At 57.8% G+C, this 115,343-nt stretch carries 96 protein-coding genes, 1 tRNA gene and 1 pseudogene (1 of these 98 running past the window's edge); 31 read left to right on the top strand and 67 right to left on the bottom strand.

Annotation, left to right across the window (positions count from 1 at the left end; all coding sequences use genetic code 11):
• Positions 1-124: 124 nt before the first annotated feature.
• Entirely contained in the window at positions 125-298 is a 174-nt protein-coding gene (locus RBB49_RS12410) for a hypothetical protein (RefSeq protein ID WP_306143122.1), read from the bottom strand.
• A 335-nt stretch (positions 299-633) separates the two neighbouring features.
• Here RBB49_RS12410 and RBB49_RS12415 point away from each other — a divergent pair, with 335 nt between their 5' ends.
• Positions 634-1,557, top strand: a complete 924-nt coding sequence (locus RBB49_RS12415) for a hypothetical protein (RefSeq protein ID WP_306143123.1) — start codon at positions 634-636, stop codon at positions 1,555-1,557.
• A gap of 250 nt (positions 1,558-1,807) precedes the next feature.
• A complete protein-coding gene (locus tag RBB49_RS12420; RefSeq protein ID WP_306143124.1) occupies positions 1,808-2,746 on the top strand; it encodes a hypothetical protein in 939 nt (312 codons plus the stop codon).
• Positions 2,747-3,550: 804 nt separating this feature from the next.
• Here the strand turns inward: RBB49_RS12420 and RBB49_RS12425 are convergent.
• The 4 genes from RBB49_RS12425 to RBB49_RS12440 all read right to left on the bottom strand — a co-directional run bounded on the left by RBB49_RS12425 (position 3,551) and on the right by RBB49_RS12440 (position 12,796).
• Positions 3,551-3,973: a hypothetical protein gene (locus RBB49_RS12425; RefSeq protein ID WP_306143125.1), complete on the bottom strand. Its 423-nt coding sequence runs from the start codon at positions 3,971-3,973 to the stop codon at positions 3,551-3,553.
• An 852-nt stretch (positions 3,974-4,825) separates the two neighbouring features.
• Positions 4,826-9,325, bottom strand: coding sequence for an RHS repeat-associated core domain-containing protein (locus RBB49_RS12430; RefSeq protein WP_306143126.1), 4,500 nt, complete (start codon positions 9,323-9,325; stop codon positions 4,826-4,828).
• A 385-nt stretch (positions 9,326-9,710) separates the two neighbouring features.
• Positions 9,711-11,873, bottom strand: coding sequence for a type II secretion system secretin GspD (gene gspD, locus RBB49_RS12435; RefSeq protein ID WP_306143127.1), 2,163 nt, complete (start codon positions 11,871-11,873; stop codon positions 9,711-9,713).
• Positions 11,874-12,031: 158 nt separating this feature from the next.
• Entirely contained in the window at positions 12,032-12,796 is a 765-nt protein-coding gene (locus RBB49_RS12440) for a hypothetical protein (RefSeq protein ID WP_306143128.1), read from the bottom strand.
• Positions 12,797-12,865: 69 nt separating this feature from the next.
• On the opposite strand from RBB49_RS12440, the gene RBB49_RS12445 reads away from it, so the two are divergent.
• Both RBB49_RS12445 and gspG read left to right on the top strand, forming a co-directional pair.
• On the top strand, positions 12,866-13,426 hold the full coding sequence (locus RBB49_RS12445) for an A24 family peptidase (protein WP_306143129.1): 561 nt from the start codon (positions 12,866-12,868) through the stop codon (positions 13,424-13,426).
• On the top strand, positions 13,426-13,872 hold the full coding sequence (gene gspG / locus RBB49_RS12450) for a type II secretion system major pseudopilin GspG (protein ID WP_306143130.1): 447 nt from the start codon (positions 13,426-13,428) through the stop codon (positions 13,870-13,872). Before RBB49_RS12445 ends, gspG begins: the two co-directional genes overlap by 1 nt.
• A 364-nt stretch (positions 13,873-14,236) precedes the next feature.
• Here the strand turns inward: gspG and RBB49_RS12455 are convergent, their stop codons facing one another.
• From RBB49_RS12455 to RBB49_RS12475, 5 genes are read right to left on the bottom strand one after another with little or no spacing between them, the layout of a single operon-like run.
• The gene (locus tag RBB49_RS12455) at positions 14,237-14,461 is read right to left on the bottom strand and encodes a hypothetical protein (protein WP_306143131.1); all 225 of its coding nucleotides are present in this window, start codon (positions 14,459-14,461) and stop codon (positions 14,237-14,239) included.
• A gap of 15 nt (positions 14,462-14,476) precedes the next feature.
• Positions 14,477-15,025 (bottom strand): type II secretion system protein J, encoded by a 549-nt coding sequence (locus tag RBB49_RS12460; protein WP_306143132.1) that lies wholly within the window; start codon positions 15,023-15,025, stop codon positions 14,477-14,479.
• A complete protein-coding gene (locus tag RBB49_RS12465; protein WP_306143133.1) occupies positions 15,025-15,414 on the bottom strand; it encodes a type II secretion system protein J in 390 nt (129 codons plus the stop codon). The genes RBB49_RS12460 and RBB49_RS12465 overlap by 1 nt, the downstream gene beginning before the upstream one ends.
• A complete protein-coding gene (locus RBB49_RS12470; protein WP_306143134.1) occupies positions 15,401-16,621 on the bottom strand; it encodes a type II secretion system F family protein in 1,221 nt (406 codons plus the stop codon). Before RBB49_RS12470 ends, RBB49_RS12465 begins: the two co-directional genes overlap by 14 nt.
• A gap of 15 nt (positions 16,622-16,636) precedes the next feature.
• Positions 16,637-18,292 (bottom strand): GspE/PulE family protein, encoded by a 1,656-nt coding sequence (locus RBB49_RS12475; protein ID WP_306143135.1) that lies wholly within the window; start codon positions 18,290-18,292, stop codon positions 16,637-16,639.
• Between the two features lie 253 nt (positions 18,293-18,545).
• Here RBB49_RS12475 and RBB49_RS12480 point away from each other — a divergent pair, with 253 nt between their 5' ends.
• Genes RBB49_RS12480 through RBB49_RS12490 form a run of 3 tightly spaced genes read left to right on the top strand, consistent with a single transcriptional unit; the run spans position 18,546 to position 20,694 of the window.
• Complete coding sequence (locus RBB49_RS12480; protein ID WP_306143136.1) at positions 18,546-19,493, top strand: PilN domain-containing protein; 948 nt, start codon at positions 18,546-18,548, stop codon at positions 19,491-19,493.
• Positions 19,490-20,062 carry a type II secretion system protein GspM gene (gspM, locus tag RBB49_RS12485; protein ID WP_306143137.1) on the top strand — a complete coding sequence of 191 codons (573 nt, stop codon included), beginning with the start codon at positions 19,490-19,492 and terminating at the stop codon, positions 20,060-20,062. The genes RBB49_RS12480 and gspM overlap by 4 nt, the downstream gene beginning before the upstream one ends.
• Positions 20,059-20,694 carry a hypothetical protein gene (locus tag RBB49_RS12490; RefSeq protein WP_306143139.1) on the top strand — a complete coding sequence of 212 codons (636 nt, stop codon included), beginning with the start codon at positions 20,059-20,061 and terminating at the stop codon, positions 20,692-20,694. Before gspM ends, RBB49_RS12490 begins: the two co-directional genes overlap by 4 nt.
• Before the next feature lie 505 nt (positions 20,695-21,199).
• Here RBB49_RS12490 and RBB49_RS12495 read toward each other — a convergent pair.
• The 12 genes and pseudogenes from RBB49_RS12495 to RBB49_RS12540 form a co-directional block, all read right to left on the bottom strand.
• The gene (locus RBB49_RS12495) at positions 21,200-22,141 is read right to left on the bottom strand and encodes a hypothetical protein (protein WP_306143140.1); all 942 of its coding nucleotides are present in this window, start codon (positions 22,139-22,141) and stop codon (positions 21,200-21,202) included.
• A 139-nt stretch (positions 22,142-22,280) separates the two neighbouring features.
• Positions 22,281-22,883, bottom strand: coding sequence for a DUF1629 domain-containing protein (locus RBB49_RS12500; RefSeq protein ID WP_306143141.1), 603 nt, complete (start codon positions 22,881-22,883; stop codon positions 22,281-22,283).
• A 15-nt stretch (positions 22,884-22,898) separates the two neighbouring features.
• Positions 22,899-24,947 (bottom strand): RHS repeat-associated core domain-containing protein, encoded by a 2,049-nt coding sequence (locus tag RBB49_RS12505; RefSeq protein ID WP_306143142.1) that lies wholly within the window; start codon positions 24,945-24,947, stop codon positions 22,899-22,901.
• Positions 24,948-25,032: 85 nt separating this feature from the next.
• Positions 25,033-26,796 (bottom strand): Ig-like domain-containing protein, encoded by a 1,764-nt coding sequence (locus tag RBB49_RS12510; protein WP_306143143.1) that lies wholly within the window; start codon positions 26,794-26,796, stop codon positions 25,033-25,035.
• A 221-nt stretch (positions 26,797-27,017) separates the two neighbouring features.
• The gene (locus tag RBB49_RS12515) at positions 27,018-30,587 is read right to left on the bottom strand and encodes a putative Ig domain-containing protein (RefSeq protein ID WP_306143144.1); all 3,570 of its coding nucleotides are present in this window, start codon (positions 30,585-30,587) and stop codon (positions 27,018-27,020) included.
• Between the two features lie 396 nt (positions 30,588-30,983).
• Positions 30,984-31,385 (bottom strand): annotated as a pseudogene (locus RBB49_RS28405) (SpvB/TcaC N-terminal domain-containing protein); the annotation flags it as partial.
• A 581-nt stretch (positions 31,386-31,966) separates the two neighbouring features.
• On the bottom strand, positions 31,967-32,380 hold the full coding sequence (locus tag RBB49_RS28410; protein ID WP_369293625.1) for a hypothetical protein: 414 nt from the start codon (positions 32,378-32,380) through the stop codon (positions 31,967-31,969).
• A 167-nt stretch (positions 32,381-32,547) separates the two neighbouring features.
• Positions 32,548-32,898, bottom strand: a complete 351-nt coding sequence (locus tag RBB49_RS12520) for a ribonuclease E inhibitor RraB (RefSeq protein WP_306143145.1) — start codon at positions 32,896-32,898, stop codon at positions 32,548-32,550.
• On the bottom strand, positions 32,892-34,898 hold the full coding sequence (locus RBB49_RS12525; protein ID WP_306143146.1) for an RHS repeat domain-containing protein: 2,007 nt from the start codon (positions 34,896-34,898) through the stop codon (positions 32,892-32,894). The genes RBB49_RS12520 and RBB49_RS12525 overlap by 7 nt, the downstream gene beginning before the upstream one ends.
• 771 nt (positions 34,899-35,669) lie before the next feature.
• Positions 35,670-35,759 (bottom strand) — tRNA-Ser (locus RBB49_RS12530).
• A 546-nt stretch (positions 35,760-36,305) separates the two neighbouring features.
• On the bottom strand, positions 36,306-37,217 hold the full coding sequence (locus RBB49_RS12535) for an ATP-grasp fold amidoligase family protein (RefSeq protein ID WP_306143147.1): 912 nt from the start codon (positions 37,215-37,217) through the stop codon (positions 36,306-36,308).
• A 382-nt stretch (positions 37,218-37,599) separates the two neighbouring features.
• Positions 37,600-39,243: a sulfatase-like hydrolase/transferase gene (locus RBB49_RS12540; RefSeq protein WP_306143148.1), complete on the bottom strand. Its 1,644-nt coding sequence runs from the start codon at positions 39,241-39,243 to the stop codon at positions 37,600-37,602.
• Between the two features lie 275 nt (positions 39,244-39,518).
• Here RBB49_RS12540 and RBB49_RS12545 point away from each other — a divergent pair, with 275 nt between their 5' ends.
• Positions 39,519-40,211, top strand: coding sequence for a DUF930 domain-containing protein (locus tag RBB49_RS12545; RefSeq protein WP_306143149.1), 693 nt, complete (start codon positions 39,519-39,521; stop codon positions 40,209-40,211).
• A gap of 113 nt (positions 40,212-40,324) precedes the next feature.
• Here the strand turns inward: RBB49_RS12545 and RBB49_RS12550 are convergent, their stop codons facing one another.
• Positions 40,325-40,594: a hypothetical protein gene (locus RBB49_RS12550; RefSeq protein ID WP_306143150.1), complete on the bottom strand. Its 270-nt coding sequence runs from the start codon at positions 40,592-40,594 to the stop codon at positions 40,325-40,327.
• A gap of 323 nt (positions 40,595-40,917) precedes the next feature.
• Here RBB49_RS12550 and RBB49_RS12555 point away from each other — a divergent pair, with 323 nt between their 5' ends.
• Together RBB49_RS12555 and RBB49_RS12560 are read left to right on the top strand one after the other, a co-directional pair.
• Complete coding sequence (locus tag RBB49_RS12555; RefSeq protein WP_306143151.1) at positions 40,918-41,685, top strand: carboxylesterase; 768 nt, start codon at positions 40,918-40,920, stop codon at positions 41,683-41,685.
• Between the two features lie 149 nt (positions 41,686-41,834).
• Positions 41,835-42,257, top strand: coding sequence for a DUF2147 domain-containing protein (locus RBB49_RS12560; protein ID WP_306143152.1), 423 nt, complete (start codon positions 41,835-41,837; stop codon positions 42,255-42,257).
• 151 nt (positions 42,258-42,408) lie between these two features.
• On the opposite strand, the gene RBB49_RS12565 is transcribed toward RBB49_RS12560, so the two are convergent.
• A complete protein-coding gene (locus RBB49_RS12565; protein ID WP_306143153.1) occupies positions 42,409-42,873 on the bottom strand; it encodes a GNAT family N-acetyltransferase in 465 nt (154 codons plus the stop codon).
• Positions 42,874-43,084: 211 nt separating this feature from the next.
• Between RBB49_RS12565 and RBB49_RS12570 the strand changes: the two genes are divergently transcribed.
• The gene (locus RBB49_RS12570; protein ID WP_306143154.1) at positions 43,085-43,606 is read left to right on the top strand and encodes a hypothetical protein; all 522 of its coding nucleotides are present in this window, start codon (positions 43,085-43,087) and stop codon (positions 43,604-43,606) included.
• A gap of 9 nt (positions 43,607-43,615) precedes the next feature.
• On the opposite strand, the gene RBB49_RS12575 is transcribed toward RBB49_RS12570, so the two are convergent.
• The 8 genes from RBB49_RS12575 to RBB49_RS12610 all read right to left on the bottom strand — a co-directional run bounded on the left by RBB49_RS12575 (position 43,616) and on the right by RBB49_RS12610 (position 52,628).
• A complete protein-coding gene (locus tag RBB49_RS12575; protein ID WP_306143155.1) occupies positions 43,616-45,160 on the bottom strand; it encodes a glycosyltransferase family 39 protein in 1,545 nt (514 codons plus the stop codon).
• A 103-nt stretch (positions 45,161-45,263) separates the two neighbouring features.
• Positions 45,264-46,052 carry a transporter substrate-binding domain-containing protein gene (locus RBB49_RS12580; protein WP_306143156.1) on the bottom strand — a complete coding sequence of 263 codons (789 nt, stop codon included), beginning with the start codon at positions 46,050-46,052 and terminating at the stop codon, positions 45,264-45,266.
• Positions 46,053-46,089: 37 nt separating this feature from the next.
• Positions 46,090-46,800: an amino acid ABC transporter permease gene (locus RBB49_RS12585; protein WP_306143157.1), complete on the bottom strand. Its 711-nt coding sequence runs from the start codon at positions 46,798-46,800 to the stop codon at positions 46,090-46,092.
• Positions 46,797-47,477 carry an amino acid ABC transporter permease gene (locus RBB49_RS12590; RefSeq protein ID WP_306143158.1) on the bottom strand — a complete coding sequence of 227 codons (681 nt, stop codon included), beginning with the start codon at positions 47,475-47,477 and terminating at the stop codon, positions 46,797-46,799. Before RBB49_RS12590 ends, RBB49_RS12585 begins: the two co-directional genes overlap by 4 nt.
• 232 nt (positions 47,478-47,709) lie before the next feature.
• Positions 47,710-48,027, bottom strand: coding sequence for a GFA family protein (locus RBB49_RS12595; protein WP_306143159.1), 318 nt, complete (start codon positions 48,025-48,027; stop codon positions 47,710-47,712).
• Positions 48,028-48,108: 81 nt separating this feature from the next.
• The gene (gatB, locus tag RBB49_RS12600; RefSeq protein ID WP_306143160.1) at positions 48,109-49,590 is read right to left on the bottom strand and encodes an Asp-tRNA(Asn)/Glu-tRNA(Gln) amidotransferase subunit GatB; all 1,482 of its coding nucleotides are present in this window, start codon (positions 49,588-49,590) and stop codon (positions 48,109-48,111) included.
• Between the two features lie 250 nt (positions 49,591-49,840).
• Entirely contained in the window at positions 49,841-50,125 is a 285-nt protein-coding gene (locus tag RBB49_RS12605; RefSeq protein WP_306143161.1) for an EscU/YscU/HrcU family type III secretion system export apparatus switch protein, read from the bottom strand.
• 10 nt (positions 50,126-50,135) lie between these two features.
• Complete coding sequence (locus tag RBB49_RS12610; protein ID WP_306143162.1) at positions 50,136-52,628, bottom strand: flagellar hook-length control protein FliK; 2,493 nt, start codon at positions 52,626-52,628, stop codon at positions 50,136-50,138.
• 225 nt (positions 52,629-52,853) lie between these two features.
• On the opposite strand from RBB49_RS12610, the gene RBB49_RS12615 reads away from it, so the two are divergent.
• Positions 52,854-53,096, top strand: a complete 243-nt coding sequence (locus RBB49_RS12615) for a DUF6455 family protein (protein WP_306143413.1) — start codon at positions 52,854-52,856, stop codon at positions 53,094-53,096.
• 7 nt (positions 53,097-53,103) lie between these two features.
• Here RBB49_RS12615 and RBB49_RS12620 read toward each other — a convergent pair whose 3' ends face one another.
• Entirely contained in the window at positions 53,104-53,406 is a 303-nt protein-coding gene (locus tag RBB49_RS12620) for a phosphatidylglycerophosphatase (RefSeq protein ID WP_306143163.1), read from the bottom strand.
• A gap of 781 nt (positions 53,407-54,187) precedes the next feature.
• On the opposite strand from RBB49_RS12620, the gene RBB49_RS12625 reads away from it, so the two are divergent.
• Complete coding sequence (locus tag RBB49_RS12625; RefSeq protein ID WP_306143164.1) at positions 54,188-54,445, top strand: YjhX family toxin; 258 nt, start codon at positions 54,188-54,190, stop codon at positions 54,443-54,445.
• Between the two features lie 88 nt (positions 54,446-54,533).
• Here the strand turns inward: RBB49_RS12625 and soxR are convergent, their stop codons facing one another.
• Complete coding sequence (gene soxR / locus RBB49_RS12630; RefSeq protein WP_306143414.1) at positions 54,534-55,010, bottom strand: redox-sensitive transcriptional activator SoxR; 477 nt, start codon at positions 55,008-55,010, stop codon at positions 54,534-54,536.
• A gap of 100 nt (positions 55,011-55,110) precedes the next feature.
• Between soxR and RBB49_RS12635 the strand changes: the two genes are divergently transcribed.
• Both RBB49_RS12635 and RBB49_RS12640 read left to right on the top strand, forming a co-directional pair.
• The gene (locus tag RBB49_RS12635; protein ID WP_306143165.1) at positions 55,111-55,497 is read left to right on the top strand and encodes a VOC family protein; all 387 of its coding nucleotides are present in this window, start codon (positions 55,111-55,113) and stop codon (positions 55,495-55,497) included.
• A gap of 199 nt (positions 55,498-55,696) precedes the next feature.
• The gene (locus RBB49_RS12640; RefSeq protein WP_306143166.1) at positions 55,697-56,065 is read left to right on the top strand and encodes a cupin domain-containing protein; all 369 of its coding nucleotides are present in this window, start codon (positions 55,697-55,699) and stop codon (positions 56,063-56,065) included.
• Between the two features lie 101 nt (positions 56,066-56,166).
• On the opposite strand, the gene RBB49_RS12645 is transcribed toward RBB49_RS12640, so the two are convergent.
• The 8 genes from RBB49_RS12645 to RBB49_RS12680 form a co-directional block, all read right to left on the bottom strand.
• Positions 56,167-57,411 carry an HlyD family secretion protein gene (locus RBB49_RS12645; RefSeq protein ID WP_306143167.1) on the bottom strand — a complete coding sequence of 415 codons (1,245 nt, stop codon included), beginning with the start codon at positions 57,409-57,411 and terminating at the stop codon, positions 56,167-56,169.
• A 14-nt stretch (positions 57,412-57,425) separates the two neighbouring features.
• On the bottom strand, positions 57,426-57,935 hold the full coding sequence (locus RBB49_RS12650) for a hypothetical protein (RefSeq protein ID WP_306143168.1): 510 nt from the start codon (positions 57,933-57,935) through the stop codon (positions 57,426-57,428).
• A 180-nt stretch (positions 57,936-58,115) separates the two neighbouring features.
• Positions 58,116-58,883: an SDR family NAD(P)-dependent oxidoreductase gene (locus RBB49_RS12655; RefSeq protein ID WP_306143169.1), complete on the bottom strand. Its 768-nt coding sequence runs from the start codon at positions 58,881-58,883 to the stop codon at positions 58,116-58,118.
• A gap of 173 nt (positions 58,884-59,056) precedes the next feature.
• The gene (locus tag RBB49_RS12660) at positions 59,057-60,355 is read right to left on the bottom strand and encodes an adenylate/guanylate cyclase domain-containing protein (protein WP_306143170.1); all 1,299 of its coding nucleotides are present in this window, start codon (positions 60,353-60,355) and stop codon (positions 59,057-59,059) included.
• Positions 60,356-60,520: 165 nt separating this feature from the next.
• Positions 60,521-61,618, bottom strand: a complete 1,098-nt coding sequence (locus tag RBB49_RS12665) for a helix-turn-helix transcriptional regulator (protein ID WP_306143171.1) — start codon at positions 61,616-61,618, stop codon at positions 60,521-60,523.
• Positions 61,619-62,049: 431 nt separating this feature from the next.
• A complete protein-coding gene (locus RBB49_RS12670) occupies positions 62,050-62,874 on the bottom strand; it encodes an MBL fold metallo-hydrolase (RefSeq protein ID WP_306143172.1) in 825 nt (274 codons plus the stop codon).
• 10 nt (positions 62,875-62,884) lie between these two features.
• On the bottom strand, positions 62,885-63,343 hold the full coding sequence (locus RBB49_RS12675) for a cyclic nucleotide-binding domain-containing protein (RefSeq protein WP_306143173.1): 459 nt from the start codon (positions 63,341-63,343) through the stop codon (positions 62,885-62,887).
• Between the two features lie 99 nt (positions 63,344-63,442).
• Positions 63,443-65,962 carry an ABC transporter transmembrane domain-containing protein gene (locus tag RBB49_RS12680; protein ID WP_336623421.1) on the bottom strand — a complete coding sequence of 840 codons (2,520 nt, stop codon included), beginning with the start codon at positions 65,960-65,962 and terminating at the stop codon, positions 63,443-63,445.
• 281 nt (positions 65,963-66,243) lie between these two features.
• On the opposite strand from RBB49_RS12680, the gene RBB49_RS12685 reads away from it, so the two are divergent.
• The 5 genes from RBB49_RS12685 (at position 66,244) to RBB49_RS12705 (ending at position 72,001) form a co-directional block, all read left to right on the top strand.
• The gene (locus tag RBB49_RS12685) at positions 66,244-67,461 is read left to right on the top strand and encodes a glycosyltransferase family protein (protein ID WP_306143175.1); all 1,218 of its coding nucleotides are present in this window, start codon (positions 66,244-66,246) and stop codon (positions 67,459-67,461) included.
• A 39-nt stretch (positions 67,462-67,500) separates the two neighbouring features.
• Entirely contained in the window at positions 67,501-68,721 is a 1,221-nt protein-coding gene (locus tag RBB49_RS12690; protein WP_306143176.1) for a glycosyltransferase family 4 protein, read from the top strand.
• A 23-nt stretch (positions 68,722-68,744) separates the two neighbouring features.
• Positions 68,745-69,866, top strand: coding sequence for a glycosyltransferase family 4 protein (locus RBB49_RS12695; protein WP_306143177.1), 1,122 nt, complete (start codon positions 68,745-68,747; stop codon positions 69,864-69,866).
• Positions 69,863-71,038 carry a glycosyltransferase family protein gene (locus RBB49_RS12700; RefSeq protein WP_306143178.1) on the top strand — a complete coding sequence of 392 codons (1,176 nt, stop codon included), beginning with the start codon at positions 69,863-69,865 and terminating at the stop codon, positions 71,036-71,038. Before RBB49_RS12695 ends, RBB49_RS12700 begins: the two co-directional genes overlap by 4 nt.
• A 192-nt stretch (positions 71,039-71,230) precedes the next feature.
• Entirely contained in the window at positions 71,231-72,001 is a 771-nt protein-coding gene (locus tag RBB49_RS12705) for a polysaccharide deacetylase family protein (protein WP_306143179.1), read from the top strand.
• Positions 72,002-72,371: 370 nt separating this feature from the next.
• Here the strand turns inward: RBB49_RS12705 and RBB49_RS12710 are convergent, their stop codons facing one another.
• Positions 72,372-72,884, bottom strand: coding sequence for a peptide-methionine (S)-S-oxide reductase (locus tag RBB49_RS12710; protein WP_306143180.1), 513 nt, complete (start codon positions 72,882-72,884; stop codon positions 72,372-72,374).
• Between the two features lie 157 nt (positions 72,885-73,041).
• Here RBB49_RS12710 and nthA point away from each other — a divergent pair, with 157 nt between their 5' ends.
• Genes nthA through RBB49_RS12730 form a run of 4 tightly spaced genes read left to right on the top strand, consistent with a single transcriptional unit; the run spans position 73,042 to position 75,127 of the window.
• Positions 73,042-73,668 (top strand): nitrile hydratase subunit alpha, encoded by a 627-nt coding sequence (nthA, locus tag RBB49_RS12715; RefSeq protein ID WP_306143181.1) that lies wholly within the window; start codon positions 73,042-73,044, stop codon positions 73,666-73,668.
• On the top strand, positions 73,665-74,324 hold the full coding sequence (gene nthB / locus RBB49_RS12720; protein ID WP_306143182.1) for a nitrile hydratase subunit beta: 660 nt from the start codon (positions 73,665-73,667) through the stop codon (positions 74,322-74,324). The genes nthA and nthB overlap by 4 nt, the downstream gene beginning before the upstream one ends.
• Positions 74,311-74,664 (top strand): nitrile hydratase accessory protein, encoded by a 354-nt coding sequence (locus RBB49_RS12725; protein WP_306143183.1) that lies wholly within the window; start codon positions 74,311-74,313, stop codon positions 74,662-74,664. The genes nthB and RBB49_RS12725 overlap by 14 nt, the downstream gene beginning before the upstream one ends.
• A 10-nt stretch (positions 74,665-74,674) precedes the next feature.
• Positions 74,675-75,127 (top strand): isoprenylcysteine carboxylmethyltransferase family protein, encoded by a 453-nt coding sequence (locus RBB49_RS12730; protein ID WP_306143184.1) that lies wholly within the window; start codon positions 74,675-74,677, stop codon positions 75,125-75,127.
• Positions 75,128-75,136: 9 nt separating this feature from the next.
• Here RBB49_RS12730 and RBB49_RS12735 read toward each other — a convergent pair whose 3' ends face one another.
• The gene (locus RBB49_RS12735; protein ID WP_306143185.1) at positions 75,137-76,027 is read right to left on the bottom strand and encodes a LysR family transcriptional regulator; all 891 of its coding nucleotides are present in this window, start codon (positions 76,025-76,027) and stop codon (positions 75,137-75,139) included.
• A gap of 145 nt (positions 76,028-76,172) precedes the next feature.
• Between RBB49_RS12735 and RBB49_RS12740 the strand changes: the two genes are divergently transcribed.
• Entirely contained in the window at positions 76,173-76,460 is a 288-nt protein-coding gene (locus RBB49_RS12740) for a DUF1330 domain-containing protein (protein WP_306143186.1), read from the top strand.
• Between the two features lie 446 nt (positions 76,461-76,906).
• Here RBB49_RS12740 and RBB49_RS12745 read toward each other — a convergent pair whose 3' ends face one another.
• From RBB49_RS12745 to RBB49_RS12785, 9 genes are all read right to left on the bottom strand, one after another.
• Positions 76,907-77,500, bottom strand: a complete 594-nt coding sequence (locus RBB49_RS12745) for a trans-aconitate 2-methyltransferase (RefSeq protein ID WP_306143187.1) — start codon at positions 77,498-77,500, stop codon at positions 76,907-76,909.
• Between the two features lie 64 nt (positions 77,501-77,564).
• Positions 77,565-78,740, bottom strand: coding sequence for an ABC transporter permease (locus tag RBB49_RS12750; protein ID WP_306143416.1), 1,176 nt, complete (start codon positions 78,738-78,740; stop codon positions 77,565-77,567).
• A gap of 2 nt (positions 78,741-78,742) precedes the next feature.
• Positions 78,743-79,768: an ABC transporter permease gene (locus RBB49_RS12755; RefSeq protein ID WP_306143188.1), complete on the bottom strand. Its 1,026-nt coding sequence runs from the start codon at positions 79,766-79,768 to the stop codon at positions 78,743-78,745.
• A gap of 321 nt (positions 79,769-80,089) precedes the next feature.
• Positions 80,090-81,976, bottom strand: coding sequence for an ABC transporter substrate-binding protein (locus RBB49_RS12760; RefSeq protein WP_306143189.1), 1,887 nt, complete (start codon positions 81,974-81,976; stop codon positions 80,090-80,092).
• Positions 81,973-83,859 carry an ABC transporter ATP-binding protein gene (locus RBB49_RS12765; protein WP_306143190.1) on the bottom strand — a complete coding sequence of 629 codons (1,887 nt, stop codon included), beginning with the start codon at positions 83,857-83,859 and terminating at the stop codon, positions 81,973-81,975. The genes RBB49_RS12760 and RBB49_RS12765 overlap by 4 nt, the downstream gene beginning before the upstream one ends.
• Before the next feature lie 202 nt (positions 83,860-84,061).
• Complete coding sequence (locus tag RBB49_RS12770; RefSeq protein ID WP_306143191.1) at positions 84,062-85,912, bottom strand: adenylate/guanylate cyclase domain-containing protein; 1,851 nt, start codon at positions 85,910-85,912, stop codon at positions 84,062-84,064.
• Positions 85,913-86,045: 133 nt separating this feature from the next.
• A complete protein-coding gene (locus RBB49_RS12775) occupies positions 86,046-86,642 on the bottom strand; it encodes an NUDIX domain-containing protein (protein WP_306143192.1) in 597 nt (198 codons plus the stop codon).
• Positions 86,643-86,666: 24 nt separating this feature from the next.
• Positions 86,667-87,857 (bottom strand): CaiB/BaiF CoA-transferase family protein, encoded by a 1,191-nt coding sequence (locus RBB49_RS12780; RefSeq protein ID WP_306143193.1) that lies wholly within the window; start codon positions 87,855-87,857, stop codon positions 86,667-86,669.
• A gap of 31 nt (positions 87,858-87,888) precedes the next feature.
• On the bottom strand, positions 87,889-88,386 hold the full coding sequence (locus RBB49_RS12785) for a class I SAM-dependent methyltransferase (RefSeq protein ID WP_306143194.1): 498 nt from the start codon (positions 88,384-88,386) through the stop codon (positions 87,889-87,891).
• A gap of 205 nt (positions 88,387-88,591) precedes the next feature.
• On the opposite strand from RBB49_RS12785, the gene RBB49_RS12790 reads away from it, so the two are divergent.
• The 3 genes from RBB49_RS12790 to RBB49_RS12800 all read left to right on the top strand — a co-directional run bounded on the left by RBB49_RS12790 (position 88,592) and on the right by RBB49_RS12800 (position 94,028).
• Positions 88,592-88,867, top strand: coding sequence for a hypothetical protein (locus RBB49_RS12790; RefSeq protein WP_306143195.1), 276 nt, complete (start codon positions 88,592-88,594; stop codon positions 88,865-88,867).
• Positions 88,868-91,513, top strand: coding sequence for an aminopeptidase N (pepN, locus tag RBB49_RS12795; protein ID WP_306143196.1), 2,646 nt, complete (start codon positions 88,868-88,870; stop codon positions 91,511-91,513).
• A gap of 157 nt (positions 91,514-91,670) precedes the next feature.
• On the top strand, positions 91,671-94,028 hold the full coding sequence (locus tag RBB49_RS12800; protein WP_306143197.1) for a PAS domain-containing sensor histidine kinase: 2,358 nt from the start codon (positions 91,671-91,673) through the stop codon (positions 94,026-94,028).
• A 78-nt stretch (positions 94,029-94,106) separates the two neighbouring features.
• Here RBB49_RS12800 and RBB49_RS12805 read toward each other — a convergent pair whose 3' ends face one another.
• From RBB49_RS12805 to RBB49_RS12835, 7 genes are all read right to left on the bottom strand, one after another.
• On the bottom strand, positions 94,107-94,760 hold the full coding sequence (locus RBB49_RS12805; RefSeq protein ID WP_306143198.1) for a hypothetical protein: 654 nt from the start codon (positions 94,758-94,760) through the stop codon (positions 94,107-94,109).
• A 467-nt stretch (positions 94,761-95,227) separates the two neighbouring features.
• Entirely contained in the window at positions 95,228-96,250 is a 1,023-nt protein-coding gene (locus RBB49_RS12810; protein ID WP_306143199.1) for a T3SS effector HopA1 family protein, read from the bottom strand.
• A 519-nt stretch (positions 96,251-96,769) separates the two neighbouring features.
• A complete protein-coding gene (locus tag RBB49_RS12815) occupies positions 96,770-99,763 on the bottom strand; it encodes a bifunctional [glutamine synthetase] adenylyltransferase/[glutamine synthetase]-adenylyl-L-tyrosine phosphorylase (protein WP_306143200.1) in 2,994 nt (997 codons plus the stop codon).
• A complete protein-coding gene (locus tag RBB49_RS12820; RefSeq protein ID WP_306143201.1) occupies positions 99,717-101,174 on the bottom strand; it encodes a HAMP domain-containing sensor histidine kinase in 1,458 nt (485 codons plus the stop codon). Before RBB49_RS12820 ends, RBB49_RS12815 begins: the two co-directional genes overlap by 47 nt.
• The gene (locus RBB49_RS12825; RefSeq protein ID WP_306143202.1) at positions 101,158-101,844 is read right to left on the bottom strand and encodes a response regulator transcription factor; all 687 of its coding nucleotides are present in this window, start codon (positions 101,842-101,844) and stop codon (positions 101,158-101,160) included. The genes RBB49_RS12820 and RBB49_RS12825 overlap by 17 nt, the downstream gene beginning before the upstream one ends.
• A gap of 189 nt (positions 101,845-102,033) precedes the next feature.
• On the bottom strand, positions 102,034-103,548 hold the full coding sequence (locus tag RBB49_RS12830) for a Do family serine endopeptidase (protein ID WP_306143203.1): 1,515 nt from the start codon (positions 103,546-103,548) through the stop codon (positions 102,034-102,036).
• A gap of 264 nt (positions 103,549-103,812) precedes the next feature.
• Complete coding sequence (locus tag RBB49_RS12835) at positions 103,813-104,484, bottom strand: glutathione S-transferase (protein WP_306143204.1); 672 nt, start codon at positions 104,482-104,484, stop codon at positions 103,813-103,815.
• A 129-nt stretch (positions 104,485-104,613) separates the two neighbouring features.
• Between RBB49_RS12835 and RBB49_RS12840 the strand changes: the two genes are divergently transcribed.
• Both RBB49_RS12840 and RBB49_RS12845 read left to right on the top strand, forming a co-directional pair.
• Complete coding sequence (locus RBB49_RS12840) at positions 104,614-105,612, top strand: DUF2336 domain-containing protein (RefSeq protein WP_306143205.1); 999 nt, start codon at positions 104,614-104,616, stop codon at positions 105,610-105,612.
• 255 nt (positions 105,613-105,867) lie between these two features.
• The gene (locus tag RBB49_RS12845) at positions 105,868-106,947 is read left to right on the top strand and encodes a DUF2336 domain-containing protein (protein ID WP_306143206.1); all 1,080 of its coding nucleotides are present in this window, start codon (positions 105,868-105,870) and stop codon (positions 106,945-106,947) included.
• 30 nt (positions 106,948-106,977) lie between these two features.
• On the opposite strand, the gene RBB49_RS12850 is transcribed toward RBB49_RS12845, so the two are convergent.
• The 6 genes from RBB49_RS12850 to RBB49_RS12875 all read right to left on the bottom strand — a co-directional run bounded on the left by RBB49_RS12850 (position 106,978) and on the right by RBB49_RS12875 (position 113,759).
• Positions 106,978-108,219 (bottom strand): bifunctional alpha/beta hydrolase/OsmC family protein, encoded by a 1,242-nt coding sequence (locus RBB49_RS12850; protein ID WP_306143207.1) that lies wholly within the window; start codon positions 108,217-108,219, stop codon positions 106,978-106,980.
• 123 nt (positions 108,220-108,342) lie between these two features.
• Positions 108,343-109,119, bottom strand: coding sequence for an ABC transporter ATP-binding protein (locus RBB49_RS12855; protein ID WP_306143209.1), 777 nt, complete (start codon positions 109,117-109,119; stop codon positions 108,343-108,345).
• Positions 109,116-110,021 carry an ABC transporter ATP-binding protein gene (locus RBB49_RS12860; protein WP_306143418.1) on the bottom strand — a complete coding sequence of 302 codons (906 nt, stop codon included), beginning with the start codon at positions 110,019-110,021 and terminating at the stop codon, positions 109,116-109,118. Before RBB49_RS12860 ends, RBB49_RS12855 begins: the two co-directional genes overlap by 4 nt.
• Positions 110,022-110,032: 11 nt before the next feature.
• A complete protein-coding gene (locus RBB49_RS12865; RefSeq protein WP_306143419.1) occupies positions 110,033-110,962 on the bottom strand; it encodes an ABC transporter permease in 930 nt (309 codons plus the stop codon).
• Positions 110,962-111,936, bottom strand: a complete 975-nt coding sequence (locus RBB49_RS12870) for an ABC transporter permease (protein WP_306143420.1) — start codon at positions 111,934-111,936, stop codon at positions 110,962-110,964. Before RBB49_RS12870 ends, RBB49_RS12865 begins: the two co-directional genes overlap by 1 nt.
• A gap of 224 nt (positions 111,937-112,160) precedes the next feature.
• On the bottom strand, positions 112,161-113,759 hold the full coding sequence (locus tag RBB49_RS12875) for an ABC transporter substrate-binding protein (protein ID WP_306143210.1): 1,599 nt from the start codon (positions 113,757-113,759) through the stop codon (positions 112,161-112,163).
• 173 nt (positions 113,760-113,932) lie between these two features.
• Between RBB49_RS12875 and RBB49_RS12880 the strand changes: the two genes are divergently transcribed.
• Positions 113,933-114,919 (top strand): LysR family transcriptional regulator, encoded by a 987-nt coding sequence (locus RBB49_RS12880; protein ID WP_306143211.1) that lies wholly within the window; start codon positions 113,933-113,935, stop codon positions 114,917-114,919.
• Positions 114,920-114,966: 47 nt separating this feature from the next.
• Here RBB49_RS12880 and RBB49_RS12885 read toward each other — a convergent pair whose 3' ends face one another.
• Positions 114,967-115,343, bottom strand: the 3' portion of a protein-coding gene (locus RBB49_RS12885) for a cytochrome c-type biogenesis protein (protein ID WP_306143212.1). The gene runs 121 nt beyond the window's last position; the window shows 377 of its 498 coding nt (coding positions 122-498); its start codon lies beyond the right edge, outside the window; the stop codon is at positions 114,967-114,969.

Raw genomic sequence — 115,343 nt, forward strand, 5'->3', positions numbered from 1 at the left:
GCAAAATGGCCTCACCTCGCAGCGTCACCGCGCTTGACCGGGCATAAAGCCCGCTCTGCACACGCTTCCTCGCGAGATCTTGCCAATTCTGCCGCCAAATCGGCTTCATTTATGCATCCGTACCCTAGTCATCGCCTGCCGTCCCTCTCCTGCCGAGACGACCGCAGAGCGCTGCCGATAGCGCGCGGTCATCGGCACGGGGCATGCAAGGTTCCGGGCCGCGATCTGCGGTCTCGATCCGGGCACAGGCGTTTGCCTGGAACACGCCGGTTGCCGACGCCGAGGCGGCGACCGGCATCAGAGAACGCTCCACCAACCGTGTAATGTTGTCCCCGTCGGCCTTGATGGACTCCCCCCCGTGGAGTTCTCAAGCACCTTGCCGGGCATGAAAACGGACGCGGGCCCTTCAGGCGGGACAGCCGACCGGGAGGCGGACGGGATGGTCGTCTCTTTCCAATGCAAAACGGCAAAGAAAGAAGTTTCATACCCAGGCTTGGCGGAAAACGAGGGCAATTTGTCTGTTTTGTCGACGAATGCACCTGTTAGTCTGTCAGCATTGCATTTTACGCCTTACGGCGGACCTGGATTGGCCGGACATAGCCTCGCGACAATTGCATTGAGGAGGTTGCTCAATTGGACAGTACCATTTTCATGGTTCTTATCGATGGAACCGGTCCTTACGATGATCAACAATACGCTCGCGATTTCGAGAACTCGTTCTTGCATCAGATCCACAAGAAGCTGGGCAATTCCAAGTCGGTTTACTTTGAAGGTCCCGGCACGCTCGGCATTACGACACGATCCCGCGCAAACAAAGGCTACGATTCGCTGGTCGCCCGGCGTTCGCAAAATCGCAAGTGCAGGCTCTTTATCGCTGGGTACAGCCGTGGCGGGGCTGCGGCGATGGAACTGGCAAAGATCTGCGCCTATGGGAAAATGGACGAAGATGGACAACAGAGTGTCCACGAAGTCATTCCAATTGAAGCCCTTTTCCTTCTCGATCCGGTTTCGAAAGACGTCTTTTGCCTCGGAGGCGGAGTGCCGAACAACGTTCGGACGAGCTACGTGATGTACCGGGACAAAACAATCTGGGAATACAGCCCTGTGCTGAAAACCGAAGACTTTGCATCTTGGGTCGACAAGACCCTGGCCGTCGGTTTCAACAGCACTGGTCAAAACGATCCGGATAGGTATGCGCGAAAGTTCATGAAGAACGCATCCTATACGCTCGCTGACTCGAACGGGCGCACCGACATGCGCAAGGGCGTAACCATCAGGGGGGCTTCGCACGGCGCGATAGGCGGATTGCCCTGGGTCGAACGCAGGGAAGACGAAGCTGCTGTCAATGCAGCTGGCGGGCTGCTGAACGGCTGGCTAAGTGAGCAGCGAATTGGCATCACGGTGAAGGACAACTCCTACACAGAAGCAAACAAACGCAAGTATCCAGAAGTAACGCCAGAGCTTCTCGAAGCCGATAAGCAAAGACGCCAATCAGAAGTCAATAGCATCAAGAACGACCCGCGGTATCGCGCGACCCAGGTGCGACGCCCTTATTAGTATTCGGCCCCATGAAACGGGTGTGCAAATCAGTTGAAGTCCGAATTCAAGCTCATGAATAGGCGTTCGATGAATTCAGATGAGTATTTACGGCTCGTCGATGAGCATTTGCGACGTTGCGGCCCCTTCTGAACAAAGGCGGGTTGTACTTGCTTAAGGCAGGCCAAAACCAGTTGCTTGTTCGTCGATTGGGCGCTTGCTTGAATAGAAACACACGATTTTTCATTTCAGAATTTCGAAAGGGGCTTCGATGGGGGAGCATTCGCGCAGACCGATGATGAAGGCGGGGCCAAATCGGACCGCCCAAAACAAAGTGTCGACCTACATGAACAATGCGCGGGTGGCGCGTGACCGGCTCAAAAACATGAATGCGGAGATCAACAAGGCTCAAATTGCTCAGGAAGTCGCGATCCAGGCGATTGTGTCAGCTGCGACAATGGGGGTCGCCAACACGGTAATGAGCACTGCGACACTTACCGAGTCCTGGCTGTTGAGGTCACTTTACACGGAAGCTGGCGGAGAAGCTGCCAGGCATTTCGCTGGCTTTGTCGTGCGGGCCTGTTCGGGCATCGCGTTCGGACTGACGAAGGCGATGATTGCCGACGCCCAGGCCGGTCACAAGACGACGGTTGGCGAAGTCGCCTTTCGTGTCTTCGTGATTGCCGGTTTCGCTTTTGTAGGCCGTCCCGGAGATAAAGTGAAAACCACTGTTGCTCGGCTAGCGGGGAAAAATTGGGAACTGCCCAAGGTCGGTTTGAACTTTCAGACCGGCGTTCAGACCTATGGTTTAACTTCAGCAGGCCTTAAGCAAATTCTCAAAGAGCCTGATATGAAGTTTTTATTGGATGCCATCAAAGCAAACAAACTGGCCTACGAGAAAAAAGTTCATATTGTTTGTGATCAAGAGGCGGACAAGTTCATAGACGCCGTGTTGGAGCAAGAGAACGCATTTTATGATGCCGTTCTGAAAGAAGCTTCAAAATACGACGGATACCAAGACTTGCCGTGGCTGGTCCGGCACACGCCGCGAGCAGGTCAAATGGAGGCGGCAGTTCTGGAAAAAACCCATGCCACGATTGACTTGGTCGTCAATGAAGCGATGGCGGAATACTGGCGGAGAGCAAGGGTTAGTCTGAACATACTTGAAGTCAGTGAGGCTGAAGCACTCGACTTGGCGAAGGGGGTTTGATTGCCCGGAGGCCGGGCTGGGCTTCAGATCCGTAAAACGGGTATGCAGTCTGTTCCAAGCTCTCGATCAGGAGTTTGACGATCTCAGGTTGGTTTTCTGGTTCGGCGTTGGGTGGTTATCAAAGTTGCACCCCGGTTGTCGACAGCATACGAGCATAGACGGGCTCAAAGCCCATGAAAATGCAATTGACACCAACGAAGACCGCACCGCGAATGGAGCTAACTTGTGAAGGAGGTCAATTTGGGGAGCAAGTCATGCACTGCACACGAAAATGAGAACTCTCGAATTTGTAAACAACAATACCAGACCCATAATCTGCTCTCATTATTTTAGGTTTTACTCCATACGCATTTTTCTACTTACGCCTGTGAACTAACTGACAAACGAGAAGGTAAAGATTCCATAACGCAACCAAACCACCAACAACCAATACCAATCCACTTATAGGAGACTTTAATTCTCCCGGCATATATTCGAGAGTAGCGAATCCTAATACTATAGAAACAAATGCAGAAAGAAAAGCATTAAACAAATAATACATAGCTACTGTCCAGTTTATTTACTTTTTCATATATTTTTTACTTACTATAAAATACAGAAAAATTCTCCATTGCTTTTGCTTGATACAACAGAACGCCGTGGAAGGCGCAAGTCAGTCAAATCCGAAGGACATGAAAAGGCTTCACCCCGTGGCGTCAGCGTGCTTGACGGGGCACGGAGTCCGCTTCGCACACGCATTCTGACGGGTTTCCCCGTTTCGCATGTCATTTGAGCCTCATTATGGGGCATCACCTGTTTAAAACATCAGGTTTGCTGCTTTTCTTCCCACAAGTTTGAGGTATCCATTCTTCCAATTTGATTGACGATGTCGGAGACCGACAAAACCAACTCGAACCCGGAGCCAAATTCAAACCTAACTCCAACACGATCAATTTCTTGAAAATCTATGTTTGTAAAATATTGGTTCAAATCGTTGAAAAGGCAATCGAACCTCTTCCCGTGCCGATAGGCGCTGAGGCCCGCATCTGAATAAAAAACAGCGCTGTCACCAACGACTTTGAATGCCTCATCTTCGCAATCATGCAAAAAAATCGCGCCATCATCAAAAACCACAAATGCGACGCCCCTTTCGAGTTGGTGGACAACCCAACCCGAAGGAAGTTTTTGTGTCTTGGCATTTTCTGTCAGGCCGCCAAACAAAAATTCGCGCTCATTCAGTTTCAACAAGATGTGAGGCTCCTGGTTTCGGAAGCAATCAGGAACGCGAGTTATTGTTGACCGAGCCTTTGGGGTCATGGGTCCAGACTTTTCAACATCAGAAGTCATCTTACGTAACTATCCCAAGGGGACAAAAGTGGACCTAGCAGTTGCCGCGCGGCACACCCACTACAATCATTCCTATCATTGAAGAACCTATGTGTGACTGTTGCCTGGCCTGTCCAAGGACTCTGAGCTATGCCAACTTCATAGGCTCCCTTCCTATTTGTACCGGGTCTGGTAGTGCTTGCTCGTGTGCCCGCGAGGCAAAACATCTGATCGATCCCATACCGACGGTCCCATCCCGTTCCACAAGGAACGCCCATTGTACATATTTCCAGCTCATACTCCCTAGGAACCGAGTGAGGCGGATCCTGCCATTCATTGCTGACATCATGATCAGCACCAGGGTATGGACCAAGTCCTTCGAACGGCATGTCAGGCCCGTAAGTTTGCTCACCTCTCGGGTCGTAACGGCGGTGCCAGTTGTCGTGAAGACCGCTTTCAAGCTGGTACCGCTGCCCCGGACAGCGGCTGTCCGTATCGGGCCCGCCCATGGTCTGTTGCAGCGTGCCAAAGGCTAAGGTTTTGATCCGCCTAGGTACCCCTGCTTAGTCTATCAAAGCGATAACAAACCTTTTTCCGTTTCTTTCTTCAATGGAGACCTTCTCTCCAGGCCTAAACTCCCAACTTTCACCGTTCGAAGCGCAAAAGTACTTATCGGATAGAACGAGCGCTGTACCGTTGTGCAAAAGTTGAACACAACAAGGTCGCCACACATCGATGCCTTCGTCCAGTAGTCTCATGTATGCCTGCACTTTTTTAGTCATAAAGGTATCCTGTACCGCCGACATGAAAGATTTCACCCGTGGCATTGTCCTTAATCACTGAATTGCCTGTGGTGGGGTGCACATATCTCGTAGCCGGACCGTTTTTGCCAGTCGCTGGTATGCCTTCCGTAATCAGCGCTTCCCTTACCATTTTCTCAGTCCAGCCGCGCTTCTTCATCTGTGTTGCGACTTTCGAAGAGTATGATAGGTCACCGCTATACTGCGGTAGATTGCTATCAGTGTCGTTGCCACCCATATTATCGCTTGGCAACACCGGAGGCCCAGGAGGAGTAGGTGGCTTGCCATCGCCATCATTTTCGTTTCCGTCATTTTTGTTTAAGGGTGGTCCACCGTTGTGGCCGATGCCTGGTTTGTTATCGTTGGTATTGGGCAAACCTGGCGGGATCAAACAGAGATCGGGGTTCCGATCCAACCAATGTTTGTAGATGAGGAGGCCGGCAATAATGGCGCCGCCATAAGCCAGGGCACTTCCGACGCCCTGCGCGAACTCTCCCTTCGGATCGAGCAACTGCGTCGGATTGTTCCGTGCATAGGCGTACCGGCTGGGGCCGTCGATGAGGCCGAGGGGGTCGGGCTGGGTGTAGCGGCCCAGCGTCGGGTCGTAGTGGCGGTGCCAGTTGTAGTGAAGACCGCTTTCAAGCTGATACCACTGGCCGGGGAAGCGATTGTCCGTATCGATCACCCCCATGGTCTGCTGCAGCGTGCCGAACGGCGTATAGGCGGCGAACCAGTGTATGTAAGCATGAGAGACCGGAGGGCGGATCGCCGCCGTCATCATCACCGGCCGTTCCAGGTGATCCCCGTGGACCAGATAGGCTGCCGGCGACGCCGTATCGACGCCGGCAACCACGGCCAGCGGCGTTGCGGCACCAGTTGCCTGCGGTGCGCTCTTCGTGCCCCGGTGCTCGATCCAGACATATTCGCGCACCGTGTTGCCGTTTCCGTCGGTCTCGGCAATCAGATTGCCATTCAGATCATGAATGTAGTGCGCCGTGCCCGAAGGCGTGATGTTCTGTTTCGTCCGGCTGACCAGTTGGCCAAGGGCGTTGTAGGTGTAGGTGCCCGTCGTAACCCCACCGAGCGTCACGCTTTGCAGCCGGCCCGCGTGGTTGTAGCTGTAGCCGGTGGTGCCCGCGCTGCCGGCATCCGTCAGCATGTTGCCGGCCCCGTCATAGGTGAAGGAGCGCGCTGTCATGCCGTTGACATTGACCGTCTGCAGCCGGTTGGAGTTCAGCTCCCGGAACAGCTCCTCGGTGGTGGTGCTGCCATCGCTGACAAGAGTGCGCGACGTCCGGTTGCCCACGCCGTCGTACCCGTATTGGCGGCTGCCATGGACCCCGTCCGCGCTTTGCAGCCGATTGAGGGCGTCGTAGGTGTAGGTTTCGCTGTACCGGTTGCTCAGGTTGTCATCGATCCGGGTGAGGTTCAGCGTGTCTTCGTAGGAATAGACGCGATCGAACAGGTTGTAGCCGTCGATCGGCTCCAACAGTTCCATGGCGCTGAGATCGTAGTTGGTGGTGAAGGACTTGTTGAGCGTCAGGCCGTTGCCGTAGACAATGCGGCTGATCTCACCAAAGGGGTTCCAGGCAACAGATGCGGCAAGCACCAGTTCCTCGCTCGTTGTCGAGGCCCGGGTTGCAACAGCCGAGACAAGACCTTCCATTTCCCGTTCATACGCGACGACACGGCCCGAAGGATAAGTGAGCGTGAGAATGTTGCCGTGTGTGTCATACGTATAGGCGACCGTGTGGCTATGGCCGGCGATGGTGCGGGTTTCAGAGATGACACGGCCGAGCAGATCGTACACATAACCGGTCGCACCGCCCTCGTCCGTCCACCCGGTCAGACGGCCGACGCCTTTGTTGTCAAACGCCGTGCTGTCATAAGTCAGCGTGACGTTCTCGTCCGGCGAGCCGGGATAGGAGACGGCCGTCAGACGGCCTGCGACATCATAGGAATAGGTTTTGACGACACCGCGGCCATCTGTCCTTCGGGTGATGAGGCCACGATTGTCCCGGTGATAGACGACGGCACCGGCGTCCGGGCTGTTTTCCTCGATGACTTCACCAAAACCGTTGTGCAGGAAGGTGGTCACGACACCGTTCTGGTCATCATAGAGTGCGAGATTGTCGTCTCCGTCGTAGGCCCTTTGGATGCCACCGTTATCGGGATCGGTTTCCGCAATCAGCCGTCCGAGCGAGTCGTAGGCATATCTCCAGGACCTGTCACGCGGATCGGTGATCGACGTGGTTTCACCGAGCCTGTTGTAGGCGTGGCGCCAGATGCGCGGACCCGCGCCGACCGATGTCAGCAAACGGCCGAGTTCGTCGTAGGTCCGGTTCTCGGCAAATACAATCCGGCTGTCAGCCGCCTTGATCGTGCGGCCGGTGATGTTGCCCATCAGGTCGTGAGCGAACTCGATCCGCTCACCCAGACCATTTTCAACCGATGTCAAGCGCCTGGCCTCATCGTAGGTGTATCTGAGGAGACTGCCGTCGAAGCGCGTGATCTGCGTTACCTGTCCGATCGCGTCGTAGGCGATCTCTGTCCGGGCCGCGAGACCGAACGGGTCCAGCGTGACGTCCGAAAGACGCCCGAGCCGGTCATAGGCCAGATCGGTCCTGAGGCCGTTTGCATCCTCGATCGAGGTCGGTTGGCCGCGCCCGTTGACAGAGAGAACCTTGGTCTGGTGCCCCAGCTCGTCTGTGACAGAACTCAAGTCGAAGTTGCCGTCATAGGCGAAAGTCACCGTATCGCTCGTGCCGTCCAGCGGACCGTCAACGGAGGCCAGCCGTCCTTCAGGTGTATAGCTGTAGCTCCAGCTGCGGCTCTCCCCACTGGTCGCATAAGGTTGCGTGTGACTGGTGGTGTCCGTCCGCGTGGTCTCCGTCAGAAGACCGTAGGCATCGTAGGTGTAGTCCGTCTGCAGGTTGGGTGTCCTGATCTGCAGGGCACCGTTGTGGCCGGCCGCCCAGGCGATTTCAGTGACATGTTCATCCGCCGTGCCGAAAGCGCGGGTGATTTTCGTCGGGCGGCCCCGGTCATCGCGCTCATACTTCGTGATGCGCCCCTCTTCATCCGTCGTCTCGACAAATGTACTCGGCGCTGCGGCATCGTAACCAAAAAGGCGTTCGGACGCGGCACAGTTTGCGCTGGCTTCCCCCTCGATCTCCTCGATCCTGAAGATGCCGACGTCCCTGAAGTTGTAAGAGGCTGTCTTGCCAAGCGCATTGGTGACGGTGGTTCTGTAGAGATCATTGCCCGTCTCGGCATAGGAAAAGGTTGTGCGCTCAGCGCTGCCAGCGTGCTCGGAAACCGTCACGCGCCCGTTTTCATCATACGTGAAGGTTGCGTAGCGGACACTGTCATGACCGGTAATGCCGGTGAGAGCGTGCCGCAGGCGCGTGTCTTCGTAGTGATAGGTCGTGCTGTCGAGCACCATGTCGTCAGCCGCCTTGCGTTCCACTTTCAGCAGCTTGTCGGCGACATCCCGGTAGGGGTCATCGGGATTGAACTGACCGTAACTGTAGTGCAGCGATGTTCCGTCGGGCAGGTCGATGCGTTCAATCGCCTTTGGCGTTGAATAGCTCTGGCCGGGTACTGTGACCTCTTTCCAGGTAAAGCGGAGTTCCCTGCCAAAGGAATCGGTAACCGAACTCAGGATGCGCGCACTTTCGGTCTGATAGGAAAAAGTCTGCGTATATCCGCTCGGCTTGCGGATCTGGGTGACACGCCCTTCGGTGTAGGTGGAAGAACCGCTCAGTTTGAAAAGTTCGAATGTGACCCGGGTGTTGTCAGGCATGGTCAGATGAAAGGTGCCTCCGTCGAACCTGACCGGGTGATTCACCGGTTCGTCAAGTTCGACCGTATAGAGTTCCGAATGCGTGCCGCGCGATGTCACGGTGCCGATGCTTGAATTCAGCTGATAGAAATAGGTCGAACCGTTCGGGTCCGTGATCTGAAACCACGGGAAAAACCTGAAACCCTGGCGCAGCTGAAGCTGCCAGCCGAAGCTGGACCGCCAGCCGATGCCAAGTGTCTCATAAACAATTGAAACACCTGTCCGGTCCAGACCGTAGTCGCTACGGTAATGACGTCCGACCTGAAGCAGACCGTCCGCAGTGGAAAAATCCGTGGCCGTTTCAACCTTCGTTCCGGTCGAAACGAGTACGGGATTGGCTTCCTGAAGCACCGGTTTATCCGGCGTGCAGGTCCGCGGCTCCTCGGCATATTCCATGCACACGCCAGGCTCAACGATCGTGTAGCCGGTGGCGTAGTCATTTTCTTCCGTATCATAGCAGCGCGGCAGGATGGTCGTTGGAATGATCGTGCCCGCTCCCGGACAGCCTTCCTGCGCCGTGCACCAATCGCATTGCCAGTATTCACCTACACGGAAGACGATGACCTCCCCCGCACCCGGTGCGAAGCTTTGTTTCTGGAGCTCGCAAGTCGCCTGAGGCGAAAACGCCAAGCCAGGGTCTCCCGGAAAAGTGCCCGTTATGTAGGCTATGGTAACTTCCGCAATTGCCGATGACGGCATGTGCAAAACAACCAGGATTGATAACGCCCGAACCAGTCCCAGAAAAAAACGCATCCCCTGCCCCTATTTCGCAAGGGACCAGCCCCGCGCATGACGCGACTGATCCCAATAGATCCCCGTTCGCGCACTTCCCCAAAAAGGCGCGTTTGCCTGCGAAACCAGTCGCAGGCATGTCTCAGCGTTGGAATGGAAACCCCCTCTGATACACCTAAAGGTGCATTACAGGATTTCAGCAACCCATGCAGGATAATTGCTAAAAATTACGAGTGATATGCAAATTGCGCAACTTATAGGATGTACGCCGAGAAACTCAGCTTCACCTCAAAACCCGGAACAACTGGTGACGCAGACCACGCTCGGGCGTGTCGCCCAGGACGCTTAGGCCACCGAGTTGCTCCCGGAATTCCTGCGTGACATCGTTCGCCTCCCTGAAATCACGGACGACATGCGGTGTGATCAGGATCAGGAGTTCCGTTCGCTGTTCCGTGTCTTGCTTGTTCTTGAACAAATTGCCGACAATCGGGACATCGCCGAGGACGGGCACGTGAGATCTGACCAGTTCATCCTTCTTCTGTATCAGCCCGCCAAGCGCCAGACTGTCGCCGTCGTTTACGACAACCGTTGTCGTCACCTTGCGCTGCCGGATCGTGGGGGAATCGATGCCGGAGGTCGTTGTTGCGACCACGTCGCTGACCTCCTGGGTGATATCGAGGATCACACGGCCGCTGTCGTTGACACGCGGCGTCACGGTCAGAATGATCCCTGTGTCCTTGAGTTCGATAGAATTGACCACCGTTCCGGTGGCGGTGGTGTCAACCGCGGATTCCGTTGCGATCGGAACCTGATCGCCGATCTGCAAGACGGCCTGGCGATTGTCGAGAACCATGAGATTCGGAGACGAGATAATGTTGACATCCGTAATGCTCGACAGTGCGTTCAACGCAATCTGAGTCTCGCCGGCGGAAAACAGGAGCGAGAAACCCGGGTTGGTCGCCCCGACCGCTCCGGTCGCCACGTCGGACAGTTTGAAGGAGAAGTTGCCGGATTCGAAGAACCAGCGAAGTCCGAACTTCAACTCGTCCGTCAAAGTGACCTCGGCGATCGTGGCTTCCAGCAGGACCTGGTTCGGAAGAGAATCCAGCTGCCGGATCATCGGCAGAATGGTTTCGTATTCCGCCTGGGTCGCATAAAGCAGGACCGCGTTGTTCGAGGTATCGGCAATCACGCGTATTCCGTCCGTGCTGAAAGCAGTCTGGGAGCCGGATACGGCCGGTTGGCTGCGCGCCCGTTCGGTAGAAGCGGCTTCGAAACTGGATTCAAACCTGTTCGTTGCCGTCGCCGGCGAGGTTACGGTTGCAGTTGTCGGGGTGGCGCTGCCGTCTCCGTCCTCTTCCTCTTCGCCGCCGGTTAGAACCGCCTGGAGAATCTCCGCAAGATCCTCAGCTTCCCGGTTCTGCACGGAATAGACAAACAGCCTCGGGCTAGCGCCGGCGGCTGCCCTGTCAAAGCGCTCAACCCAAAGCCTTGCATCCTCAAGGTAGTGGGGCCGGGTCGAAATCACCAGGATCGATGCCAGCCGGTTGTTGGGAACGAACTTGACAACGCCCGCAAGCGCGCCGCCTTCCTGCGTTGAAAAGACGGCCTGCAGTTCTTTTGCGATGGTTTCGGCGTCCGCATTCTTGACTGGGATCAGTGCAAATGACTGCCCTCTCATGACATCGACATCGAACAGGTTGATTGCGTCCAGTGCCGCGCCAATCTCGCGCGGATTGCCTGTAATGAAAATGAGATTCTGCCTTTTGTTGACGTGAAGAATTTTGTCCTCGCCAACAAGTGGCTTGAGCAATTCGGCGATCTCCGCCGCCGCGACGAAATCCAATGGCACGATTTTGATGGAACGACCGATTTCAGAACCGCGCGCACCCCATCTTGTCTGCAATTTCGGGGAAACGCCCTCCAGCTTTCCAAGCGGTTCGATATAGACCACCTCGCCGCGCTCAACCAGGCCAGCATCATTGAAAGCCAGGATGGTGTTGAAAGCTTCCAGGAGCGCGCCCACAGCGATTGAATTTGTCGTCTGAAGCGTAACGGTGCCTGACACATCCGGCGAGATGACAAAAGTCCGCCCGAGAATCTCGCCAATGATCGCCTGCGACGCCGCCTCGACGGACGCATCCCTGAGATTGAGGTCAACCCGATCATCCGTAGCGTATCTGTAGGACTTTCCCGAGCCTTGCGAAAGCCGTTGCCCCTGTACCAGCGTTTCCGTTTGTGTCCGGGCAGATCCCGCATCAGGTACGGTGCCATTGACGAGGAAGGATTTGTTGAAACCGCTTGGAGACCCCGCACCGAACCGGTCATTGGATCCCAGATCGTATTCGCCAGCCTGATGGGAGTTCGCGCAAGCTGCGATGAAGAGACATGCAAGTGAGGCTTTGAGGAAACCGGATGTACGCGCTGATGCCAAAAGATTTGGCACCAGGAAACTCAATTCCTGGAGCAATAAAACACCAAACCGCTCGTCATCACATCCTGCATAGTGCTTTAATGAATATTGCCGGAAATATCAATGCTTGCCCGTCTGTTCGCTTCCGCCAATCAATGACTTAGCTTTTGCGCGACCGATGGGAAAGCCCGTCAACGCGTGCACCAGGTTTCCGGCAGGTCTTCTGTCGCGATGGTCTCGGCCGCCGGAAGGAACGTTGACCTTTGCCGATAGGTTCTGATCTCGTACACTTTCGTGAATTCGCCCGCACCCGTAGTCTCCAAGATGAGCAATGCTTCGCTCAGAACCTGCGTGCGGTCCCGAAGGTCGGTTACAACGCTGATCCTGAAAGTCCGGTTTGATGGACTTGCGCCGAAATAAGAAACGCTGCCGATACCGTTACCGTCCAAGACCGATATCAGAAAAGGCGGCGTCACATCTCGCGCAAGCCTGAAGCTGCTGCCATGAACCGTGCTGTAAGAGGCCGCATTCCCGGCGTCCTCTTCGCCAAAGCCGGATGCAAGGAACACATCCCGAGCGGTCAGAAACGCACCCGAACCTGCATTTTGGCGAATGTCAGCAAGCCTTGAGTTCGAAACACTTGCCTTCGTTGCCCCGCGAACAAGCGTGGAAAGCAATTGGTCCGACGCAAAGCGAAGATCTACGAGGCCGGCAACGTCCGTGATGCTCAATACGCTCACAAAGTCCCGGGACAGGCCGCATGTCATGGGCGTCCCATCGAACCTGATCCTGGTTTCGTCCAGCATCGACAACGTTATGTTGCCGAGGATAACCGCCTTGCCAAGCTCCATCGCGGACGCGGCCGCAAAATCCGCCTGGGCATTACCCCTATTGGCACTCGCCCGCTTGATTTTACCAGAGACCAGGGCATTCATACCAACTATGAGTGAAGACAAAAATAAAATTATTCCCAAAGTTGCTATTAATGTATATCCTGATCTTTGCATCTATCTTACCAAATCTGCATGTCAAATTATACTTATTTCATTCTCGCGATCTCTGTAATACAGTTTTTATATACGCTCTCTTTTTTCGATTTAGATTTTTCCGCATTTTCAATTCTCCTTTTTATTTCTCTTTCTTATGCGTCCTACTATGATCTTGAGCACTTGGAGATACCCGATCTCGTCAGCATCGGCCTCTTCCCGGTCGGTGCATTCTGGGTACTGAGTGTTTCGCCCGAAATCCTCGTTCACAGGCTCATGGAGGGGATAGCTGCACTCCTTTTCTTCTTTATTTTCTCTAGAATTTTTCGTGGTTTATGGAAGAAGGAAGGGCTCGGATTTGGCGACATAAAGCTGATTGCATCCGCAACCGTCTGGATCGGCCTCGCCCATGTTCCCGTAATGATTTTCGTCGCCTCGTGCTCCGCACTCATTGCAAATTTTTACAATCCTGCTAGAAAAGGTGCAAAAAATCCAGACACACGCATACCTTTTGCTCCTCATCTGTCTGCGGCGATCTGGTTTGTCTGGTTCCTGGCAGCTCTGAATGTGCATGGCCTGGAAGTCGAGAGGTTTTGGTGATGGCGCAAAAAACTGTTTTCACTCGCACTTCTGCGCCTGGGCCCAGGTCCGGGTACAGCCTCATAGAAATGCTCGTTGCACTGGCGATCCTGGCTCTGATCGCCGGCATAGCAGGACCAAAAGCCATCTCGTTTCTGAGCCGTTCGAAAATGAAAACCGCAGAACTCCAGATCCAGGAACTCGGAACAGCGCTTGAACTTTACTATCTCGATATCGGCAGATATCCCTCAGAGGTGGATGGTCTCAAGGCGCTTGTGTCCGCTCCTTCTTCCGAAAACCTCTGGAACGGTCCCTACCTTGAAAACACGTCGTCGCTTATCGACCCGTGGGACCGGCCCTATCTGTACCGCTCCCCCGGACTGGAGAGTGAATTTGACATTTATTCGCTTGGCCGCGACGGCGCTAAAGGCGGCTCTGGCGAAGATAGGGATGTTGAAAGGCTTTAGTTCATCCTCGCGCAACCGGGAGCAAGATGCCCTGCGTTCTGCCAAGTTCACACACCCGATCTGCCAGGATCGGCCTATGTCATACCCTCATAAATCAGGCCGCAAGGTAGGGAAGAATTTGTTCGCAGACGCGGCGCGAAGCTGCAGGAAATCGGCCGGTTTTCAATGCTTCGCAACTAAGTATCCGGGCAAATTCACCCTATCCTGAAGGGACGCAGAAAAGGCTCCGATCTGCTGTGTCAAAACGCTCAGCCAGGCAGGAAGCCCGCTTCTCGCGCTTTTCCTGGCATCTCATCGCCGTTAGCTGCGCCATTGCGCGCCAGTTTATGAGGGTGTGACCTAGGGTACGGACCCATAAATGAAGTCAATTTGGTTTGGATTTTTTGACCAACTGCGAGAAGCGAAAGCGCAGGAATTGTGGTTCATTTTCAAGCCTTTCGCGACGAGGCAGATGGTCAAGAAATCCAAATCCAGAGGACGGCAAAATGGCCTCACCTCGCAGCGTCACCGCGCTTGACCGGGCATAAAGCCCGCTCTGCACACGCTTCCTCCCGAGATTTTGCCATTTCTGCCGCCAAATCGGCTTCATTTATGGGTCTGTACCCTAGGGCAGAAAGACGACAAGCTCATCAGGCCCGAGCTTACCCGTATCTGGAAACGTGAACTTGACCAGTCTCGGTACCGGATCGCTTGCGTCCCACGTTTCGAACCAGCTGCCTGCCGTGTCTGTCTGCTTGCGTCCGAAATAGGACAGGACTGCGCCGTCGAGATGCCTCAGGTGAACTGTGTGCCCTTCCCCGTTTCTTGTCGACTGAACCGTTATCCCGTCGGCAGTGAGCTGGACCACGACCGGGCCCGATGTGTTAATTCCCGAGCCCGTTGGCAGCAGTCCGCTGAAGGTCAATTGGGCGCGTGTTCCTGAAACCCCGCCACCGGCAGCGCCGGCCAGCGAAATCCGGCGCATGATGGTCCGGCGGAGACTGGTCCTTTCAGCGTCGGAAAGCGTTGTTTCCGGAACACTCGAAGCCACGCCCCAGATTTGTTTTCCAGCTGAAAGCGCTGAAACGGCTGCCATTGATATCATCGACATGATCAGGAGCGAGACCAGCAATTCCGCCAGGCTGAAGCCGGATCGCGCGCTGAGTGCCGCCATCACGCGCCATCTCCGGAGATGATCTTGCGGAATGTGAGGGAGGAACCGGTGTCAGGTTCAAGAACATTTATTGACGCCAGGTACAGCCTCGTAGCTTCGATCGGCACGGCGCCCGCCCTGACCGGAAGTTTTGCAAGTTGCACTTCGAGCAGATATCTGCCCTTCAGATTCTTCCGGTAGTCCCGTGCGTCGATCTCCCCTGCTTCAATCAGAGCGAACTCGGAACGAATGACCTGCACCACCGCATTGGACCAGCTGGATGCATCCTGCCCCTTGACGCCCGTCAGAAAAGACTTGTGAACCACGATAATGAACAGGCTGAACACCGTGAACGCGACCAGTGTTTCCACCAGTGTGAAACCGGCCCTGCTCTGACTAGTAAATCGCATCGTTCAAACTCATGATCGTGTCGACAATGACGAGAACAAACGTGCCGACGAATCCGCCCACCAGCAGCGTCAGCACCGGGGGCAGGAGCTTTACGGCGGTTTCGACCTGCTTTTCCAGGATGGCTCGCTGTACATCTGCAATCTGGCCAAGCGCTGCCGGCAAGGCCCTGGTTTCGCCACCTGCCCTTGCAAGCGCATTGAATGTCTTTGGAAACCGGTCATAGCCCGCGAACGCCTGGTCCAGCGATTGACCTTCCTTCAAGGCCGGTGCGGCCGACCGGATCGCGTTGGAGAAATAGACTGTCCTGGCAACCTTTTCAGCGATTGTCAGTGCTCTGACCAGATCCACATGGTTGGCAAGCATCAGACCGAGACTGGAGCTGAAGCGGACAGTCTCCGAGCCGGCAAGCATTTTTCCTATGAAAGGAAGCCGAAACCAGAGTCCTTCCAGAAATCCGCGCGTGGCGTCATTTCGAAGAATCAACGCCAGAAGCGCCGCGACCGTTCCGAGTGAAGCCAGAACCCACAAAGCATTGTTGCCCAGATAAGTCGCTGTGCCGTTCATGAACGCAATAACTCCGGGGACCCCGCCATCGCTCTGCTCCAGCAGGGGCATGAGCGCCGGGACCATGTAAAGTGCGATGAAGGCGAGCATGCCGAGACTGGCTGCAATCAGCACCAGCGGGTAGGCAAGTGCACCCTTTATCTTGCGTTTCAGTTCCTCGTCCCTCTCGAGCTGGTCGGCAACACGCTCCAGAACCGTGCCAAGTGTTGCCGTGGTTTCTCCCGCCGAAATCATGCTGATGATGTAAGGCGAAGCGAAGCCGTCCGCCTCGGCCATCGCGGCCGAAATGCTGCGCCCTTCGGCCACCTTTCGACTCATTGCATGCAGAAGTTTCCGGCCGCTTCTGGAAGGTTCGGCGTCCGCCGTCAGTTCCAGCGCATCCGGCACCGGCACCTTTCGCGAGACCAGAATCGCAAGCATCCGCATCGTGCGGACAATCAGCATCGGGTCGTGGAAAAACGGTTTCCTGCCCGACGCGGATGTTTCTGCCGAAGAGGATTTGGCCTGCTTCTCCTGAAGATCAATCGGAGTCAGTCCCATGCCCTGCAGTGCCGAGAAAGCGGTCTCCCTTGAAAGCGCTTCCACTTCACCTGATCGGCGCTTGCCATCGTTGCTGTATGCTGCATACCTGTAATGCTTCACGCCAGCCCCTTGGTGTTAAGACGGTTCCACATTGCCAAGAATCTCTTCAACGGACGTGATCCCGTCCGCAATCAGCTGCAATCCATGCTCGAACTGGGTTTGAAACCCTTCCGCACGCGTTGCTTCACGAATTTCATGCCAGCTCTTGCCGTCGGAAATCTGCTGCCGGATGTCCCGCGAGAGCACCAGCAGCTCACTCACCAGCGTGCGCCCCTTGTAGCCGGTTCCGTTGCACTCCCGGCATCCCGCTGCAAGCTTGTGCGGGATCGCCCCCCAGTGCGCCAACTCGCCGTCACGGCCATGAGGAACAAAGGGCGCATCACTGTCTCTGCAGCATACCGGGCAGAGCCTTCGAACCAACCGCTGAGACATGATCGCGTTGATGTGTGCGCCGAGCAGGTATCTCGGCACCCCCATATCCGCCAGACGGTTGACCGAGGAAATGGCCCCGTCCGTGTGAAGGGTTGAAAACACCTGGTGGCCGGTCATGGATGCGCGCAGCGCCATCTGCGCCGTTTCCGTGTCACGGATCTCACCGATCATGATGGTGTTCGGGTTGTGGCGCATTGTCGTGCGCAGAACGTTTGCGAAGTCGAGTCCCAGTTCCTGATGCACCTGCACCTGCATGACACCGCTCAGGCGGTATTCGACCGGGTCCTCCACCGAAATGATCTTCTTTTCCTTCCGGTCCAGCTTGCCGAGCGCCGTGTACAATGTCGTGGTCTTGCCGCTGCCCGTCGGTCCGGTCACCAGGAACAGGCCGACCGGACGCCGGATGATTTCGTCCAGCGTCGCCTGCGTTTCGTGATCGAATCCGAGCGCATCCCATGTCAGCGTGGCCGCGTCCTGCACCAGCAGGCGAATGACCACGCTCTCGCCGTCCACCGTCGGCAGCGTTGAAAGACGCAGGTCAATCTTCTGTCCACCGGTTACAACGGAAGACCGGCCATCCTGCGGCAGGCGGTGTTCCGTGATGTCCATGCCACCGATGATCTTGAGGCGCGAGATCACGGCAGTGCGCATCGAGGGATCGAAGAAACGCGCGTCGACCAGCAGTCCGTCGATACGAAAGCGTGCGGACAACCCCTCGCCGCGCGGTTCGAGGTGGATGTCCGATACGCGCCGCTCAAAAGCTTCCGTGAACATCGCGTTCACCTGCTGAACCACAGGTCCCTCGTTGGCAAGCGCCGTCAGTTGAGCGGCATCGGAGGAAAAAAAGGCGCTGGCATCTGCCCGGGCACCTGCAGCCTCTCCTTGAGCGCCGCTTTCAAGGATGGCAGCCAGCAGGCCATCAATCTGCCTCGGCGCGGCACAGACCGGCACAATTTCGGCATTCAACAGATACCGGATGGTCCGGAATGTTCCGTTGTCCAGCGGATTGGCGGTCGCAACCCTGAGCCCGTGCTCTCCCTGGCCGAGCGGCACAGCCCCGGCATTTTTCAGAAATTGCGGGGTCAGGAGATCGACCAGGTCCGCATCTGCGCCCTCATCGCTGTCGAGAATGTCGATGTCGAGCCAAGCCGACCAGAAGTCGAGCAGCTTTTCCTGTGAAAGCAATCCGAGTTCGGTCAGCGCGACGTGAAACGGCGTACCCGTGCGCTCATGCGCGGACCAAGCCCGCTCCAGCGAGTGATCGTCCAGAAGCTCCCGTTCCCGCAATGCGTCATGCATGGAACGGCTGTCCTTCGTGGCGAATAAGGTGCCAGAAACCAAAACCAACTCTCGCGTGCGTTTTTTGATTTTGCTATTGTTAATTCATACAAGTCTGATTGCAATGGGATATGTCGAATTGCTGGACCGTTTGCGATACGCCCCGATCACTCAGGACCTCCTGCCCATCGGCTCCTGGTGGCTGGGTGAGCTGCGGCAACTTTGGAGGGATATCTGCTCCCGGTTTCCGCAAAAATCGAGGAACGATCTCCGTGTGACTTACGTTTCCGGCAGCGAGGGGCAACAGTCGGAAACCATCGACCCAGGCGTTGTCAGCGACAATGCCGCGAGTTGGTCGGCGCTGAAGGTTAGCGCAAAGGACGACAGTCGCCGCACCGATGAAGTCATTGTCTGTTTTCCCGACGATCTGTGCCTTGTCCGAACCGGGATCTATCCTGACGTGGCACCGGCAGAACTCGACAACATCATCAGCCTGGAGATCGGCACGACCACACCCTTCTCTGCGACCAATGCCGCCTGGACCTGGCGGCGGCGAGATGACGGCAAGACGGATGTCGTGATCGTCAAACGTGAAACCCTCGACCTTGTGCGATCGCATGCTGAGGCTGCCGGTCTTGTCTTGAAAGAATTCCGACCGGAAGCAGACGGCCAGGCAGCGCCCCCCTTTGAAGTCTACGAAACGCCGACGACCAGGCGCGAACGGTTTTGGCAAAAGATCAACACCGTGCTGGTGCTGGCCCTCACGACTTTGATCATAACGTTCTATGGCGTCAGCTATGTCCAAAAATCGCAAGTGCTTGCCGAACTGAAAGCCTCGATTGCCGAGAAGACGAATGAAGCCCGCACACTGCGCGCGGCACTGAATGCCAAGCAGAAGGAGGCGGACGCTGCGCGCGCGCTGAACGCGCTCAAGAATGACCGGGCGTCCGTTGTGGAAAGCTGGGCGCGGATTACCCGGCTGCTTCCATCCAATGCCTGGGCATCCGAACTGACGTTGGACAAAAGTGGGGGAACGATCGTTGGTTTTACCGGCAATGCCGCGTCCCTTATCGAACTCCTTGAAAGAGACCAGGCGCTCAGGAACGTAACCTTCAAGACAGCGGTTCGCATAGACCCGCACAGCAAGGCGGAACGCTTCGACATCCGCTTTGCCCATGAATATCCGGCGCAGTTTCCGGCCCCCGGAAAGACAAAACCATGAACTTTCTTTCCTCCCTCTCCCGGCGCGATGCCCGGCTTCTGGCAATCGCCTTCCTGCTGCTCCTGATCTGGGTCTTCCATGCTCTGATCGCTGCCCCCCTGCTGGCCGCTCACGCCACACTCAGTTCCGAGATAGACTCGTCTCGTAGACAACTCGGCCGGCTGGACGCCGTGATTGGCCGCGTCCATCAAGGGCAATCCGCCGGACAAGGTGATCAGTTGCAAAGCACGTGGCAGGGCACCAGTCCGCAAGTGATCGCGGCCAATGCGCAGAAGAAGGTGCAAAGCCTCGCACAATCGGCCGGAATCACCCTCGTCAGCATTTCCCAGACCCGGTCAAGTTATGACCAGACGTTTCGGACTGCGGGGCTTGCGATCGAAGGTCACGGAGAAATCGCGGCGTTCGTGGATCTGTTCACGGCGCTGGAACGCAACCGCCCTCTGCTCTTTGTCGACAAGCTGATCCTGCGCCGCTTCCTCCCGCCGGGCAACACGCAGAAAGGCAGCAGACTGCCACTCTCGGCAAGGTTCGAGATTCACGCTCCGCACCAGATAGAGCCTGCGCAATGACCAGGCTGCCTCCCTTGTCGACACTGTTCCTGACCGGCACGCTTGGCCTCGCGGCTATCGCGGCGGCCTTCCACCTGACATCCCTGGACACCGGCGGCATTCAAGCCACGACATCGCAGGCATCTGCTGCTGCAACACCACCTTCAGCCCCAACGGTCTGGCCGGGGCCACGCCCGGAAACCAGGCGCGATATTCTGATCGCGCCGCTTTTTGCTCAGGACCGCAAATTGCCCCAACCGTTCAGCCCAGGGGTGTCACCGGAGATTGCCGGTCCGGCGCCACTGAAAAAATCCAGGCCCAACGCCGTATCAGCGGCACCGGCACCCACTGCTTCCGCGCCCGTTTCTCCCGCGCCGGAACCGGCAAGAACGCCTGTGAGGCCGCAAAAGCCGCCCCCCGTCCCACCAAACCTGCCTGACTTAAGGCTTGTCGGGACTTTCGTTGCCAATGATCAGGGCATAGCGCGCGCACTGCTCATCGATCTGAGCGGCGGTCCGGATGAAGTCTGGGTGGATGAAGGGGAAAAACTGGCGGACTGGGTGCTGACCATCGTCAGCCCGCATGCGGTTCGGCTGGAAGCAGGTGAAGAAAGCCTGACACTTGAGATATGGGAGGAAGAGGCCGGACAATAGTTTGGCGATATTACAAACGAAGCACGTCCGGATGTGTCTTCTGCCTACAAGCGCGGAAAACAAATACCATGTCGCTCCAACATTCCCATGTTTGGGACAACGTGTTCCTGATCCTAGTCTCGTCTGCTCACGTTTTCTGTTATGTTTTCAATCGTTGGCAGATCTCGTCCGTCAAAAATTGACGAACTGATAAGTGCTTTTGCCTCGATAAGGGAATCTGCAGTTACCCCGCATCCATAGCTGATGCCCATCGGATAGGGGCAGCCTTCGTCAGTGAACTCGAACCAATAGGCTTTCATTTGACTTAAATCCCTGGAAACACCTCAATGCCGACATTCACACGTAGTGCTGCACAGCGCTCCATGTCGCGCCACGAAAGCGTGTTTCCGACCGCCAGTGATCTTCTTCAGGCGCTTGCCGTCCGGGCTGTTCTTTCCCACATCGAACGTAAAGAACTAACAAAAGAGAACACGAGAAACCTCATGACAAAGGGGCAAACGCTTGTTCAGCTTCCGGCGTTCGGAAAGAGGTCCTTGTAGTCGATGAAAAAACGGTAGAGCGTTAAGTTGGCGTTTGAGATACGTTCGAACGCCATGGCTCTTTGATCGCGGTCCGGGACGTGCCAAAGCGCCGCATGAGAACCAAGGTCCAATATCTCCCCAGGCAGTTCCGGTTTCTGATCCGGGTCAAAGTACCGGGACCGTTTGCTTAGCTTGTTTTCATTGTCCCTGCTGAGTTGTGGAAAGTCAGCTGAGTTGAACAGAAGCTTTAACGTGAACAACTGTTCTTCACACACGAAGTTGTAAGGATAGACGTTCCGGAAAAGGCCGTATTTGCACATAAGCTCGGTGGGACGCGCCAGCCTGCTGTACCAGAAGAGCTCTCTTTCATATCTGTCATAATCGGCTTGAGGAATGTCGGGAAATCCATCCTTTGAATACATGGCATTCCCGGAATAGGAGGCCAAAAAGCGCCATGCGATGTTCAAAACGGTAAACCCGGATGTACTGGGAGACGCCTTGTAGATCAGACGTCCCAAACGCTGGAATTGCAGCAACGCAACGTTAGAGTTTGAATCAAAAAGATGGGATCGAAGTCTTATTATGAGATGTTGGTCGGAAAGATGTTCTTTTTCTTTCCATTCAAATGACAGCGACAGTTCACTGTCCGCGCCCTTCTTGCGCTCCAGGCCCTCAACAGGTTTGCTGTCAAATGAATAGCACTCAGCATTTTTGATCTCAGTCTCATCGGTCGCTTTTTCGCCGACAAACTTCTTGATCGCCTCACCGCCAGAAATCTCACGCGTATCGAAAATGCCGATCATCAGTGTCGAGATTTCACGATCCATTTCCGCGAAGACGGCTTCTGTCAACGTAAGCATGACTTCCGGGACAATCGGATTGGAGGTCACAAAATGAAGCAGGACCGGTTCGTTTTTCAGCCACATGGGAATGCCTTTGAATCACATGCGATGCATGAAATTGCTGTGCGCACAGCGGCATTCGGCCTCAAGATGCGAGCCACTTGCTCCACCGGCAGCAGAAAATGAAGATCAATGGCATCTGGAAAACGCGGTGCCATTCAGATCAGACGTCCTCCTTCAATTCATAGTCTCTCAGAAAACAGAAATTCGGGGTTTGATACTTTTCAAAGACTTTCTTTACTCTTTCTGAGACGATTACTTGCGAGAGCGGATTGGCGTTCCGAACGAGCTGGTGCCCTTCTAGACAATCTGGACGAAACGCAAGACTATCAAAAAACAAAATCAATTTGTGTGGAACAATCCACTTCCTCACCTCAGATTTTTCGAGATTAACACAGGGGATTACATTTATTGGATGTAGAGCCCACCGCTCTATTGAATTCTCCTTGTTGAGACGGATTTCCACGGGGGCGAATTCGATGTCGTCTTCAGCTACAGAAAGCAAGTCATCGCGCAATTCCTTACTGACTATCGGAACATCTACGCTGTCTGGCAATAGGTGAAAATCTTTTATTTTGTTTTTGTTCCGGCCTCTAACACTGAATTCTAACTTACCAACAGATTTAGTGAACTTTCCATTCCGTCTAAACTTTAAGATATTTTCACTGCTGGTTTCGTTCGCCCTTTCCAACCAAACACCAAGGTCTTCTAGAGCGAAGGGTGGCATAGACAAAACCCAGGCTTTCGGTGATTGTTCGGTTCCCATTTTTTCCTCGTATGTTCAGTCAAATTCACCCGGCTGGATCGGTTCACGCCCATCCCCTGAATTGTCTTTTCCACCGCCCTGCTCCGGTTGTGCTTTGGGCGTTTGCGCCGGTCTTTCTATGCCGTTTTTCCTGTCTATTTCTTCGGCGCGGTTAAGTGATTTAGTACTCTTGCGGAGTTTTTGGCGGGACTCCGAAACGAGTTCCCGGACAGCTGCTCGAGCTTCATGCTTATTTATTTGCCCAGCGTCATAGAGTGCCTTTATATCTTCTATTTTGGCTCGAATTTCCTTAGTATAATCTGCGTGCCGCCCACGATGAACGGCCCTTCTGGGATGGCCAGAAGCATGTTTTGGCAGCGCTATTGCGTTACCAGCCCCTTCAATATCAAAGCCTATATCCTTGAAGAATTGTCTATGTCCAACACTCCTCGGAATCACATGATGAACCTGAAATCCGGTGCCGCGGAATTTCATTCTCATCTTCTGGATACCAGTAAGGCTTTTGGAGGCCACGTCCACGCCTGCACGGCTCAATCCGATGGCACCCGGTACCAAGGGTGTCGCCGCTAAAAACAGGTCCCCGACAACTCCCGCTGCATCGACGGTGGCTGTCCCATAGTTTCCTGCCAGAAAGTTGTTGACCGCGCTTGCAGCCCCTAACCCAATAGAAACAATTTCGATTCCGATTTCGACGTAATTGCCGCTGGGGTCTTTCAGGACGATCGGATTGTTCAAGCCGTAGGCGTAGCGGTTGGTGCCGACCAAAGCCATGTCCGCCGGGAACCAGTCCGGCGATATGAACCTTGCCAGAACCGGATCGTAATACCGTGCGTTGAGGTAGGTGAGACCCGTCTCCGGGTCGTCGCGTTCGCCGATCCAGCCCTTGCTTTCGCGCGGGGTGCCGAGCGGCGGGATCTGGACGTCCGAGCGCTCGCCATAGGGGCGGAAAAAATTCTCCGAGATGACCGCGCCCGTGGCATCCGACATCAGCTTGACGGAGCTGAGGTGATCCCGGTGCATCCAGTTGATCTCAGTGCCCGCCTTGCGCACATCGGCATGAGGGTGCTTGATATGCGTGCCCGCCGGGGTGATCTCCTCGTCAGCACCGAGATAAAGCGTCGTCTGGCCGCCGGTAGTCTTCTTCAGGCGCTTACCGTCCGGCGCGTAAACAAAGCTGGTCGTCTGGCCGTTAAAGGTGACGGAGACCGGACGATCCTCACCGTCATAGGTGATCGTGCGGCCACCGCCGGAAACAAGGTTGCCCTTGACGTCGTAGCTGTAAGAAAAGCTTCCCGCCGCGGTGACGGCATGGGGCTGCGGATTGCTCGGGTCCGGATAGGTGTATGCCCCAACCGAGGAATTGAACGTGATGTTGTCCGCCGCATCATACGCAAAGCTTTGCGACAGGAGACCGTCATCAAGGTTGGTGGCCGAGACCAGCCGGTCCACCGTGTCGTAGCCATACTGCCAGTTGCCGTTGGTCCGGTTGGAGACAACCTCGGTGATCAGGCCCTTGTCACTCCGGGTGTAGCTCTCCTCAAAGAGGCCCGTCTGCCCGCCAGAGGCGCTGATCGACATCAGCCACCGCCGGTTCGGATCGTAGGTCCTCGCTTCGACAATGCCGTTGCCGTAGGTGGTGACGACCGGATCGGAGCCGGCATTATAGGAGATATGCGTGATCAGGCCCGGAATGCTCTGCAGGCGACCTGCCCCGTCATACTGGTACGTGCCAGTGGCGGAGGGGACTGCATCAGTGTCGGCGAAGCTGCGGCGCAGAAGCTGGCCATTCGGTGCATGGGTAAAGGTGTGGGCGTAGGTCTGGCCGTCGACCTCCCACCGCTGTGAGACGACATTGCCGCTTTCATCATGGTCGTAGCGGATTGTCGCCGAAGCATTGCTGAGCGAGGTGAGCCGGCCGACATTGAACGCCCCTGCCCTGTCTTCGTCATAGGTATAGCTGGTGACATCGGCAGCAGCTGCCGCCACGGGTTGCAGCAACAGCACCACGTACATGAAGGCGAGACACTTACGGAGAAAACCGGTGGCACAAAACGGACCGTTCATAATCAGCTCGCTTGTTCAGAAAAAAGGAAGGGGAAGCAACCCGGCGCACGCTGCGCGCGCGCCTTGGCCATGTGGGAAGACGGCGTCAGTACCGCTCGTTCCCTCTCCATAAATCGTATGCTCGTTCAATGATCAGGACAGTGCCTGTTTGCCCGTCAGAAGTCTCGTAGATGAGCGGGATCGTAATTCCGCCGGTGCTATAGAACGTGGGCCAGCGATATTCGCTCGAATAGGCGGGGCTGGTCAGCAAACGCCCGGTTTCAAATAGTGAGACATCTGCTGATGGCGCATTTATCCAGATGACGCCGTCGGAGATTCGCAGATAGATTTCAAGATCAGGGTTTGCGCTTTGCACGGAGACAATGGAGAGGTTTTCCCATGTGTCCGGAAAGTGCATCTGGAGCAAGTCATCGATCGTGATGGAGTACAGCGATTTGCCCGGCGAGTAATAGTAAGAGACGCTTTCTATGAAGTCGCGACGGTATCCCAGCCACTGAGCCGGGTCCGCCTGTACTTCGAATTCGACGGTCGCGGTGGTCTCCGTCACGCCATCCGTAATCGTGTAGGTAAAAGAGGCGAGCCAACTGACATAGTCCTGACCTTCCGGCCGGGAGCGCTCTTCAAGGGGCGCCAGCACTGGAATGAACACGATATTGCCCGTATCTGCGGAAACGGACACGGTGCCGTTAACGGCCTCCTGAATAGATACCAAGGTGTTGCTTCCGTTGGCATCGATGTCGTTGGCCATCAGTTCTGCTTGCGTGAACTCTATGTTGTCTGCGGCCGCACGCATGAGTCCCAAATCCGGGATCGCAAGGCTGGTCAGGTTTACATAGTCCCAGCGCACCTCGACCGCGACCGAGGCCGTTGTCACAAACTCTCCATCCGTGATCGTGTAGGTGAACGACGCTGGCCAGTACTTGTAACTCTGGTCAGCCGACAGCTGGTTGTCTGGGGAAAAATAGGGAGTGAAGGCAATGGTGGTCCCATCTTCGGAGAGCCGCGCATGGCCGTTCACCCCTCCCTGGACAGAGTGAATTGAAATTGCGTCGCCGTTCGGATCACCGTCATTCGCCAGGAGGTCGGCCACGGGAACGATCCCGGGCGTGCCGATGTAAAACACGTAGCCTCCATCGTCCACCACCGACGGACGCTGCGGGACGGATGCACATGTGGCGAACTGCAAGGCGCCCTTGTCGACCGTTTTGCTGACGATGCGGTCCAGTTCGTCGTAGGTATAGGTGATCTGCGCCCCGTCATCGGCGATCTGCACGGTCAGCCTGTTGCCCGCGTCATAGGCCATTTGCCGGCAACCGAGACCCGGATCAATCAGCGCCACCTTGTTTCCATGGCCATCAAATTCATACGCCCAATGGGCATCAAGAGGATCGAAAATGCGCTCAAGACGGTTCAGCACATCGTACTGGAAAGTGGTTCGGATCCTCGTGCCGTCATCGAAGCGGTCGCGGTGAATTTCGTTGCCGAACTCGTCAAAATGGGTGAGGAAAATGTTGCCGGTTTCGTCTGTGACTTCAACAGCGGAAAAGACATCACCGGGAAGATAACGCGTTGTGACAGTCTTCCCGTCCGGATGTGTCACCTGAGTCTGGCGGTCCATGCTGTCATGGCGATACTCGGTGAAACGAGCACTCTCACCATCAAAATAGGGCTGGCTCCGGCGGAGTACCTGACCGCGGGCATCAAACTCAGTCTCAACCCGCACTGTTTCCGCGTTGCCCGTGAGGACTGAAGATGTCAGCTGCGCAAATGCGCAGAGTGCCAGAAAAACTGCTGACGTTACCAGACGGAGCGAAAAGAAACCTGAACTGTGGCTATTGTTGAAAGACATGTGCAAGACATCCCTGACTAAGACGAGAAGATAGAGACTGATGAGCAAGAGCCCGCAGATGCGGTAAAGAGCGGACGGCAACCAACAGGTGCGAAGTGTGTTGCGGGAAGCAGATGCCCTGGTAAGCGCGGCCAAGGTCATCACCAAGGTTCACAGGCACCGCGTCTAAACCGCTCACCATAGGGCAACACAAGATCCCATCGGCGACTTGTGTTCTTGCGCTACGCACGATCGGGTGGTCTCCCGCCGCTGGGTGGATCTGTAATGATGATCATCGAATCCGCGCCTGGGCAGATTTGTTCAGCGTGTTCCTGTTCGGAAAGATCCGACCAGTCTTCGTAGTCCACGGATCCGTTCGGCCGGGTGATCACCATCCGGCTCTGATCGATATCTACGTATTTGAACTTGCAGACCTTTCCCCCATTGTCCTCAAGGCTCACAATCGTTGCGTTTCCGCCCAGTATCGTAACCCATACGGGAGTTTGACTGCTGTCGCGACTTTCCGTAATGGGACCCGTGGTGTCGGACTGCAGAGTCAGAATGCCGAGAGACAAATACGCCTTGATCCCTCCCTGGAGCTGTGTACGAAACTCCTCATCCCCAATCGAAAGATCGAACGTATCTGATGCGGTTGATACGCCATCTGAGGCCGATACCTTGAGGGCAACTGGCTGGTTTTGCGAGGTGCTGGTAAAGGTGCGCGTCGCCGGATTGAAGGTCAGCCACGACGGCAACGCGGCTCCGCTCGCAAGGCTGGCAGTGTAGGTCAGCGTGTCCTGATTGGGATCCACGAACGTGTCTTCGGGTACGCTGAAGCTCCAGATCACGTCAGCGGCAACTGTCTGATCGGAGAGCATGTTGGCGACTGTCGGCGCATTCGGCGACACGACCGAAATCTTGAACACATCTTCAGCCACGCCAGTGCCGTCCGACGCCAAGACGCTGATCGAAAGAGTGCCGGTCATGTCTGCAGGCGGTGTTCCGGCAAACGTCTGGCTGTTTCCATCAAATGACAGCCACGCCGGTAACGCAGTCCCACTCGTTTGATGTGCCGAATAGGACAAAGCATCGAAATTACCGTCCATGAAAGTGGAGCCGGGGACTGTGAATTGCCAAAAAACACCCTGCACAAGCTCGTGGTCGGCGATCGGGTTAACAACCACTGGCGAGTTCCTTGCCGTTGTGTCGCGCCCATCGTTGCCGACGCCTGCAAACTGCCGCGCCGTCGAGCTTTCTTCCAGATAGGTCCGGCCGAACCCGTCGAAATAGGCGTCCGTGGTTATGTCCTCGAACCCGTTCGGATGAAGCGTGCTGGTCCGATTGTGGCTGGCTGACGGATCGCCCCAGTTGTTGTATTCAAAGGTGATGCGGCCACCGAGAGGAAGATCCGTCTGAACCTTCCGGCAGAGAGGGTCATAGCTATGCGACGTGACCGAGCCGTTTTCGTCCGTCTCGCTTAAGACAACGCTGCAGACCTTGTCCCAGGTCAGCGTTTTCTTCTGGCGGCTGTCGAACGCGTAGCGCGGATTGCGGACTTCCTCGGGGAACAGAGCGTAGGACGTGTCGTAGACATAGGTGCTGGTGTTGCCGAGCGCATCAGTCTCGCTCGACAGGTTGCCATAGGCATCATAAACAGCAACACTCTGAGCAACCTTGTCATCGGCCGCGCCCCCGGTCCACTCGGACGTTTGCGTCCGGTAACCTTCGACAGGAGGCTGCGTGGCAACTGTGTTGGCACCGTCGTAGTAATGCCAGCGTTTCCAGGCCTGGCTTTCAACAGTCCCATCACCTGAGAGAGCGTTAACGGTCTCGCTTGCCCATCGATCGACAATGTATTTGTCCGTGTTGGGATAAGACTGGCGGACAAGATCCCGTTCGCCACCGACAGCCGCGGTGTCCCCATATGATACGGTGCGGGTAACGAGGCCAAAATCATCAAATTCCCGAACCTCGCGTTTTTCACGTGCCGTTCCTTCAAAAAAATCTGTTAAGCGCGTTTCCGTATTCAGGGACCAATACGGAAGCTCGTCCATGTGCACATCGTGGGTTTCGACACGCTTGTGCAATTCGTTTCCCGAGCCGTCCTTTCGCAGAACCTGGCTGACCTTGCCGATGGACGCGAAGTCCTGCAGGTAGGTGGTCTCAACAACTGGGCGTCCGGTCTCGCCTTCATTCAGCGGTAGGGTTGCGGTAATCTTCTCGAACCCTAGGAAAAGCCACTCCTCCCAATCCCATTTTGCGCCTTCATAGGCGTAGTCCGTTACCGCTCGAACAGACCGGCCATCAAAGGTCTCGATTGACGACACGACAAACAGCTTCAGCGGCATGTCGATCTGATCGACCGGCTTGTGATATGCGTAGGTTACCGCCATCTCGGCACCAAATGGCGTTTTCACGAAATCGAGGAGATCGGGCTTTTCCGCGACCACCCTCCAGCGCTGGGGCCCGGTGCCATCAATTTCATCATTTGTGTCCAGTGCGATTTCGAGCAGGCCGTCCCAGTCTGCGTCCTGAACACCGCCGGCCGCGCCGTTGAATGTATAGGAACTGCCTGCACTTCGCTCGACCAGCGTAAATCCAGATGCAGAATTTAGGAAAACCTTGCCGTCGCGTTGACCGTCGGTATCCGGCGCGTAATTGTTTCTGTTTCCGTAATACCCCGACACAATAATGTCCGCACGGCCATCGCTGTTGACATCCAAGGGGTTTGGCTTGCTGCAGCTGTCACCGTTTACGCAGCTTCCAGGCAATTTGAAATCTGGGCCGTCAACCACGGTTTTTCCAACCACATATGAAATTCTGTAGGTGCCGCTGTTGTCGATCGCCCGCAATATGTCTTTCGTGCCGTCTCCGTTGAAATCACCCAGGGCCGTGAAGGTGTGGTACATATTCGGCAAGGCCACGCTGAACGCAGCACTTTCAAAACCTGTGGAACCGTTGGAATACCGGACCTGAAATGTGGTCTGATCCGTGTGAAAGTGATCATCGAGACCATCGCCGTTGACGTCAGCGGCCTTGAAGCCGAGCGACCTTATATTTCCCCAGCTTCTGCCCCCGTTTGACAGCACCACCTTGCTGCCGATGTCGATCGTGTCGTCCAGACCATCGCCATTGAAGTCACCAACGACATCCGGTTCGCCGCGGTTGGCGTTCGTTGTCCTTGACCAGGTACAGCTTACATAATCTCCCCCCACCTCTCGGCAGGATCTTTTGTCATAATTGTAAAAATAGGATCGAGCCAGGCTATGAGATGTCTTTAAGAAGTAAAAGTTGACGTTTTTTATTGGGCATGAATAGTGGTGAGCGTTTCCTGAATGATAGTCCGATTCCCAACTATTTACCGTTTCCCCCAATGCTTTGACTTTGCAGTAGTAGGTGGATACGTATCCATCTTGAGAACTCACATATCTTCTGGATTCATAAGCTTCAATTGTAATTGGATACAGGCTGTGATCGTCTTTGATGCTCCCGTAAGCTTTCGCCCGCAGATTGGAGCTGCAACTTCCAATGCAACCCGATCCAGAATCGAATTCATGTGACTGCCCATCCGCGACGCGGTTGGGTGCCGGAGCCGCGCCGGTATAGTGGAATGTGTGGGACGGCATTTCGGTCCCGGATGCGACGCTTCCATCGGCAGCGACCATGCTGTCGCGCCCGCGCTCGGTTACAGATGCCAGAAGAGAACGCCCGGTTGCCGGACTGGCATCAAAGTGAAGTTCATACGTTCGCAGCATCTGACCAGCCGCGCGGATTTCGACGGTCCGCAGTCTGTGCGCGCTTTTGCCGAGCATGTGACCGGCCGCGTAGGTGACAAGATCAGGCCGTGTTTCCCAGTGGAAGTTGATCTCGCCTATGTCATAGGAAATCGTCGAGATCCTGCAGTCGAGATCAGCGCCGCAGTCATAGGTATAGGTAACCGCCTGACCCTTGGTGTTTACTTTCTCGGCAAGCAGATACCGGTACTGCGTCAGCGTTTCCGTTGCAGCGTCTCCCGAAAGCGGCACGGTCTCAGGTGCGGCCCACACCTCAAGTGGCTTGTACACAAATTGCGTGCCGTCGCGCGTCGTAATCTTCCAGGTGTTGCTCTCAGGTATCTGCTTGATACGCTGATAATTCTCCACCCAGGTTGCATGGGTGCCACCTGCCCCGCAGCCGGCTCGCGTGCCCGTGCCACAGGGTACAAGTTCCTGACCATCCAGGAGCCAGACATCATTGCTGTCAAACGCTGGAACGGCTTTGCGGAAACTGGCACGTTGTATGGTTGACAACCCCGTCAGGCGCCAGCCGGCGCCGACCAGACTGGTCGGACCATAAAGTGTCGCTCTGCCCGAATTGTAAGACAGGCCCAATTGAGGCTCGAGGCCGCGTTGCTCAGGCAACTTGAAGCTGATCCGCTGGGAATAGGACCCATTGTAAACCACATCGAGCGCATCCGTGGTTGGAACGAGTTTCTGTGTCGTCGCGGTGCCCTCATAGTTCGCCCAGACATGCGCATGTGGCGACAAGGCGAACACAGCTGCAACAAGACAAACCAATCCCCTCCGCGCGCGGCCTGCGCGCGGTCCAAAGCCCAAATTCTGAGAAATCACTTAACGCCCCCGATGCGTTGAGAAACGCCCGTCTTGCGCCTTCCAATGCGCCAGCTGGGCAAGTTTAAACTTTCAGGATGAAAACGAGTGTCCTTTTCTCCATCGCTAGTCTTGACGCAACCTTAAATTGCTAAAATTGACGATGTTATGCAAAACGCGCAGTTTGATAACGGGCCGTGCGCTTTCCGCCAATGGCGAAAATCCGTTGAAGCAAATCGAAGGATATTGGATAGGTGGCGAGCGGGTCCAACACCTAATTCATTCACTTAAATCACTGAAAAATTTACGTTTCCCGGAAATTGAAGCCGGTCTCGTAGCCTTTCCAGGTTTCCCCGATTGCCGTTCCAGCTCTCACTGGGATCCGTCAACCAGGTCGGACAATTGAGCGCATAGGCGTAGTGGTTCGCACCGATGTTTGAGAATTTATGTCGAACCTGTCTGGCGGAATGACCTTTGTCGGAAACGGGGCCGTAGCTGCGGAGTCGGGACTTGTGAGGCCAGTACCGGAGTGTCTCACCCACCGGTTCCGGATCTTGTTATCGCGCAGGGTACCGAGAAGGGTCATTTGCACGCCAGAGCGCTTACCCTAACTGGCATCCTTGCCTGGATCTATCTTGCGCACATCTCCATTCGATCCGGCGCACTTGTGCGTCTTGAGAGTTTCGTCGCAGAAGACCGCGGTGTTCCGCGCGCTGCTCGTTGACCCGCGTGGCAGTTCGGGGACATCCGGGTTGCAAGTCGACAGAAGTTTTGTCCTGGTGGCAATACCAGTACGGCGACTGCAGTTTTTCTTCTACTGGCGCATTGGCAATTATCTTCCAGTCACCGCGCTCTTTTGCAGTGTCGTGGAACGTCAAAACATATTTTACTTCTTTTCCCAAAACCTCAGACGCCATAACTGGTTTGGCAGTATAATAATCATGAAACCCTGCAAATATATCACCCAAAACGCGCCCGTAAGAAAATAAGGATGTCTCCAATTCTATTTGCAAGATATCTCCTGTTTTCTTCTTTCTCGTTCACGGTCATAACTTTATTGGATGCATTCAAGACAGACATCGTTGAATGGCTGGCGTAGCCAAGCCGGACCAGCCAAAATTCCTTTCATTCCGTGCCCGGCAAAGACTTTTGGATCGTGCCCCCATCCAATTTCGCACAGAAGCTATTCTTTGAAATACCAATAGACTTCCGCGTCATCGAAGTCTTCGGCGACGGTCAGAAGCTGGCATTCGACTTTGGTGATCTCCTCTACGCTAGGGAGAATCTCGACATACAACCCAAACTCGAACTGGTCTCCGTGATCTTCAATCATACGCACCGCGTCGCTATGAATTTCAGCCTCATACCGCTCAAAAAACAACTTACTAAACAGTTGACACTGTGCTTTAGAAGAAAGCTCAACACCAAATTTGAAATCACGCCTTTGGCTTAAATCTACACCCTTTGCCGCGAAATCTGCCATTACGCTAGAATTCTCAAGTGTAATCGCTTCGATTTTCTCTGGTGTCACCATCCACCACCTCCATCTTCATTGTTGTATTTCCTGCCAGGTGAATTGATCTTGTTGTGGTTCCTTGGGTTTGCAATACCCCCGTCATTCTGGATGCGTCTGTCTTCCGCCTTGAATGCTTCTCTGTCCGACTTTGCCCTAGTCCAGTCAACTTCAGTGCGTTTTGCGTCCAGATCATTTTCGCGGCTCACTCTTCTAGCCGAATCTTCACCGCGTTTTCGCGCTCCTTTCCCGTGATATTTTGAGCCGTCAGGAAAGTGTACGGTATAGCTGCCTGTTTCTTTTTGTACTTCTTTGTCGGCGGTCTTTGCACCTTTCCCTGAACCCTTACCCGCAGAGCCTCGAGGGCCGCCGAATCCCCCTAACCCATAAACATTTAGCCTACCGCATGCGCATTCCACACCTGCTCTGTGGTACCATGGTGGGAATGTTGCGTAACGATCGCGGTCCAGATCCTTGTAAAAATCATCTTTGTCTTTGTTGGACCGCCCAGGCGCGTCGTCAGAATGAGTATCTGTGCTGCCTGATCCTCCGTGATCGAAGTCGCCAGATCCGTTGTCACCACCGCTGTAGCCAGAACCGCCCGGTCCAATCGTCCCGCCGGGGTTGTTTATCGGGTCGTGAGTGTTGACGTTCCCGCTCGGATCCTTCAGCCAGACCGGATTGTTCAGGCCATAGGCGTAGCGGTTGGTGCCCACCAACGGCATGTCCGCCGGAAACCAGTCCGGTGAGATGAACCTTGCCAGGACCGGGTCGTAGTAGCGTGCGTTGAGGTAGTTAAGGCCCGTCTCCGGGTCGTCGCGTTCGCCGATCCAGCCCTTGCTTTCGCGCGGGGTGCCGAGCGGCGGGATCTGGACGTCCGAGCGCTCGCCATAGGGGCGGAAAAAATTCTCCGAGATGACCGCGCCCGTGGCATCCGACATCAGCTTGACGGAGCTCAGGTGATCCCGGTGCATCCAGTTGATCCCGGTGCCCGCCTTGCGCACATCCGAATGAGGATGCTTGATATGCGTGCCCGCCGGGGTGATCTCCTCGTCAGCACCGAGATAAAGCGTCGTCTGACCGCCGGTGATCTTCTTCAGGCGCTTGCCGTCGGGGGCGTAAACAAAGCTGGTCGTCTGGCCGTTATAGGTGATGGAAACCGGACGATCCTCACCGTCATAGGTGATCGTGCGGCCACCGCCGGAAACAAGGTTGCCCTTCACATCGTAGGAATAGGTTTGCCCACCCGCCTGGGTGACGGCATGGGGCTGCGGATTGCTCGGATCCGGATAGGTGTACGCCCCGACCGAGGAATTGAACGTGATGTTGTCCGCCGCGTCATAGGCAAAGCTTTGCGACAGAAGACCGTCATCAAGGTTGGTGGCCGAAACCAGCCGGTCCACCGTGTCGTAGCCATAGTGCCAGTTGCCGTTGGTCCGGTTCGAGACAACCTCGGTGATCAGGCCCTTGTCGCTCCGGGTGTAGCTCTCCTCAAAGAGGCCCGTCTGACCGCTCTGCGCACTGATCGACATCAGCCATCGCCGGTTCGGATCGTAGGTCCTCGCTTCGACAATGCCGTTGCCGTAGGTGGTGGCGACCGGATCGGAGCCGGCATTATAGGAGATATGCGTGATCAGGCCCGGAATGCTCTGCAGGCGCCCCGCCCCGTCATACTGGTAGGTGCCGGTGGCGGAGGGGACTGCATCACTGTCGGCGAAGTTGCGGCGCAGAAGCTGACCATTCGGTGCATAGGTAAAGGTATGGGTGTAGGTCTGGCCGTCGACCTCCCACCGCTGTGAGACGACATTGCCGTTTTCATCATGGTCGTAGCGGATTGTTGCCGCCGCATTGCTGCGCGAGGTGAGCCGGCCGACATTGAACGCCCCTGCCCTGTCCTCGTCATAGATAAAGCTGGTGACATCGGCAGCAATCGCTGCCACGGGCTGCAGCAGAAGCGTTGCCGCGCACAAGACCGCAAGACACATACGGAGCAAACCGGTGGCACAAAACGGAGCGTTCATGGTCAGCTCGCTTGTTCAGGAGAAAGGATTGGAAAATGTGCGGAAACATGGCCAAGGCGTTTCTGCGACGCGGCGCAGGTTGCACACTCGAACGGTGGGTTCGCGCTCCGGAGCAACACGCCGGCAACAAGACAAACGTTTCCCTTCCGCGCGCAGCTAACGCACGGCCCAATGCCCAAATTTTGAGAAATCACTTACGCCCCCGATGCGATGAGAAAACCTGCTTGCGCCCGAAAGGGCGCAAACAGGCAAACTTAGAATTCCAGGATGAGAACGAGCGCCCTTTCTTTAACAGTTGTTCTTGGGCACAACCTTAGCTTGTCAAAAATCCGGAGGGTATGCAAAACGCGCAGTTTGTGCACGGACAGCCCGTTTTCTCATCGGAACGAGGTCTGTCCTCAGATGAGGTAGCTTCCTAGATGGTTGGAGCGGCATCCAGGCAACAACCCACCGGTATCGCTCACAAAAGGCTCACCTGCAGCATCGGCATCCAGAGTAGGTGCCCCGGGACTTCCCGTGGCGGGATGATCCAAAGACGGGGTACCTTACTTATAAGCCCGGACAATCCTGTGAGCAGGCCAGGTGCAATGGCTTGTCCCGCCAACCACGCCGAAACGCGCGCCGACAACAGGACCGATTGCAGTTTTGAGCGACGGAAGGAAGCTGTTGGGGACAGATCGCGAAGGCCGAAGCAGAGCGATAGTCCGAATGATCCGCTGAGTATCAGCTGATTTCGATCGTTTATGAGCTTAATTGGGATATGAGCAAAGGTGGCGGAGAGGAAGGGATTCGAACCCTCGATACCGTTCCCGGTATACTCCCTTAGCAGGGGAGCGCCTTCAGCCACTCGGCCACCTCTCCGGCTCCTTCCGTTTAGTGCTCCAAACCTTGGGAAGCAAGCGCTTTTTCAACCTCCGGGTTCTTTTTCCACGCCCCCCTATTTCGCAGCTTTCGCCCGAACGCGGGGTTGCCGCGGACCGGCATGCCGGCTCCGAGCCGCGTGATAAGTTGCCCCAGATCCAGCGACGGGAAGCGACCGCAGCGCAGACAATCCATCGACGGCTGCCAGCCCTCCGCCGTGCCTTGTCCTCTCAGACCGCTGATCCCGCTCCTTCAGAAAAGCACTGGTCGTCGGGATCGCTTCGCCTGTCGATGAAAACCGGCGCTCTCCTTGCGGCGAGGCAGATGAATGCCAGCGCGAACGTCGCCAGAAGCATCTTTGAACAGCATCATCGGGCCGGCAGGAGCGGCACAAGCAATGATACTGCAGGCGCGCCTCAATCCGGGTTCTCGCTCGTTCGCGCTCCGCCTCATCCGCTGATAGTGCTCGCACCCGTGACATAGGCTAAAAATGCTGACGCCATGCACGCAAAGGTCATCGGAAACGTCGGTTTTGACATCGCCCCCTCACCCTGGAGGTTTTGCCCGCAGATCCCACATGTCTCCCAGTTTCCTGTCCCAGGCCTCCGGCACGCAGCCGGGAAACCCACCCCCGGGATAAAGCGTCAGCTCACCGACGAAGACGCGGTCGTCACATGCGTAAAGATCGACACGGACGAAATCGGTATCAGATGCGACCTGCTCGGCAATCGAGATCATCCTGGGAAGGCTCGCCGGCAGCTCAACATGGCTGGTCGCAGGTGCACGATACCCGGTCTGCAGGTCAAGGCGAGCGCCATCGGGTGAAAAGAATGCCTCGTAGGAGACGCCCTTCCGCCGCAACCGGACGGCGATCAGGCGAACCGCACCTGAAAAGACGAAGAAGCGGTAGTCATCCGGTGCATCCGTTGCGCCTTGCAGCATTTCTTCAATGATGAGTTGCGGCTCAAACTCTCCATAGGCCCATTCCCGGTTATGGCGATGGTGCCTGGTTTCCAGCCATTTTTCCGGCAGATCGCTTTTGAGAAGCGCGTCGATATCTTGCGGCTTTTCAAGGAACACGCCCTGCCCGCTTCCATGGGTCGGCTTCACGACGACAGGCAGCCTGATCGCCGCCCAGTCGACCTCGGAAAGATCGCGTCCGAGCCAGAGCGTCCTGATTGCGCAGTCTTCCCCGACCCGGTCGGAAACGAACTTCTTCACCGCGTGCTTGTCGACCATGACGGGAAAGAGTGGATTGCGATCGTACAGTTTTCGGACCTGCATCTTGTCGGTGAAGGTCTTTGGAACGTCGAGATTCGGAAACCGGCCGCTGATCGTGAAAAACTTGAGGGAAATGAAACTGCGGTCCGGCAGGACCTGGAGCAACCGCCAGATGACGTGCTTCAGCCGTTGCCTGAACCCGGTTGGATCGCCATTCGCGAGCACGATGCTCCGCATGTTTTACCCCGTCGCCTGCACTTCACTTCCCTGAAAAACAGGGGTGCGCCGCTCAATGATGAAGAGACGGAGCGCCTGAGTGGACAGGTGTCAGGCACCCGGCCAAGGTTACCGCCGAGCAAGAACGCGGCAAGGCCAGAATCATAAGCACAACCAGGCGCCGCAGTTAGACAACCAGCGCAGAAAAATCCGGCCTGGTCCAAGCGAACGGATCACGTCTCCTTTAAAGAAGTCCAGGCGTTTGCCTCAACGAAAACCAGAACGTTCCGGCGCGCCCGGAAGTTTGCCCGACTGGCCATATGGTTCCCCCGGGAGCGGAACGGCGAGCAGTCCCGCGAACCCGGGTTTCGTTGCCGCGGCAAAGAGCGGCATCCGGCAATTTTCAGTCGCCCGTGTACCTTTGCAGCGCCGGACCGCGGTATTTTTCGGTCAGGTCTTCGGGCACTTCCGATCCGTCGACCAGGAAGGGCAGAATGCCCCTGCGCAGCGAGCGCCCGCGCATCCCCCTGATGTCGTCGTCGGAGCGCGTCACCCGTTGTGCGCAGCGCCTGCCCCATTCGGCAAGGGCTGCATAAAGCCGTTCAATTTCGCCCTTGTGCGCCGTGCCTTTTGCCAGATCGTGGAATTCCTCCGGATCTTCCTTGAGGTCAAAAAGCATGGGGCGGAACCCGCCTTCGGCATGCATCAGCTTGTAGCGACCGTCAAAGACCATGAATAGGCGGCAGTCCTTGGGGTCGAGCCCCAATTTGACGGCCTGGGGTGTCGGTGAATAGTCGAACTCGGAAATCGCGTAGTCGCGCCACGCTGGCGTCTCTCCCTGAAGCCAGGGCAAGAGCGAGCGGCCCTCCAGGATGTTATCGGCGACGGTGCCGCCGGCCGCCTCGACGAATGTCGGTGCGAGATCGATGGATTCCACGAGCGCATCGCAGGTCGTGCCCCGGGTGCTGTCAGCCTCAGCGCGCGGGTCATAGACAATCATCGGGATCTTGACCGACGGGTCGTGAAAGAGATCCTTTTCGCCGAGCCAGTGATCGCCCAGATAGTCGCCATGATCGGACGTCAGCACGATCATGGTGTCTTTCAACCGGTCTGTTTCTTCAAGGTAGCGCAGCAGAACCCCGAGTTGATCGTCGCATTGCCTGATCAGGCCCATATAGGCGGGAATGACCTTCTGGCGAACCTCGTCCCGCTGAAAGGCGGCCGCGATCCTGTTTTCCATATAGGCGGCAAAAACCGGGTGGGCATCCTCGCGTTCCACCTCGTGGCGGCAGGCCGCCGGGACGTGGTTCTGAGAGAACATGTCGTGGTAGGGCGCAGGAACAATGTAGGGCCAATGCGGCTTGATATAGCTGACATGGGCACACCAGGGCGCTGTCTGCTCCTCGATGAAATCGATGGTGCGGGCGGTCAGCCAGGGCGTTTCGCTGTCCTTTTCAGAAATGTTCGCGGGCTTGTCGGCGTTGTCGAACATCCAGCCGGAGGCAATGCCCCCCTCGTCATCAATCCCGGCATTGGCAAAATCCGCCCAGGGATTTTCACCCGCATATCCTCTGGATTTCAGATACTCGTTATAGGGTGAGCGCTTCTCGTCGTAATATCCATCCGGGCCATAGCCCCACAGGCCGTCGTCGCGGATCCAGACATCGAAGCCGCATTCGGCCTGGCGCGCACCGATCATGCTGTCGGGCGACAGGCCGAGCCGTTTCATGCCGTCCTTGTCGGCCTTCATGTGGGTCTTGCCGATCAGCCAGCAGTCCATGCCCGCCGCGCGCAGGTGATCTCCCATCGTCAGTTCGCCGACACGCAGGGGAAAACCGTTCCAGGCCGCGCCATGGGAAGAAACGTAGCGGCCGGTGTAGAAGCTCATCCGGCTCGCCCCGCAAATGGGCGACTGCACATAGGCATTGGTGAAGCGGACACCCATCCGGGCGACGCGGTCGAAATTCGGTGTTTTCAGGTGCGGATGACCGGCGCAACCGAGATAGTCAAATCGCAGCTGGTCATACATGATGAAAAGAATATTCAAGTGCGGATTTCTCTGTGTGATTGCCGGCCCACAAAGCCGGCTTCCTCCCGTGGGCGACGCCCGATTGCGAGCGAAGTATTACCCTACTTTTTGCGCCTGTCTAATTCTTGCGCCACCCGGCGCACGCGTCTGTCCGGCAGAAAGTGTTGAGACAAAGGGTCCTCATCGGGGCATCGGGCATTTCCTGCACATAACTTGTTTCAATCCCGATTTTCGACACTTTGATCAGGCCATCTGCCAGCTTGAGTTGCAGCCAGGCAAAAGAACACTGCGCGATGGGCGTCGTCGAATATCAGGGCATACACCGGCTGGTGGCGGAGCGGTTTTCCTGGATCGCCGCCATCTGGGTTCACATTCTGCTTTTTGCTCTTCTTATGGGGGCAGACTTTGCGGAACAGCCCGGCACACCTGTGTCCGTCCCCCTCGCGGTCGAGATTCTTCCCTCGCGGGACTTTTCGCGCGCACCCGTGTCCGCGCCCTTGCCGCAACCGGACACCGCAGAAACTGCCTCCATTGAACCGGGCGTTTTGCCCGAAGCCAGGCCAACGCCCTCGGGCAAGACCCCTCCCCGGCCCGAAGCGGACTGGAGGCAGGCGACGTCCTTCTACGCCGGCGCGGTGCTCAGCGATCCACGTTCTGCACAGGCGCGTCTGGCGCTGGCAACATTGGTGAGCGGTGACCGGCGTGAACAACTCTGTGCGCTCGAAGCCATGGAGCAGGTCAGGCACGCAGAACCGCTTTTCCGTCCGACGCGGCTGGCGCCCCATGCCTTCCGGAACTCCGTTTACAGGGAAAATGAAATCGTGGCCGCCGCGGCGGCAATCAGGAGCGGCAGGGTCTGGTATGAAATTGCCTACAGCTGCCGGCTATCGCCAGATGGCAGCACCATCGTCGGGTTTGAATTCGCACTTGGCGAGGCGATAGACCGCGCGCTCTGGGACGAGCACGGTCTTGCGCCTGTTCACTGAGTGAGGAAAGTGCATGGGTCAGCGACAAACAAAAACGCGGCAGAAAGTTTCTCTGCCGCGTCAGATAAAAATCAAAGGTTCAGGTGCCGTTTGGCCGGCAGCCTTTCGCCTGATCAATGCATTGACAGCCATTCACGCGCGGAGCGCTGTGCTTCGGCGATCTGAGACGGGCTCATTTCACCGGAGATCTCCTTGCGGTACTGAACGGCGTCCTTGTTGCCTTTCAGCGCTGCGATGTTGAACCACTTGTGCGCCGTGACAAGATCGGTTTCGCCGTTGCGGCCGCATGCACTGTCCAGACCCATCTGGAAAAGAATGTCGGCAGTTACGGGCTTTTCACCCATGGCGGCCATATCAGCCGAATGCATTTCAAAACGAGCCATGATGCTCCCCTTTTCGTCCTCTGTTCAGACTTCCCCGAAACGCAAGTATTTGCGAATTTTTCCCCGGCGTTTCTTGAGGTCTACTTCAGCAGGAGCAGTTAAATGGCTCGTAAAAAAACAGGTTTAACGCAAACAGAACAAAAGTTTAAACAAGTCTGAAATTTACCCGCCGGTAATCATGCACAGCCGATTCCGTGTTGTTTTTCAACGAATTTACCCCCGAATTTCAGAAGTCGCATAAACCCTCTGTTCACCACGCTTCGAGTTTGGCTATTTTTAATCCGCTCGAAGCGTCAACCGTCATCGGAGGAACCCGGGATTTCATGTCAGAGCCGACAATCGTCTTTCTTCACGGCACCAACGCCTCGCCCTGGACCATGGCGCCCTTTCGCGGTTTCTTTGAGGAAAAGGGTCTTACCTGCCATTCGCCGACATACCGCCACCACGATCTGCCGGACGGAGAAGAGCGCACCGAGGCGCTTCGGGGTGCCAGCATTGCCGACTATGTCGCGGACATCACCGCGTTTCTCGAAACGCTGGATACGAAGCCCGTGGTCATCGGCCACTCGCTTGGCGGGCTGATCGCGCAGTTGCTTGCCGCGCGCGGGCTGATCGCGGCCGGCGTCCTGATCAACAGCAGCATCATCAACGGAACGGTGCCGACCACCGAAATGGAACGGGCCCTGGGCAAGATGTTCATGAGCGTCGGGCCGTTCTGGAACGAGGTTCCGGGACAGGATTTCGAGCTGCTGGCAACCTATGGCCTCAACACGATGCCGGTTGAACAGCAGCATGAGATCTGCGACCGCCTCAATACCGAGTCCGGCCAGGTGCTGTTCGAGCTGTTCTTCTGGATGTATGACGTCAAACAGACCACAAGGATCGATTTCGATCGCGCCAACACCCCTTTGCTGTTTCTGTCCGGGTCGGAAGACAAGGTCGTTCCTCCCACCACCGCGAAAACAATGGCGGACAGATACGGCCCGTTGGCAACATTCATCGAGATACCCGGCCGGTGTCATTATATGCAGCTGGAGAAAGATCACGATGCGCTGGCCCGGCGCTGCCTCGACTGGATCCGCACCTTGTAAGACGTGGTTTGTGCAACGCCCTGCGCAATCGGGGCCCGCCGCGGCTTGAAAAAAGTTGCCAACATGACCTTGGGTGACGGGTTTTCAAGCAGAATCTTCGTGTCTAGTTTACGTTTTCGTAAACGGAAGTCATGGCACGGGGAGGAACGATGCTGAAATCCACTTTGACGATGATGCTGTGCGCTGCGGGGATTTTCTCGATGAGCGCAACGGTCTCACTGGCCGAAGATGCCAAGGGGGACTGGGTCAGGCCCAACGGGGCATCCAAGATCCGGATCAGTACGTGCGGGAATGCACTTTGCGGCAAACTGATCTGGCTGAAAACGCCCAGGAACGATACGGCCAACCCAGATGCTTCCAAGCGCAGCCGTCCGCTTGTCGGGGTTCAGATCGTACAATCCATGAAGCCGACCAAGCAGGCCAATCAGTGGAAGGGCAAGGTCTATAATGCCGAAGACGGCAAGACCTATACGGGCTTCATTGAATTGACATCGGCAAACAAGCTGAAGCTTGAAGGCTGTGTGATGGGCGGCCTTATCTGCAAGGGCGAAACCTGGACCCGAAGCAACTAGGCCATTCGCAAACGCCTGAAAACATTGCCGGATCCCCGCGATCTGGCGGCCCCGCCATGTTCTTGTTGCGAATGTGTGGCGCATCGGAGCAAGCGGTGTGGCGGGGCTGGAACTGCGCCAGAGCACTTTGCCACCGACGCGCGGGAAACCGTCAGATCATCATCTTCTTGTAGCCGAGATGGCTCTGGTCATAGCCGAGCCGGCGGTAAAAGTGATGAGATCCTTCGCGCTCGCGGTTGGACGTGAGCTGGACCATACAGACGTTTTGTGCCCGTGCCAGATCTTCTGCATGATCCATCATCAGGCGGCCAACGCCCTTGCCGCGCTGGTCCGAACGCACGTGCACCGATTCAAGCTCTGCCCTGGGGCGCCCCCGGAAAGCAAGACCTTTCAGGAAGTGGATCTGATAGGTGCCGACCACCTCGCCGGCACCATTCAGGGCGACATAGATATCAACCTCGGGAGCCGCGACGAGCGCTTCAAATGTCGGCCGGTAATCGTTCCAGTCGTCGAATTCCTTGTCTTTGCGGACGTTTGTCGCACCGGCATTGATGATGGCGACGATGGCTTGCAGGTGGCTGAGATCTGCCTTTTCGATTCTGATTTCGGTGTTCACTTTTTTGGTATCTCCGATGAAACCCCAACGATGGCCGGCCAGCAATGCGCGTGTCCGTGTACTGCGTTGCCGATCAGGTAAAATTTGAATCAAACTGTCCCTAGTGGATGTACCAAGATTTAAAACCGCGTCCATAGCATTCAGCACGAACAAGCCGGCTTGCAGGGCACAAGGACCGGCCATGGAGATATTGCAAGAGGTATGACCTGGCATGTTTGACTTGGGCGGTTGGGCGATGTCTGTCGGAAGCGGTGTGGTCAGTGTCGCCTCCGTTTGGGGCCTGTCCGCGGTCGCGCGCCCGGACGGAAGCACCAAAGGCCATGTCTGCTATCTGACCTACAGCCGTCCATGCAAGTGGATTGCAGCGGCGCTGGTTCCCCTTTCCGTGCTTGTCGTGCTTGCCATGGCGCACGCCCCTGCGAGGCACATTGCGCTCGCTTTCGTCGTCACCGCTGCCTTCCTCGCGCTGACACTCTTTGTCGTCTACCAGGTCTTTTTTGTTCGCTTCGGCTATGACAGGAACGCGATCTACTTCGACAGTCCGTTTCTGCGGAACATGAAAACAAGCTGGAACGAGCTGGAATATGTCGGCCATTCCAATGCGCTCCAGATCAACTTTCTGGAAGTTTCCGGCATTGGCCGCATCTGGTGTTCCAGTTTCCAGAATGGACACAGGGATTTAGCGCGGTTTCTGGAAACGAAGGCCGAACTGCTCCTCACCAAAGAACACTGACACCGTACGTCACCGGCAGAGCGCTTCTTGCGGATCGAGTTCCGCAACACCCCACCACGTCGTCCGCCAGCCTTCCTCTTTCCAAAGGTGCGGCCAGGAACCGGTCAGGTATGTCGCCGAAACAGGCGTGCCGGGACTTGCGAAGGCAACGTCGGCGAAACGCTGCCCTGCGGGTGTATCCGGTTGATCGTCGCCCTCCTCCCAGACAAAGAAGCACTTGTCTCGCGGCGGAACGCGTGCGGGGATGGCCTTGGTGACGATACGGGCACCGGGAAAGAGAGCGCGCAGATTTCCGCCCGTATAGCCATCGACCGCGACAAGCGTCGCAGTCTCTGCCCCGAGCTCAGCCAGCGGTTGCCGAATATCAGCATAGGGTTTCATGTGGCGGCACTTGCCGCCGCACCAGAACCTGTCGGGCGCAACAAGACCGGGAACGCGCGCGAAAAAGACGACGGCAACGGTCGCGGCAACTAGGGCTGCCAGCCAGCGCCATTGCCTGTGAAATCCGAACCGTTCCAGATCCGCGAACAGGTAGACCGGCAGCAGAAGCATCAGGGGATGCATGTGCCGCTCCTTGACATAGGTTGCCCCGGTGACCGCAATCATGACCGCGGTGAGCAGGATCATGGCGACAACGGTGCGTCCGCACAGACGCGCGACATCATTCACTGCCGGCACCTCCGCCTCTGTTCTTCCCAGGTATCGCGGCCAGAAGAGCAGCAGCAGAACGGGGACCAGCAATACGGAAAAGCCGACGAGACCGAAGGCGAGCTTGCCGAGGCCTTCCGCCGCTCTTGCCACATGCGACGTCTCGGACGCGACGCCCATCGTTTGGGAAACCGAAGCGAAGAGCTGCAGGCCTTCGGTCAGGATCCAGAACCCGTAGGGGCTGTAGACAACGGCCGCTGCCACGGGCACGAGCACCAGGCCGGAGAGGCGTATCCGTGGACGCCAGCTGCTGTCGCTGAGAGCTGCCAGGAGAAGGGCCACGGCAAAGATCGGGTAAGAATGCTTGCCGATGAGCCCTGCCCCGGCGGCAGCGCCGAACAGCAGGTAGAATGACAGGCGGCCGGTCTCCAGTGCCCGGACGAAGAAAAAAGCGCTGGCCGCACAGGCCGTGGTCAGAACAACCGTATGCGTGACACCTTCATGCAGGTTCCAGCCGAACTGGTAATAGAGCGAATAGGAAAAGGCGCAAAGAGCAGCCAGACGCGGCGAACGTATTCCCTCGCGCGCGATCAGAAACAGAAACAGCGCCGCGACCGAGATCAGACTGTACTTGACGAAAAGCGCGGCCCAGATGGTCGGACCGAACACCTGCTGCGCAGACCACAAAAGCCACTCGTAAAGCGGTGGCTGGCGCAGCATGTAGCCCGGTTCAAGCGTCTGAACGAGGACATTTTCGAACATGTCGTCGGTGCCGAGAACCGGCGTCGACACAGCCCTGAGAAGGAGATGCAGCGCGCCCCACAAGGCGACAATGCCCCAGACCCCGAGAGGGGTCGCATAGAAGGGCGTTTCAGGTTCGCGGTGAGAAGACTGCAATGCATTCATGGCAAGCGGGATACATGATTTCCGATTGCCTGTAACCCTTCAAACGGATCTGAACGTTGGAGAGCGCAATCGCGACTGCGCCCTCCCTTGTTTTCTGTTTGCGTCAGAGCGCCGGCAGCGGCGGCAACGGCGTTTTGAGCCACTTTTTGGAAAGCTCATCCAGCTTGCCGTTGAGCTTCTTGTGCAGAACGAACACGTTCACCCATTGCAGGAGATCGATGTTGCCGGTCTTCACGCCAATATAGGACGGGGAATTGGCAATGATGAACTTGGTCTGGAGATTGAAATCCGGGTTGTCATTCGCGATGCCGAGCGCAACCATGTTGCCTGTCACAATGACGTCGGCCTGGCCTGACACGTAGGCGGCGATGGTCGCGGCGTTGTCCCCGAAACGGATGATTTCAGCCCCTTCCGGCGCATCTTCCGTGATCGCCAGATCTTCCAGCGTACCGCCGGTGACGGCGATCTTCTTGCCGGCAAAGTCGGCGATCGATGCAACAGAGACATCAGGCTTGGCGAAGGCGCCGGAGAAGAACGGTGCGTAGGCGTGCGAGAACCAGATGGACTTCGCCCGTTCCGGATTGGCGCCGAGCGTCGAGATCACCAGATCGACCCGGTCGGTTTCCAGAAACGGAATTCTCTGTTTGGAAGTCACCGGAACCAGTTCAAGTTCAACACCCAGATCTTCGGCGATCATCTTGGCGACGTCGATGTCATAGCCCTCATATTCACCGTCTGCACCGAGCGAACCGAACGGCGGGAAATTCTCGGGCGTTGCGATCTTGATCGTTCCGGACTGCAAAATGTCCTTCAGTTCAGCCGTTGCCGGGCTCGAAAACACCAGAGCAGCCGACAGCAGGGCTCCTCCAAGACCAGTCAGTTTCTTCCACATTTCGCGACCCTCCTTTTGGTTCAACAAGCGCGATCTTTCAGGCGGCGGCCTTGCCCCCGCTCTTTGAGGATGCCGAGCCAAGCCGCTTTTCGAGGCGGCGCGACCAGACGGACAACGGAAAACAGAGACTGAAATAGATGATCGCCATCAGCGGATAGATGACGAATGGCTGGGTGCCCGGCACGGGCGAATTCGCCCAGCGCTTGCCGACCGTCATCAGGTCGTGAAAGCCGATGATGTAGGCCAGCGAGGTTCCCTTGATGATCTGCACCATGAAGCCGATCGTCGGGGCGATCGCGAGGCGGACGGCCTGCGGCAGAATGAGGAGCAGCATGATCTGGAACAGCGTGAGGCCGAGCGCCTTGCCGCCTTCGTGCTGCGAGCCGGGAACTGCAAAAATGGCCCCGCACCAGACTTCCGCCAGATAGGCGCTGGTGTAGAGCGTGAGCGCCAGCCCCGCCGCGTGCCACGGATCGATCCTGAGGGAGAAAAGATGCGGAACGCCAAGCCCGAGCAGGAACAGCAGCATCAGCAGCGGAACGGATTGAAACAGCCATGTGTAGCCCGTCGAAAGACCGGACAGGAATCGCCCCGGCGTAACGCGCGCGGCCGTGACCATCATTGCGATTGCACCGCCACCGATGAACGCGATCAGGGACAGGTAGATCGTGAACTGTGTCGCATCCAAAAGCTGATAAAGGACAATGCCGAACGGCTTTCCAAGAATCTCCGCGAACAGGTCCTTCATCGCACCACCTTCCACCTGAACAGACGGTCATGCAGGAGACGCAGCACGCTTTTGAACATCAGCGACATGAGCACGTAAATCACGGTCAAGGTGAAGAAGACCTCGAATGACCGGAAGCTGCGGCTGTCGATGAAAACCCCGGCCCAGGTCAGATCGGTCACGCCGATTTCCGAAATCACGCCAGTTGTCAGGAACAGGAAGATGAACTGGCTGTTGAGCGAGGGATACATGGCTGCAACGGCCTGAGGCAGGCTGACCTTGATGAAGCTCAGCCATCTCGGTATGCCGAGCGAATCCGCAGCTTCTCCCTGACCGGCATCAATCGACGCCAGCCCGGCGCGCAGGATCTCGGCGAAATAGGCCGAAAAGTTCACCGAGAGCGCCAGAAGGGCATGCCCCCAGAAGGGCAACTGGTAGCCGAACAGAAGCGGCAGTCCGAACGCGATGAAAAACATCTGAACGATGAGCGGGGTGTTGCGGATGAACTCAACCCACACCGTCGCCAGTTGCATCAGGACCGGGATCCGGTAGTGCCGGAATGCAGCAAGGAGAAGCGCGGCGAGAAAGCCGAATATGCCGCCGCCTACCGTCAGCAGACCGCTGACAAGCGCGCCTTGAAAGAGCAGCCAGAGATATTCCGGATTACGATAGATCTCAAAAAATCTCAGATCAGCCAATGCGACTGACCCGGCAATTTGAAAGTCTTCAAGGACGCCCCCAACCCAAAACGGTTTTGGGCTTGTGTTGCAACGCGCGTGCCAAACAAGAAAGAGCATCGCCGGTGGCGCAAAACGTCACTTCAAGGCAAAATCAGACGAAACAGCGCTCAGAAAAAGGGCAGCCAGCTAAACAATTAGCCAGACACCATAGGAAAACAGAGGGGGAATTCGCGGCCGCTTCGGAAGAGCTTCAATCGAGAAACGACCAGGTTTCAGCGCCATCGAAATGGCGCAGACCGATGGCCTCGATCGTTCCAGGCTGCGCGAGGCGCAGGTTGACGGCCATACGGCCTATTGCTTCGCCGGCAATGGCTTCCCAGTGGGTTGTCGAACCACATACCTTGCAGGTGTGAAAGGCAAGTTCGCGTTCGCCCCTTGAATAGCGGAGCGTGGCGTCCGGCTTCGCCTTGATGACAATGGTACCAACGTCGCCGTGACCCCAAACCGTGCCGAGACTTCGGCAGATGGAACAGTTGCACGCCACGGCGTGGCGGGGCTGTACAGACATCTCGAAGGTCACCGCACCGCAGTGGCAAGCCCCTTTGATGGGGAGCGCCACCGAGAATGGATCACCCTCACCGGCCATGATCTATTCCAGGCCGATTTTCTGTTTAAGAAGCTCATTCACCGCCTGCGGATTGGCTTTGCCCTTGGAGGCCTTCATCACCTGTCCGACAAACCAGCCGACGAGGTTCGGCTTTTCCTTGGCCTGTTCGACCTTGTCGGGGTTGGCTGCCAGGATCTCGTCGACGATCGCTTCGATCGCGCCCAGGTCCGTGACCTGCTTCATGCCGCGATCTTCCACGATCTGCGCCGGATCGCCGCCTTCGGTCCAGACAATCTCAAACAGGTCCTTGGCGATCTTGCCGGAAATCGTTCCCGCCTTGATGAGATCAATGATAGAGCCGAGCTGATCGGCGGAAACGGGGCTTTCGGAGAGATCCTTGCCTTCCTTGTTCAGGCGGCCGAACAGCTCGTTGATCACCCAGTTGGCGGACAGCTTGGCGTCGCGTCCCTTGGCGACATTCTCAAAGAAATCGGCGGATGCCTTTTCGACAACAAGAATATCGGCGTCATAGGCGGTCAGCCCGTAGTCGCTGATGAACCGGGCCTTCTTGTCGTCCGGCAGTTCCGGCAGATGGCCCGACAGGTCGTCCACGAATTCCTGGGTGAATTCCAGCGGCAGCAGGTCTGGATCCGGGAAGTAGCGATAGTCGTGTGCCTCTTCCTTGGAGCGCATGGACCGTGTCTCGCCCTTGACCGCGTCGAAGAGCCGGGTTTCCTGATCGATCTCGCCGCCATCTTCGAGGATACCGACCTGGCGGCGCGCTTCATATTCAATGGCCTGGCCGACGAAACGGATCGAGTTGACGTTCTTGATTTCGCAGCGTGTGCCGAAATCGCCGCCGGGACGGCGCACCGAGACGTTGACATCCGCGCGCATGGAGCCCTGATCCATGTTGCCGTCACACGTGCCCAGATAGCGCAGGATCGTGCGCAGTTTCGTCAGGTAGGCCTTGGCCTCGTCGGAGGACCTGAGATCCGGCTTGGAAACAATCTCCATCAGCGCGACGCCGGACCGGTTGAGGTCGACGAACGACATGCTCGGATGCTGATCGTGCAGCGACTTTCCCGCGTCCTGCTCAAGATGAAGGCGTTCGACACCAATCTCGACCTGCTCGTCCGGCATGTCGAGCAGGATCTTGCCCTCCCCGACAATCGGCTGCTTGAACTGGGAGATCTGGTAGCCCTGAGGCAGATCGGGATAAAAATAGTTCTTGCGGTCGAACACGGATTTCAGGTTGATCTCTGCCTTCAGTCCTAGACCTGTGCGGATCGCCTGGCGGACGCATTCCTCGTTTATGACCGGCAGCATGCCGGGCATGGCCGCATCGACAAGGCTGACATTGTCGTTCGGGTCCTTGCCGAATTCTGTCGAGGCGCCGGAAAAGAGCTTGGCTTCGGACGTAACCTGCGCATGGACTTCCATGCCGATCACGATCTCCCAATCGCCGGTCGCGCCCTTGATGAATTTCTTCGGGTCGGGTGTGCGTACGTCGACAAGCGTCATCTTCGTCAAAAATCCTGTTCTGTTCGATTTCACGCACGCGATCAGGGAGGTCGGCAGGAATGCTGCGGCGCGAATTTCTAGCTGCCTGATGACCTATTCGGGAATTGCGCCGGCTGCAAGGGTTTCCTTGTGTGCCGCATCAGCTTTCGCACAAAGCGTGCCGATTTCATGATGAACCGTGCATGCATCGCTTCCTGCAATGTGTCGGACAAATGCGTGCGAGGCGCAGGCGTGCGCGCTCACGGAAGCGTCACTGCGAGCCGGGGTTCTGCGCATTGCCGGTCCGCATGATGAAACCGATCAGAACGGCAACTGCCTGGTAGAGTTCGATCGGGATTTCCTGGTCGATTTCGATTTGCGAGAGCGCTTCGGCCATCATCGGGTTCTGTTCAATCGGAACACCGGCCTCGCGCGCGAGCTTTTCGATCTGTTCGGCAACAGAACCGCTGCCCTTCGCCGCGACAACGGGCGCGCCTTCGTTCTCGTATCGAAGCGCGACGGCGAGTTTCTTCTCCGGACTGTCTCCAGGTTCCATCATCCCCTCCTCAAGATTGCCTGTCGACAACGGTGCCATATTTCGCGGCTGCCTTCGGCGGCAGACCCCGCACCAGACGGAACTCCTGCAAATCCAGCCCGGCATCGGCAAATGAAGCCATCATGGTCTCCTCAAGCGCCTTCAAACCGTCAAACGTAGCGGACCTTTCCACCCACAGGCTCACATAAGTGCCGCCGCCGCGCAGGCTGACGGCGGCTTCGACCGGGCCGGTTGCCGTCAGATCCATTGCAAACCGGAGCCGCCAGGCCGGTTCATTGTCGCCGTCTTCTGCCTGACCGCTGCCATCGCGGCCAACCTGCAACTGCAAAATGCCGGTCTCCTGACCCAGTGCCAGCGGCAGCTCGAACACGAGATCCATCGGCCGCGACGTTGCTTGCGCGCGGTCGTCCCCCGCAAGCCCCGTGTTGACGAGCTGGGTCATCCTGACACGCGCAAGGGCCGCGTCGGTTTCCTTCAGGACTGCCTGCAGGATCTGGGGCGTCGTTCCCGGCAGGAAACCTCTGCCGCCAGCCTGGGCCTGCGCCTGCGGCGCATCCTGGCGCGAAGGCGCTTTGGGCTGCGCAGCGGGCCGGGTCACCTGCGCCTCGGCTCCGAATTGCTGCAACAGCGTTCTGAAGGAAAGCAGAACAGTTTTTATATCCGCCTGCCCCGCCGGGGCACCCTGACGCGGAACCGCGGCGTTCGCTTCGCGAAACTGTCCGGACATGCGCAGGGATTGCTGGATGTCGTCCGCAGAAAGGTTCTGTGCCGGGTTCATGCGCAGGCCGAGGATCTGTTGCATAGCCTTGGCGACCGGGTCCGGCAGAGACACCTTTCCGGCGGCCTGCGCAGACATCAGGTTTCCCACCTGGGAAAACAGGTTTCCAAGGCCGGTCTGCTGCTCGCCAAGGGCCTGAAACGCCTGGCGGGCAAGCTGACCGGCAGGATTTGCCTCGGCCGTCACGTTCGGGGTCGAATTTCCTGTCGTGCCGAGCATCGGCGCCGACGCTGAGGCCCGATACGGCTGATTGTGGGCAACGCGCAGGCTATCTCCGACCTGCGGCAATGCCTTTGATTGCGGTGTTGGGTCTGCTGGTGCCGAGGCGACGGTCGGAGCCCCGTTTGCCGGTGGACGCACGGGCGACGGCGTAACGCTCCCCGCCCCGACACCCGGTTTGGCTGAAGATACGCCGCTTCCGGAAACGGCCGCCGGGGCTGGTGTGGCTCTGTCCGCACCTGGCAGCGGCGAACCGGCCACGGCTCGAACCGGCTCCGCCGATTGTGCCGTTACCGGCGCGGACGTCGTCGACGATGGCACAATGGGTGCGCGCGACGAATTCGGTGCCGGGCCGTTTGGAGCCGACGCCGTCGTGGCGGCTGCGCCTGCCGCGGCGGACGCCGGCCGGCCCGGCTGCTGCGGCGCCTGTTGAAGCGTGTCGGCCTTCACAGCCGGGCCCGCGTTCGTTTGCTGCGGGGGCGTTGCAGGTCTGGGGACGGCCTCGCCCGGTTGAGGCAGGGCAGAAGCCGTCGCCGATGCCGGGTTGGCGGGCGACGGAGACGGTGCTTGACCGACAGTACCGCCCGTCTGTTGCGGGTTTGTCTGCGAGCCCGGTGCGGCAGGAGGGCTTGCCGTTAATGGCGCAGAGGACAGGACCGGAGAGGACGGAACCTGTGTTTGATTTGAAGAGGTTGTCGCGATGGGCACGGGAGCTGCAGTCCGGCCGCCCGTACCGGCATTGCCTCGCGCGGGCGCGGCAGTCGGTGCGGGGGCACTCACCCCGGATCTGCCGGCGGTAGAAAGAGGGGGTGAAGTGGACCCGCCACTTTGCTGCGGACGCGTTGCGGCCGCAACCGGATCGGGCTTTGCGCCCGGGACCGCATCGCGCGCGGCCGACGGGGCAACTTGTGGTGCGGGTGCTGTTTGTGGACCGGATTGCCGGGCCGGACCGGCAGCCTGTTGCACATCGGCGCGCCGTGGATCCGTGCCCTGTCGCGCCGGCGGGTCTTGTACCGATGACCGGCTTGCGGCCGTTGCGGCCGGCGCTAGGGGTGCCGCCTGTGCGGCCTGTCTGGTTTGCGCAGCTTGTGCCGGCTGGGTCACGGTGGGCAGAACTGCACCGCCCTGCGCCTTTACCGGTGTCTGCACCTGTCCCTGACCCGGTACTGGTCTGCCGGCCGGAACCTGCGATGGCGGCAGCGCTTGCTCGGGCTGCTGTGCGGCGACCGGCACAACAGGTTGCCCGGGCAGAACCTGCTGGGTCGTCACCTGGATCACCGGGTTGGCCTTGTTGCCCGAAACGGAAACGATCACGTCGCTTCCGGGAGGCAACCTGACCGGGAGCTTGAGATCAAATTTCGCATCGTCAGTTGCGAGCCGAACAACGCCGCCTGGCAAATTCGCCTCTACCCTGGCTCTCAGTTCGGTGCCAGGTTCAAGCCGCACCGCCGCGACGGGTGTCCCCTGCCCCAGGACGGGGCTCTGGGCGCTCACCGTTTCAACCATCGCAACGCCTCTCGCATTCGCAGTGGCAGAGATTCGCAAGGCTGCATTATGACCGCTTTCAGCCCGACTGCACAGGCTTGACCCTGATCAATGCCGCCGAAGCCTTAACGCTTCATTGTGTGCCGGTGCATGACTTGGAAACCGTCTTGTCCGCTCGATTTGCTCGCGGTCAACATGGACCTGACCTGGACTGAAGGCTGTGAAGGGAGAAACAGCGTGAACTGGATGGACCGCCTGAACGAGCGTGCCGGACTGATGGGCAGAATGCTCGACACGATCGGCGCCATGGAGAAACTCCCCACCGGGATCAGATCCGATGCCGAACTGAGATCAGCTGCGCTCAGGTGTATCAACTGTAACTCTGCGGAGGCCTGCAAAAAATGGCTGGAAGACCATCCTGACGGCGCAGCCCGCCCCATGAAGAATTGTCCGAACGCCGAGCTATTCGACCGCTGGCTGAAGGACTGATCGAGGATCAGGTCTGTTTGCGTTGCCGGTGCAGCCAGAACATCAGCCCACCGAACGCTGCTCCACCAACAAACCGAAACGGAAACATTGCCAATGCACCCGCGTCTTGCGAGATCGGCTGCGGCAGCTGAAGCATGCCGACCGCAGCTTCGAGCATGAGTGAGAGCGCTGCCGCCGCGAAGCCGACGATCCAGAGCTTTTGCACCGTATCGGCACGCCAGCCCAAGTACCCGCCAATGAGCAGCGCAAACGGATTCAAAAGACCCGAGAGCCCGAAAAGATCTATCCAAGTATCAGAAAGCACGTTCATTCCCCTCTCATAGCGTCGCGCCACGCGAATGGCGAGATTTTTCGCAACACAATTCAGAGGCTACCCGGATAAATTTTTCTATCTGGTCAAATATTTCTTCTTTTTGCTGACACTTTTATTCATAATTCAAATACAAACCAGTACTCGACGGACAACATGAGTGCTCACTCATGTGATTTTTTCCGTGTTTTACTTTTCAAGTGAATGTGATATATTTTTAATGAACATCAATTAAATTTCCGAAAACTCTCGGAAATCAATTCTATTTGCACTTCTTTTGATCATGTCTTTCGCCACCGCAACCCCTACTGACGACCCGACTCTCGAAGCCCTTTTAAAGTCGAAGCGGCGGCTTGGAATCGTGTGCGGCAATTGCGGACGGTTCAGATACATGAACGGGTCGCGATTTGCGCAGGACCAGAAAGTATCCGCGCTCAGCGAAACGCTGGTCTGTTCGTCTTGCAGGTCTAGAGACGTCAAGGCAATCGCCGTTTCCCGGAGCCCGGACAACGGTTACTGGCCCGCAGAGAGCAGCTGAGCCCTGCTGCATTTCCGCAACAGCAATAAAAAACCGCGCGGCCGGCCGCCCCGGCAGAGCAGCGTGAGATTGATTGTCGCTCCACCTCGTGATACGCGGGCCATCCGATAGCGAGGTTTTATGTCCGGACAACTGGAGTCCCGATAAATCCCGGCTGAATGACAGCCGGACAGCGAACACCGGCGTTGCGTGCGAAGGGCCGCAGCGGCCGTAAACCTGCATCGATTTCCAGGCACTTCAGAAATGGACATATCAAAAGCCGAACAGCGGGTATTGCACCTGCTGGCGCAAGGCGGCTGCATCCTCGTGGAGAAAGACGAAGATGGCCGCATCATCAATCAGGAAACCGTCACGCGTGATGGTTGGTACTGGGGCGGCTGCTCACTGCGTCTGTTCCGAAAACTCAAGTACAAGCGATTGATCGCCTCAAAAAACAGCGGCCCGTACCGGATTACCCAACTCGGGCTCAGGCGTGTCCGCTCCCAGTTGGACAACAGGTAAGCCGGACAGAAGGTTCACAAGGACAAAAATGCGCACCTTTGAGCAGGTGCGCATTTTTCGCCCGGTTCACGCGCCGGTCCACGGTCGACTAGCTGTCCTCGTCGAAACTCGCGAGATCCGGAGCGTCTCCAAGCAGATACCTCGGCCCCCTTCCATGGCGGGCGGCAGCATCGCCCGCATTGTAGAGACTGCAGGATTTCATGGAGAGGCATCCGCAACCGATACAGGCATCCAGCTTGTCGCGAAGGGCCGTCATTTTTTCAATGCGCTCGTCAAGATGTTTCCGGAACTCCCGGCTCATTCTGCTCCAGTCCGCCTTGTTCGGCGCCCGGCCTTCGGGAAGCTGTGCGAGACGGGACGCGATTTCCGAGATCGTGAACCCGAATTCCTGGGCGACAAGCGCAAACGACAAGCGTCGAATGTCGGCACGCATGAACCGGCGCTGACCTCCACTGTTCCTGGCCGGGTGGACAAGCCCCTTCTCCTCGTAAAAGCGGATCGCAGACACGGAAAGTCCGGTCCTGTCGGCGAGCTCACCGATCGAGAGAAGATCGCTCCCCTTCATAACCTTTTTCAAGTAAGACCCTTTTTCCTCTTGACCTCAAGTATACTTGAGGAACTATCTCATGTGTCCACGAGGAGTCAAACCCTGAAAGGACGACACCATGAGCACTGCCTTCCTGGAACATGTCAACGTAACGGTTACCGACCCGGAAGCGACCGCGAAACGGCTGGAAGACTGGTTCGGCTGGAAGGTCCGGTGGAAAGGAGCCGCCCTCAACGGCGGCACGACCTACCATATCGGCAACGAGACGAGTTATGTCGCAGCCTACTCTCCCTCCAACGATACCACACCGGTGTCGGGAGAGAGTTACAGCCATCACGGCGGCCTGAACCATATCGCCGTCGTCGTTGACGACCTCGACGCAACAGAGGAGCGGATCAAGGCCGGTGGCTACAAGACCCACAATCACGGGGATTACGAGCCTGGCCGCCGTTTCTATTTTGACGACGACGACGGCATCGAATTCGAAGTGGTGAGCTACAGCTGACTTGCGCGGCCGGTTTCCGGAACGGACGTTCCGGAAACCGGCGCTTCGCCGCATCCCCTGGCGAAAAAGCACAACGGGAGTTGCATGGCCCTATTTTGGCACTTTCTTCTGAAACACTCCCTGACTGGGTAGAATTTCCAATGTCCGCATGACCGGAAATCGGCATCGAAGGACATCGGGACACCATCGGGAGGGATGCATGAAGCTGGTGCGAAACGAAGAGATCGCCTGGGCCAACGGCCCTGGTTACAGGAAAAAGGTCCTGCTGCGGGATGAAGAAATCAACATGGCGGGCGGGCTGGTCCAGATTGTCGAGATTCCGCCACACACGCTGGTGAATGAGCATTTTCACAAGTCGTGCACGGAGGTTTTTCACGTTCTGTCCGGCAAGGGCACCTTCCGGATCGAGGGCCGCGCGTTCAATCTTGAACCCGGACAGACGCTGACCTGCGAACCGCTGGAGGTGCACAGCACCGAGAACCCGTTCGATTTTCCGTTCACTTATGTAGTTTTCAAAACCAACGTCGTCGAAAACGATATTTTCTGGTGCGACCGGCCGACATTCTGATGCACCTTGCTGTTGTCCACGCTTGAGCGCGTCTACCCGCTCACGCGAGAATGGTGCGCGCGCTGTTCCGCGCGGCACCAAAATCCTGCCCTTTGCATCACCTAGTGCCCCGTGAGCACAAGTGCCGTGATCGGGTATCTGAGCGCCTGCCCCCGGATCATGATCGCATGAACGATCCCGACCGTGTCGACCACGTGCAGGAACACAAACTCACCCGTACCGAGGTTTTCGTCCGAGGTCAGTCTGTCATGGTTGCTGGTATAGGCATTGACCGAACAGCTGGCCCCCGGAGGAAGCCTGTCGAGCCCGCCTTCGTAGAGCGGCTCCAGGATCGCCGTGACGGTTCCCTGTTTGGCCGCGGCCTGCGACGTATCGAACAGCTGGCTCCCCGCCGAGACCTGCCCTGACGCGATCACGTTCTGAACATCGGTGACGACAAGCGGTATGATCGTGAAGGGTACCGAGGGGCAGAATGCTTCCGCCACCATGCCGGGTTTCATGACCTGGGCTTCGATCTGACTGAAGCCCGCGACAATGCGTTCCTGCTGCGAGTCCGCCGGGATCAGCACGCCTGCCGGGCGCATCAGCGGGTTGACGATGTCGCCTGGCCGCAGCACGAACTGGCTTACGGTCCCGTCGACGCCCGCATAGACGGTCATCTTGGACAGTTCGACTTCCGCTTCCTGCTGCCGGGCCCGGGCGCTTTCGAGGCTGGCCGGAAGGGCCGTGTCGATTTTCGTTTCAACCAGTTCCTTGTTTGCCTGCGCGGCTGCAAGCGCACCTTGTCTGGAATCGACCGTGGTCTGCAGCTTTTCAATGTCGCGCTCGCTGACGACATTGGCGTTGCGCTCAAACAGCTCCTGCTTGGTATCAAGCTCGTCCTGCGCCTGTTTGAGAGCGGCCTCCGCCTGTTCGACCTGTGCGCTGGCAACTGCCAGTTCGCCCTGCGCGAGCGCGATCTCGCCCTCGATTTCAGCAACCTGCTGTTTCGCGGTGGTGACATCGGCTTCCTGGCGGCTGCTGTCCAGCTTGAACAGCGGATCGCCGGCCTTCACCTCCGTATCGAGTGACAGCGGTACGAACACTTCGGCGACCCGTCCCGAGCCCTCAGGAAGGATCGGCAGGACACGGAAGGTGGACACTGCGCTGGTTGACGAGGGATGAAAATAGAAGATCAGCGTTATCAGCGAGATCGTCAGCATCAGGCAGGACACGATGCCGTAGCGCAACTCGTACCAGACCGAATAGAGTGTGATCTCGTGGCCAATCCGCTTGCCCTGGACATACCGGCGGAACAGGTAGTCCGGCAAGATCGTGATCATGGAACAGAATAGGGTCTCAAACACGTATCCTGCCTCCCTTACGCCTTGACTTCGGACTGAGCTTCGGAGGCAGGGCTCTCCGAAGCGCTTTCAGATGTTTTTGCCGGCGCGGCTTCAGCAGGTGGCTGCCCGCTCACGGCTTCGGAGCCGATGGCCTCCTGGTCCTCAAGATAGGCGTCTGCTGCCACGTCACCCTTTCCGTCGAACTTTTTTGCAATCCGGCTCGCCGAACTTGCGATGGTATCCAAAGGCGTCGTGAAGTCCGGCAATTGAACAAAGGCAAGTACCAGGGCGGCGACCCAGAAGATCTGGTTGTGCGTGAACAACGCCAGAAGCCCCAGTACCGCGACGAGTTCGAACTGGATGCGTCCGTGCTTGTGTGCCAGCCGTTCGGGCAACGAGTGAAGGTAGAGATAAAAGGTTCCAAGAAGCAGAATGATCACGATCAGCGCGATCAGCACCGTGAGCATCATCTGATCGCTGCCGTCTGCCTTGGGAATAAAAAAAGGCAAATGATGAGGCGCGAGCTCGTGCATTTTCTCAGTCATTTTCAATTCCGTAAATCAACACGTTCAAGACAACCTGTTCCAGTATCAACGCTGCGTCAAACAAAAAGGAAACCGGTGACGGGGACAATAGCCACCGGGTTGCCCGAACACACAGGTGCGGGTTCCTTCACCCTGCCCCGGGTGCCGGACAGGGGGCAAACGGTTGTCGGAAAACTGCCCCTAGCGAGGTGCCATGCGGATGGCACCGTCAAGGCGGATCGTCTCGCCATTGAGCATGTCGTTTTCGCAGATCGACCGGACGAGGCCGGCATATTCGTGGGCTTTTCCGAGGCGGGAGGGAAACGGCACCTGCTGGCCGAGCGATTCCTGCACCTCCGGCGACAGTCCAAGCAGCATCGGTGTTTCGAAAATCCCGGGAGCAATCGTCATGACCCGGATTCCCGATTTCGACAGATCCCGCGCGACAGGCAACGTCATACCGGCCACTCCTGCCTTGGAGGCAGCGTAGGCTACCTGTCCGATCTGTCCGTCGAATGCCGCGACCGAGGCCGTCGATACAATGACACCGCGGCCGCCGTCGGCCGTGACGGGTGCAAGATCCGCCATTCCTGTCGCTGCGATCGCGATACACCTGAAGGAGCCGATCAGGTTTACCGAGATTACCTTCTCGAACATATCCATGGGATGCGGCTCGCCGCGGGACGTCGTTTTCGCAACCGGCGCAATGCCCGCGCAATTAACGAGGATACGCTCCTGGCCATGCGACTTTCGCGCAAGCTCGAAGCCGGCCTCCACGCTTGATTGACTGGTCACATCGACGTCGGCAAACACGCCGCCGATCTCAAACGCGGTTTCGCCACCCTGTTCTGCGTTTCGATCAAAAATGGTGACCTTGACACCTTCCCCGGCCAGCATCCTTGCCGTCGCAGCCCCCAGACCGGATGCGCCGCCGGTCACAATTGCAGAAACAGTGGAATCGAGCTTCAAGCGCCTCTCCTATTGACTATATATTTGTATCTTATTTGCTTTTTTAATTCCATTGACGAAAGCGTCAATTTCCGAAGTTAAACTGGCTCAGAAGAACCCGGGGGTCAAGTTTATTCTCTCGCAGTCCATACGGCGGAGATGTCGGGGTGAACACGCCCAACACACACCGCTGGTTACAGATCGGCCAGGACAACAAGGTCTACGGGCTGACGCATGCCGGGAACAGCCGTGTCCGGTCTTACCTCCAGCAGCGTTGCCGAATATCCCTGCCTGAGAGCCAGATCCCATGTCGGCTGATCCGTGAGTGCTGCCGACTTCTGGGCCTTGTTCGCATCTTCAAGCTTGGCGGCACGATTGACCGCATCCCCGATAACCGTGAATTCCAGTCTGGTCTTGGACCCGATGACACCAACCGTGACGGGTCCGGCCGCGGCGGCCGTTCCTATCTTAAGTTCTCCCGGCCAACCGGCGTCGCGGAACCTTTGCTGTTCGTCTGCAACACTTGCGACAAGCTTTTCCGCGGTCCTGAGCGCATCTGCGGCATAAGTCTCGGAAGGATGCACAGCGCCGAAAGTCGCCAGGATGCCGTCACCCAGAAACTTGTCCACGCGTCCGCCTTCCTGATTGATCACTTCAACGGCGAGGTTCTGGTATTCCGCAAGAACGGCCAATACGATTTCCGGCGGAAGCGTTGCCGAGGTTGAGGTGAACGAGCGGATGTCGGCGTAGAGGATTGCGGCCTCGCGCTGGCTTCCCTCGCCTGCCTCAAGCGACGTGTCGGCATCCGTGATCGACGCAGCGACCTCGGGCGCAAAAAAGCGCCTCAGATCCTTCGCCGCCGCCTGTTCGCGCGTTGCTTCAAACAGCATCGACCGCCCGCGGTAGAGCGCAACCGACAGGATGACGGTGACGGCAAAGATCACCATTGTCTTGTCCAGTTCGGCACCAATCAGGATGGAATTGCCGGTCAGGTATTCGACATAGTTCCGCGTGACGCGCATGGAGTCCATTTCGGCGAAGGCAGCATAGAAAACGAGCCCCAGCCACCCGGCCACTGCAACGAGCCCTGTTGTCAGGACGAAACGGGGATCGAACCTGAGCGCGCGCAGTCCGATGAAGATGAACACATACATGAGTGTCGGCGCCTTCAGATAGAACGCCGGATGCTGGTCGTACTGAATATGAAACGAGAAGATCAGCCCGACGAGAAGGGCCATGTCGACGCCGATCGAGATCAGCAGATACCATTGCGGCAACTCGAACCGGTAAGACAGCGCGAGACGCAGAACCGTAAACAGGAAATAGGCACCCAGCGCAACCGGCACGAAGTTGAACCCGGCCGTGCCCTCAGCCCTTGGCGCGAGTGCGTAGAGCACCGAAAAGAACAGAACAAGCCCGAGCTGTACCCAGGAGATGAGGCGCTCCGAGGAGGCCTCCCGCGCCCTGATTTCGGCCCGCACCCTTTCGGGCACACCTGTTTCGGGAGGTCCGCCCTGTATAATATAGCGGAGTGATTGCGAAAATGAGCTCATGTTGATCCAGCTTCAAAACCAGACCGGAGTGTCCACTTTCGGCAAGGATTTCGCAATAAGATACGCGTGAATGTGACCGGCCGTGATGCCGCAGGCACACCAGTGTCACAAAAGCCGTAGCTGTTCCACTTTCTGGACGAGCTCGCTTTGCCGGCGGCAACCCGATTTCGACAACGCGGATTTGATCTGGTTTCTGACCGTGTAGATGCTGACTTTGCGCTGCTCCGCCACCTCCGCCGACGTGAAGCCGTCCGCGAGCATCAACACCGACTGCGCCTCGGCATGGCTGAGCGACAGCGTTTTGCGCAGCAAATCAACAACGGAGACCTGGTTCGCGGCAGGTTTGAGCGCAAGAAGCGTTGCGGCCATGCCGCTGTTCAGGAACGCCCCGAAGGGGGACCGGTCAAGATCGCCAAGTCTCATTGCGAGTGTTCGGCAGGTCCATTCGTTGCCCGCAAGATCTGCAAGCCTGGTGTTTGCAAACAGATGCGGATTTCCTGCCGCCTGCTTCGCGGCAACTGTCTTGAATTTCTCCTGGACATCGCAACAGGCGAACGTCAGACGCTGGAAAACGTCACTGCGAACCAGATTGCCAACGGCAAGCAGACGCTGCGCTTCCGGGCATGCATAGTGAAGCACCAGGTCGGCATCGACGACCAGTATCGCCGTTCCACCGCCAAGCAGATGCCGCTCCGCTGCCCATTTTTCAAACTTCAAGCCCTTGATCATGCGGTTGATTTCGAGCGACTGCCGAATTACCGGTGCAAGCGCGACGCACAGTCTCAGCCAGTTCTCTTCATGGCGCTCCTTGTCCTTCGCGCGCATGTTGCCACCGATCAGAAACATCCGGCTTGCATCATATGCAAGCATGGAACCGCCACCGGCATAAAGATCTTCAAGCGGGTGAAGAATGTCCGCATAGAACTGCGTTCGCTTGAGCTGGTCGGGCGCGCATAGTTCGTGCGAGGAGATCGAATCGCCGATACCGCACTTCGGGAAATTGGCCGCGAAAGGGTTCTTGTCCGCAAAGTGTTGTTCGTAAAGCTGAAGAATCGCAGGGTCATACCCGGACGCGTAAGCCAGGGGCGCTGCCTTTGTCATCTGATCGTAGCCGATCAGCTGGGTACATACGCGCGTTCGCAATGTGCCCGACATCGCGTCGAGAAAAACCTGCCATTGGCTCGGATCCATGGCGGCCGACATGGCCAAATTCGATAATTCAATGATCTTTTCGGAAGTTACGACCACGCGCCCCCCAATGTGGTATCGATAACGTTTCAATTGATCGCGCGCCTGCAACCTCGACGCAACTCAAAATTTATAGGCGAATATAGTCCATTTGGACCATGCGATTTACGCGTAGGTCTAGTAAACAGATGTTGATCGCGTTGTTCGGTTTCAGGCAGCGAGCATTTTGCTGTCGTAACCGTAATTCGTTTGCAACATGGGAATTCCCGCATTCCCGCAATCGGCGAGCGTTCAATTTTTAAAGCTGTGTTGTTTTTTTGGGCGGCCGTTTTGGGCCGCCGTTTTTTTTTATTCTGCGCTTTTGGCGCGCGCATTGATTTGTTTGACCCACTCCTTGAAGAAACCAGCAAACTGCCTTGCATGCGGAGCAGCGGTCAGGAACGGACCTATGGCTTCAGAACCATGCCTTCGCTGGCAACAAGGGTGCCGGGGTATGCAGCCTGGGCAGCAAGGCCTATTTCATCGAGTTCGTCATCGGAGCGGCGCGGATCGTGATGGAACAGCACCGGTGTCTTGACATTTCCCAGGCGAGCAAGCTGCACCGCCTTTTGCCAGGTTGAATGTCCCCAGCCCTGGAAGCTATCGTACTCGTCATCGGTGAACATGGCATCGTAGATCATGATGTCCGCGCCCTGAACGAAACCGGGCAAAACTTCATCCACCGCCGGGTCTCCGTGCTCGTGGTCCGTAATGATGCAGATGGATTTTCCATGATAGTCGAACCGGTAACCGCAAGCCCCGCCCGGGTGGTTTAGCCGCGTGGTACGTATGACAAGATCGTCATCGCGCGGGATGTCGTCACCTGCCGTGAAGGATTTGAACTCAACTGCCTTCAGGGTCTTTGCAGCCACCGGGAAGATCGGCGGAGACATGATGCGGCTTACAATGTCGACAAGTTTCGTGCCGTCCTGGAAGTGTCCGGCCCAGGCCGTGACTTCGAAATTCGGATCGTAAGCCGGTTTGAAGAACGGCAGTCCGCAAATGTGGTCAAGGTGCGTGTGGGTGAACAGAAGGTCGAACTTGCGGGCCTGCCCCCGGCACAACTCCATTCCGAAATTGCGGGCACCGGAACCGCAATCGACAAGTATCAGCGCATCGCCTGCGCGGATTTCAAAACAGGAGGTTTCGCCCCCGTATCGCAGCGTGCTTGACCCCGGTGTCGGCGTGGACCCTCTGACGCCCCAGCAGCGGAGTAAAAATTCATCAGCCACGTTTCACTCCCTAACCACCGGAAGCCCCCCGGCGGGCATCTGCAAGATCGCGGGTCGTCCGCTCGAGCCGCAATGCCAATGTTCGCATGACTTCCAGTGAAATATCCGGAAATTCTTTCAATAGTTTCAAGAAATCATCCTTGGAAACGGTCAGGACATCCATATTGTCGGCGGCGACCAGTGTTGCCGTACGCGGAACATCGCACAGGATTGCGATTTCCCCGACGATCGAATTCTCTGCGACCTGAGCGACTTTCTTTTCGCCTTCCGGCGTATCGACCAGCACGTCGGCGGCACCGGAAAGGATAATAAAGGCACTGTCTCCTTCCTCCCCCTGAGAACAGAGCCGCTCGCCAGATGTGTATTCCGTACGTTCGCTTATGAAGGCAAGAAGACGCAACTTGGTTTCATCTATGCCATGAAACAAGGGCACCTTTCGAAGGGCTTCAACTTCTGTTTCTAGCGTCATCGCTTGCTCCCGCCGTCATTGTTGTTCCCGCGTATTTTTTTCTTGGCATGCAATTGGATGCTGCAGGTTCCATGCCTTCCCACATAAAATGGCATTTTTCTACCCTTTATCCGCAATCCGCCCCTGATCCAGCACGACGCGATGGTCGAATTCGGCCGCAATTTCCCCGTTTGAGGTCCCGTAAAGGAACGTTTTTCCGGACAGGAACTCACGCAAAGCATCGCGCAGCGTCTTGTCTTCTTCGGTCAATCCCGTTGCAATATCATCCAAAATTGTAATCTTTGCGTTCTTCAGAAGACCGCGCACCAACGCAATCCGGCGGCGCTGGTTTGCCGAAAGACGCGAGCCGGAAACACCGACATGATACCCGAACCCGGCATAGATGATCGGGTGCCGCAGTCCCGTTTCCTCTACAATGGTCCGTATCACGTCATCAATGCGGCGACGTGCATCGCGCCGGTCGACGCGCGCCCGTCCGAACAGAAGATTGTCTTCGATGGTCAGAGGCGGCAGATAGACATCCGGATCAAAGGCGACAAAACTGTCGCTGTCCTTGACCACGCCATCGAGAAACTGTTTGCGGGCTGCTATGATTTCGTCGCGAAGCGCGTCCGTCATGACACCGAGACGGTGCCGGGCCGGAACGAGCTTGAAGGCGAGCCCCATCAGTTTCATCCGGTCGGCGTCGGTCAATCCCGGCCGCTGCTGCTCCGACTTCGCAATGCGGACTATTCTCTCGAATTCGGGAAGGTCGTCCTGGTTGATGAAGGAATAAGACCCCAGCAAGCCGCTGTCGCCCGATACGTTTGCGAACAGTTCGAGCATCGTCTCGGCGATCTTGAGGCCGATGTCCTGAAGCTTCTTGTCGAAACCCGTTTCCGAGAGGAATTTCTTGACCTCTTCCAGTTCCGGCACCTGATCCATCGTTATCTCAGGGTCGGACGGCACCGCGAAGAAAAGGTTTTCCGCCAGGCTTGCGCTCGCGTTGAAGCTGTCCGCATGCCAAAGCTCGACCAGTCCGGCGAGTTTCGGCTCGTTGGCGATCCTGCCGGCCAGGCTCTTTCGCACGTTGAGAATCTTCTCGGCGAACGCATCGTTCATGGACGGATCCAGCCTCGATTGAAGTCCGAGACGGTAGATGTCGTTATCGAGCCTGACCGTCTCAAGCAGGGCGAGCGCCTTTTCGTCGAGTTCGTCGTCGTTGCTGACGCCCGCCGCGTCAAAGTCGTTCCATTCCGCCGCCAGGTCGTAGACCGGGTTCTTGGTCTGGTTGGCCTCGTTCACCCGGCGCTTGTACTTTTTCTTTTCCTCACTGTCCCGCTCCGGCGGTACAAGCGGCCTGTGCCGCAGGCCGTAGTAGAGATTGTCCCTGATCGTGCCGGTCCACACGTGAACAGCACCGCCGACATAGGCGATTTCCCGGCCCAGGGTGCTGTCGTTCAACTTGTCCAGGTCGTGATCGCCAATCAAAACCTTGCCCGAAGCGGCAGACACCAGGCCAGCCGCCAGCTGCAGCACCTCCGACCGGCCGGACCCGTCGGGCCCCACGATCGCGCACTCGCTTTGCGCCGGCACCGTAAGCGAGATGTCCATGACTTCCTGACCGGCGGCGCCACCGGAGAAACTGACGCGCTCGAACTTCACATCACCATCGAGTTTGACATCATCATCAGCGGTCAGCCGTTCGGTGTCATAGATGTCGGGCGGGTCGAAATTCTCGACCACGGTCTGATACTTGACGCTGACGTCGGCAGTCATCTGGTAGAAGGACAGAAGCAGCTTCCACGGTCCGGCCAGATCCTTGTAAGCCGCGATGACAGCCAGCAACGCACCAATGCTGAGGTTCCCCTGAATGACCAGGTAGCCGCCGATCAGGTAGAAAAAGAACGGCGTCAGCTGGTTCATGAAATTGTTCAGGAACTTGATGAGGAACTTCCGATTGAAGATCTCGTAGCGGATCTTGAAGTTCTCGTAGAGACGGTCGGAGATATCCGCCGAATGCCAGGCTGCTGCGTCGTTGGCGTGAATTTCCGCAACGCCCGTTATGCTTTCCCCCACCTTGTCGGCGATGACGCGCACGTTCTTGACCCGCTTGCGCGACAGAAGGATGACCTTCTTCTGCAGCATCGGAATGACGTAGCCCTGGATCGGATAGGAACTGACCGCGGCGAGGCCAAGCAGCGGGTCCTGCATGAAAATGAAGCCGAGCTGCACGATCAGCATGCCGCCCTGATAGGCGGGAAGTGCGAATGCTTCACCGATATATCCGCCGACATCCTCCACTTCGGAGGTGATCATCGGGATGATCTCACCCGAACTGACTTTCCGGAAATGCGGGAGACGAAATCTCAGGACGCGTTGAAACAGCTCAAAGCGAAGCCTGCGCAACATGCGCTCGCCAAGCCGCCCCTTGTAGACGTTGAGGTAGAACTTGAGCCCGTTGGAAACGACGACGAGCCCCAGAAAGGTCAAACAGAGAAGGACGAGGTAAGGGATCTGATCAAAGTCGAAGCCAAACACGTCTCGCGGGAAATTGTCGCCCTGAACGGCATCGTTGACGATCAGCTTAGGTAATTCTAGCAGGAAGTAGACCACCGGATACGTAAGTACGGTGACCATGAGGATAAATATCTGCTGGCGAGCACTATACTTCCAAATGAATCCAAATAGGCTTTTTTCCATTCGCTCGTCCAAACACTTATGGATCAATTATGTTCATTGTGATCATATTGGTATATTAGCGACCCAAAATCGATGCGCCAGCCAGGATTAGCATTTGCCACAAGCAGTTTAAATCCGTCCAATGCTGAAAACCTCATGTTCGTGAACATCCGGACGTGACAACACTTGATGATATGAGACATAAGCTCCCAGGGGCAGCATTACAAATCAGGGGCAGTATGAGTTCCAAGACGCCGAAAATTCTGATCTACAGCCACGACTCGTTCGGGTTGGGTCACCTGAGACGATGCCGTGCGATTGCGCATTCCCTCGTCGGAGATTTCGACACCTTGTCCGTCCTGATCCTTTCCGGGTCCCCGATCATCGGCAGTTTCGAGTTCCGTTCACGCGTTGATTTCGTCCGGATTCCAGGCGTCATCAAGTTGCGGAACGGTGAATACACCCCGCTTTCGCTTCACATCAACATCGATCAGACGCTCGCGATCCGATCCTCGATCATCGAACACACCGCGAAGGTCTTCGAACCGGATATCTTCATTGTCGACAAGGAACCGCTCGGTCTGCGCGGCGAGGTCCTCGGCACGCTTGAAGCCCTGAAAAACACGGACACCCGGCTGGTTCTCGGATTGAGAGACGTGATGGACGACACCCAGGTCCTGAAGGAAGAATGGGATCGCAAGAACGTCTATCCCGCGCTCCGGGATCTTTATGACGAAATATGGGTCTATGGCCCGGAAGATATCTGCGATCCGCTTGAAGGCATCGACGTTCCTGACAGCGTCACCGAAAAACTGAGATACACAGGTTACCTCAGACGCGAGCTGTCGACCCCTTCGCTCGAGCAACCACTCGCCGCCCCTTTCGGCGAGGAACCTTATGTGCTGGTCACACCCGGTGGCGGCGGCGACGGTGTCGAAATGGTCGACTGGGTCATGCGCGCCTACGAAACGCGCCAGCGCCCGCTGTTTCCGGCCCTGATCGTGCTGGGCCCGTTCATGCCTGCCGCAGCCGCCGCCCAGTTCAGCGAACGCGCGGAACACCTGCGAGATGTCGAAATCATCCGCTTCACGCCGCAGATCGAACCCTATCTTGCCAATGCGACGGCCATTGTCGGCATGGGGGGATACAACACTTTCTGCGAGATCCTGTCGTTCGACAAGCCGACCCTCATGGTCCCCCGCGTTCTGCCGAGACGGGAACAGGCGATCAGGGCGGAACGGGCGGAACAAAGCGGTTTGCTCAAGGTACTCCCGATCGACCGGTATCCGGACTCCGACCTCATGGCGAAAGCGCTTTCCGACCTCCCCTCGCTCAAGCCGCCCTCGTCCGCCAATGTGGACCGGCTTCTGGACGGGCTGGATGTCATCTCCTCGCGTGTCGGCGAAATCTTCGACTTGAACCGCGCTGCGGACGCCCGGAAACTGGTCAACTTCTAGAGTCGGCCCCGCTCCCAAAACATCTGGAAACTACCGCACATGTCCCGAATTGCCGTCGTGGTCAAAGGCTATCCGCGTCTTTCAGAAACCTTCATCGCCCAGGAGATGCTCGGTCTGGAAAAGCGTGGAATCGAGCTCCTGATTGTCGCGCTCCGGAAACCCTACGATCCCTATATCCATGAGCTGCACCGGCAGATCTCGGCGGAAATCCTTTATCTGCCGGAATATGTCAAAGACGATCCTGCAAGGGTTGCACGGGCCAAGAGCTGGGCCCGCAGGCAGCCCACATATGCAGACGCCAGGAAGCTCTTCGAGATCGACTTCAGCAACCAGCCGAATGCCGACCGCCGCCGGCGATGGGCGCAGGGATGCGTTTTCGCGCATGAACTGCCGCAGGATATCAACTGGATCTACACGCATTATCTCCACACACCCTGCTCGGCCGCGCGTTATGCCGCTCATCTGTCCGGCCGCAAATGGTCCTTTTCAGCCCACGCCAAGGACATCTGGACGAGCCCGGAATGGGACCTGAAAACAAAGATCAACGATGCGGATTGGGGCGTCACCTGTACGCGCGTGAACGCGGAGTATCTGGGCGGGCTCGCAAAGAAACCCGGCAAGGTCGAGTTGCTTTATCACGGTCTTGATTTTTCAGGATTTCCCGAACCGGCAGCGACCGATCCGATGCGCGCGGGCGACGCGGATCCGGTGCGGCTTGTCTCGGTCGGGCGCGCGGTTGAGAAGAAAGGCTATGACGATCTGCTTCAGGCCCTCGCCAACCTGCCGCAAGACCTGAACTGGCAGTTCACGCATATCGGCGGCGGAGACCTCTCCGAAGCCCTGAAGACGATGGCCCGGTCACTGGGGCTGGCAGACAGGATCACCTGGCGCGGAGCACAACCGCGCGAAGAGGTGATCGCCGCCTGCAGGCAATCCGATCTTTTCATCCTGCCATCCAAGCTTGCAAAGAGCGGTGACCGGGACGGACTGCCGAACGTCCTGATGGAAGCCCAATCGATGGGACTGTGTTGCCTTTCGACACGGGTCTCGGCGATCCCGGAACTGATCCTTGAGGACGAAACAGGTGTACTGGTTGATCCCGGCGCTCCGGAGCAACTCGCCAAGGCACTGGAAACGCTCGCAAAGAACCCGCGCTTGCGCCGGGATCTCGGCCTTGCAGCTGCAAAGCGCGTGCGGACACATTTTTCAACAGATCCCGGCCTTGACCGGCTGGCTGCGAAATTTCGTAAAGTGGTGTGACGAAAACAGCCGGGTAAACCTGAATGAAAATCGCCTTCACAGCACCGATGAAGCCGTTGGACCACCCGGTGCCTTCCGGTGACAGAACGATGGGGCGGCTTATCGTCAAGGCACTGGAAAGCAATGGCCACGATGTTCGGATTGCAAGCACCTTCCGCTCCTGGCGCAAGGAGGCTGTGGAGGCGGTTCAAAGGGACGCCCGGCGCGAAGCGCTCGCGGAAGCAGACCGTATCGCGCTTGATTGGGAAACCAGTGGTTACAGACCGGATCTATTCCTGACCTATCACCTCTATCACAAGGCCCCCGACTGGATCGGTCCGGTCTTGAGCGACCGGTTCGGCCTGCCCTACACCGTTGTGGAAGCGAGCCGTGCACCCAAAAGGCAAACAGGCGACTGGGCATTCGGATTTGCAGCGGCCGACCATGCGCTGAAGCGGGCCGATGCCGTCGCTGCAATCCACAACGCCGACGTTGCCTGCCTGAGACCGGTCGTTGACCCTGAGCGGCTGCAGGTGCTGCTGCCCTTCCTCGATGCCGCCCCGTTTCAGGCAGTCGCGGACAGCGCCAGGTTACCTGCTTCGGTTCCATTGAAACTCATTGCGGTCGGCATGATGCGCGAGGGAGACAAACAACGGTCCTTTGAAGTGCTCGCCGAGGCACTGGAAAAGCTCCCCCGCCTGCCCTGGCAACTGACGCTCATCGGTGACGGTCCGGCAAGGGATCGTATCCTTGCTCTGTTTCCACCGGATAAGACAACCTGGCTCGGCGCTCTGCCTCCGACCCGGCTGCCGGACCAGTATGCTGCGCATGACCTGCTGGTGTGGCCGGCCATTCGCGAAGCCTTCGGCCTTGCGCTTCTTGAAGCTCAGGCGAGCGGAACCGGCGTGATCGCCGGCGACACGTTCGGTGTCCCCGACATTGTCCGAGACGGTGAAACCGGATTTCTGTCTCCAGAGGGGGACGCCGGAGCCTTTGCCGCGAACCTCAAGCGCGTGATCGAAGATCCGGGCCTGGCAGACCGCCTCGGACACGCTGCACAGGTTCATATTGCCGAGAACCACACATTGACTGCGGGAGCGGCCAGACTGGAAGAACTGATGCGGCGGGCCATCGAAAATCACCGGCAAAGGGCATTGAACTCATGACGTTCAGGGCGTTCATCCACGTTCAGCACCTTCTCGGCACCGGGCATGTCGTGCGCGCTGCCGGCATCGGCAGGGCCCTGGCGGCCAGAGGTGTCGAGGTGACACTGGCCAGCGGCAACACGATTCCGCCAACGCTTGACACAGCGGCGCTCACTGTCATCGAACTGCCAGCCTGCAAAAGTCCGGATGCAGCATTCAAGCGCCTTGTCACGCTCGACGGCGAAGATATTGACGAAAAATGGAAATCCGGGCGCGTTAAAGCATCGATTCAAGCTTTTGACACAGATGCTTTCGACCTGCTGCTCACCGAAACCTATCCGTTCGGACGCCGCCAGCTCGACTTCGAACTGACCCCGCTTTTGAACCATGCGCGTGCGAAAGCCCGGCCGCCGCTGATCGCCACCTCAATCCGCGACATTCTCGTACGCAAGAAGGAACTCTGGAAAGAGCAGTGGATGGCGGATCAGGCGCTACGATACTATGACCGGGTCCTCATCCACTCTGATCCTGATTTCATCCGGCTCGGCGACAGCTTCCCCTTTGCCGACACGGTCGATCATCTGGTGCGCTATACCGGCTATGTCGGCGGCGAAAAGCGCCCTGACGCACATGGAACGGATGGCGAGGACGAGGTTATCATCTCCTGCGGCGGAGGCGCGGTTGCCGAAGGGCTGCTTTCAGCGGCCCTTGATGCCAAACCACTTTCGCGCCGGGCGCAAGACACCGCATGGCGTCTCCTGATCGGGCATGACGTCCCGGACGCTGCATTTGACGGCTACCGGAAACATGCGCCCGAGGGTGTCATCGTGGAACGGGCGCGGCGCGACTTTCCTGAACTCCTGAAACGGGCGCGCCTTTCCGTCAGCCAGGCAGGCTACAATACGGTACTGGATGTCCTGATCGCGGATGTTGCCGCGGTTTTCGTGCCCTTTGCCCAGGAAAACGAGACCGAACAGACCCAGCGGGCGGATGCCCTTGAACGCCATGGCCGTGCGGTCGTTCTGGAAGAACGCCAGCTGACGGCCGAACAACTCGCGGCAGCGATTGACGACGCGCTCGCCCTGCCGCATCGCCCGCACAAGGTGCTGTTGGGTGGCGCGGCACGAAGCGCGGACATCTTGGTGCAGGACATCAATGCACGGCGCACCGGCCTTTTCGACAAACACCATTGATACCGGCAACTGCGGGCTGATGCGCCGGATCGGGGATCGCGAGACGTCCGTTGCCGTTGAAAGGTGCTGGTGTGATCACCGCTGCGGAGCTCGCGGAATGGAAGGACGATATTGACAGGCTGAGAAACAAGGACCAAGTGTTCGCCACGATCGGCTACTTTCTTTTCACCGCAACCGCACCCTGACCGCACCGTGATCCAAGACACCTCTTCCGACTTTCACCGCTTCGAAGACGAACTCGTCCGCCACCTCGACTGGTTTGCCGAGCGTGGCCGAAAGGTCTCGTTCTGGTGGCGCGATGACGACGCAATTGAACCGACCCCTGCCCTCGACAGGATGCTGGCACTTGTCAACGAACACGAGGTCGACCTTGCACTTGCGGTCATTCCGAAACACGCGACGGAGGCTCTCGCCAGGCGCTTGGCCAACGAACCCCATGCCTTCGTGCTGCAACATGGTTGGCAGCACAAGAACTTCCAGCTCAAGGAAAAAGGCGAAAAGGCCGCCGAACTGGGATCACGGCGAGACCCCGATGAGCTCGTCAGCCAGTTGCAGGCGGGCAGGACCCGGCTCGACGCTCTTTTCGGCGGCAGGTTCATTCCCGCGATCGTGCCGCCGTGGAACCGGATCGCACCGGAGATTTCAAGGCGCCTTCCCGGCATCGGCCTTCCGGGCCTGTCGACTTTCACCTTTCACAATTTCCCGCGCGATCATCAGGTGCAGTCGCATATCGACATCCTGAAATGGAAAAAACCGGTCCGCTTCATCGGATGGGAAAGCGCGCGCCTGCGCTTCGATCTGCAGCTAACCCGGCGCCGCAACACCCGCGGCGAACCGGTGGGCCTCCTCAGCCATCACCTCGCCCATGACGAGGCGAGTTTTGAGTTTCTGGAAAAATTCCTCGCCATCGCCGCCCATCACGAAGGGGCAAACTGGCCGCGTGTGAAGGATCTGTTTGGTTGAGTCAGGAAGAGCGTTGCCAAGGTTTCGGGGCGCCGGTCACAATCGTCATCCAGGACAGGTAGGGATGGTCGGGATACGGATTTGTTTTTATTGTTTGTCGTCCCGATTTGACGCGTGAGCGGCAAGATCGGGATCCAGTACGCCGTGTGGCTGGAGGTTGGAAGAAGGTGGAGAAACAAGGGATTACTGGTTCCCTGCCTTCCGCTTCGCTCCAGCAGGGACGACAAGTCTGCATACGTAAACGCGCCCTACAGGCTCCATGTTGCGATAAACCAGACGGTAGCGGGACGACCATGGCATCCATGCCGGTACTTGTGGAACGGATTTGCGGATTGCAAACATGTGGAGTGAGAAACGGACACAAGAGCCCTCACTCCGCCGCCGCCGTCTCCTTCAGGACCTTGCCGTATTGTTTTCTGAGCAGCGCCAGTTTCGGGTCGATATACGTCTTGCAGAACGGGCGCTCCGGGCCCTTGGCGTAATAGTTCCGGAAGCGCTCGTCCGAGGGTTTGAAACCGGCCAGCGTGAGCACGCACGTCACCAGCGGTTCATCGAACTGCGGCTGCAGCGCACGCAGCGTGCGGCCGACCTTCACGCCTGTACCCGCGTCATAGACATAGATCGCCGAGCGGTATTTGCCGCGCATCTTGTGACGGGACGTACTGGAATGGGTGCGCAAATGAATCTCGACGAGGCTTTCCAACGGCAGCTCGGAGGGATCAAATGTTGCGATGACGGCCTCCGACCAGGCATCCTCGGGCGGATCGGAACGGATGAACCCCTGCTCCACGCTCGAAACGCCGGCGAGTGCCTGAAAGACCGCTTCGGTGCACCAATGACAGCCGCCGCCCAGCCCGATTTTCAATTCCGCCTCCAGTGACATGTCTTGAATTCCCAGTCTGCCAAAGAAAGTGGTTTGCGAAAAACGCCTTGGCGGAGATTCCCCCAGAGCAGTTTCACCTGAAATTCAGACGCGGCCCCTTGGCGATGCGCCAATCCCAATTTAGGATCGTGCTGTCCCACCGCCAATGGAGTTCTCCATGCCGCACAATCACGATCATGAGCATTCCGAGTTATCGGATATCGAACTGCGCGTTCGCGCTCTTGAAACGCTGTTGACCGACAAGGGCTACATCGACCCTCCGGCACTGGACGCCCTGATCGAGACCTACGAAACCAAGGTCGGTCCGAAAAACGGGGCGAAGGTGGTGGCGAAGGCCTGGGCGGATCCGGACTATCGGACCCGGCTCATGGAGGATGCGACCGCGGCGATCGCCGAACTTGGTTTCGTCGGACGCCAGGGTGAACACATGGTCGCTGTAGAAAACACAGACAAAGCGCACAACATGGTCGTCTGTACCCTGTGTTCCTGCTACCCCTGGACGGTGCTCGGGCTGCCGCCAGTCTGGTACAAGTCGGCGCCTTACCGCTCCCGTGCCGTGCGCGACCCGCGCGGCGTTCTGGCTGAATTCGGCGTATCGCTTCCAGAAGACGTGGAAATCAAGGTCTGGGATTCGACCGCGGAAGTCCGCTACCTGGTTGTTCCGGAGCGGCCGCAGGGAACGGACGGCTGGTCGGAAGAAAACCTGGCAGACCTCGTCACCCGCGACAGCATGATTGGAACCGGGCTGGCGCTCGATCCGGCCCAAAAGGAGAGCGCGGCGTGAACGGGGCACAGGATCTTGGCGGTCAGATGGGGTTCGGCCCGCTCGAACTTGAAGACAACGAGCCGAACTTTCACGCCAAATGGGAAGAGCGCGCCTTCGCGCTCACGCTCGCGATGGGAGCGACCGGAACCTGGAACATCGACAGCTCCCGCTTCGCGCGCGAGTCCCTGCCGCCGCCGGTCTACCTGACATCCAGCTACTACAAGATCTGGACACTCGGACTGGAAAAGCTTCTTGTCGATAACAGCCTGGTCAGTCCGCAAGAGCTGGACGCGGGAAAACCGCTCGAGCCCAGCCAGCCACTTGCGCGCGTCCTCAGGGCAGAAAATGTTGCGGCGACGTTGCAGAAAGGCGGTCCGGCCGACCGCCCTGAGACGGAGCCCGCCCGCTTCAAGTTGGGGGACAGGGTACGGACAAGACGCATGAATCCGGAACATCATACGCGGCTGCCACGCTATGCGCGCGATGTCGTCGGTACGGTGGAAACGGTACACGGCGTCCACGTCTTTCCGGACACCAATGCGCGCGGCCTGGGTGAACAGCCAACCTGGCTTTATGGCATCGTCTTCAAGGGAACCGACATCTGGGGCGCGGACAGCGATCCCAACCTGACCCTGCGGCTTGATCTCTGGGAGCCTTATCTTGACCTTGCATGATGCGCTCAAGTCGACCCCGCGTCTTCCTCTTGACGAAGACGGCGGCCCGGTCTTCGAAGCCCCCTGGCAGGCACGTGTCTTTGCAATGACCGTACAGGCTCATGAATCGGGCATGTTCGAATGGACGGAGTGGGCTGAAGCCCTCGGCAAGGAACTTGCCAAGGACGGAGACGGGAGTGTGGAGACGCCCGGCTATTACGATCGCTGGCTCAATGCTTTCGAGACAATCCTGAGATCGAAGGGCGTTGCGGGTGCCGGGCAGTTGCGTGAGCTGCGGCAGGCCTGGGATGCAGCTGCCAGGGCGACACCCCATGGCGAGCCGATCGAGCTGAAAAGGTGACCGGAGCGAGATGAAGCTGAAGGTGCCTCCTCCCCTGGTTCTGCTCGTTGCGGTCGCGATGACATTCGCCGCCGCGTCATGGTTTCCGGGCCTGACCTTCAAGTTTCCAGGACAGTATGTCCTGGCGGCGATCCTGTTTTTTCTCGGACTGATACCGGACGTGCTCGCGCTCCTGACATTCGTCCGCAAAAAGACGACCGTGAACCCGATGACGCCGGACAAGTCGACAACGCTTGTGACCGACGGCATTTACCGGATCAGCCGCAATCCGATGTATCTCGGCCTTCTGTTTCTGCTTATCGCCGCCTCGCTCTATTTCAGCAGCTTCCTGTCGATCCTGATCATTCCGGCCTTCATCTGGTACCTCACGGAGTTCCAGATCAAGCCGGAAGAAGAAAGCCTGAGACACGTTTTCGGCGAAGACTACGAAACCTACCTGAAAAAAGTACGCCGCTGGGTCTGACACCCCCGTTCATGTTCCCATGTAGAGCCCGCTGCGTTCCTTGAAGGCATCGGCGGCAAAGCGCAGGAACGACCGGATGCGCGCGACGTTCTTCAGGTCGGGATGGGTCAGGACCCAGATATCGAGGTAGCGCGCGGGTTCCATGCCCGGCAGCCTGACAAGATCCGGGTCCGGATCGCCGAGGAAACACGGTAGCCGGCCAATGCCCATGCCCGCCTTCACCGCAGCAAGTAAAGCGATCATGTCATCGGCGACGAGACTGATGAAGGCGGAAGGATATCGGGACCTGATTTCCTTTGGAACGCCCTGCCCCCACCATTTGAAGGTGACACACGGCAGGGAGGCCGCTCCGTGCTGCGTTTCCATGACCTGCCGGTGTTTGCGCGCGAAGGATCGGGACATGTAATAGCAGCGGTTCTGTCCTGTCGCGAGACGGCCGAAAAGCGTCTCACCGGGATTGTCGGTCACCCGTACAGCAATGTCCGCTTCGCGCCGGTGCAGGCTAAGCTTTTCGTTCGCCGCGATCATTTGCAGCTCGATCCGCGGATGCCGTTCTGCGAATTGTTGCATGATTTCGGCAAGCTGCACCTGAAAGAGTAGCTGCGCCGCGGTTACACGCAGCGGACCCTCGAGTTCAGCGTCTTGCGCGGTGATACGGGTGTCGAGCGCGAGAACCTCGGCTTCCATCCGCTTCGCCGCCGCGACCGCCTCTTCACCGGCCGCCGTCGGTACAAAGCCCTCGGGCAAGCGCTCGAACAGCCGTGTCGCCATCCGGTCCTCAAGGGCAGCCAGGCGCCGCGACACCGTGGAATGGGTGACGCCCAGTCCCTTTGCCGCCTTGGTCACATTGCCCGCATTGGCGATGGCCAGCACGAATTTCAGGTCGTCCCAATTGTCCATGAGGTATCGATCACCTTTAAATCCAAATTTTCAAACGCTTTTTTCATACTGGTGCATTTTTGCACAGCCCTGTTTGAAAATTGATGAATTTTGCGCAAGGGCAATTCGGTTTAGCGTTCCGCCATCTTGAAACCGGAGACTACACATGACCGTACAAGCCCTTGCCATGATCACGGTGACCGACAAGGAAACCCTCGGTGCCTATCGCGAAAAGGCCGCCGATGCCCTTGCAAAGCATGGCGGCAGCGTTGTTGCCGCAGACCCGGACGTCACCGTTCTTGAAGCTGCCGGCGACACACCGAACATCGCAGCACTGCTATCCTTTCCGAGCGTTGAAGCCGCAAAGGCCTGGCGCGAGGACCCGGCCCTTGCCGATATCCACGCCCTGCGCAACAAGGGCGGCAGGTCAACGATCGTGGTTCTGCCGGGGTGACGTGAGTTCGTGGAGCTCATACTGATTTTTTGGATTCCGGACCGGCACTCAGCCTGGCCCCACTCGTCCGGAAAGGCCCGGGAATTAGGCATCTTGGAAACATCACACAGGAGTGCGCGTCCCCTCAGGAGTCATCCCCGGCTTGACCGGGGATCCAATCCACTTTGAAAACAAGTGGAGAGCCTGGCGCTGAGAAACGCAGATGGCCTGCCTCGAGCAAGGCACTCTCCGGAAATGAGTGGATCCCGGATCTGCGCTGCGCTGCGTCCGGGATGACGAACCATTAGAGCATTTTCCGGTATTTGAGCTGCTCCCTTACTCTGGGGAGAACCGGATGATGCGTCTCGAGGGATGGCGGCGATGCACGAACCCTTGACCCATCCTTCGAGACTCCACTGCGCTCCGCACCTCAGGATGAGGGGGGTCGAGGCGCGGTTTCTCGGCGGCTACACCACCGGCTTTACCAGGCGCATGCGCCAGGTGACGCCTTTCTTGTCGGAGACAAGGCGGTAGTCATCGAGGACCTCCCACTTTGCCGTGTCGTCGGTCGCCGCCCAGAGGCTGTTGATCAGCCTGTTGGCGCCGGACTCTGGCCGCTTCGGCGAATACATGGAGAGCGCGATGACGCCGTCCTTCTTCAGGAACGGCACGTAACGGCTGACAACGGCGGCCGGGTCGTCGGCGAAGTGGAGTACTTCGTTGAAGACAATCGCGGAAAAGGATTCGCCCGCCTGCGGTTCGAAGGAATGCATGTCGCCCGCCCGGAGTGATGCGATCGACGGATCGACATTGGCGATTTCGAGCGAGGCCGGTGACAGATCCATGCCGACATAACGCTTGATGCCCATCGGCTGAAGACGTTCGTAGAGAAGCCCCTCGCCGCAGCCGATATCCAGAACCTCGTCCATGGAACCGGTCAGGGACAGCCACATGCCGATGATGCCGTAGCGGCCGCTTTCCGGGAGCGAGCGCAGGAAGGCCCAGCGCCCGGCTTCGTATTCCTCATCCCAGCCCTCGGCGGTGGTGGCGTTTTTCGACATGGTGGCTTCCTGACAGCAAAGGCGGGCCGCAACGGCCCGCCGGAGAGTTTAAAATTTCAAGGCATCACTTATAGGGATCTGCCGCGTCACGCAAACCATCACCCAGGAAATTGAACGCAAGAACCACGATAATGATCGGGATGACCGGCGCCATCAGCCAGGGATAGACGGTGACCACGGAGATGTTCTGTGCCTCGTTCAGGAGAACGCCCCAGGAGACGGCCGGCCGGCGCAAGCCGAGGTTCAGGAAGGAAAGCGCCGTTTCCCCCAGGATCATGGCCGGGATCGACAGGGTCGCGGAGGCAATGATGTGACTGGTGAAACCGGGCAGCAGGTGCCGCGTGATCACCCGTTTCGGCTTCGCCCCCATGAGCACCGCCGCCTTGGCGTATTCCTCCTCGCGCAAAGACAGAAGTTTTGAGCGCACGGCGCGTGCAAGACCGGGCCAGTCAAGCAGGCCCAGAATGATGGTCAGCCCGAAATAGATCCAGATCGGGCTCCAGGTCACCGGGAGTGCCGCTGACAGCGCCATCCAGAGCGGGAGCTCGGGGAGCGAGCGGATGATCTCGATCATGCGCTGGATCATGCTGTCCAGAATGCCGCCGAAATAGCCCGCGATGCCGCCGAAGAAGAGACCAAGCACAATGGATATCGTGACTCCGACCAGACCGACCGTGAGCGACAGCCGGGCACCATAGACGAGACCGGAAAACTGGTCGCGTCCGAGACGGTCCGTGCCGATCAGGAACAGCGTTCCGCCTTCCGCAGCGCAGAACAGATGGAAATCAGCGTCGAAAAGTCCCCAGAACTCGTAAGACGCCCCACGGCAGAAGAAGCGGATACGCTGCACATCGTCGGTATTCTCGGTGAAGACCCATTGCAGCGTTTCCATGTCGATCTCGGACGACATGCCGTAGACGAACGGACCAACGAACGAACCCTCGTGGAACAGATGTACCGATTGGGGCGGTGCGAAGAGATGCTGGCTGTCGCGCGAGTTGGGTCCGTAAGGCGCAATCACTTCGGCGAACGGCACACAGAGGTAAAACAGGATAAGCACGACGCCCGACCAGACGGCGATCTTGTGGCGCTTGAACTTCCACCACATGATCTGCCACTGGGACGCCTGAAAGAAGCGCTCCTGTTCCGCCGTCATCTCCTCCGTAACGGCCGGATTGAACGGCGTCGGGTCGACATAGTGCTCGACGTTGCGGGCCGGTGTGCCGTCTTTTGTGTCCATGCTCACGATGACGCCCTCCCGCCAAGACGAATGCGCGGATCAAGAACCGCGAGCAGCAGATCTGATATCAGCATCCCGATCAGTGTCAGGACCGCCACGAACAGAAGGATAAAGCCCGACAGAAACTGATCCTGCGACTGCAGCGCCGAGAGAAGGATCGGACCGACGGTGGGCAGGCTCATCACGACGGACACGATGACCGAGCCGGAAACCATCGATGGGATCAGGTTGCCGATGTCGGCGATGAAGGGGTTGATCGCCATGCGCAGCGGATATTTGATCAGAAGCTGGTTTTCCTTCAGCCCCTTGGCGCGGCCCGTCGTGACATATTGCTTGTGCAGCTCGTCGAGCAGGTTCGCCCGTAATCGCCGGATCATGGCGGCCGTGCCGGAGGTCCCGATCACGATGGTCGGAACGATCAGGTGGGCGAGCACCGACATGGCCTTGTCGAAGCTCCAGGGCTGGTCGATGTACTCCGGCGCCATCAGGCCGCCAACTGACAGACCGAACCATTGATTGAAGAGATAGAGCAGGATCAGCGCGAGCAGGAAGTTCGGTGTTGCCAGTCCGATATATCCCAGGAACGTGAAACCGTAGTCGCCCCAGGAATATTGCCGCGTCGCCGAATAGATGCCGATCGGAAACGAGACCACGTAGACAAACAGTATGGTCGCAAAATTGAGCACGATCGTCAGCGGAAGCGTCGGCCCGACGACCTGTTCAACCGGTTTGTCGAACTCGAAGGACCAGCCCCAGTTCCCCTGAATCAGGCCGTCGAAGCCGTGCGGACCGGGCCAGAGGCCGATCCAGATCAGGTAACGCTCGAAAAAGGGCCGGTCGAGCGAGAACTCCTTGCGCAGGAATTCCAGCTTGGCAACCGAGGACTGCTCGCCGGAGGACTTCAGAGCAGCGATCTGGTTGGAGATATAGTCACCGGCAGGAAGTTCGATGATGAAAAAAGTCAGAAAACTGATCACCAGCAAGGTGGGGACCATCATGAAAACCCGACGAATAATGTAATAGAGCACCTATACTCCCCTTACCCCGACACGATCGCCGCAACACCGGCAAGAGCGCTGAGCGTGCACTTGTCAGTGACTTCCTGTTTGGAGCTCCCTGGCTGACCCGGCACATCAAACCGGTTGCCTGCCCCTTCACATCCCGTTTCATTCACGTCCATGACGCAAGCAAACCGAACGCGCCGGTTCACCTTTCCCGCAAGCTCACCACGTCTTCCCGCGTTCTGGCAAGTCAACACCTGCGGATAAACGTCCGCACGGCAAATCGATCAGTGCCCGATTGAACAATTTCGATCTGCCGCGCGTCCTTGCAGGCCACAGCAAGACGGCCTATTCGCTCAAATAGAACTCATCCATCCGGTGGATGCCGAAATGAGCACCCGGATCCCAGCCATAGATGCCCTCAAGCGGAACATTCTTGACACCCTTGATCACAACCGGCTGACGGACGCCGGACACCAGACCGATATGGATGGTTTCCTCGGCATGGATCTGAAGAATCTCGTCCCAGATCTTGGTGCGCTCTTCCGGTGTCTTCGACACGAGCCAGGACCGGTAGAGTTCCATCAAGCGCTCGGCCGGCGGCCAGTCGGGCTTTTCGCCGCCCTCGCCCCGGGTTTCGTAATAGTCGCCCCAGGAGTGCCACGACAACTCGTCACCGCGGACGGGAACATAGTCTGAAGGTGGCATTTCCGAGGTGGGAATGCCGTTTTCGAAGCCCCACCAGACAGACATCAGGAGATCACCTGCGATGGCGCGCTCGCGCATGTTGTCGCGCTGGCTTGGCTTCGCGAACAGCTTGACGCCGATCTCGGCCCACATCTCACTGACAAGCTCAAGGGCATCTTCCTGAACCTGCGCTTCACCGGCAGTCTCCACGATGATCTCGAGCGGACGGCCATCGGGAAGCAGTCTGATGCCGTCATCGTCGCGCTCGGTCAGGCCGATCTCGTCCAGAAGCGCGTTCGCCTTTTCCGGATCGTAGCCGGCCCACTTGCTCGTAAGCTCGGGCTTGTACAGCGGACTTGCGGCCAGAACCGTGTCGTTGCCGGGTGTGCCGAGGCCGAAGAACAGCACACGATTGAGCAGAACCCGGTCAATTCCGAGCGACAGTGCATGCCGGAAACGCGAGTCGCGCAGGAGTTCGCGCCAGACCGGGTCTTTCACGGTCAGATTCGGCTTGATGGCAATTTCAGATCCCTTGCTGTTGGACCAGAGCGCCGTCTTGTAGTCGTTCTGCTTTTCGCCCTTCTTGAGGACGGTGATATCGGCGAAACTCAGGTTCCGCGCCTGAAGATTGCTTTCCCCGGCCTGTGCCTTGGCCGGGATCAGTTTCCCGTCGGCGACAGTCATGATGACCTCGTCGATATAGGGAAGCTGCTGACCTGTGCTGTCGACGCGGTGATAGTAGGGATTGCGTTCCAGAATGAACCGCAGATCGCTGTCGTCGCGCTTGCGAACCCAGGGCTGCAGTGTCGGAAGATCGACATTGCGCGCGTTGTACATGTCGTCTTTCTTGTTGTGCAGCGGTGCCCAGCTGCGCGCCTTCACCTTTTCCGCTTCCTTGGCGATGAAATCCGGGTCGCCGTACTTCTCGTGGAACTGCCGCAGGTAGTGCGACGGCCGGTAGATAAATGGCGGACGGGATTTTGCCAGTTCTGGCAGGAACAGCGGGTTCGGCTCGTCCCAGGTGAAGCGGACAGTCGTGTCGTCGAGCACCTCGAATTTCGGTCCCTTTCCGTTCACCAGGAGAAACGGCGGCAGGCCCGAAGGCGTCAGATTTTCGTCGCTGACGATATCTTCGAAGTAATAGCGGATATCCTCTGCGTCGAAGGGATCGCCATCGGACCATTTGTGGCCTTCCCGTGTATGCAGCGTGAAGATCCTGCCGTCTTCAACGTCAACGGCCGCGAGAATGTCGGGAACCAGCTCAAGTTTGTCGTTGTAGCCGACCAGACGCGAATATCCCCAGACATTGATGAGGCGCACGTCCTTTGCCCGGCCGATCAGCGTATCGAGCGATCCACCGTGCTTGCCGACTTCACGGCCCTTGGCTTCCAGGTCGACAATCAGCGGTTCGGACGGTATGCGCTCGGCGATCGGCGGAAGCGACGGGTCGAGGCCGGGCGTCTCCTTCAATTCCAGCGCCGCCAGCGGCGTTGTGAACAAGGCTGCCCCTAACAGCAACCCCGCTCTTTTCAGATGTACAAACTTCATGCTGCAGTCCCCTCAAGTGCCCCGGGATTCTTCAGTCCGGGTGCGCAAACAAAATGATCTGGCTCCATTTCCACCAGAGACGGCACAGTGCCGTCGGAAATCCGGAACGGGTCCGGCCACAAGTGCGGCTCGCTTGCCCTGTTGGCGTCGAGCGCGGCGAAATCCAAAGGCGTCGACAGATCCGGTTCCGGAACGGCCGACAAGAGTGCCTTCGTGTAAGGATGAAGCGGGTTACTGACGACAGTGCGCGTTTCTCCCATCTCCACAAGACGGCCACGGCACATGACCGCGATGCGATCGGCGACGTAATCGACAACGGCAAGGTTATGGCTGACGAAGAGGTAAGTCAGGTTGAGATCGCGCTTGAGATCCTGAAGCAGATTCAGAATCTGCGCCTGCACCGAGACGTCCAGCGCAGAAGTCGGCTCGTCGCACAGGATGAATTCGGGATTGAGCGCAAGCGCCCGCGCGATGCCGATGCGCTGCCTCTGCCCACCGGAGAAGGAATGCGGATAGCGGCGCAGGAACCTGGGGTCGAGACCGACCAGGCTCATCAGGTTGCGCACGCGTTCCGCGCGCTCCTGCTGCGTTCCGATCCCGTGCACTTCAAACGGCTCGAGCAGCGTGTCGTTGATGGTCATCCGCGGATTGAGCGATGAAAACGGGTCCTGGAAAATAAGCTGAACCCGGCGGCGGTAATCCATGAGATCCGCGCCCTTCAGGTTGGCGACGTCCTCCAGTCCGTTGCCGCGATTGTAGAGCACCTCTCCGCCTTCGATGGGAAGCGCGCGCAAGATGGCTTTCGCCGCAGTGGTCTTGCCGGAACCGGACTCGCCGACCAGCCCGAGGCATTCTCCCCGGCGGATCGTCAGACTGATGTTATCCAGCGCGGTCATCGTCTTGGTCTTGGTACTCAGGAGAGAGCCCTTGCGCAGCGAAAACCGCTTGGTGACGTTGCGCATCTCGACAAGCGGCTCACCCGGCTCCACGTCGCAATGCGGCCGGTTGCTGGTCAGGTCTTCCGACTTGAGCTCGATCGGACGTATGGGAACAAGACGCTCGTCCTTGTCCATGTGGAAACTCGGCACCGCGTTCAGAAGCGCTTTCAGGTAGTCGTGCTGCGGATCTGAAAACAGCTGCTCGGCCGTCCCCTTTTCCATGATCCGGCCGTGGTAGATGACGGCAATTTCGTCGGCCATGTTCGCAACCACGCCGAAATCGTGCGTGATCATGAGGACCGACATGCGCAGCTCGGACTGTACCTCGCGAATAAGTTTGAGGATTTCGGCCTGGATCGTCACGTCCAACGCTGTTGTCGGTTCATCGGCGATCAGGAGAGCCGGATGGCAGATCATCGCCATCGCGATCATTGCGCGCTGGCGAAGACCGCCTGACAGTTCGAATGGATATGTATCCAGCGCCCGGGCAGGATCGGGAAACTGGACCAGCCGCAGCATTTCTGAGGTCAGTTCGCGCGCCTCGGCCCCGGACACATTTCTGTGCAGCAGCGCAGCCTCGCCGATCTGGTCGCCGATCGTGTGCAGCGGGGACAGCGATGTCATGGGTTCCTGGAAGATGATCGCGACGCGGTTGCCGCGCAGATGCCTCATCTCCGGGCCCTTGCGTTCAAGCCCGGCAATGTCCACCGGCGGTTCGGCGCCGGTCGGGTCGGCGAGGATCACCTTGCCGGAGGTTATCGAAGCTGCCTGGGGCAGCAGGCCCATGATTGTCTGGGAAATTACCGTCTTGCCGGAGCCGGATTCGCCAACAAGCGCGACCGTTCGGTTTTCGGGAACGACAAAGGAAACGTCGTCAACTGCCCGAACACGGCCTTCAGCCGTATCAAAATCAACCGTCAGTCCCTCGATCGAGAGAACATTCACCGCGCATTTCCTCCCCGGCAAGGATTGTCTGCAAGAGCCTTAATAAGCCTTCTTTGCATCAGCAAGACAACCAAATTCGCCGTCGATTAGCAATGCAGAAATGCAGGCAAATGCGCAGCGATATTCATCACTTTGATCAGAATCCTGTCTTTTTTTCAGAATCTTGCGAGCAAGTGCTGAAGACACACCTGATTTGATGCCATTACTCGGCTGCCGAAACGGGAAGCTTTTCTTTGCCTGACGGATCTGCAGCGGCCTCCGGATAGGGATCTATCCAGTAGACCTCCATCAATCCGCTGCGTCCCCGCAGATGATGCGCGCCAACGGGGCGCTTGTTGTGTTCGCGCGGCAACCTTGCGACCGTGTCGGCGCTCGCAAGTATCGTCAACTCCGGGTCGCCGTCGACTTCCTTGCCAAGCGTTTGCAGCCGTTCCGCCGCATTCACGGTATCTCCGACGACGGTATAGTTCCACCGGTCGAGCGCGCCGACATTGCCGACAACGGCGGGACCCGTGTGGATGCCTATCCTGGTCTTGATAACCGGACGGCCCTCGGACCGGCAGCGCTGGTTGGATTCCTTCAATGCCTGGGCAATGCGCCTTGCGGTCCTGACGGCGGCTTCGGCATGATCGGGACGTTCATCGGGTGCACCCCAGAACGCGAGCATGCCGTCCCCGAGAAACTTGTCGACTGTGCCCCCTTCCGACTCCACGGCTTCGACCAGTATCGCAAAGTGATCATTTAGTATCCGGGCGGTTTCTTCCGCGCTCAAATGTTCGGACAAGGCCGTGAAGCCGACAATGTCGGTGAAAAGAATGGTCAGTTCCGCCTCGCGGGCCTGCGCTGCCTCGCCGCCACCCAACCGCATCAGCTTGATGAACAGGGATCGCGGCACGTAGGTGTTCATCGCCTTCAGCCCCTCGACCATGGAGTTGAATGCGAGTGCCACCTGATCAATCTCGGCAACCCTGCTGCGCGGCATCGGTTCGACTTCGTTCAGCGACAGGCTTCCAACCCGTTCGGACTGCACCGCCAGATTGCGCAACGGCCTCGCGACCCTGCGGCCAAGCCAGAATGCGATCAAGACCGAGATTACCAGGGCTCCGAAACCGACGAACATCGAGCCGGCCAGCCTGCGGACCTCACGGGACACGGTTGCGCTCTGGTAGTACTGTCCGATTGTCCATGGCTGGTCGCTGAACCCGTCCAGCGATGCCTTCATCATGATGTATTCTTCGTCTTCCGCCTCGACGAAAGACACATCGATGCCAAGCTCTGCGGCTTTCTGAAACTCTTCTATCGGCTGTTCGCCTGCCATGGCTTCCAGCACCGGATCACCGATCTTCTGCCAGGCCGCGGGCAGCTTGTTCTCAATCGCACCACCGGTCTGCAGACGATCGGCATCCGAATGCATGATGACCCGGCCGGACCCGTCAAGGATGAATACCGTGTTGTCTTGCCCTTCGTCCTGTGCCCTGACGATGTGTGAGAGATCTTCCATCGAACTCGCGGCCGTCAGCGTGCCGATCAAGACACCGTCCCTCACCAGCGGTACGGACACGTTCGCAAAAAGGCCGACTTCATGTTCGACGAGCGCTCCCCAGGTCGGTGGGCTGCCCGGTTCAAGCATTGGCAGGCTGGCCGGTGTCATCCCCGGCGTCGGCACGTCGGTCTCGATCCGCCAGAGTTTTCCCGATGGCGCACGGTAGATGCCAAGCCGTCTTCCGTCGGGCGCAGTCACAGCAAGCGTGGTCACGTCGCTGTTCGACTTCAGTGCGATGGACAGGTCTTCCAGTGTCCGATCTGGATCGTCGATGCGCAGGGTGCCGTCGTCAAAATAGGGTTTCAGTCCGACCACGGCATTTTCGACGGACGTGAAATGCGTCCGCAGTTGCGATTCCAGCGCATCCGTACTCAGGATCGTCTTGTCGTTGAGAAGGGAAAAGGTGTTGCTGAAATTGGCGCTGACCGAAAGTCCGAGCACCAGACCGATGGCCAGGGCCACGAACGCGCCGAAGCCCATGCCGACAATGGAAGTCAGCGGGAGCTTCATCCGTCGATCCTGGCGCTTGCCGTCGGCCATCCGGCGCTCATCCTCTCGTTGCTTTCAGTAGCTTACCTGCCAGACTGTTTGCGTCAAATTAAGGCGAAGACAGAATCGACCTTCCTTTGGCACCATTCCGGCGTTACCCGGATTGGCCGGTGAATTGCCGCAATGCGAGTTCCTGAAGCAAAAGGATCGTCTTCGCGTCGCTGATCTCACCGTTGCGGATCATCGCCAGCGCTTCCTTCAGCGGAACGTGCAGCACCTCGATGTCCTCACCCTCGCTCTCTTCGCCGCCGCCTTCCGAGACCTTGTTGTTCGGATGATAGGTGCCCTTGTAGAATGAAAGGTATTCGGTCACCGAACCCGGACTCATGTGCACATCAAACAGATGTTCGAGCGCAGACACCTCGTATCCGGTTTCCTCGACAAGTTCGGACCGCATGCGCTCTTCCGGGTTTGCGCCTTCCAGCAGTCCGGCAGGCGTTTCGATGAGAAAAGGGTCCTTGCCGTTCAGCAGCACCGGCAGACGGAACTGGCGCGTCAGGAGAACACAGTCCGTGTCCGGATCGTGAAGCAGGCAGGTTACCCCGTTGCCGCGATCATAGGCTTCGCGGATCTGCTCCTGCCAGGAACCGTCGCTGCGGCGGTAATCGAACCTGTAGCGGGTCAGCCTGCCCCAGTTGTCGGACAGAAGCGTCTGATCGATGAAACGCAAATAATCGGTATCGTTCGGCAAAGGGACGTCCTCAAATAAACATGCTCAGGTTTCGGACGTGCTGTCGGGTGCAAGTCCGAGTTCGCTCAATATTTCCAGCGTGTGTTCGCCCAGAGACGGCGCTGCGCGTTCAAGCACCAGATTGCCGTTCGCGAACGCGATCGGCGTGCGAACGGACGGGACACTGCCGCCTTCAACGCCATCAGCGGGCAGATCGACCTTCAGTTGCCGATGACCGACCTGCTGATCGTCAAACACATCCGCAACGGAGTTGATCGGCCCAGCCGGAACGCCCTCCAGTTCGAGCGCGGCCAGCAGATCGTCCCTGGCACGGATAGAGGTTTCCGCGCTGATCAGGGGCACAAGTTCGGTCCTCGCGGCAACACGGGCGGCATTGGTCGCGAATTTCGGCAGACCGGCAAGTTCGGGCACACCCAAAACCCCGCACAACCGCTTGAACTGTCCATCATTGCCGACAGCAATGATCAGATGACCGTCACTCGCGGGAAAGACCTGATAAGGCACGATATTCGGATGGGCGTTGCCGAGGCGTCTGGGGGCCTTGCCGGAGACGAAATAGTTGAGCGCCTGATTGGCAAGAACGGCAACCTGGGCATCGAGCAAAGCCATGTCGACCCACTCGCCTTCCCCTGTCTTGTCCCGCCGGCGCAGGGCGGAGAGGATACCGATCACGCCGTAAAGCCCGGTGAAGATATCTGCAAACGCGACCCCGATTTTCTGCGGGGCGCCTTCCGGTTCTCCGGTCAGATCCATGATGCCGCCCATGCCCTGGATCATGAAGTCATAACCGGCGCGGTGGGCATAGGGACCGTCCTGTCCAAAACCGGTTATGGAACAGTAGATCAGCTTCGGATTGACCTTTTTGAGGCTGTCGTGGTCGAGCCCGTATTTCTTGAGGCCACCGACCTTGAAATTCTCGATCAGGACATCGGCTCCGGCGACGAGCCGCCTGACCGTCTCCTGTCCCTCCGGGGTCCGAAAGTCAGCGACAATCGACCGTTTGCCGCGATTGCAGGCGTGGAAATACGCCGCATCGCGCTCAGTGCCTTCCTCGTCCTTGACGAAAGGAGGTCCCCACCCGCGTGTGTCGTCACCCTGCGGGCTCTCCACCTTGACGACATCCGCTCCAAGATCCGCGAGTGTCTGGCCTGTCCAGGGACCTGCCAGGATTCTGGCGAGTTCGACAACCTTTATGCCTTCAAGGGGCGCTGACATTGGTTCAATTCCCGGGGTTCTTGAGAGGGTCTCAGGCTTCTGCGGTCTTGCGGTAGATATGATACCGGCCCGGATGAATGCCATCCGGTTTTTCCAGGATTTCGAAATTTGCCAGATTGAGCTGGAGTGCCGTCAGAATGTAGCCGCCGACCGCCATCCGTTGATCGATCAGTGGTTCCAACCAACTGACAATGGCCAGATCATTGGTCGGATCTGCGGATCCGATGTCGATATGGGCAAAGGAGGCCCTGGCGCCGACACGCGGGCCGCAAAAGGCCAGCGTGTCACGGATGTCGCCCAGGATCATGTGATCGGCATCGGGCGCGCAACTCGGATGGCAGTTCATCGCGAAATCGAAGACAAAGATCTCCTTATCCGGATAGATTTCGCGAAGGTGATCATATGTGCGGCCATTGCCAAGCCCCAGCTCCAGGACCGGTCCCTCGACCGCATTCACCTTGTCGACGAGGTGTTCCAGCAAGATTTTCTGCGATGTCATGCGGCGGATAAAGCTGTCCAGACGACTCATAAAACATATCCCTGTGACTCATGTGGCCCCTCACATAGTCAAACGGGAGCCGGAGGTCAAAAGCCACGCGCCGGCTTGCGGCACAAACGTGCGTGCCGAGAAGCTGAAACAGCACTTTGCCATAATCCGCGATCATGGTAACGCGTAGGCCAAAGGACCTTGGGCGCGACTCCCGGTCCGCAAACACTAGGGTACGGACTCATAAATGACGCCGATTTGGCGGCAGAAATGGCAAAACCTCGGGAGGAAGCGTGTGCAGAGCGGGCTTTATGCCCGGTCAAGCGCGGTGACGCTGCGAGATACAGCCATTTTGCCGTCCTTCGGATTTGGCCGTTTTGGCCGTCTGCCACGTCGCGAAAGGCTTGAAAATGAACCACATTTCCTGTGCTTTCGCTCCTTGCAGTTGGTCAAAACGATCCAAACCAAATTGACTTCATTTATGAGTCCGTACCCTAAAGAAAAACAAGTTCTGGAGACCTGAATGCGTTCAGAATCGGCGCCGGCAATACGGCTGGAAGATTATCAACCGCCCGCCTATCGCATCGACACGGTTCACCTGACCATCCGTCTTCATCCGAGCGAAACAGAAATAGTCTCTGTTGTCTCGGTTACTCCCGCCGAAGGCACCGCAACCGGGACACCATTTGTTCTGGACGGGGACGACCTGACACTGCGCGGCCTTGCCCTGAACGGCGAAACGCTGGAGGAAGACGCCTATTCGGTCACGCCGGAGAGACTTGAGCTGTTCAGCCCGCCTGCGGAGCCTTTTGAACTCTCGGTCACGACAACCATCAATCCGGATGCGAATACGCAACTGATGGGTCTCTACAGATCGTCCGGCACTTATTGCACCCAGTGCGAGGCGGAAGGCTTCCGGCGGATCACCTATTTTCTGGACCGCCCCGATGTGCTTGCGGTCTATACGACCCGTATCGAAGCTTCCAGAACGGATTGTCCCATCCTGCTTGCCAACGGCAATCCGGTAGAGGCCGGCGATATTGACAATTCCGACCGTCATTTCTGCGTGTGGCACGATCCACATCCGAAACCGGCCTACCTGTTTGCGCTTGTCGCGGGCGATCTTGCCCGCGTGCAGGACAGCTTCGAGACGATGTCAGGCGCCTTGGTCGAGCTCAACATCTTCGTCGAACACGGCAATGAAGCGATGTGTGCCTGGGCCATGGATTCCCTCAAGCGCTCCATGAGATGGGATGAAGAAACCTTCGGCCTGGAATACGACCTTGAGGTGTTCAACATCGTTGCCGTGTCCGATTTCAACATGGGCGCGATGGAAAACAAGGGCCTCAACATCTTCAACGACAAGTATGTTCTGGCTGACCCGGAAACAGCGACAGACCAGGACTATGCCAACATCGAAGCGGTCATCGCCCACGAATACTTTCACAACTGGACCGGAAACCGGATCACGTGCCGCGACTGGTTTCAGCTCTGCCTCAAGGAAGGGTTGACGGTCTTCCGGGACCAGGAATTCACCTCGGACATGCGTTCGCGTCCGGTCAAGCGGATCGCCGATGTCAGACTTCTGAAATCACATCAGTTTCCCGAGGATGCGGGGCCGTTGGCACACCCTGTCAGGCCACGCGCCTATCACGAAATCAACAACTTCTATACGGCAACCGTCTACGAAAAGGGTGCGGAAGTGGTCCGCATGCTCAAGACGGTTCTCGGCGCGGCGGATTTCAGAAAGGGGCTGGATCTCTATTTTGAAAGGCATGATGGCGACGCGACAACCATCGAAGCGTTTCTGGCCTGTTTCGAGGATGCGACGGAGACCGACCTTTCCCAGTTCGCGCGCTGGTACGAACAGGCGGGAACGCCGGTGATATCCGTCAAGACACGGCACGATCCCGAGCGCCAGACCTTCACTGTCGACCTTGCGCAGGAAATCCCACCGGTTCCAGGACAGAAAACCAGCAAACCCGCCCTTATACCCCTGCGTTTCGGTCTGGTCGGTGCCGACGGCAACGACATGATTGCTGCCAGGGTGGACGGCATTGAGATTGCCGGCGACGTGATGCTGATGGAAAAAGCCCGGCAGAAAGTCACGTTCTCAGGCGTTGCGTCCAAGCCCGTGTTATCGCTGTTGCGCGGGTTTTCAGCTCCGGTTCGGCTCGATCAGACCCAAAGCGAAGACGACTTGAAACTTCTGGCGGCAAGAGACAGCGATCCCTTCAATCGCTGGCAGGCCGTGCAGACACTTGCAATGCAGGAACTGCTCAGGTTGACGCAACGTGCCAGGAGCAACGAAACGCTTGACCCGTCGCACAGCGTTGTCGAGGTCTTCGGCAGGGTACTCCAGGACGCGGAGCTTGATCCGGCCCTCAAGGCACTCGCGCTCACGTTGCCAAGCGAGGCCGATATTGCGCAGGAGGTTGGCAAGGATGTCGACCCGGACGCCATTCACGCTGCACGACAGAGACTGCGCACAGAAATTGCGGTGCGGCACCGCGCTGCGCTGTCCGCCGCGCTCAACGACTTCATGCCGTCCGGAGCCTATTCGCCCGATGCACAAACGGCCGGAAAACGCGCATTGTCCAATCGGGCTCTTCACTATTACGCGGTCTCTGGTGCAGACGATGCGTCCGAAATCGTCTGGGAGCGCTTCGACGGTGCGGACAACATGACAGACCGCATCGGCTGTCTGACCCTGCTCACGCACGACGAGATGCCAGACAGGGATAAGGCGCTGGATGCCTATCGCGTGCGTCATGAAGACAATTCGCTGGCCATGGACAAATGGTTCATGGTCCAGGCGACCGCGCCCGGACCGGATACTCTCGAGCATGTGCAATCACTTAAGTCGGGCTCCCTGTTCGAGGAAAGCAATCCCAACAGGGTGCGCGCCCTGCTGCAATCCTTCGCAACAGGCAATCCGACACAGTTCGCACGGATAGATGGCGCGGGTTTCGAATTTATCGTCGAGTCGGTTCTGGAAATAGACAAACGCAATCCGCAGGTCGCATCGCGGCTTTTGACCAGCTTCCGTTCGTGGAGGGCGTTGGAGTCGGTGCGTTGTGCACTGGCAGAGTCTGCGCTCTTGAAGATTTCGTCATGCGAAGAACTATCGAGGGATAGCAGGGATATCATCGACAGGACGTTGCAATAGTACACAATACTGGAAAAAGTTAACAAAACCGCCCCGACTCTGCGAAGGCGTTAACCATTTTCTTCTTGGAAGGGACTGGACAAGAACCGCATATTTGATTCAAATGGAAGTGATTCGGAGCACTCTCCGATGCGGCGGATTTTGAGGCACACTTTCCATGGCGCGAGCACTGACTGGCGACGCATCCACGCGTGGCCACGAAAAGGATTCGAACGCTGAAAAGAGTTCAGGCGAGACGCGCCCGCAGCTCAAGTCAGCCCTGGCAGCCCTGCGCAATGTGATCGTCACGTCCGACACGATCATACGCCGCATCATTCCCGGCCTGGCCATCATCTTCATCATCGTGCTTGCTCTTTTCCGCGCCGGCGAGCTGGTATCGAGCCATACGGAAACCGAGAAATCCGCTCAAACGACGCTTAGCCTGATGGCTTCGGTGGTGGCGATCCGGCTGAACGCCGTCCAGGACACGCTTCCGGTCAACGGCTTCCGGACCACATTGAAACGCGCGCTGGCGGACAGTCTTCCCGCAGGCGCTACCGGCAAGTCCCGGGTCTTTCTCATTGCTGACAAGCGCGGAACGATCGCTGCGACGGCTCCGGCGCATCCGGCACTTGAGGGCAAGCCGATCACGACCCTTCTGAGCCCGTCTCAGCCCCTCACCGTTTTCGGAGCCCGAGCCGGCGTACTGACAATTCCGGTCGCTCTGGGAACTGACGGCGAAAGCGAAAACTTCCTGGCAACAGTGCATCATCTCGACGGTAATCTCGGAATGATCGCGGTTCTGCAGCCGGAAAGCGCCGTGTTCGCAAGCTGGAGGGATGACCTTTCCGCCAACGTCACGCTCTTTGTCGGAACGTCGCTGGTTCTGCTTGCCGTTATCTATGGCTTTTTCAGCCAGGCAACGCGGGCCGAACATGCCGATGAGATGTATGCGGCGACACGCGGACGGATCGATACCGCCCTCACCCATGGCCGCTGTGGGCTGTTCGACTGGGACCTGTCGCGCGGACGCATGTTCTGGTCGTCGTCGCTTTATGAACTGCTCGGGCGTGAGCCGAAAGACGACATTCTGAGCTTTGCCGACGTGGCTGACATCACCCATCCGGACGATATCGACCTGCTTGGCCTTGCGGAGCACCTGCTTGAAACCGGCGAAACGCTGGTGGACGAGACCTTCAGGATGCGCCATGCCGACGGCAGTTGGATCTGGCTGCGTGCGCGCGGCGAAATCCAGTCCGAGCCAGGACGTGCCGAACCGCACCTGATCGGGATCTGCATCGACATTACCGAACAGCACCGGCTGGCCGAACAGAGCCGCATGGCAGATCTGCGCCTTCGTGACGCGATCGAAACCATCTCCGAGGCCTTCGTGCTTTGGAATGCGAAAAACGAGCTGGTGATCTGCAACTCCAATTACCAGTCGCTGCACAGCCTGCCGAGCTATGTCATCAAGGCCGGAACGCCTTATGGCGATGTGATGGCAGCCGCGTCGAACGCAGAAGTCGCACCGCAACCGGTGACGGTGAACCAGCGCGGTGGCGCTCCGGAAGGATCCTACGAGGCGCAGCTGGAAGATGGCCGCTGGCTGCAGATTTCAGAGCGGCGGACCAAGGACGGCGGTTTCGTGTCCGTCGGGACGGACATCACGGCGCTGAAAAAACACGAAGAAAAGCTGATGGAGTCCGAGAAGCGGTTGAAGGCAACCGTTTCGGACCTGCAGAAGTCCCGCCAGACACTTGAATTCCAGGCCCGCCAGCTTGTCGAGATGGCCGACAAGTACCAGGAAGAAAAGACCCGCGCCGAAGCGGCCAACCAGGCGAAATCGGAATTCCTTGCAAACATCTCGCACGAGCTCAGAACACCGCTCAATGCGATCATCGGTTTCTCCGACATCATGACACAGGAGATGTTCGGACCGATCGGAACCGACCGTTATTCCGACTATTGCAAGGACATCTATTCTTCCGGGACCTATCTTCTCAACGTGATCAACGACATTCTGGACATGTCGAAGATCGAGGCCGGGCGGATGTCGATCGATACCGAAGTGGTCTGCGCCTCATCGGCCGCCGAGGACGCCAGCCGGATTGTTACCGGCGCTGCGACCGAAAAGAACATATCCGTCAGCACGGATGTCGGCCAGGACCTCATGGTTCATGCCGACAAGCGGGCCCTGAAACAGATCCTGCTGAACCTTCTTGCAAACGCCGTCAAGTTCACGTCGGACAGCGGCGTGGTGACGCTCAAGGCGGAACCGCGCGGCGACAAGCTCAGGTTCGAGGTCAAGGATACGGGGATCGGCATTTCGGAGCGCGATATCGAACGGCTCGCCCAGCCCTTCGTTCAGGTCGAGAACCAGTTCACGAAAACGCACCAGGGCTCTGGTCTCGGCCTCGCCATCGCCCGCTCGCTGGTCGAGCTGCACGGCGGAAAACTCACGATTCATTCCGAAGTGAAAAAAGGCACGACGGTCATCTTTACGCTGCCACTGGCTGAAGAAGAAATCGGCGCTTAGAGCTCTTTTCTCTCAAGCGCGGGAGGCGGTCACGACGCCGCCCCCTTGCAAAGACGCTTCGATTTTCAGGCGATCATTTCAGATCCTGATGCCCTTGAGCCAGTTCAACAGCCGCATTTTCTCGACCATTCCCCCGTTCAACCCGTTCATCTTGTTGGAGTATCTTGTCAGGCTCGCCCGATCGGCCATGCCCTGATAGTCGCAAACAAACGTTGTCATGTTCGTCCCGGGGGTTGTTTCCATCTGGTACCCGAACATCTCCAGACCCACGAGTTCACGGCCCGTTACAAAATATCTGTTGTTGTTCGCGTCCCAGAAGCCGTTGGCTCCGTTGATATCGGTCTCCAGTACGAAGCGCTTGTGAGCATGGACCGCGCCAAGCACCCAGCAATCGTTGATCAGGATCGACCAGTCCTTCAGTTTCTGGACATTGATTGCACCGCCGGGCGACAGGTTGTACCGGTTCTGACCATCAAGGTCGAACACCCAATAGAGCTGCCGTGTCTGCGCAAGGCGGCCCATGAACATGTCGCCGCCCTGCTGGAAAGACTTCTGATAAACGCGCCACGCAATGTCCGATGACAGCCTGGCCAGAGTGGCGTTCGCACCGACTGTCAGCCTTTCGTAGACCTCCCGCTCGCGCGGATTTTGCATGAATTGCAGTTCGCCAAGATTGTAGTTGGCCCTGGCGGAGCGCATCAGGTCATGTTCGAATTCCATTCTTGAATACATGTGCTTTGCCTCGTTTCCAGTGTTTCGTTGAGGTGCGGTTGCACAAAGAAACATGGCAACTGAGGCCGCTCCTTCCGTGTGACACGCGGCACAGCGAAAGTGACCTTTCGGCAATTTCCTGGATTTCGGGGGGGCACAGCCAGCCGTCAGAAGACACCAGAAGCTTTTCCAAGGAACGCGAAGATTGCAGACACAGGACAAGTGGTGGTGGTGGAAACCTGCTGCCCCATGCGGCAAACGCGGCTTGAACTAGGTTTTTTGCAGTCACGTCATTCCGGACGACTGACGGGCCCGGCTTTCAACCGCCCGCTGGTCGAGCTGCGTGGCAGGGCGCCCAGGGTTCATTGCAAGGCGGAAAAGGGGCCGCCCTCAGTTTCACGCGTCCGGTTGCGGAACACGATACCAACTGAGCAGCGGCACCCCTGTCATTCCTGTTTCATTCAATTTGCAACCGGCGGTGCAGGAGCCTAGCTCACGATCACGGCTTCCTGTGTTTCCGGATGCTCTGGGTTCAGTCCGGCGAGCCGGAAAACCTCTCCGACCCGAACTTCGAACTCCGTCTTCTGTGCCCTCTGTGCGACGGCATCTAACTTTCTTTTCTGCTCGCCTTCGATGTCCAGCCGCATTCCGTGTCTCTGGTTGGCGTTCTGAAATCTGCGCAGATCCATACCTGCCCTGCGGCAGTCGTGGTTCATATTCTCCGGAAACTGCGTGCGCTCAAGCGCAACGAAGATGAGTTCTGCCCGATAAAGTCCGAAACTCTGACCCTCTTTTGCGTGAACTAATTCGAAGCTCTGGCTGGTCACGCGTTTTGGATGTGCGATCGGTGGTTCAGCGCCGTGTCCGATGCCAAGTCCATCAGGCGCGACCAATCTTGGCAATTCTGAAGCAAAATGGCTCTGGCGCCTTCTCTGATGCTTCTTGACTACCTCGATGACTGCTTTCCGCGATTCTGAAGAGTCACAGTAAATCACGACGGTGTCGCACTTTCTTGCACCTGGCGCGGCGACCTTCGCAGCGTACAACCCTGGTATGTCCCAGATCTTTTTCAGGATCGTGGTGAACGCACTGGCGCGCGTCTTTTCCTTCAGGTTGATATATACACGTTCCTTGCACTGGACCCGCTGTGATGTCCGGTAGTGGATGAATGATCCGATCCACTCGTCCCAATTTGGAAAGTCGCTCACGCTTTTCATTGCTTTCCATTCATGGCTCTGGATTATGCTAGTGACACCGGGGAGTTTGTTTTGCAGCTTATTGCTAAGCATTCTTCTGAAGCTGTCCATCGTACTCCGGGATACACGATCTTCGGGGTTTGCGGGGTTTTCACTGCTGATGTACCCGTAGATTTTACCGATCGCGCGGTTTTGCTGTGACAGATGCGTTAGTCCTTTCGGTCGATCAGTACTTTCAACGGCTATGCGCATCAGTTCCGCACGGTTTTGCCATGTCCAGTCAACTACGGTTTGCAAGTTCCGATGAAGTCCCATTTGATCGCTCCGTGTTCAGTTCGTGACCTGAAGATGGAGGAGCAGGCGCGGCTTTCCCTGTGACGCGCGTTACAGTGCAAGCATGCCGGTGCGCCTTTCCGGATTGAGACGAACCGTCTGAATGTCGGGATTTGAGCAGGTTTTGAACTCTTCGCGTGTTGTCACTCCGGCCTGACACCACTGCTGTCCGGTTTGGAATTTGTTGTCGAACTTATGTCATTGAGAAAGAGGCAGTATTCCGTTCAGCGTCAAGTTGGGACAAGGACTGTTTCCCGGATTTGTCGTCCCGGTTTGGCGCGTAAGCGGCAAGACCGGGATCTAGTACGCCGTGTGGCCTCAGGCTAGAAGAAGCCGGAGAAACAAGGGGTTACTGGTTCCCTGCCTTCCGCTGCGCTTTAGCAGGGATGACAAGTCAGCATACGCAAGCGAGCCCAAAGGGACCCATTTCGCCTTAAACCGGACAGCAGTGGCCTGACACCGGGCATCGTCGCTCTTGCAGGGCAGAAAGGAACAGACGGATCAGCTTTCGACCGCCTCGACCGCGCCAATCAGCCTCTCGAATGTGGCGCGCACCTTTGCCTGAAGATCGGCGAGCTCCATCTCAAGGCGTGAGAAGGTCGGGCTTCCTGATGCCTGAACCAGAAGATCCAGGACGCCGCCGGGTGCTTCGGCAGGCTTGAAATTGCCCGAGAGCGAAAGCCGCAGTACCTGCGTGAGCCGCTGGTACATCCGGAGTGCTTCCAGCAGCAGGGCTGCATCACCGGGCTCCAGCAAACCGGCCTCCCTGAGCCTTTCCAGCGCATCCTCGGTTCCCTGCGCCAGGACACCGGGCGTATGGTGTGCGTTGGCCAACTGCAGGTACTGGGCCAGAAATTCGATATCGACGAGACCGCCGGCAACCTGCTTCATGTCCCAGATGTCCTTGGTGCCCTTTTCCTTTTCGATGCGGGCGCGCATGGACCGGACGTCATCGGCGAGTTTCGAAATGTCGCGGGATTTCTTCAGGGTTTCGCAGATGCTGTCGCCGATCTTCTGCGCGAATTCCGGAGAACTCGACGCGATCACGCGCGCCCGTGTGAGGGCCATGTGTTCCCAGGTCCAGGCACTCTTTTCCTGATAGGAAATGAAGCCTTCCAGGTTTGTTGCCAGCGGCCCGGCGTTTCCGGACGGGCGAAGGCGGAAATCAACTTCATAGAGGAGACCTTCCGCGGTCGGTGCCGAAAGGGCCGTGACCAGCCTTTGCGTGAGGCGGGTATAGTATTGCGTGATTGCCAGGGGCCGCTTGCCGTCCGACTGCTTGGCGTCTTCCGGCGCTTCGTAAAGCAGGATCAGGTCAAGATCTGACGACGCGGTCATCTCCCGTCCGCCGAGTTTGCCCATCGCGAGGACTGCAATGTTGCCGCCGGGCACAACGCCATGTGTTTCGGCGACATGGCGGATCACCTGGACGAGGGTCCGGTCGACCACCACTTCGGCAAGACGCGCCAGCGCGAAACCGACGCGATCCGCCGAAAGCGTGTCGGAAAGCAGCCTGAGGCCGATCAGGAACTGCTGTTCCTGTGCGAAAATACGCGCCCGGTCGAGTGCCTCCTCGTAAAAGCGCGCCTGCGTGAGGGTCTGGTCCAGTCCCACCCTGAATTCCTGCACGCTCGGCATGGCGCCGAAAAAGGCCGGATCCAGCACGGCGTCCAGAACATGAACCCGCTTGGAGACGGTTTCCGCCATGCGCGGGGCTGTCCCCATCGTCGTTGCCAGCAAGGTCAGCAGCTGCGGATTGGACCTGAGCAGCGAGAAGAGCTGCACGCCGGCGGGCAGTTTGGACAGGAAGCTGTCGAAGGCAACCAGCGCGGCATCGGCATTGTCTGTTGCCGCCAGCGCACCGATAAGCGTCGGATGCATTTCCGTAAGCCTCTCGCGCGCCTTTGTCGAGCGCGTGCACGGATACCGTCCGAAATGCCACGCTTTCACGATATTCGCGGCCTCGTCCGGTTTCTTGAAGCCGAGCCGGGCAAGTGTCTCAAGCGTATCGGGATCATTGTCGTCGCCGGTGAACACAAGGTTGCCCAATTCCGACGACAAGCCGGGTTCTTCTTCAAAGAGTTCCGAATAATGCAGTTGGACCTTCTGCATGTGCGTCAGCAATTCGGTCTCGAAGGCGCTGAATGTCTGAAACCCCATGAGCGCGGCAACCCGGTTCAAGCCGTCATCGTCCTTGGGCAAGAGTTGCGTCTGTTCGTCGTTCAGCATCTGTATCCGGTGTTCCACGTTGCGCAGAAACACATAGGCATCGCGCATTTCGTCGCGGGTCTTCAGCCGGATCCAGTCGGCATTGCTGAGGGCATTCAACATGTCGAGCGTCCGCCTGCCGCGCAGCGCGGGGTTGCGCCCACCCGCGATCAGCTGCTGCGTCTGAACGAAAAACTCAACCTCACGAATGCCACCGCGCCCGAGTTTGACGTTGTGCCCGGCAACCGCGAGCACACTATGGCCCTTGTGCATGTGGATCTGGCGCTTGATGGACTGGACATCGGCGATGGCTGCGAAATCCAGATATTTCCGCCAGACAAACGGCACGATTTCGTGCAGGAACGCTTCTCCGGCCGGAATGTCACCGGCGCAGGCCCGCGCCTTGATCAGCGCCGCACGTTCCCAGTTCTGTCCCAGAGACTCGTAGTAGACCAGTGCCGCGGGCACGGACATCGCGAGCGGCGTGGCTCCTGGATCGGGCCGCAAACGCAAATCCGTGCGGAACACGTAGCCGTCCTCGGTCCGGTCCTGCATGATCTTGACGAGACGGCGCGTCAGCCTGACAAACTCGACCGGTGCTTCCGCTCCGCCGGCCATGGGTGCCTTGTCCGGGTCGTAAAGCACGATGAGATCGATGTCGGATGAATAGTTCAGCTCGTTCGCACCGTGTTTCCCCATGGCAAGCACGATCAGCCCACTGTCGATTTCCGGCTGGTCCGGGTTGGGTGGCGCAAGCTTGTTGCGGCGAGCCAGGTCATCGAGGCAAAAGCGGATCCCGGCGTTGAGCGCGGCGTCTGCGAACCCGGCAAGCGCGCGCGTCACCTGATCCAGGCCGATCGCGCCACCGATATCAGCAAGACCGAGGGTCAAGGCGAGATCCTGCTTGAGACGCCGGAGCTGCCGCATGATCGAGGCCTCATCCTCCGCCCGTGCCTCAAAGGCTTCGTTCAGCAGGCGTTGAACACGTTGCTCCGGAGCTTCGTGCAACATGCCGAACGCTCTTTCCGGATCGGAAAGAACAAGATCACGGAGAAACGGAGAGTTCCCCAGAACACCTGCGAGGAACCGTTCGGCATCCGGTTTGTCCTGAATACAGGAGCGAAACCTTTCCCCCATGTCCGCGTGATTGAGGAGATCGTCGACAAAGAGCGCGGCGCGTTGTGCGTCCGGCACCTGCGGAAAGACCCTGATACGATCGATCAGGGCCACCGGCGCAACGTCAGTTGCCGTTTGGCTGTTCGGTTCGACCGGATCTTTCTTCTCCATCCCCGCTCCTGACACTATCATGCGAAACCGGCGTCAAATCGATGCGGGCGCACAGTCCCGGATCTTCATTTTTGAAGCGCAAGTCTCCGCCATGCAAGCGGGCAACCGCCTTGACCAGGCTCAATCCCAAGCCTGTTCCAGGCTCAGACCGGCTCTCTTCAAGCCTGACGAAGCGATCCATGACCCGCTCGTGGTCCTTTTCCGGTATCCCGGGACCGTTGTCCGATACCGACAGCATCACGCGGCCTTGTTTTTCCTCGCCGGTCAAGCGCAGCACAAGTGCGCCATCGGCTGGACGACCGTACTTGAGCGCGTTTTCTATCAGGTTGACCAGGACCTGGCTTATGAGGTCCCTGTTGCAAACAGCTTCCAGATTGTCCGGGGCATCGGTTTCCAGACGGCCGCCTTCATCTTCGATCAGCGGCTCATAGAGCTCGGCGATTTCGGCAACAAGCCGGTTCATGTCCGCTGGTTCCATAACTGAACCGGGCGCCATCGATTCGATGCGGGCAATCCGCAGCAGCGCGTTGAAGATGCGCAGCAGATGATCCGTCTCGTGAAGCGTGCTTTCAAGCGCGCTCCGATAGCCGTCTTCACCCTTGGCGTCCCGCAACGCGGTTTCCACGCGCGTCTGGAGCCGGGTCAGCGGCGTTTTCAGGTCATGGGCAATGTTGTCGGTGACATCCTTCATCGATTGCATGAGCAATTCGATGCGGTCCAGCATGTCGTTAAGATTGACGGCCAGCCTGTCGAATTCATCGTTCGTTCCCGCAAGCGACAGGCGCTCGGTGAGATCACCATCCATGATCATCCGGCTGGAGGCGGAGATGTCGTCGATCCGCTTCATCACGCGCCGGCTGACGAAAAGCCACGTGATCGCGGCCATGACCACCACCACGACCAGCCACAGGCGCAGCGCATTTGCGAGCAGGTTGGAAAATCGCAGTTGATCCCCAAGGTCCCGTCCAACCAGCAGACGGAACCCGCCACGCAGTTCGAACGTGCGCACCATTGCCTGGCGCTCGACATCTTCGGTGCCCTGCCCCAGAAGCGTGTAGCGAACGCGCCGCAACCCGCCATCCGCCTCTTCCAGGACCACCGTCGGAAGGCGCGCAATGTTGCCGACAAGAGCGTTGCCGGCAAAATCGACCAGCAGATAAAGGCTGGCGTCGGGGTGCTGTGTGCGGTCGTCTATGGTCTCGACGAGGTCGCGGATACCGCCGCGCACGTAAACATCCGAAAGGCCCTTCAGTTCCGAATCCACGGCCTGAACGACCTGTTCCGACATCAGATTGTCGGTGCTCTCCGAAACATAGACGACGAGCACGCCGGACATGACCGTGAAAACAGCGATATAGAGCAAGGACAGCTTGAACGCTGTCGTGCGGACAAATCTAGTGAGCCGCGTCACGGATGGTGTACCCGGCTCCGCGGATCGTATGAAGAAGCGGTGTTTCAAAACCCTTGTCGATCTTTCCGCGGAGACGCGATATGTGCACATCGATCACGTTCGTCTGCGGGTCGAAGTGGTACTCCCAGACATTTTCCAGAAGCATCGTCCGCGTCACGACCTGACCGGCATGCTGCATGAGGTATTCCAGAAGACGGAACTCGCGCGGCTGCAGCGGGATTTCCATTTCACCGCGCCGGCAGGAATGTGCCATGCGGTCCAGCGTCAGATCACCCACGGTATAGGTGGTTTCGACCTGGCTTGAAGATTTGGGTCTGCGTGCGAGCGCTTCAACACGTGCCTGCAGCTCTGTAAAGGCGTAGGGCTTGGGCAGGTAATCATCGCCACCGGCCTTGAGGCCCTTGACCCGGTCGTCGACCTGACCGAGCGCTGAAAGGATGAGCACCGGGGTGTGATTGTCTTCCTGGCGCAGTTCCTGAATTATCGATAGTCCGTCGAGCTTGGGCAACATGCGGTCGACAATGAGGATGTCGTAGCTGCTGTGCAGGGCCATATCCAGGCCGCTCTGTCCGTCTGCAGCATGATCGGCCGTGTGTCCGAGTTCGCTCAATCCCTTGACGAGGTAGCTCGCCGCCTCAGGATCATCTTCGATAACAAGAATCCGCAACATGAAACCCTTTTACCTTGAGTTAGCTCGAAATGGAATGGCTGGCGGCGGCAATGGATGTGAGGCGCCGCCGCCAGTCCGGCTGGGTTTACGGGCGAAACCCATGGCGAAGACCGGCCCGTCGGGGTTGGGGGCAGAGGGCAAGCCGGTCCCGCCAGTCAGGTTCCGGTTCCAAGACGAACCGGTTCCTGATCAGGCCAGGTTCATGGGCAGGGCCACGAACCGGGTTGTGTCGTTTGTCTCGATCCGGAAGAGAACTGCCTTGCGGCCGTCGTTTTCCGCCTTGTCGAGCGCTTTCAGAACGTCGTTGGCCGAGTTGACCTTCATGCCGGCGACTTCGAGGATCACATCGCCTTTGGAAAGACGCTTGTCAGCGGCCGGTCCGTCCGGATCGATTTCCGCAATGACAACACCCTCGCCTTCCAGACCGGCTTCCGCCTTGGTCTGAACGGTCAATCCGAGATCATCCAGGCTGGTCGTCGTTTCTTCGGCCTGGGGCTCGGCGGCTTCAGCGACCTTTTCCTGGTCCTGAAGACGTCCAAGGGTCACGGTGATGTCCTGCTCCTTGTCGTCCCGCCAGATCGTGACCTTGACCTCGGTGTCCGGCTCATAGGCCGCTACGATCTTGGACAGGTCGCGCGGACCGTCCACCTTTGTGCCGTCCACGGCGAGAATGGTGTCGCCTGAGCGCAGGCCAGCCTTCTGAGCCGGGCTGTTGTCCTGCGCTTCCGCGACGATGGCGCCGCGGGCCTCCGTGAGGCCAAGGCTCTCCGCGATGTCATCAGTCACGTTCTGGATCTGAACGCCGAGCCAGCCACGAACAACGGTTCCGTCGTTCTTGAGCTCCATGATGACATCCTGCGCGGTCGAAGCCGGGATTGCGAAAGCAATGCCGACATTGCCACCGGACGGCGAGAAGATCGCCGCATTCACACCGATTACCTCGCCGTTCATGTTGAACGCCGGGCCACCAGAGTTGCCCCTGTTCACGGGAGCATCGATCTGAATAAAGTCGTCGTAAGGACCTGCACCGATGTCACGTCCGCGCGCAGACACAATCCCTGCGGTCACCGATCCGCCAAGTCCGAACGGGTTGCCGATTGCAACCGTCCATTCACCGACCTGCGGTGCTTCGTCGGCGAAATCGACATAGGTGAACTCGTCACCGCTCTCGACCTTGAGAAGAGCCAGGTCCGTGCGTTTGTCGGAGCCGATGAGGGTCGCGTTGTATTCGTCGCCGTTCTTGTCGATCACCGTAAACTCGGTGCCACGATCAATCACGTGGTGGTTGGTGACGACAAAACCGTCCTTTGAGATGAAGAAGCCGGAGCCCTGCGACATGCCGTACTGGCGCGGCGAACGGCGCTCGTTGCGGCCTTCGTCACCGCCACGGCCGCCGAAGTCGCGGAAGAAACGCTCGAACGGATGACCGTCGGGCATGCCCTTGAAGAATTCCTCGAAGCCATTGCCACCGTTGCCGCCATTGAAATTCATCATGCGCGGCTCTGCGGCCTGCTTGACGCGAACACTCACGACAGCCGGGCTGACCGTGCGCACAACATCCGAAAAGTCTACTGGTGCTGCAGCATCAACCCGGACGGGTTCTGCCTGAGCCAGCTGGCTCGGTACAAGCGTCTGCGCGGTCAACGCACCGGCAGCGCCCAGAGCGACGACACCTGCCAGCAATTTGGCACGACGCGAACGCAAGAGAGAAACTGACCCACGATTTTGCATATTTTCTTCCTCTGTCGAGATAACTGTTGGAGGCCAAATCAGAGCGCATGGGGACCTGCGTTCTTGGCTCAAGGAAGAAAGTAGGTAGTCCTGCCTTACCGTTGCCTGTCGGGGGAATTACAAATTCGTAACGTTCTCTTCGCATCGAGAAAGAGATTCAATGCTCCGAGACAAGCTCTTGTTTTCTTGAAAATTTTTCTTGAACGCCCGGCCATGCAGCGCTGCCAAGGCGCGCCATCAGGCCCGTGTCAAGGACGTCTGTTCGGCTGGAAACCTGACCGGCGCATTGCCTGAAACCCATTTTGTCCATTTGGGCATGACTGTCTGAAAGGCGTGCGACGATTCGAAAGCTTCCAGCCATGTCCGTAGCGGCTTCCAGTCCTGGGCATCGAACCAGGTGCGGTCAGCGTTCGCGAATTGCCGCACAAACGGCAAGATCGCATAGTCTGCCAGCGAAGCGGTGCTGCCAAAAAGCCACCGCCCTTGTTTGAGGCGCTCATCGAGGCCGGCAAGAAACCCTGCGGCCTGCGCGCGTTCGTCTTCCCGGTTCGCGTCTTCGTAGCGCACATCATACTTGTAGCGATCAAGATGCGATTTGAAGGGGCCGTCACATTGCAAGACAAGCGCCTGCATTTCGTCCATCGATCCCGTTTCAGGCTCAAGCCAGTTTTCCGGGTCGGAGTCCTCCAGCGCCCACAGCATGATGTCCCAGCTCTCATCAATGACGTCATCGCCCGTGTCGAGACAGGGAACCGTCGCGGACGGCGAGACTTGAAGAAATTCAGGCGCCTTGTCACGCAGCACGATTTCACGCAGTTCGACCGGCCGTCCACTGGAGGCAATCGCCAACCTGGCGCGAATGGCGTATGGGCAGCGCCGGAAGGAATAAAGAACCGGAAGATCACTCATGGCCTTGCAATGCCGCAAGCCGGGCTCAAGGTCAACTGCACCCAGGGATTGCATTTCATCCAACTCGAACGCCGTTTTTCACGAGATGTAAAGAAAATGTGATGATACTCTTCTTCATAGGGTAACAACATGACTGACTCGCTGCTTCAACTGGCCAAGGACAGTTCTTCGGAGAAGAAAAACGCGCTCGCAGAGCACGTAACCGGTCTGCTTTCGTCGCGATCTGAAGACAACAGGACCAAGGAAACCGACCTCCTCAACAACATGCTGGAGGGGGTCTACGATTCCCTTGCGCCCGAAGTCCGCCAGAAAATGTCCGAGACACTAGCGGATGTGAAAACCACATCCGCGACGCTTGCCGGGGCGATCGCCAAGGACGAACTTCAGATCGCACACGCCATGCTGGAACGGTCGGCGTCGATCACGGACGACATGCTGCTGGAAATCGCCGAGGTCAAGGATCAGGGTCACCTGCTCGCCATGGCCAAGCGGGACCACATCAGCAAGAAAGTCACCCAGCAGCTGATCAAGCGCGGCGGCAAGGAGGTCAAGCAGGCCATCGCCTCCAACCTCGGTGCCGAGCTTGAGATGCCGGTCTTTGAGGATCTGGTCAAGGAGATCCCGAAACAGCTGGGCGACCGGATGCGTCACCTGCGCAAGTCCAACGAAGAACTCATCGAGGACCTGTTCCGGGAAGACGGCGAAATCGCCTCGGGTCAGAAACTGGAGAAAAAGCCGTCGAAGATCAGTCCGAAGGCCTGGCTCGCCGGCATCAGGCTCGGCAAGACCGACCTGAACAAGGCCGTCTACCAACTGTGCATTGAACACAATCTCCTGGACATTGTCGGTCTGCTTTCGGTGTTTTCGAACCTTGAGATGAAATACGTCCACAACCTCATGGTCCGCTTCGACGCGACGGGGATCGCGAGCGTTTGCCGGGCCTGCGGTATCGGCGCACGTGAGTTCCAGGCGATCTGCAAGGAGCGCTGCAAGCATCTGAAATTTCCAGAAAGCACGGGCAGCAAGTGGCTGACCAATTATCACATGCTCGATGAAACCGATGCCCGCCGCCTGCTCGCGGTCATGAAAGCCAAGCTGGAAAGCCAGGCAACGCACCAGGCTGCCTGACACACGCTCATCAATTCAAACAGGTTCTGACACGGTAGTGATTGGCATCGCCGTCAACGCAGTTGCGTGTCTGCCGGGCTGGTCCATCCGGACCTGACGCAGCCCGGAAAAAGAGGGCCGCCACACCCGCTCGGAATTTCATTGGTATTTCTGCCGAGCAACACCGAAGACTTGCGTAAATTTCCTTCTACTCTTTAGACACTTGTAAACTGTCTCTGGGGTATTCTCCGATCCAAACGAATGGATGGATCCGACATGCTCAATGATCTTCTCAACCAAGCGCAGGACAGTTCTCCTGAAAAACGCCACAAGCTGGTTGAACATGTCACTGACCTGTTTGTCACGGGTGCAAACAGTTATCAGACCGAGGAAATCTCGCTTTTCAACGCCGTGCTGGAACGCATGCTGCCGTCTATGGAAGCTGAACAGAAGCAGACCGTTTCCGAACGGCTGGCCCCGATCGATTCAACATCCCACGCGGTCGCCTATGAATTGGCCAGCGACGAGATCGAGATTGCGCGGCCGATGCTGACGACCTCCAAGGCGCTGAAGTCCGAAGATATCCTCCGGCTCGCGAAAACGATGGGACAGGGGCACCTGCTCGCCATTTCCAAACGCGACCACCTGGAAGCCAAGGTTACCGACGTGCTGCTTGAGCGCGGTGAAAGCCCGGTCAAACAGTCGGTGGCGGCGAACTCGGGTGCGGAACTCTCCGACTGGGGCGGGCGCCTGCTTGTGAAGCTGGCCGAGCGGGACGAAAAGATCCGCGACGCGATGATCGAGCGCTCCGATGTCTCGGAAGACGACTACGAGAAGCTTATCTCGCAGATGCCGTCGCAACAGCAGAGCAAGATCAGGAAGATGCGCGAAGAGAACGAAGAGCTTGTGCGCTCGCTCTTCCACGAGGCCAGCAAGGTTGTCGCCAGCACCAAGCTGGAGCGCAAGAAGACCCGGATCGATGCAAAGGTCGCTCTGAAGGATATTCGCGAAGGCCGTGGAGCGCTCGGACAGGCGCTGACGCAGATGGCGCTGTCGAACAATCTTTTCGACATCTGCTTCCTGCTTGCCGAACTGGCGGGGCTGGACCAGAAATACGTCACCAACGTCATGGTTCGCTACGATGCGACCGGCGTTGCCGTTCTGTGCAAGGCGCTCGGCGTCGACAAGAACGGCTATGTCGCTCTTTGCCGTGCGCGCGCATCGAACAACAAGCAGCCGCAGACCACCGTTCAGAACTGGATCAACGACTACCAGGAACTGACGGACAAGGATGCAAGGCGTCTGCTGTCATTCATGAAGGTTCGACTGAGCACACTGGAAGAACAGGCAGCCTGACCCGGCCGCCTGCACTTGCTTGTCCAGTTCTCATCCTGATGCGGCTTCCCGCGTGACAACGGCGGCACCGTGCTCGAGCGTGCGGTGAACGGGGCACTTGTCGGCAATCTCGAGCATGCGCTGCCGGGTCGCGTCGTCCAGCTCGCCTTCCAGGGTAATCAGCCGCTCGAAACGGTCGATCTTGCCGCCCTTTTCCTTGATTTCTTCTGAACAATCTTCGCAATCGGCCGCGTGCACCTTGTTGTGCAGAACCTGCGTACCGATCCGGTCAACTTTCAGTCCCTTGCGGTCCGCATACATACGCAGCGTCATGACGGTGCAGGCCCCGAGCGCGGCCGACAGAAAGTCATAAGGCGACGGCCCGCTATCAAAACCGCCATAGCTGACGGGCTCGTCCGCGATCATCCGATGCTGGCCGGAAGCAACCATTGCCTGGAACTTGCCCTGGCCGGTCTCCACGACGTCAACACCTTCCTTCGCCGCCTCCGCGGGTTGCGACCGCTCTTCCCTGTCCAGATATCCGCTGGCCCAGCCGGCAATCACTCGTGCCGCATAGGCAGCGTCTTCGCTGCGCGTCAACAGATGATCCGCCTTGTCGAGCGACACAAAACTCTTCGGATGTTTCGCAGCCACAAAAATGTCCGTGGCGTTCTGGATGCCGACCGTGTCGTCGAGCGGCGCATGCATGACCAGAAGCGCCTTGCCCAACCCTGCGGTTCTTTCCTTTACGGTCTGCGCCTCAAGGTCCTCCAGGAATTCCCTGCGGATCGTGAATGAGCGTCCCGCGAGGTCAACACTCCCGGACCCCTTTTCGCGGATCTCCTCCACCGAGCCCTTGAAATTGTGAATGACATGATCTGCATCCGAGGGTGCGCCGATGGTCACGACCGCCCGCACTTCCGGAATGTCCGCTGCAACCGCCAAGACCGCCGCGCCCCCCAGAGAATGGCCGATCAGAAGCTGAGGTGCCTCGTAATTGGTTCGCAGGAAGTCGGCTGCCAGCTTGAGGTCGTCGACATTGGACGAGAACCCCGTCGAGGAGAAATCACCGCCGCTGCCGCCCAGACCCGTGAAATCAAACCGCAGAACCGCAATGCCCTCGGCGCTGAGCGCACCGGCGATATGGCGGGCGGCCGGTATGTCTTTTGAACAGGTGAAGCAATGGGCAAACAGCGCGAAAGCCCGGATCTTCCCAGCCGGGAGGTCAAGTCGTGCCGCAAGTTTTGCGCCATGGGCGCCATCGAATTCCAGTCGCAACGGTCTGTTTGCCATTGTTCAACCCTCCAGCGTTTCATCGCGCCTGAGGTAAGCATGAACCCTTGCCATGCAAGTCACGGCTTGGTGTGGCCCCTGTGAAGACCTCCCGCCGCATTCCACGGGAGGACACCCAGCGCCTCAGGCGAATTCCTTGAACGTTTCAAGCGCGGCCCGGTCGTACCCCTGTGACGCCGTCCAGAGCTGGCGCGTGTAGTCGTGTTGGACATCTCCGGAGCGCATTTGCTCTTCGCTCATTTCCTCGACGACCTCGCCGCGATTCATGACGGCGATCCGGCTGCAAAGGTGTCCAACAACGGCAAGATCGTGGCTCACCATGATGTAGGTGAGCCCGTGTGTCTTGCGCAGCGCCGACAACAGATTGAGAATTTCGGCCTGCACCGACACATCAAGCGCACTGGTCGGTTCATCAAGGAGGATCACTCTCGGTTCGAGGATCAATGCGCGGGCGATGGCCACACGCTGACGCTGGCCGCCGGAGAGCTGATGCGGATACCGAAACCGGAATTCCGGTCCAAGCCCCACTTCCTTCAGAATTTTCAGGACACGGTCTTCGCGGTTCTTGAGCCCATGGATGATCAACGGTTCGCTGAGCGTATCGTCGACGGTTCTGCGCGGATGAAGCGATCCGTACGGATCCTGAAACACCATCTGCATATGCTTGCGGGAAGACACGGACCTTTTGGCCTTGAGCGGTTCACCAGCGATCCGGATCGTGCCGGTCCAGTGGGAATAGATCCCGACCATCGCGCGCAAAACGGTAGATTTTCCGGAACCCGATTCGCCGACGATGCCATAACTCTCGCCTTCGGCAACCTGCAGATTGACGTTCTTGACGGCTGCGATCTGGGACTTTCCCGAGCCGAACACGATGCCCAGGTTCTCAATGTCAATCATCGCCTGCCCGCCTCCCCTGCGAGGTCCTGTGTCTCGTTGAGCCACGCGGGGTCGCGCTTGAGAACAGGCAGATCATCGTGTTTGCCATCAAGCCGCGGCAGGCAGTTCAAAAGGCCCTTGGTATAGGGGTGCTGCGCGCGATCCAGATGTTTGGCATCGAGTGTTTCCATGATACGCCCGCCATACATGACCAGCACGCGATCACAGAAGCTGGAGACAAGATTGAGATCGTGGCTGATCAGTACCAGTCCCATGCCACGCTCGCGCACCATGTCGTCGAGAAGCGACAGCACCTGCATCTGCACGGTCACGTCAAGCGCGGATGTCGGTTCATCGGCGATCATCACCTTCGGATTGGTGATCAGCATCATCGCTATCATGATGCGCTGGCCCATGCCGCCGGACACCTGGTGCGGGTAGAGCGAATAGACTTTCTCAGGTTCGCGGATGCGAACCGTCTCGAGCATTGCAAGTGCCCTTTTCCTGGCCTCCGGGCGGGAGACGTTTTCATGACGACGGCACGATTCGGCGATCTGGGTGCCGACTGTCAGAACCGGGTTCAGTGAATATTTCGGGTCCTGCATGATCATGGAAATCTGCGAACCGCGGATGCTGCGCATGGTTTTCGCGCCGGCCTTCATCAGATCCATGCCATCGAACATCATGCGGCTTGCATCAATGGTTCCGTTGCCGGCGGTCAGGCGCAAGAGGGCGCGGCCGGTCTGGGACTTGCCGGATCCGGATTCACCGACAATCCCGAGCCGCTCGCGTCGGAGATCAAAGCTCACGCCGCGGACCGCATGGACAGGACCCTTGGGCGTCGAAAACCGGACATGCAGATCGCGCACGGAGATCAGAGGGTCTTCGTTGGGATCGTCTGGCTGGAAACCGGTCATTTTCATCTCGTTCACCGTCAGTGCCCTCCCGAACTGCGCGGGTCGAGCACGTCGCGAAGGCCATCGCCGAGCAGGTTGAAGCCAAGCGAGACGACAAGAATAGCAATACCGGGGATTGTCGGAACCCACCACTGATCAAGAAGGTAGTCCCGGCCGGATGCAATCATGGCGCCCCATTCGGCAAGCGGCGGCTGCGCGCCTAGGCCGAGGAAGCCGAGCCCTGCCGCCGTCAGGATAATACCGGCCATGTCGAGGGTCAGCCGGACAATCGTCGATGACAAGCACATGGGCATGATATGCGCAAACAGAACCCTGATCCGGGAGGCCCCCATGATTTGCGCGGCCATGATGTATTCGCTGTTGCGCAGGGTCAGCGTTTCGGCCCGGGCAAGCCGCGCATACGGCGACCAGGTCGTCAGGGCGATGGCGAGAACGGCATTTTCCAGGCCCGGTCCGAGCACGGCAACGAATGCCAGGGCAAGGATCAGGCGCGGAAACGCGAGGAAAATGTCGGTGATACGCATCAGCGTGGCATCGACAACACCACCCAGAAGCCCTGCCGTGGTTCCGATGATGAGCCCGATAGGCATCACGATGATGGACACGAGGAAAATGATGTAAAGCGTGACCCGCGAGCCCCAGACGATGCGCGCAAAGATGTCCCTGCCGAGTTCGTCCGTTCCAAACCAATGTTCGGCGCTAGGTGGGGCCAGACGGTTGGCGAGATCCTGTGTCGTGCCGTCCCCGCCCGCAATCAGCGGAGCGAACAGCGCCACAAGGCAAAGGAACAGCACGATTGCCAGCCCAAGCATCGCGATCGGATTGGAGCGGAATGCCATCCAGCCGATATAGACGCGCTGGCACTTTGCCTGGAATGCGTTTTTCGGCGAATCCGCCAGGAGCCAGGATGTCGAGCCGGATTTCTGTTCAAGCGCGGTTTCGGACATCATTTCGCCCTCGGGTCGACGATCCGGTAGAGCATATCGGACAGCATGTTGATGAAGACAAACGAGATCCCGACGACCAGCGTGCCGCCGATCACGGCGTTCATGTCGGCGTTGAACAGGGAGTTGGTGATGTATTGGCCGATACCGGGCCATGCAAAGACGGTTTCCGTCAGCACCGACCCTTCCAGAAGACTGGCATAGGTGAGGCCGATGATCGTGATCAGCTGCACGAGAACGTTCCGGAACGCGTGATACCAGATGACGGTCCCCTCGCGCAGGCCCTTGACCCGGGCAGTCAGGACATATTCCTGATTGAGCTGATCCAGCATGAAGGAGCGCGTCATGCGGGCGATATAGGCGAGTGAATAAATGGCAAGCATGGAGGCCGGCAGGATCACATGCGACAGGGCGTTGTGAAAGACATCCCACTCTCCGGCAATCGCGGCGTCGATCATGATGACGCCCGTGACCGGATCAACGATCCCGTCATAGAAAAAATCAATCCGCCCCGGTCCGGCGACCCAGTCCAGCTTAGCGTAGAAGATCAGCAGAGCGACCATGCCGAGCCAGAAAATCGGGATGGAATGTCCCAAAAGCCCGACAACGCGGACGAAGTGATCGATCAGGGTTCCCTGGCGAACAGCCGCCAGGACACCGGCCGGAACGCCTATGATCACCCCAACGACTGTCGCGATGGTCGCCAGTTCCAGCGTTGCGGGGAAGAAACGCTTGATGTCCTCGATCACCGGCTGCCCGGTCATCACCGAACTTCCGAAATCGCCACGCAGGATGTCGCCCAGAAAGATCAGGTATTGCTGCCATATCGGCTTGTCGAGGCCGAGCTGCAGATACATCGCATCATAAACCTCTTTCGAAGCCCGGTCGCCGACGATGGCGACAACGGGATCGTTGGGCATGATGCGGCCGATGATGAAGGTGATTGCGGTCAGACCTATGAAGGTCAGGAGCAGCATGAAGATGCCGCCACCAATCTTTTTTGCCACGCCCAGATACGGCTTGAAGTCCACCGTGGAGCGCTGCATTGCGGAACTGTCGCTCATTGAGAACGAAACCCCCGGTTGTTCCTGCTTGTCCACACGAAGCCGCGCTTCCTCATCGGATAGATGCGGAAGCGCGGTTCATCCCGAATAAAGCTGGCTGCGCGGGTCCGGTGACCTGCGCAGCTGGCCAATACAGCTTATTTTGTAACGGTCTTGTAGAAGGCCTGGTCCGATGTCACGCCGTTGACGAAGCCGTCGACATTGGCCCGTTTTCCATAGGTGCCGATTGCCTGGAACATGATCGTGAAGGGAGAGTCCTCCTGAACCATCTTCTGCAGCTTGGCATAGATTTCCTCACGCACTTCCGGGTCGGATTCCGCAGCCGCCTGATCGGTCAGTTCCGTCAGACCGTCTGCCGGCCAGGCGTTGCGCCAGGTGAGTTTGCCGGTCAGCTTGGCTTCGAAGTCATTGTTCGGATTGTGGGCGAACGCGTCGGCGTTGGAATGCGGATCGGAATAGTCCGGACCCCAGCGTGCGACAATCAGCTCATGCTTGCGCGCACGGTATTTCGGCCAGAGCGTTGCACCGTCCGACAGGATGATTTCGGAATCGATGCCCAACTCCTTCAGGCTGGCCTGCACGCTCTGGGCCACTTCGGTGAAGGGCGACTTGTTGAGCGTGTCAATGGTGATCTTGGTATCGCCATCGAGGCCGGCATCGGCAATCAGCGCCTTGGCCTTGTCCATGTTGTAGCTGTAAGGCGTATCCGTTGCGGCGGCCCACATGCCGGACGGCCAGAAGTTCTGGTGGATCTTGTACTGACCATCGAGGAACGAGCCGACCATGCCGTCATAGTCAACCATGTATTTCAGCGCCTCGCGGACCTCCGGCTTGGACAGGACCGGATGATCCATGTTGCTCGCCAGATACATCAGATATCCCTTGGGATAGCTTTCCGCCGAAACGTCCGCATTTCCGGACAGGCCCTTCAACTGGTCAGCGGTCAGTTCCATCGCCGCGTCGACATCGCCCTTTTCAAGAAGCAGACGCTGCGCGGACGGTTCCGCGACATGGCGGATCACGACGCGGTTCATGGCCGGTTTGCCCTGGCGATAATCGTCAAAGGCTTCCAGCATGACGACCTCGTTGGCCTTCCAGGTTTTCAGCTTGTAAGGGCCGGAGCCTGCAGAATTGTCTTTCAGCCAGGCATAACCCATGTCGCCATCGACTTCGTGGCTCTGCACTTCCTTCATGTCGACGATGGAGGCAACGCTGGAAGACAAGAGGTTCAAAACAAGCGCAGGCGAAAGATCGGCAAGGATATTGATCTCGACCGTGCTGTCGTCAACGGCCACCACGGCTTCATCAACGTTGTCGGCCGTCCAGCCGATCTGCTTGATAATGAAGGCCGGTGTCTTGTCCAGCTTGACCGCGCGGCTTAGCGAATAGGCCACATCGGCGGCGGTCACAGGATTTCCGGAATGGAATGTCAGTCCGGGGCGCAGCTTGACGGTGATTTTCTTGCCGTCGTCGGAAAACTCGTAGGATTCCGCAATGCCGCCGACAAGCTTGGTCAGGTCGTCCGGCTCGAACAGGAACAGGCGCTCATAGATGTTGGCGACGATCCGGCTTCCGGTGAATTCAAAGCACTCGGCAGGATCAAGCGTGATGGCGTCAGCGGTGTTTCGTGCAATCACGAAAGTGTCGGCCGGTGTTGCGGCAATCACCGGAAAGGCGACCGATGTCGCAAGCAATGCTGCGAGTGAAAGACTTTTCAATGGCGTTGTGATGTTCACGATCATTCCCCCTCTGGAACAAAACGAATGGGATGGAGCCGGAAGATCCCGGCGGGATCGTGTGCGGTTACGCTTCTTGGGTCGAGCGCGGTTCCCACACCTGAACCAGAAGCTTAAACCGGCTGGTTGAATTCAACCAAGAGTCTTGTTATGCAAATTTTGCATAGTTTTTCATGCTGCTCACTTATTCGGCAGTTCCCAAGAGGTATGATGCGGTGGACACCAACTGGCTGGCTGATTTTCTGGTCCTGAGCAATCGTGGAAATTTCTCCCAGGCCGCAGACGAGAGACACATCACCCAATCGGCCTTCAGCCGCAGGATCAAGGCGCTCGAGACCTGGCTTGGAACCGAATTGTTCGACAGGAGCAGCTACCCGGTCACACTGACTGCCGAGGGGCAGATCTTTCACGCGACAGCGCAAAATGTACTCAGGGAACTGGAACTCAACCGGGTCGAGTTTCAACGGCGCAATTCCGGGACAACACCTGATATCCGTCTGGCGGCGTCAACCTCCCTCGCCCTCAGTTTCGTTCCGGAATGGCTGCAGCAGATCAAGGACGCCTGCGGTGCTTTTTCGGTTTCCCTCGACACGTATGACTTTTACGAAATGATCGAACTGCTCGGCGACCGGAAGATGGATCTGGTGGTGCTTTATTCTAAGCCAGAGGTGCCTGCATTTTTTGAGCATCAGGCCTTTGAATCCATCAAACTGGGCGACGACACTATGCATCTTTGTACTGCCCTTGATGCAGAAGGCCAGCCGGCCTTCGATGTCGACAACCCGCCCAGAAGCGGCCTGGAATATATCGGCTACGGTCAGACCGGGTATTTTTCGAAGGTCGAGGATCTGCTCTTTTCGACCATGACCGCCCAGGACCCGCAATTCGTCTGCACGTCGCAAAGCGGAACCTGCGAATTCATGAAACGGCTCGCCCTGATGGATCAGAAAATGATCTGGCTTCCGGCCTGCAGCGCTTATGAAGGCGTCAAAACAGGTCAATTCGCGCTGGCGGGCAATGGCAAGTACGATACGAACCTGGACATCTGGGTCTACAGGAACCGGGAAACGACCTCTGCACTTGTCGAAACGATCTGGACCCATCTCAAGACCGATCCGTGCACAAGTCACCTTGAACGGTTTCGCCTCAGTCAGAGCTGAACGCTGCCTGAAACCTGACGCCATCTGAGACCGAGCGGTGTCCCGGGTCAGCCCTGCTCTTGCTCGTTCCGCTTTTCAAGCAAGGCTTTCAACCGTTCTTCCTCGCTCGCCGAAAGTTTCGCGGAGCCCGCCGCCGCCACCTGGGAGCCGCGTCTGGATCTGTTTCTGAGCGCAAGACCGATCGCGATGATACCGGCGACAAGAGCAATCGGACCCGCAGCCCACAGCCCGAGCGTGTGCCAGGCGAAACGCGGCTTCAGGAGCACAAATTCGCCGTAGCGGGAGACGAGGTAGTCGATCACTTGTGCATTCGTGTCGCCCGCCACCAGACGTTCACGCACGAGAACGCGGAGGTCCTTGGCAAGCGGTGCGTCGCTGTCATCAATCGACTGGTTCTGACAGACCATGCAGCGAAGTTCGGCAG

The organism is Roseibium sp. MMSF_3412, from assembly GCF_030733265.1.
Classification (GTDB): domain Bacteria; phylum Pseudomonadota; class Alphaproteobacteria; order Rhizobiales; family Stappiaceae; genus Roseibium.

Bases quoted from the DNA above. Each gene is read 5' to 3' on its own strand.
- RBB49_RS12855 (WP_306143209.1), bottom strand. From the start codon at position 109,119: ATGATTGACATTGAGAACCTGGGCATCGTGTTCGGCTCGGGAAAGTCC.
- RBB49_RS12815 (WP_306143200.1), bottom strand. From the start codon at position 99,763: ATGGAGAAGAAAGATCCGGTCGAACCGAACAGCCAAACGGCAACTGAC.
- RBB49_RS12575 (WP_306143155.1), bottom strand. From the start codon at position 45,160: ATGAATGCATTGCAGTCTTCTCACCGCGAACCTGAAACGCCCTTCTAT.
- RBB49_RS12615 (WP_306143413.1), top strand. From the start codon at position 52,854: ATGGACCGCCTGAACGAGCGTGCCGGACTGATGGGCAGAATGCTCGAC.
- RBB49_RS12665 (WP_306143171.1), bottom strand. From the start codon at position 61,618: ATGTCGGCCGCCATGGATCCGAGCCAATGGCAGGTTTTTCTCGACGCG.
- RBB49_RS12625 (WP_306143164.1), top strand. From the start codon at position 54,188: ATGGACATATCAAAAGCCGAACAGCGGGTATTGCACCTGCTGGCGCAA.
- RBB49_RS12550 (WP_306143150.1), bottom strand. From the start codon at position 40,594: ATGGCTCGTTTTGAAATGCATTCGGCTGATATGGCCGCCATGGGTGAA.
- RBB49_RS12605 (WP_306143161.1), bottom strand. From the start codon at position 50,125: ATGGAACCTGGAGACAGTCCGGAGAAGAAACTCGCCGTCGCGCTTCGA.
- RBB49_RS12690 (WP_306143176.1), top strand. From the start codon at position 67,501: ATGTCCCGAATTGCCGTCGTGGTCAAAGGCTATCCGCGTCTTTCAGAA.
- RBB49_RS12845 (WP_306143206.1), top strand. From the start codon at position 105,868: ATGCTCAATGATCTTCTCAACCAAGCGCAGGACAGTTCTCCTGAAAAA.
- RBB49_RS12870 (WP_306143420.1), bottom strand. From the start codon at position 111,936: ATGCTGCTCCTGACCTTCATAGGTCTGACCGCAATCACCTTCATCATC.
- RBB49_RS12475 (WP_306143135.1), bottom strand. From the start codon at position 18,292: ATGCATGACGCATTGCGGGAACGGGAGCTTCTGGACGATCACTCGCTG.
- RBB49_RS12685 (WP_306143175.1), top strand. From the start codon at position 66,244: ATGAGTTCCAAGACGCCGAAAATTCTGATCTACAGCCACGACTCGTTC.
- RBB49_RS12515 (WP_306143144.1), bottom strand. From the start codon at position 30,587: ATGCTCGGCAAAAGCGCGCACAGACTGCGGACCGTCGAAATCCGCGCG.
- RBB49_RS12785 (WP_306143194.1), bottom strand. From the start codon at position 88,386: ATGAGTCGTCTGGACAGCTTTATCCGCCGCATGACATCGCAGAAAATC.
- gspG (WP_306143130.1), top strand. From the start codon at position 13,426: ATGGCGCAAAAAACTGTTTTCACTCGCACTTCTGCGCCTGGGCCCAGG.
- RBB49_RS12780 (WP_306143193.1), bottom strand. From the start codon at position 87,857: ATGTCAGCGCCCCTTGAAGGCATAAAGGTTGTCGAACTCGCCAGAATC.
- RBB49_RS12650 (WP_306143168.1), bottom strand. From the start codon at position 57,935: ATGACTGAGAAAATGCACGAGCTCGCGCCTCATCATTTGCCTTTTTTT.
- RBB49_RS12460 (WP_306143132.1), bottom strand. From the start codon at position 15,025: ATGGCGGCACTCAGCGCGCGATCCGGCTTCAGCCTGGCGGAATTGCTG.
- RBB49_RS12750 (WP_306143416.1), bottom strand. From the start codon at position 78,740: ATGGACACAAAAGACGGCACACCGGCCCGCAACGTCGAGCACTATGTC.
- RBB49_RS12680 (WP_336623421.1), bottom strand. From the start codon at position 65,962: ATGGTCACCGTACTTACGTATCCGGTGGTCTACTTCCTGCTAGAATTA.
- gatB (WP_306143160.1), bottom strand. From the start codon at position 49,590: ATGACGCTTGTCGACGTACGCACACCCGACCCGAAGAAATTCATCAAG.
- RBB49_RS12505 (WP_306143142.1), bottom strand. From the start codon at position 24,947: ATGAACGGTCCGTTTTGTGCCACCGGTTTTCTCCGTAAGTGTCTCGCC.
- RBB49_RS12495 (WP_306143140.1), bottom strand. From the start codon at position 22,141: ATGTGGCTGAAAAACGAACCGGTCCTGCTTCATTTTGTGACCTCCAAT.
- RBB49_RS12860 (WP_306143418.1), bottom strand. From the start codon at position 110,021: ATGAAAATGACCGGTTTCCAGCCAGACGATCCCAACGAAGACCCTCTG.
- RBB49_RS12700 (WP_306143178.1), top strand. From the start codon at position 69,863: ATGACGTTCAGGGCGTTCATCCACGTTCAGCACCTTCTCGGCACCGGG.
- RBB49_RS12840 (WP_306143205.1), top strand. From the start codon at position 104,614: ATGACTGACTCGCTGCTTCAACTGGCCAAGGACAGTTCTTCGGAGAAG.
- RBB49_RS12770 (WP_306143191.1), bottom strand. From the start codon at position 85,912: ATGAAGCTCCCGCTGACTTCCATTGTCGGCATGGGCTTCGGCGCGTTC.
- RBB49_RS12510 (WP_306143143.1), bottom strand. From the start codon at position 26,796: ATGTCTTTCAACAATAGCCACAGTTCAGGTTTCTTTTCGCTCCGTCTG.
- RBB49_RS12730 (WP_306143184.1), top strand. From the start codon at position 74,675: ATGAAGCTGAAGGTGCCTCCTCCCCTGGTTCTGCTCGTTGCGGTCGCG.
- RBB49_RS12410 (WP_306143122.1), bottom strand. From the start codon at position 298: ATGCCGGTCGCCGCCTCGGCGTCGGCAACCGGCGTGTTCCAGGCAAAC.
- RBB49_RS12835 (WP_306143204.1), bottom strand. From the start codon at position 104,484: ATGAGTGATCTTCCGGTTCTTTATTCCTTCCGGCGCTGCCCATACGCC.
- RBB49_RS12445 (WP_306143129.1), top strand. From the start codon at position 12,866: ATGTCAAATTATACTTATTTCATTCTCGCGATCTCTGTAATACAGTTT.
- RBB49_RS12790 (WP_306143195.1), top strand. From the start codon at position 88,592: ATGACGCCGATTTGGCGGCAGAAATGGCAAAACCTCGGGAGGAAGCGT.
- gspM (WP_306143137.1), top strand. From the start codon at position 19,490: ATGAACTTTCTTTCCTCCCTCTCCCGGCGCGATGCCCGGCTTCTGGCA.
- RBB49_RS12595 (WP_306143159.1), bottom strand. From the start codon at position 48,027: ATGTCTGTACAGCCCCGCCACGCCGTGGCGTGCAACTGTTCCATCTGC.
- RBB49_RS12640 (WP_306143166.1), top strand. From the start codon at position 55,697: ATGAAGCTGGTGCGAAACGAAGAGATCGCCTGGGCCAACGGCCCTGGT.
- RBB49_RS12570 (WP_306143154.1), top strand. From the start codon at position 43,085: ATGTTTGACTTGGGCGGTTGGGCGATGTCTGTCGGAAGCGGTGTGGTC.
- RBB49_RS12710 (WP_306143180.1), bottom strand. From the start codon at position 72,884: ATGTCACTGGAGGCGGAATTGAAAATCGGGCTGGGCGGCGGCTGTCAT.
- RBB49_RS12525 (WP_306143146.1), bottom strand. From the start codon at position 34,898: ATGAACGCTCCGTTTTGTGCCACCGGTTTGCTCCGTATGTGTCTTGCG.
- RBB49_RS12535 (WP_306143147.1), bottom strand. From the start codon at position 37,217: ATGCGGAGCATCGTGCTCGCGAATGGCGATCCAACCGGGTTCAGGCAA.
- RBB49_RS12805 (WP_306143198.1), bottom strand. From the start codon at position 94,760: ATGTATTCAAGAATGGAATTCGAACATGACCTGATGCGCTCCGCCAGG.
- RBB49_RS12490 (WP_306143139.1), top strand. From the start codon at position 20,059: ATGACCAGGCTGCCTCCCTTGTCGACACTGTTCCTGACCGGCACGCTT.
- RBB49_RS12825 (WP_306143202.1), bottom strand. From the start codon at position 101,844: ATGTTGCGGATTCTTGTTATCGAAGATGATCCTGAGGCGGCGAGCTAC.
- RBB49_RS12850 (WP_306143207.1), bottom strand. From the start codon at position 108,219: ATGGCAAACAGACCGTTGCGACTGGAATTCGATGGCGCCCATGGCGCA.
- RBB49_RS12635 (WP_306143165.1), top strand. From the start codon at position 55,111: ATGAGCACTGCCTTCCTGGAACATGTCAACGTAACGGTTACCGACCCG.
- RBB49_RS12865 (WP_306143419.1), bottom strand. From the start codon at position 110,962: ATGTCCGAAACCGCGCTTGAACAGAAATCCGGCTCGACATCCTGGCTC.
- RBB49_RS12735 (WP_306143185.1), bottom strand. From the start codon at position 76,027: ATGGACAATTGGGACGACCTGAAATTCGTGCTGGCCATCGCCAATGCG.
- RBB49_RS12740 (WP_306143186.1), top strand. From the start codon at position 76,173: ATGACCGTACAAGCCCTTGCCATGATCACGGTGACCGACAAGGAAACC.
- RBB49_RS12585 (WP_306143157.1), bottom strand. From the start codon at position 46,800: ATGAAGGACCTGTTCGCGGAGATTCTTGGAAAGCCGTTCGGCATTGTC.
- soxR (WP_306143414.1), bottom strand. From the start codon at position 55,010: ATGAAGGGGAGCGATCTTCTCTCGATCGGTGAGCTCGCCGACAGGACC.
- RBB49_RS12745 (WP_306143187.1), bottom strand. From the start codon at position 77,500: ATGTCGAAAAACGCCACCACCGCCGAGGGCTGGGATGAGGAATACGAA.
- RBB49_RS12560 (WP_306143152.1), top strand. From the start codon at position 41,835: ATGCTGAAATCCACTTTGACGATGATGCTGTGCGCTGCGGGGATTTTC.
- RBB49_RS12465 (WP_306143133.1), bottom strand. From the start codon at position 15,414: ATGCGATTTACTAGTCAGAGCAGGGCCGGTTTCACACTGGTGGAAACA.
- RBB49_RS12555 (WP_306143151.1), top strand. From the start codon at position 40,918: ATGTCAGAGCCGACAATCGTCTTTCTTCACGGCACCAACGCCTCGCCC.
- RBB49_RS12695 (WP_306143177.1), top strand. From the start codon at position 68,745: ATGAAAATCGCCTTCACAGCACCGATGAAGCCGTTGGACCACCCGGTG.
- RBB49_RS12455 (WP_306143131.1), bottom strand. From the start codon at position 14,461: ATGAAGCCGATTTGGCGGCAGAAATGGCAAAATCTCGGGAGGAAGCGT.
- RBB49_RS12580 (WP_306143156.1), bottom strand. From the start codon at position 46,052: ATGTGGAAGAAACTGACTGGTCTTGGAGGAGCCCTGCTGTCGGCTGCT.
- RBB49_RS12880 (WP_306143211.1), top strand. From the start codon at position 113,933: ATGCTGCTCACTTATTCGGCAGTTCCCAAGAGGTATGATGCGGTGGAC.
- RBB49_RS12500 (WP_306143141.1), bottom strand. From the start codon at position 22,883: ATGGGAACCGAACAATCACCGAAAGCCTGGGTTTTGTCTATGCCACCC.
- RBB49_RS12675 (WP_306143173.1), bottom strand. From the start codon at position 63,343: ATGACGCTAGAAACAGAAGTTGAAGCCCTTCGAAAGGTGCCCTTGTTT.
- RBB49_RS12760 (WP_306143189.1), bottom strand. From the start codon at position 81,976: ATGAAGTTTGTACATCTGAAAAGAGCGGGGTTGCTGTTAGGGGCAGCC.
- RBB49_RS12520 (WP_306143145.1), bottom strand. From the start codon at position 32,898: ATGGTGACACCAGAGAAAATCGAAGCGATTACACTTGAGAATTCTAGC.
- RBB49_RS12800 (WP_306143197.1), top strand. From the start codon at position 91,671: ATGGCGCGAGCACTGACTGGCGACGCATCCACGCGTGGCCACGAAAAG.
- RBB49_RS12545 (WP_306143149.1), top strand. From the start codon at position 39,519: ATGGGCGTCGTCGAATATCAGGGCATACACCGGCTGGTGGCGGAGCGG.
- RBB49_RS12810 (WP_306143199.1), bottom strand. From the start codon at position 96,250: ATGGGACTTCATCGGAACTTGCAAACCGTAGTTGACTGGACATGGCAA.
- pepN (WP_306143196.1), top strand. From the start codon at position 88,868: ATGCGTTCAGAATCGGCGCCGGCAATACGGCTGGAAGATTATCAACCG.
- RBB49_RS12420 (WP_306143124.1), top strand. From the start codon at position 1,808: ATGGGGGAGCATTCGCGCAGACCGATGATGAAGGCGGGGCCAAATCGG.
- nthA (WP_306143181.1), top strand. From the start codon at position 73,042: ATGCCGCACAATCACGATCATGAGCATTCCGAGTTATCGGATATCGAA.
- RBB49_RS12620 (WP_306143163.1), bottom strand. From the start codon at position 53,406: ATGAACGTGCTTTCTGATACTTGGATAGATCTTTTCGGGCTCTCGGGT.
- RBB49_RS12610 (WP_306143162.1), bottom strand. From the start codon at position 52,628: ATGGTTGAAACGGTGAGCGCCCAGAGCCCCGTCCTGGGGCAGGGGACA.